General features: G+C 70.9%; 99 protein-coding genes and 2 pseudogenes (2 of these 101 running past the window's edge). 56 read left to right on the top strand and 45 right to left on the bottom strand.

Annotation, left to right across the window (positions count from 1 at the left end):
- Positions 1–142, top strand: partial view of a DUF4429 domain-containing protein gene (locus ACZ4EG_RS03535; RefSeq protein WP_467789375.1) — the final stretch only. Its footprint begins 707 nt before the window's first position; the window shows 142 of its 849 coding nt (coding positions 708–849); its start codon lies beyond the left edge, outside the window; it ends in the stop codon at positions 140–142.
- 7 nt (positions 143–149) lie between these two features.
- On the opposite strand, the gene ACZ4EG_RS03530 is transcribed toward ACZ4EG_RS03535, so the two are convergent.
- On the bottom strand, positions 150–614 hold the full coding sequence (locus ACZ4EG_RS03530) for a MerR family transcriptional regulator (RefSeq protein ID WP_390706368.1): 465 nt from the start codon (positions 612–614) through the stop codon (positions 150–152).
- A 74-nt stretch (positions 615–688) separates the two neighbouring features.
- On the opposite strand from ACZ4EG_RS03530, the gene ACZ4EG_RS03525 reads away from it, so the two are divergent.
- On the top strand, positions 689–1,510 hold the full coding sequence (locus tag ACZ4EG_RS03525; RefSeq protein ID WP_467789374.1) for a serine hydrolase domain-containing protein: 822 nt from the start codon (positions 689–691) through the stop codon (positions 1,508–1,510).
- A gap of 92 nt (positions 1,511–1,602) precedes the next feature.
- Here the strand turns inward: ACZ4EG_RS03525 and ACZ4EG_RS03520 are convergent, their stop codons facing one another.
- Positions 1,603–2,277, bottom strand: a complete 675-nt coding sequence (locus ACZ4EG_RS03520; RefSeq protein ID WP_453552301.1) for a pirin family protein — start codon at positions 2,275–2,277, stop codon at positions 1,603–1,605.
- Between the two features lie 72 nt (positions 2,278–2,349).
- Here ACZ4EG_RS03520 and fasR point away from each other — a divergent pair, with 72 nt between their 5' ends.
- The 5 genes from fasR to fabF all read left to right on the top strand — a co-directional run bounded on the left by fasR (position 2,350) and on the right by fabF (position 7,335).
- On the top strand, positions 2,350–3,555 hold the full coding sequence (fasR, locus tag ACZ4EG_RS03515; protein ID WP_453552213.1) for a fatty acid biosynthesis transcriptional regulator FasR: 1,206 nt from the start codon (positions 2,350–2,352) through the stop codon (positions 3,553–3,555).
- A gap of 89 nt (positions 3,556–3,644) precedes the next feature.
- Entirely contained in the window at positions 3,645–4,556 is a 912-nt protein-coding gene (locus ACZ4EG_RS03510; protein WP_467789373.1) for an ACP S-malonyltransferase, read from the top strand.
- A 23-nt stretch (positions 4,557–4,579) separates the two neighbouring features.
- Positions 4,580–5,611, top strand: coding sequence for a ketoacyl-ACP synthase III (locus ACZ4EG_RS03505; RefSeq protein WP_453552209.1), 1,032 nt, complete (start codon positions 4,580–4,582; stop codon positions 5,609–5,611).
- A 105-nt stretch (positions 5,612–5,716) separates the two neighbouring features.
- Positions 5,717–5,965 (top strand): acyl carrier protein, encoded by a 249-nt coding sequence (locus tag ACZ4EG_RS03500; protein ID WP_015660680.1) that lies wholly within the window; start codon positions 5,717–5,719, stop codon positions 5,963–5,965.
- 107 nt (positions 5,966–6,072) lie between these two features.
- On the top strand, positions 6,073–7,335 hold the full coding sequence (fabF, locus tag ACZ4EG_RS03495; RefSeq protein WP_467789372.1) for a beta-ketoacyl-ACP synthase II: 1,263 nt from the start codon (positions 6,073–6,075) through the stop codon (positions 7,333–7,335).
- 112 nt (positions 7,336–7,447) lie between these two features.
- Here the strand turns inward: fabF and ACZ4EG_RS03490 are convergent, their stop codons facing one another.
- Complete coding sequence (locus ACZ4EG_RS03490; RefSeq protein ID WP_453552206.1) at positions 7,448–7,942, bottom strand: DUF3145 domain-containing protein; 495 nt, start codon at positions 7,940–7,942, stop codon at positions 7,448–7,450.
- Between the two features lie 255 nt (positions 7,943–8,197).
- On the opposite strand from ACZ4EG_RS03490, the gene ACZ4EG_RS03485 reads away from it, so the two are divergent.
- Both ACZ4EG_RS03485 and ACZ4EG_RS03480 read left to right on the top strand, forming a co-directional pair.
- Positions 8,198–9,091 (top strand): SGNH/GDSL hydrolase family protein, encoded by an 894-nt coding sequence (locus ACZ4EG_RS03485; protein ID WP_467789371.1) that lies wholly within the window; start codon positions 8,198–8,200, stop codon positions 9,089–9,091.
- 10 nt (positions 9,092–9,101) lie between these two features.
- Positions 9,102–10,076: an aldose epimerase family protein gene (locus ACZ4EG_RS03480; RefSeq protein WP_467789370.1), complete on the top strand. Its 975-nt coding sequence runs from the start codon at positions 9,102–9,104 to the stop codon at positions 10,074–10,076.
- An 18-nt stretch (positions 10,077–10,094) separates the two neighbouring features.
- On the opposite strand, the gene ACZ4EG_RS03475 is transcribed toward ACZ4EG_RS03480, so the two are convergent.
- From ACZ4EG_RS03475 to ACZ4EG_RS03460, 4 genes are all read right to left on the bottom strand, one after another.
- Positions 10,095–11,006: a hypothetical protein gene (locus ACZ4EG_RS03475; RefSeq protein ID WP_467789369.1), complete on the bottom strand. Its 912-nt coding sequence runs from the start codon at positions 11,004–11,006 to the stop codon at positions 10,095–10,097.
- Between the two features lie 135 nt (positions 11,007–11,141).
- A complete protein-coding gene (locus ACZ4EG_RS03470; RefSeq protein ID WP_467789368.1) occupies positions 11,142–13,574 on the bottom strand; it encodes a glycoside hydrolase family 3 protein in 2,433 nt (810 codons plus the stop codon).
- Between the two features lie 56 nt (positions 13,575–13,630).
- The gene (locus tag ACZ4EG_RS03465) at positions 13,631–13,969 is read right to left on the bottom strand and encodes a YrdB family protein (RefSeq protein ID WP_453552196.1); all 339 of its coding nucleotides are present in this window, start codon (positions 13,967–13,969) and stop codon (positions 13,631–13,633) included.
- Positions 13,966–14,370 carry a RidA family protein gene (locus tag ACZ4EG_RS03460; protein WP_467789367.1) on the bottom strand — a complete coding sequence of 135 codons (405 nt, stop codon included), beginning with the start codon at positions 14,368–14,370 and terminating at the stop codon, positions 13,966–13,968. The genes ACZ4EG_RS03465 and ACZ4EG_RS03460 overlap by 4 nt, the downstream gene beginning before the upstream one ends.
- A gap of 49 nt (positions 14,371–14,419) precedes the next feature.
- On the opposite strand from ACZ4EG_RS03460, the gene ACZ4EG_RS03455 reads away from it, so the two are divergent.
- Positions 14,420–15,382, top strand: a complete 963-nt coding sequence (locus ACZ4EG_RS03455) for a LysR family transcriptional regulator (protein WP_467789366.1) — start codon at positions 14,420–14,422, stop codon at positions 15,380–15,382.
- A gap of 74 nt (positions 15,383–15,456) precedes the next feature.
- Positions 15,457–16,740 (top strand): pyroglutamyl-peptidase I, encoded by a 1,284-nt coding sequence (locus ACZ4EG_RS03450; RefSeq protein ID WP_467789365.1) that lies wholly within the window; start codon positions 15,457–15,459, stop codon positions 16,738–16,740.
- On the opposite strand, the gene ACZ4EG_RS03445 is transcribed toward ACZ4EG_RS03450, so the two are convergent.
- Both ACZ4EG_RS03445 and ACZ4EG_RS03440 read right to left on the bottom strand, forming a co-directional pair.
- Entirely contained in the window at positions 16,730–17,533 is an 804-nt protein-coding gene (locus ACZ4EG_RS03445) for an EI24 domain-containing protein (RefSeq protein ID WP_467789364.1), read from the bottom strand. The two genes, ACZ4EG_RS03450 and ACZ4EG_RS03445, sit on opposite strands and share 11 nt — an antisense overlap.
- Positions 17,534–17,547: 14 nt before the next feature.
- On the bottom strand, positions 17,548–17,985 hold the full coding sequence (locus tag ACZ4EG_RS03440) for a MarR family winged helix-turn-helix transcriptional regulator (RefSeq protein ID WP_363301237.1): 438 nt from the start codon (positions 17,983–17,985) through the stop codon (positions 17,548–17,550).
- 89 nt (positions 17,986–18,074) lie between these two features.
- Between ACZ4EG_RS03440 and ACZ4EG_RS03435 the strand changes: the two genes are divergently transcribed.
- Together ACZ4EG_RS03435 and ACZ4EG_RS03430 are read left to right on the top strand one after the other, a co-directional pair.
- On the top strand, positions 18,075–19,073 hold the full coding sequence (locus ACZ4EG_RS03435) for an NADP-dependent oxidoreductase (protein ID WP_467789363.1): 999 nt from the start codon (positions 18,075–18,077) through the stop codon (positions 19,071–19,073).
- A gap of 97 nt (positions 19,074–19,170) precedes the next feature.
- Positions 19,171–19,590, top strand: a complete 420-nt coding sequence (locus tag ACZ4EG_RS03430) for an organic hydroperoxide resistance protein (RefSeq protein ID WP_467789362.1) — start codon at positions 19,171–19,173, stop codon at positions 19,588–19,590.
- 41 nt (positions 19,591–19,631) lie between these two features.
- Here the strand turns inward: ACZ4EG_RS03430 and ACZ4EG_RS03425 are convergent, their stop codons facing one another.
- Entirely contained in the window at positions 19,632–20,789 is a 1,158-nt protein-coding gene (locus ACZ4EG_RS03425) for a serine hydrolase domain-containing protein (RefSeq protein ID WP_467789361.1), read from the bottom strand.
- Positions 20,790–20,987: 198 nt separating this feature from the next.
- Here ACZ4EG_RS03425 and ACZ4EG_RS03420 point away from each other — a divergent pair, with 198 nt between their 5' ends.
- Positions 20,988–21,851 (top strand): hypothetical protein, encoded by an 864-nt coding sequence (locus tag ACZ4EG_RS03420; protein ID WP_467789360.1) that lies wholly within the window; start codon positions 20,988–20,990, stop codon positions 21,849–21,851.
- A 746-nt stretch (positions 21,852–22,597) separates the two neighbouring features.
- Here ACZ4EG_RS03420 and ACZ4EG_RS03415 read toward each other — a convergent pair.
- The gene (locus tag ACZ4EG_RS03415; RefSeq protein ID WP_467789359.1) at positions 22,598–23,422 is read right to left on the bottom strand and encodes an SCO2400 family protein; all 825 of its coding nucleotides are present in this window, start codon (positions 23,420–23,422) and stop codon (positions 22,598–22,600) included.
- A 201-nt stretch (positions 23,423–23,623) separates the two neighbouring features.
- On the opposite strand from ACZ4EG_RS03415, the gene ACZ4EG_RS03410 reads away from it, so the two are divergent.
- The 9 genes from ACZ4EG_RS03410 to ACZ4EG_RS03370 all read left to right on the top strand — a co-directional run bounded on the left by ACZ4EG_RS03410 (position 23,624) and on the right by ACZ4EG_RS03370 (position 34,859).
- Positions 23,624–24,784, top strand: coding sequence for a mandelate racemase/muconate lactonizing enzyme family protein (locus ACZ4EG_RS03410; RefSeq protein ID WP_453552178.1), 1,161 nt, complete (start codon positions 23,624–23,626; stop codon positions 24,782–24,784).
- Positions 24,781–25,785 (top strand): zinc-dependent alcohol dehydrogenase, encoded by a 1,005-nt coding sequence (locus tag ACZ4EG_RS03405; RefSeq protein ID WP_467789358.1) that lies wholly within the window; start codon positions 24,781–24,783, stop codon positions 25,783–25,785. Before ACZ4EG_RS03410 ends, ACZ4EG_RS03405 begins: the two co-directional genes overlap by 4 nt.
- A 113-nt stretch (positions 25,786–25,898) precedes the next feature.
- A complete protein-coding gene (locus ACZ4EG_RS03400; protein WP_467789357.1) occupies positions 25,899–26,867 on the top strand; it encodes a hypothetical protein in 969 nt (322 codons plus the stop codon).
- 74 nt (positions 26,868–26,941) lie between these two features.
- Complete coding sequence (gene chvE, locus ACZ4EG_RS03395) at positions 26,942–28,048, top strand: multiple monosaccharide ABC transporter substrate-binding protein (RefSeq protein WP_453552172.1); 1,107 nt, start codon at positions 26,942–26,944, stop codon at positions 28,046–28,048.
- Positions 28,049–28,093: 45 nt separating this feature from the next.
- A complete protein-coding gene (gene mmsA / locus ACZ4EG_RS03390) occupies positions 28,094–29,644 on the top strand; it encodes a multiple monosaccharide ABC transporter ATP-binding protein (RefSeq protein WP_467789356.1) in 1,551 nt (516 codons plus the stop codon).
- Positions 29,641–30,885 (top strand): multiple monosaccharide ABC transporter permease, encoded by a 1,245-nt coding sequence (gene mmsB / locus ACZ4EG_RS03385; protein WP_467789355.1) that lies wholly within the window; start codon positions 29,641–29,643, stop codon positions 30,883–30,885. Before mmsA ends, mmsB begins: the two co-directional genes overlap by 4 nt.
- 54 nt (positions 30,886–30,939) lie before the next feature.
- Entirely contained in the window at positions 30,940–32,088 is a 1,149-nt protein-coding gene (locus ACZ4EG_RS03380; RefSeq protein WP_467789354.1) for an aldose epimerase family protein, read from the top strand.
- Positions 32,089–32,278: 190 nt separating this feature from the next.
- Positions 32,279–33,994: a pyridoxal phosphate-dependent aminotransferase gene (locus tag ACZ4EG_RS03375; protein ID WP_467789353.1), complete on the top strand. Its 1,716-nt coding sequence runs from the start codon at positions 32,279–32,281 to the stop codon at positions 33,992–33,994.
- Between the two features lie 100 nt (positions 33,995–34,094).
- On the top strand, positions 34,095–34,859 hold the full coding sequence (locus ACZ4EG_RS03370; protein ID WP_467789352.1) for an intradiol ring-cleavage dioxygenase: 765 nt from the start codon (positions 34,095–34,097) through the stop codon (positions 34,857–34,859).
- A gap of 129 nt (positions 34,860–34,988) precedes the next feature.
- On the opposite strand, the gene ACZ4EG_RS03365 is transcribed toward ACZ4EG_RS03370, so the two are convergent.
- Together ACZ4EG_RS03365 and ACZ4EG_RS03360 are read right to left on the bottom strand one after the other, a co-directional pair.
- Positions 34,989–35,642 carry a DUF4360 domain-containing protein gene (locus ACZ4EG_RS03365; protein WP_390706398.1) on the bottom strand — a complete coding sequence of 218 codons (654 nt, stop codon included), beginning with the start codon at positions 35,640–35,642 and terminating at the stop codon, positions 34,989–34,991.
- 193 nt (positions 35,643–35,835) lie between these two features.
- On the bottom strand, positions 35,836–36,294 hold the full coding sequence (locus tag ACZ4EG_RS03360) for an RrF2 family transcriptional regulator (protein WP_453552160.1): 459 nt from the start codon (positions 36,292–36,294) through the stop codon (positions 35,836–35,838).
- 73 nt (positions 36,295–36,367) lie between these two features.
- Between ACZ4EG_RS03360 and ACZ4EG_RS03355 the strand changes: the two genes are divergently transcribed.
- On the top strand, positions 36,368–39,334 hold the full coding sequence (locus tag ACZ4EG_RS03355; protein WP_453552158.1) for a glycoside hydrolase family 35 protein: 2,967 nt from the start codon (positions 36,368–36,370) through the stop codon (positions 39,332–39,334).
- A 49-nt stretch (positions 39,335–39,383) separates the two neighbouring features.
- Here the strand turns inward: ACZ4EG_RS03355 and arfA are convergent, their stop codons facing one another.
- Entirely contained in the window at positions 39,384–40,907 is a 1,524-nt protein-coding gene (gene arfA, locus ACZ4EG_RS03350) for an arabinosylfuranosidase ArfA (RefSeq protein WP_467789351.1), read from the bottom strand.
- A 233-nt stretch (positions 40,908–41,140) separates the two neighbouring features.
- On the opposite strand from arfA, the gene ACZ4EG_RS03345 reads away from it, so the two are divergent.
- The 3 genes from ACZ4EG_RS03345 to ACZ4EG_RS03335 are packed head-to-tail and all read left to right on the top strand — an operon-like array spanning position 41,141 to position 44,360.
- Complete coding sequence (locus tag ACZ4EG_RS03345) at positions 41,141–41,731, top strand: toxin-antitoxin system, toxin component family protein (protein ID WP_467789350.1); 591 nt, start codon at positions 41,141–41,143, stop codon at positions 41,729–41,731.
- The gene (locus ACZ4EG_RS03340; RefSeq protein WP_467789349.1) at positions 41,728–42,960 is read left to right on the top strand and encodes an MAB_1171c family putative transporter; all 1,233 of its coding nucleotides are present in this window, start codon (positions 41,728–41,730) and stop codon (positions 42,958–42,960) included. The genes ACZ4EG_RS03345 and ACZ4EG_RS03340 overlap by 4 nt, the downstream gene beginning before the upstream one ends.
- Positions 42,957–44,360, top strand: a complete 1,404-nt coding sequence (locus ACZ4EG_RS03335; protein WP_467789348.1) for an NAD(P)/FAD-dependent oxidoreductase — start codon at positions 42,957–42,959, stop codon at positions 44,358–44,360. The genes ACZ4EG_RS03340 and ACZ4EG_RS03335 overlap by 4 nt, the downstream gene beginning before the upstream one ends.
- A 12-nt stretch (positions 44,361–44,372) precedes the next feature.
- Here ACZ4EG_RS03335 and ACZ4EG_RS03330 read toward each other — a convergent pair whose 3' ends face one another.
- The 4 genes from ACZ4EG_RS03330 to ACZ4EG_RS03315 all read right to left on the bottom strand — a co-directional run bounded on the left by ACZ4EG_RS03330 (position 44,373) and on the right by ACZ4EG_RS03315 (position 47,568).
- Positions 44,373–45,218 (bottom strand): SMP-30/gluconolactonase/LRE family protein, encoded by an 846-nt coding sequence (locus tag ACZ4EG_RS03330; protein WP_467789347.1) that lies wholly within the window; start codon positions 45,216–45,218, stop codon positions 44,373–44,375.
- Positions 45,215–45,988, bottom strand: coding sequence for an IclR family transcriptional regulator (locus tag ACZ4EG_RS03325; protein ID WP_390706406.1), 774 nt, complete (start codon positions 45,986–45,988; stop codon positions 45,215–45,217). Before ACZ4EG_RS03325 ends, ACZ4EG_RS03330 begins: the two co-directional genes overlap by 4 nt.
- A 153-nt stretch (positions 45,989–46,141) precedes the next feature.
- On the bottom strand, positions 46,142–47,374 hold the full coding sequence (locus tag ACZ4EG_RS03320; protein WP_467789473.1) for a PucR-like N-terminal domain-containing protein: 1,233 nt from the start codon (positions 47,372–47,374) through the stop codon (positions 46,142–46,144).
- 41 nt (positions 47,375–47,415) lie between these two features.
- Positions 47,416–47,568, bottom strand: a complete 153-nt coding sequence (locus tag ACZ4EG_RS03315; RefSeq protein WP_453552146.1) for a hypothetical protein — start codon at positions 47,566–47,568, stop codon at positions 47,416–47,418.
- Between the two features lie 197 nt (positions 47,569–47,765).
- Here ACZ4EG_RS03315 and pgfA point away from each other — a divergent pair, with 197 nt between their 5' ends.
- The 10 genes from pgfA to ACZ4EG_RS03265 all read left to right on the top strand — a co-directional run bounded on the left by pgfA (position 47,766) and on the right by ACZ4EG_RS03265 (position 59,669).
- Positions 47,766–48,743, top strand: coding sequence for a cell envelope lipid trafficking protein PgfA (pgfA, locus tag ACZ4EG_RS03310; protein WP_467789346.1), 978 nt, complete (start codon positions 47,766–47,768; stop codon positions 48,741–48,743).
- 156 nt (positions 48,744–48,899) lie between these two features.
- Entirely contained in the window at positions 48,900–50,051 is a 1,152-nt protein-coding gene (locus tag ACZ4EG_RS03305; RefSeq protein ID WP_467789345.1) for a glycosyltransferase family 4 protein, read from the top strand.
- Entirely contained in the window at positions 50,048–50,788 is a 741-nt protein-coding gene (locus tag ACZ4EG_RS03300) for a class I SAM-dependent methyltransferase (protein ID WP_467789344.1), read from the top strand. Before ACZ4EG_RS03305 ends, ACZ4EG_RS03300 begins: the two co-directional genes overlap by 4 nt.
- Positions 50,785–55,119, top strand: a complete 4,335-nt coding sequence (locus ACZ4EG_RS03295) for an alpha-(1->3)-arabinofuranosyltransferase (protein ID WP_467789343.1) — start codon at positions 50,785–50,787, stop codon at positions 55,117–55,119. Before ACZ4EG_RS03300 ends, ACZ4EG_RS03295 begins: the two co-directional genes overlap by 4 nt.
- Complete coding sequence (locus ACZ4EG_RS03290; protein WP_467789342.1) at positions 55,116–56,426, top strand: condensation protein; 1,311 nt, start codon at positions 55,116–55,118, stop codon at positions 56,424–56,426. Before ACZ4EG_RS03295 ends, ACZ4EG_RS03290 begins: the two co-directional genes overlap by 4 nt.
- Positions 56,423–57,157 carry a class I SAM-dependent methyltransferase gene (locus ACZ4EG_RS03285; RefSeq protein WP_467789341.1) on the top strand — a complete coding sequence of 245 codons (735 nt, stop codon included), beginning with the start codon at positions 56,423–56,425 and terminating at the stop codon, positions 57,155–57,157. The genes ACZ4EG_RS03290 and ACZ4EG_RS03285 overlap by 4 nt, the downstream gene beginning before the upstream one ends.
- A 20-nt stretch (positions 57,158–57,177) precedes the next feature.
- A complete protein-coding gene (locus ACZ4EG_RS03280) occupies positions 57,178–58,068 on the top strand; it encodes a hypothetical protein (protein ID WP_467789472.1) in 891 nt (296 codons plus the stop codon).
- The gene (locus ACZ4EG_RS03275) at positions 58,065–58,271 is read left to right on the top strand and encodes a Trm112 family protein (RefSeq protein WP_363301266.1); all 207 of its coding nucleotides are present in this window, start codon (positions 58,065–58,067) and stop codon (positions 58,269–58,271) included. Before ACZ4EG_RS03280 ends, ACZ4EG_RS03275 begins: the two co-directional genes overlap by 4 nt.
- Complete coding sequence (locus ACZ4EG_RS03270; protein ID WP_467789340.1) at positions 58,268–59,104, top strand: FkbM family methyltransferase; 837 nt, start codon at positions 58,268–58,270, stop codon at positions 59,102–59,104. The genes ACZ4EG_RS03275 and ACZ4EG_RS03270 overlap by 4 nt, the downstream gene beginning before the upstream one ends.
- Positions 59,067–59,669 (top strand): hypothetical protein, encoded by a 603-nt coding sequence (locus tag ACZ4EG_RS03265; RefSeq protein WP_467789339.1) that lies wholly within the window; start codon positions 59,067–59,069, stop codon positions 59,667–59,669. Before ACZ4EG_RS03270 ends, ACZ4EG_RS03265 begins: the two co-directional genes overlap by 38 nt.
- Here ACZ4EG_RS03265 and ACZ4EG_RS03260 read toward each other — a convergent pair.
- Positions 59,629–60,540 carry an ATP-grasp domain-containing protein gene (locus ACZ4EG_RS03260; protein WP_467789338.1) on the bottom strand — a complete coding sequence of 304 codons (912 nt, stop codon included), beginning with the start codon at positions 60,538–60,540 and terminating at the stop codon, positions 59,629–59,631. The two genes, ACZ4EG_RS03265 and ACZ4EG_RS03260, sit on opposite strands and share 41 nt — an antisense overlap.
- Positions 60,541–60,655: 115 nt before the next feature.
- Here ACZ4EG_RS03260 and ACZ4EG_RS03255 point away from each other — a divergent pair, with 115 nt between their 5' ends.
- The 3 genes from ACZ4EG_RS03255 to ACZ4EG_RS03245 all read left to right on the top strand — a co-directional run bounded on the left by ACZ4EG_RS03255 (position 60,656) and on the right by ACZ4EG_RS03245 (position 64,771).
- Positions 60,656–61,717: a MerR family transcriptional regulator gene (locus ACZ4EG_RS03255; protein ID WP_467789337.1), complete on the top strand. Its 1,062-nt coding sequence runs from the start codon at positions 60,656–60,658 to the stop codon at positions 61,715–61,717.
- A gap of 272 nt (positions 61,718–61,989) precedes the next feature.
- Complete coding sequence (locus ACZ4EG_RS03250; protein WP_467789336.1) at positions 61,990–63,435, top strand: acyl-CoA synthetase; 1,446 nt, start codon at positions 61,990–61,992, stop codon at positions 63,433–63,435.
- Complete coding sequence (locus tag ACZ4EG_RS03245; RefSeq protein WP_453552123.1) at positions 63,428–64,771, top strand: carboxyl transferase domain-containing protein; 1,344 nt, start codon at positions 63,428–63,430, stop codon at positions 64,769–64,771. The genes ACZ4EG_RS03250 and ACZ4EG_RS03245 overlap by 8 nt, the downstream gene beginning before the upstream one ends.
- Before the next feature lie 33 nt (positions 64,772–64,804).
- Here ACZ4EG_RS03245 and ACZ4EG_RS03240 read toward each other — a convergent pair whose 3' ends face one another.
- Positions 64,805–68,416 carry a S8 family serine peptidase gene (locus tag ACZ4EG_RS03240; RefSeq protein WP_467789335.1) on the bottom strand — a complete coding sequence of 1,204 codons (3,612 nt, stop codon included), beginning with the start codon at positions 68,414–68,416 and terminating at the stop codon, positions 64,805–64,807.
- Between the two features lie 223 nt (positions 68,417–68,639).
- Here ACZ4EG_RS03240 and ACZ4EG_RS03235 point away from each other — a divergent pair, with 223 nt between their 5' ends.
- Both ACZ4EG_RS03235 and ACZ4EG_RS03230 read left to right on the top strand, forming a co-directional pair.
- Complete coding sequence (locus ACZ4EG_RS03235) at positions 68,640–69,059, top strand: CU044_2847 family protein (protein WP_453552117.1); 420 nt, start codon at positions 68,640–68,642, stop codon at positions 69,057–69,059.
- A 168-nt stretch (positions 69,060–69,227) separates the two neighbouring features.
- Positions 69,228–70,265 (top strand): rod shape-determining protein, encoded by a 1,038-nt coding sequence (locus ACZ4EG_RS03230; RefSeq protein WP_467789334.1) that lies wholly within the window; start codon positions 69,228–69,230, stop codon positions 70,263–70,265.
- Between the two features lie 333 nt (positions 70,266–70,598).
- On the opposite strand, the gene ACZ4EG_RS03225 is transcribed toward ACZ4EG_RS03230, so the two are convergent.
- The 8 genes and pseudogenes from ACZ4EG_RS03225 to ACZ4EG_RS03190 all read right to left on the bottom strand — a co-directional run bounded on the left by ACZ4EG_RS03225 (position 70,599) and on the right by ACZ4EG_RS03190 (position 77,148).
- Positions 70,599–71,123: a hypothetical protein gene (locus ACZ4EG_RS03225; protein WP_467789333.1), complete on the bottom strand. Its 525-nt coding sequence runs from the start codon at positions 71,121–71,123 to the stop codon at positions 70,599–70,601.
- 234 nt (positions 71,124–71,357) lie between these two features.
- The gene (locus tag ACZ4EG_RS03220; RefSeq protein WP_467789471.1) at positions 71,358–73,937 is read right to left on the bottom strand and encodes a serine/threonine-protein kinase; all 2,580 of its coding nucleotides are present in this window, start codon (positions 73,935–73,937) and stop codon (positions 71,358–71,360) included.
- A gap of 252 nt (positions 73,938–74,189) precedes the next feature.
- Positions 74,190–74,729, bottom strand: a complete 540-nt coding sequence (locus tag ACZ4EG_RS03215; RefSeq protein WP_453552109.1) for a DinB family protein — start codon at positions 74,727–74,729, stop codon at positions 74,190–74,192.
- A 324-nt stretch (positions 74,730–75,053) separates the two neighbouring features.
- A pseudogene (locus ACZ4EG_RS03210) lies at positions 75,054–75,188 on the bottom strand (cation transporter); the annotation flags it as partial.
- Positions 75,161–75,436 carry an SCO family protein gene (locus ACZ4EG_RS03205; protein WP_467789332.1) on the bottom strand — a complete coding sequence of 92 codons (276 nt, stop codon included), beginning with the start codon at positions 75,434–75,436 and terminating at the stop codon, positions 75,161–75,163. The pseudogene ACZ4EG_RS03210 and the gene ACZ4EG_RS03205, both read right to left, overlap by 28 nt.
- 89 nt (positions 75,437–75,525) lie before the next feature.
- Positions 75,526–76,152, bottom strand: a complete 627-nt coding sequence (locus ACZ4EG_RS03200) for a hypothetical protein (protein ID WP_467789331.1) — start codon at positions 76,150–76,152, stop codon at positions 75,526–75,528.
- Positions 76,149–76,412: an SHOCT domain-containing protein gene (locus ACZ4EG_RS03195; RefSeq protein WP_453552101.1), complete on the bottom strand. Its 264-nt coding sequence runs from the start codon at positions 76,410–76,412 to the stop codon at positions 76,149–76,151. Before ACZ4EG_RS03195 ends, ACZ4EG_RS03200 begins: the two co-directional genes overlap by 4 nt.
- A 196-nt stretch (positions 76,413–76,608) precedes the next feature.
- Entirely contained in the window at positions 76,609–77,148 is a 540-nt protein-coding gene (locus tag ACZ4EG_RS03190) for a DUF6448 family protein (protein WP_453552098.1), read from the bottom strand.
- A 217-nt stretch (positions 77,149–77,365) separates the two neighbouring features.
- Here ACZ4EG_RS03190 and ACZ4EG_RS03185 point away from each other — a divergent pair, with 217 nt between their 5' ends.
- The 4 genes from ACZ4EG_RS03185 (at position 77,366) to ACZ4EG_RS03170 (ending at position 80,599) form a co-directional block, all read left to right on the top strand.
- Complete coding sequence (locus ACZ4EG_RS03185) at positions 77,366–77,539, top strand: hypothetical protein (protein WP_467789330.1); 174 nt, start codon at positions 77,366–77,368, stop codon at positions 77,537–77,539.
- Between the two features lie 152 nt (positions 77,540–77,691).
- Positions 77,692–78,681: an Acg family FMN-binding oxidoreductase gene (locus tag ACZ4EG_RS03180; RefSeq protein WP_467789329.1), complete on the top strand. Its 990-nt coding sequence runs from the start codon at positions 77,692–77,694 to the stop codon at positions 78,679–78,681.
- Between the two features lie 344 nt (positions 78,682–79,025).
- Positions 79,026–79,523 carry a hypothetical protein gene (locus tag ACZ4EG_RS03175; RefSeq protein ID WP_453552091.1) on the top strand — a complete coding sequence of 166 codons (498 nt, stop codon included), beginning with the start codon at positions 79,026–79,028 and terminating at the stop codon, positions 79,521–79,523.
- Complete coding sequence (locus tag ACZ4EG_RS03170) at positions 79,520–80,599, top strand: cytochrome b N-terminal domain-containing protein (protein ID WP_467789328.1); 1,080 nt, start codon at positions 79,520–79,522, stop codon at positions 80,597–80,599. The genes ACZ4EG_RS03175 and ACZ4EG_RS03170 overlap by 4 nt, the downstream gene beginning before the upstream one ends.
- 465 nt (positions 80,600–81,064) lie before the next feature.
- On the opposite strand, the gene ACZ4EG_RS03165 is transcribed toward ACZ4EG_RS03170, so the two are convergent.
- The 11 genes from ACZ4EG_RS03165 to ACZ4EG_RS03115 form a co-directional block, all read right to left on the bottom strand.
- Complete coding sequence (locus ACZ4EG_RS03165; RefSeq protein ID WP_467789327.1) at positions 81,065–82,174, bottom strand: fatty acid desaturase family protein; 1,110 nt, start codon at positions 82,172–82,174, stop codon at positions 81,065–81,067.
- 20 nt (positions 82,175–82,194) lie between these two features.
- Positions 82,195–83,403, bottom strand: coding sequence for a ferredoxin reductase (locus ACZ4EG_RS03160; protein WP_467789326.1), 1,209 nt, complete (start codon positions 83,401–83,403; stop codon positions 82,195–82,197).
- A 426-nt stretch (positions 83,404–83,829) separates the two neighbouring features.
- The gene (locus ACZ4EG_RS03155) at positions 83,830–84,480 is read right to left on the bottom strand and encodes a hypothetical protein (protein WP_467789325.1); all 651 of its coding nucleotides are present in this window, start codon (positions 84,478–84,480) and stop codon (positions 83,830–83,832) included.
- A gap of 650 nt (positions 84,481–85,130) precedes the next feature.
- On the bottom strand, positions 85,131–85,847 hold the full coding sequence (locus ACZ4EG_RS03150) for an ANTAR domain-containing protein (protein ID WP_467789324.1): 717 nt from the start codon (positions 85,845–85,847) through the stop codon (positions 85,131–85,133).
- A gap of 971 nt (positions 85,848–86,818) precedes the next feature.
- Complete coding sequence (locus ACZ4EG_RS03145; protein WP_467789323.1) at positions 86,819–88,471, bottom strand: sodium/solute symporter; 1,653 nt, start codon at positions 88,469–88,471, stop codon at positions 86,819–86,821.
- The gene (locus ACZ4EG_RS03140; protein WP_467789322.1) at positions 88,468–88,686 is read right to left on the bottom strand and encodes a hypothetical protein; all 219 of its coding nucleotides are present in this window, start codon (positions 88,684–88,686) and stop codon (positions 88,468–88,470) included. Before ACZ4EG_RS03140 ends, ACZ4EG_RS03145 begins: the two co-directional genes overlap by 4 nt.
- Positions 88,687–88,828: 142 nt before the next feature.
- The gene (locus ACZ4EG_RS03135) at positions 88,829–90,310 is read right to left on the bottom strand and encodes a long-chain-fatty-acid--CoA ligase (protein WP_467789321.1); all 1,482 of its coding nucleotides are present in this window, start codon (positions 90,308–90,310) and stop codon (positions 88,829–88,831) included.
- Positions 90,311–90,328: 18 nt separating this feature from the next.
- On the bottom strand, positions 90,329–92,035 hold the full coding sequence (locus ACZ4EG_RS03130) for an aldehyde dehydrogenase family protein (protein ID WP_467789320.1): 1,707 nt from the start codon (positions 92,033–92,035) through the stop codon (positions 90,329–90,331).
- Positions 92,036–92,072: 37 nt separating this feature from the next.
- The gene (locus tag ACZ4EG_RS03125) at positions 92,073–93,377 is read right to left on the bottom strand and encodes an MFS transporter (protein ID WP_467789319.1); all 1,305 of its coding nucleotides are present in this window, start codon (positions 93,375–93,377) and stop codon (positions 92,073–92,075) included.
- Positions 93,378–93,430: 53 nt separating this feature from the next.
- Positions 93,431–94,351, bottom strand: coding sequence for a TauD/TfdA dioxygenase family protein (locus ACZ4EG_RS03120; RefSeq protein ID WP_467789318.1), 921 nt, complete (start codon positions 94,349–94,351; stop codon positions 93,431–93,433).
- Positions 94,352–94,647: 296 nt separating this feature from the next.
- On the bottom strand, positions 94,648–96,507 hold the full coding sequence (locus tag ACZ4EG_RS03115; RefSeq protein WP_467789317.1) for a GMC oxidoreductase: 1,860 nt from the start codon (positions 96,505–96,507) through the stop codon (positions 94,648–94,650).
- A gap of 325 nt (positions 96,508–96,832) precedes the next feature.
- On the opposite strand from ACZ4EG_RS03115, the gene ACZ4EG_RS03110 reads away from it, so the two are divergent.
- Both ACZ4EG_RS03110 and ACZ4EG_RS03105 read left to right on the top strand, forming a co-directional pair.
- On the top strand, positions 96,833–98,089 hold the full coding sequence (locus ACZ4EG_RS03110) for a PucR family transcriptional regulator (protein WP_467789316.1): 1,257 nt from the start codon (positions 96,833–96,835) through the stop codon (positions 98,087–98,089).
- Positions 98,090–98,600: 511 nt separating this feature from the next.
- Positions 98,601–98,807 carry a hypothetical protein gene (locus ACZ4EG_RS03105; RefSeq protein WP_467789315.1) on the top strand — a complete coding sequence of 69 codons (207 nt, stop codon included), beginning with the start codon at positions 98,601–98,603 and terminating at the stop codon, positions 98,805–98,807.
- A 445-nt stretch (positions 98,808–99,252) separates the two neighbouring features.
- Here ACZ4EG_RS03105 and ACZ4EG_RS03100 read toward each other — a convergent pair whose 3' ends face one another.
- Positions 99,253–101,076, bottom strand: a complete 1,824-nt coding sequence (locus ACZ4EG_RS03100; protein ID WP_467789314.1) for a cation:proton antiporter — start codon at positions 101,074–101,076, stop codon at positions 99,253–99,255.
- A gap of 1,230 nt (positions 101,077–102,306) precedes the next feature.
- On the opposite strand from ACZ4EG_RS03100, the gene ACZ4EG_RS03095 reads away from it, so the two are divergent.
- From ACZ4EG_RS03095 to ACZ4EG_RS03085, 3 genes are all read left to right on the top strand, one after another.
- Positions 102,307–103,923, top strand: a complete 1,617-nt coding sequence (locus ACZ4EG_RS03095; protein ID WP_467789313.1) for a helix-turn-helix domain-containing protein — start codon at positions 102,307–102,309, stop codon at positions 103,921–103,923.
- Between the two features lie 277 nt (positions 103,924–104,200).
- The gene (locus tag ACZ4EG_RS03090; RefSeq protein ID WP_453552049.1) at positions 104,201–105,544 is read left to right on the top strand and encodes a type III PLP-dependent enzyme domain-containing protein; all 1,344 of its coding nucleotides are present in this window, start codon (positions 104,201–104,203) and stop codon (positions 105,542–105,544) included.
- 34 nt (positions 105,545–105,578) lie between these two features.
- Positions 105,579–105,785 carry a hypothetical protein gene (locus ACZ4EG_RS03085; RefSeq protein WP_453552046.1) on the top strand — a complete coding sequence of 69 codons (207 nt, stop codon included), beginning with the start codon at positions 105,579–105,581 and terminating at the stop codon, positions 105,783–105,785.
- Between the two features lie 469 nt (positions 105,786–106,254).
- Here ACZ4EG_RS03085 and ACZ4EG_RS03080 read toward each other — a convergent pair.
- Positions 106,255–106,592 (bottom strand): annotated as a pseudogene (locus ACZ4EG_RS03080) (ATP-binding protein); the annotation flags it as partial.
- Positions 106,593–106,616: 24 nt separating this feature from the next.
- Here ACZ4EG_RS03080 and ACZ4EG_RS03075 point away from each other — a divergent pair.
- Entirely contained in the window at positions 106,617–107,006 is a 390-nt protein-coding gene (locus ACZ4EG_RS03075; protein WP_467789312.1) for a transposase, read from the top strand.
- 200 nt (positions 107,007–107,206) lie between these two features.
- Here the strand turns inward: ACZ4EG_RS03075 and ACZ4EG_RS03070 are convergent, their stop codons facing one another.
- Complete coding sequence (locus ACZ4EG_RS03070; RefSeq protein ID WP_467789311.1) at positions 107,207–107,587, bottom strand: hypothetical protein; 381 nt, start codon at positions 107,585–107,587, stop codon at positions 107,207–107,209.
- A gap of 1 nt (position 107,588) precedes the next feature.
- On the bottom strand, positions 107,589–108,032 hold the full coding sequence (locus ACZ4EG_RS03065) for a hypothetical protein (RefSeq protein ID WP_467789310.1): 444 nt from the start codon (positions 108,030–108,032) through the stop codon (positions 107,589–107,591).
- Positions 108,033–108,719: 687 nt separating this feature from the next.
- On the opposite strand from ACZ4EG_RS03065, the gene ACZ4EG_RS03060 reads away from it, so the two are divergent.
- Positions 108,720–109,667 carry an IS481 family transposase gene (locus ACZ4EG_RS03060; protein WP_467789309.1) on the top strand — a complete coding sequence of 316 codons (948 nt, stop codon included), beginning with the start codon at positions 108,720–108,722 and terminating at the stop codon, positions 109,665–109,667.
- Between the two features lie 48 nt (positions 109,668–109,715).
- Here ACZ4EG_RS03060 and ACZ4EG_RS03055 read toward each other — a convergent pair whose 3' ends face one another.
- The gene (locus ACZ4EG_RS03055) at positions 109,716–110,141 is read right to left on the bottom strand and encodes a winged helix-turn-helix domain-containing protein (protein ID WP_467789308.1); all 426 of its coding nucleotides are present in this window, start codon (positions 110,139–110,141) and stop codon (positions 109,716–109,718) included.
- Positions 110,142–110,468: 327 nt separating this feature from the next.
- On the opposite strand from ACZ4EG_RS03055, the gene ACZ4EG_RS03050 reads away from it, so the two are divergent.
- The 3 genes from ACZ4EG_RS03050 to ACZ4EG_RS03040 are packed head-to-tail and all read left to right on the top strand — an operon-like array spanning position 110,469 to position 113,715.
- Complete coding sequence (locus tag ACZ4EG_RS03050; RefSeq protein WP_467789307.1) at positions 110,469–112,202, top strand: replication initiator; 1,734 nt, start codon at positions 110,469–110,471, stop codon at positions 112,200–112,202.
- Positions 112,199–112,387: a helix-turn-helix domain-containing protein gene (locus ACZ4EG_RS03045; RefSeq protein ID WP_467789306.1), complete on the top strand. Its 189-nt coding sequence runs from the start codon at positions 112,199–112,201 to the stop codon at positions 112,385–112,387. The genes ACZ4EG_RS03050 and ACZ4EG_RS03045 overlap by 4 nt, the downstream gene beginning before the upstream one ends.
- The gene (locus ACZ4EG_RS03040) at positions 112,387–113,715 is read left to right on the top strand and encodes a tyrosine-type recombinase/integrase (protein WP_467789305.1); all 1,329 of its coding nucleotides are present in this window, start codon (positions 112,387–112,389) and stop codon (positions 113,713–113,715) included. Before ACZ4EG_RS03045 ends, ACZ4EG_RS03040 begins: the two co-directional genes overlap by 1 nt.
- 108 nt (positions 113,716–113,823) lie before the next feature.
- Here the strand turns inward: ACZ4EG_RS03040 and ACZ4EG_RS03035 are convergent, their stop codons facing one another.
- On the bottom strand, positions 113,824–113,960 hold the end of the coding sequence (locus tag ACZ4EG_RS03035) for a suppressor of fused domain protein (protein ID WP_467789470.1). The gene runs 391 nt beyond the window's last position; the window shows 137 of its 528 coding nt (coding positions 392–528); its start codon lies beyond the right edge, outside the window; its stop codon occupies positions 113,824–113,826.

Here is a 113,960-nt window from a genome sequence, read left to right as displayed (position 1 = left end):
GGCGGTGCCGGCCACGGCGGGCCGGCGCGACCCCGCGGACATCGCCGAGCGGATCCGTCATCTCGGGGAGCTGCACCGGGCCGGGCTGGTCACGGACGAGGAGTTCTCGACGAAGAAGGCCGAGCTGCTGGCGGAGCTCTAGCCGGGCGCTACGCGGTGCTTCCGCTCGCGTAGAAGCTGATCTTCCGGTCGAGTACGGCGAGCGTGTCCCGGAGTTCGGCGATACGGGCCAGCACGTCCCTGCGGGTCGACTCCAGCAGCTCGTGCCGCTCGGCGTAGGTGGTCTCGCCCTCGCGCACCAGCTCCGCGTACCGGACCATGTCCGCGACCGGCATACCGGTCAGCCGCAGCTTGCTCACGAAGTCCAGCCAGTCCAGATCGCGGTTGCTGTAGCGGCGCTGGCCGGTGTGCGACCGGTCGATGTGGGACATCAGCCCGATCCGCTCGTACCAGCGCAGGGTGTGGGCGGTCAGTCCGGTGAAGGCGACGACCTCGCTGATTGTGTAGCTGTCCTGACCGTCGGGCCGCGGATGCCTCCGGGGTGGCGCGGCGCAGAGGTCCACGGGGGTCGAAGTCTGCTCGGTGGCCACGGGCGAGGTCTGCATCACCGTCATGGTCCCCACGCTATGGCCTTCGAGTGAACTCCAAGCAACCGGAACCCGGTAAGAAGTCGCTTAGGCTCGGCCGCATGTCGCTGAAGAGTCTCACTTCGATCGAGAGCTGGCCCGTTCCCACCGCGGCGGCGGGGGTCGTACGGGCCGACGGTGCGGTACTGGGGAGCCATGGTCCCGTCCGGCAGCGGTTCGCGCTGGCCTCGGTCACCAAGCCGCTCGCGGCGTACGCGGCGCTCGTGGCGTACGAGGAGGGGGCGATCGAGCTCGACGAACCGGCCGGGCCGCCCGGGTCCACGGTCCGTCATCTGCTCGCCCACACCTCCGGGCTGGCCTTCGACGAGCACCGGGTGACCGCGCCGCCCGGAGAGCGGCGGCTGTACTCCAACGCCGGGTTCGAGCAGCTCGGGGACCATATCGCCAAGGCGACGGACATTCCGTTCGCGGAGTATCTGCGGCAGGCCGTGCTGGAGCCGCTGGGCATGACGTCGACCTCGCTGGAGGGGTCGCCGGCGAAGGACGGTGTCTCCACGGTCGAGGATCTGCTGCGGTTCGCTGCCGAGGTGCAGGCGCCTCGGCTGCTGGATGTCCGTACCGTCGCCGAGGCGATGACCGTGCAGTTTCCTGGGACCAAGGGGGTCCTGCCGGGGTACGGGCATCAGAATCCGAACGACTGGGGGCTCGGCTTCGAGATCCGGGACGCCAAGTCTCCGCACTGGACCGGGGGTTCGTCCTCGCCTCGGACGTTTGGGCATTTCGGGCAATCCGGTACGTTTTTGTGGATCGACCCGGTTGTGGGGGTGGCGTGCGCCGCTTTGACCGACCGGGCCTTCGGGCCCTGGGCGATCGAGGCGTGGCCGGTGTTCACGGATGCGGTACTGGCGGAGTTGCGTGGCTGACGTCGGGTTTTTTCGCCCCCGCCACCCCTACCCTTCCCGTCCCTGGGGGCTGCCACCCCCAGACCCCCGCTTCGGCCTGAACGGCCTCGTCCTCAATCGCCGGACGGGCTGGAAAGTCCCGCCATCTCCCAGATCAGCAGCTCCGTCTCCGTCGCCGCCACTGCCTCCACGTCCTTCGCGTCCGTGATCCGGGCCGAGTCCCCCGGGCCCAGTTTCTCCCCGGCCAGCCGGAGCTCGCCGCGGACCACGTGGGCGTACACGTATGCCGCGTCCGGGATCGCTGTTCGCTCCCCCGGGGCCAGGCGGCGTACGTGGAGCATCGCGCCGGACTCGGGGACGGCGTACGGGGTGGAGTCGGCGATGCCGCGGACGATCTCGTAGGCCGGGTCGCCGCCGGGGTCCAGGGGGGCCAGCCACATCTGCACGAAGGTGAGCGGGGCGTCGCCGTCGTTGCGCTCGATGTGGCGGACGCCACCCGCCGAGCTGAGGCGCTGTACGTCTCCGGGGCGGACCAGCGTCTCGTGGCCCTGTGAGTCGCGGTGCGTCAGCTCGCCCTCGACCACCCATGTGACGATCTCGGTGTGGCTGTGCGGGTGCTCGTCGAATCCGGCGCCGGGTGCGAGCCGCTCCTCGTTGCAGGCGATGACCGCGCCGAAGCGCAGGTTTCCGGGGTCGTAGTGCGGGCCGAAGGAGAAGGCGTGGCGGGAGTCGATCCCGGCGTCGGGGTCTCCCCCTCGGTAGCGCTCCGCGGCGCGCCGTACGTCCATCACGGCACCACCGTAGTCCGCGGTCCCGACCCGGCGACGCACGCTCCCGTCCGGATAAGGCAGTCTTGTCCCGTGCCCGAACCCGAAACCCGCAAGCCCGAACACGCAACGCACGACGTCCATGCGCACTCCGCGACCCTGAAGCGGCTGGAGAAGTCGTCCGGCAGCCTCGCCGCCCAGGCGATCGCGCGCATGGACGAGACCCTGCCGTGGTACCGGGCCATGCCACCGGAGAACCGTTCCTGGATCGGGCTCGTGGCCCAGGCGGGCATCGCCGCCTTCACCGAGTGGTTCCGGCACCCGGACGCCCCGCAGGCCATCTCGACGGATGTCTTCGGCACCGCGCCGCGCGAGCTGACCAGGGCCATCACCCTGCGGCAGACCGTGGAGATGGTGCGCACCACCATCGAGGTCATGGAGAGCGCGATCGACGAGGTCGCCGCTCCCGGGGACGAGAGCGTGCTGCGCGAGGCGCTGCTGGTGTACGCGCGGGAGATCGCGTTCGCGACCGCCCAGGTGTACGCGCAGGCCGCCGAGGCACGCGGTGCCTGGGACGCCCGCCTGGAGTCGCTGGTCGTGAACGCGGTGCTCAGCGGCGAGGCCGACGAGGGCGCCGTCAGCCGGGCCGCCGCCCTTGGCTGGAATTCGCCCGAGCACGTGTGCGTGGTGCTGGGGACCGCGCCGGACGGTGACTCCGAGCTCACGGTGGAGGCCATCCGGCGGGCCGCCCGGCACGCCAAGCTCCAGGTGCTCACCGGGGTGCTCGGGGACCGGCTCGTGGTGATCGCGGGCGGCAACGACAATCCGCTGGCCGTCGCCAAGTCGCTGATCGGGCCTTATGCCGCCGGACCGGTGGTCGCGGGGCCCGTCGTGTCCGATCTGCTGGCCGCGACGCGGTCCGCGCAGGCCGCGGCCGCGGGCCTGAAAGCGTGTTCCGCCTGGCAGGACGCGCCCCGGCCGGTCCTGGCGGACGATCTCCTTCCGGAGCGGGCCATCGCGAGCGATCCGAGCGCCCGTGAGCAGTTGGTGGAGGAGATCTACAGACCACTGGAAGAGGCCGGATCGGCGCTCCTGGAAACCTTGAGTGTTTATCTGGAGCAGGCGAGCAGCCTGGAGGGTGCGGCGAGGATGCTCTTCGTTCACCCGAACACCGTGCGCTACCGGCTTCGACGTGTGACTGACGTCACCGGCTGGTCGCCATCCGATGTACGATCCGCGTTCACGCTGCGGATCGCGCTGATCCTGGGGCGTCTGGCAGATGGAGATCCTCAACCCTAGGTTTTTGTCGGGGCTCCACAAAACCCCTTCGTGTTCTTCGTCCCTGTCCCCACGGGCGGCCTCGGCCGTCCCCAAGAGAGAGTGTGAGAGTGCTCGTACTCGTCGCTCCCGGCCAAGGCGCCCAGACGCCCGGCTTCCTGACTCCCTGGCTCGACCTCCCCGGTGCCGCCGACCGCGTCGCCGCATGGTCGGACGCCATCGGACTGGACCTCGTCCACTACGGAACCCAGGCCGACGCGGACGCCATTCGCGACACCGCGGTGGCCCAGCCGCTGCTGGTCGCCGCCGGGATCCTGTCCGCCACGGCACTGGGTGACATCTCCCCGGGCGCGGTCGCGGGCCACAGCGTCGGCGAGATCACCGCCGCCGCCTTCGCGGGCGTTCTGGGCGAGGCCGCCGCGCTGGGTCTCGTACGCAGGCGCGGGCTGGCCATGGCCGATGCCGCGGCGATCACCGAGACCGGCATGTCGGCGCTGCTGGGCGGCGACCCCGAGGTGTCCGTCGCGCATCTGGAGAAGCTGGGGCTGACGCCGGCGAACATCAACGGGGCGGGTCAGATCGTCGCCGCGGGCACGCTGGAGCAGCTCGCCGCGCTGAACGAGGACAAGCCCGAGGGCGTCCGCAAGGTCGTCCCGCTGAAGGTCGCGGGCGCCTTCCACACCCACCACATGGCCCCCGCGGTCGAGACGCTGGCCAAGGCCGCCGCGGACCTCGCGCCCGCGGACCCCAAGGTCACCTACGTCTCCAACAAGGATGGCAGGACCGTGGCCTCCGGCACCGAGGTGCTGGAGCGCCTGGTCGGCCAGGTCGCCAACCCGGTTCGCTGGGACCTGTGCATGGAGACGTTCCAGCGGCTCGGCGTCACCGCGCTCATTGAGGTATGCCCCGGTGGCACACTGACCGGCCTGGCCAAGCGCGCCCTGCCGGGCGTCAAGACGCTGGCCCTGAAGACCCCCGCCGACCTCGACGCGGCCCGCGAGCTCATCGCCGAGCACGCCTGACGCCTAAGGAGCCGTACCGAATCATGTCGAAGATCAAGCCCAGCAAGGGCGCCCCGTACGCGCGCATCCTCGGTGTCGGTGGCTACCGTCCCACCCGTGTGGTGCCCAACGAGGTGATCCTCGAGACGATCGACTCGTCCGACGAGTGGATCCGTTCGCGCTCCGGCATCGAGACCCGGCACTGGGCGGGCCCGGAGGAGACCGTCGCCGCGATGGCGATCGAGGCCTCCGGCAAGGCGATCGCCGACGCGGGCATCTCCGCCGAGCAGATCGGCGCCGTGGTCGTCTCGACCGTCTCGCACTTCAGCCAGACCCCGGCCATCTCGACCGAGATCGCCGACAAGCTGGGCACGGCCAAGGCCGCCGCGTTCGACATCTCGGCGGGCTGCGCGGGCTTCGGCTACGGCCTGACCCTGGCCAAGGGCATGATCGTCGAGGGCTCCGCCGAGCACGTGCTCGTCATCGGCGTCGAGCGGCTGTCCGACCTGACCGACCTGGAGGACCGCGCGACGGCCTTCCTGTTCGGCGACGGCGCGGGCGCGGTCGTGGTCGGCCCCGCGCAGGAGCCGGGGATCGGCCCGACCGTCTGGGGCTCCGAGGGCGACAAGGCCGAGACCATCAGGCAGACGATCACCTGGGACCGCTACCGGGTCGGCGACCTCGCCGAACTGCCCCTGGACAGCGAGGGCAACATCAAGTTCCCCGCGATCACCCAGGAGGGCCAGGCGGTCTTCCGCTGGGCCGTGTTCGAGATGGCGAAGGTCGCCCAGCAGGCGCTGGACGCGGCCGGGATCACCGCGGACGACCTGGACGTCTTCATCCCGCACCAGGCCAACGTGCGGATCATCGACTCGATGGTGAAGACCCTCAAGCTGCCGGAGCACGTCACGGTCGCCCGTGACATCCGCACCACCGGCAACACCTCGGCGGCCTCGATTCCGCTCGCGATGGAGCGGCTTCTGGCGACCGGCGAGGCGAAGAGCGGCGACACCGCGCTCGTCATTGGATTCGGGGCGGGTCTCGTCTACGCCGCCACGGTCGTTACCCTCCCCTAGGCACTCCGTGCCGGATCATGCGATCCGGTGCGGGAACCGCAAACACCTGCCGCTCACGCGGCGGACGCCAAACACCGTCTGGATATCTACGAAGGAGCGCCTGACATGGCCGCCACTCAGGAAGAGATCGTCGCCGGTCTCGCCGACATCGTGAACGAGATCGCCGGCATCCCGGTTGAGGACGTCCAGCTGGACAAGTCCTTCACCGACGACCTGGACGTCGACTCGCTGTCCATGGTCGAGGTCGTCGTCGCCGCCGAAGAGCGCTTCGACGTCAAGATCCCGGACGAGGACGTCAAGAACCTGAAGACCGTCGGTGACGCCACCGACTACATCCTCAAGCACCAGGCCTGAGTCACCCCTCGAGCCTGAGGCTGCAAGGCCCCGCCACCCGGCGGTGGCGCCGTAGTCCCCGCTGACGCGGGGGTAGCCCTCCCGTATCCGTTGGAGAAAGAATTCCCGTGAGCCCGACCAATCGCACCGTGGTCGTCACCGGTATCGGCGCAACCACACCGCTGGGTGGCGACGCAGCTTCGTTCTGGGCGGCCCTGGTCGCCGGCAAGTCCGGCGTCAGCCTCCTGGAGCAGGAGTGGGCGGCCGAACTGCCGGTCCGTATCGCCGCGCAGATCGCCGTCGAACCGGGCGAGATCCTCCCCCGCCCGCAGGCCCGCAAGCTGGACCGGTCCGCTCAGTTCGCGCTGATCGCCGCTCAGGAGGCCTGGAAGGACGCCGGTTTCACCGCCAGGGCGGGCGAGGACACGTCCGTCAACCCCGACCGGCTGGGCGCGGTCATCGCCTCCGGTATCGGTGGCGTGACGACCCTCCTCGACCAGTACGACGTCCTGAAGGACAAGGGCGTACGCCGTGTCTCCCCGCACACCGTGCCGATGCTGATGCCCAACTCCCCGGCGGCCAACGTCGGTATCGAGCTGGGTGCCCGCGCCGGTGTGCACACCCCCGTCTCGGCCTGCGCCTCCGGCGCCGAGGCCATCGGCTACGCGATCGAGATGATCCGCACCGGCCGCGCCGACGTCGTCGTCGCGGGCGGTACCGAGGCGGCCATCCACCCGCTGCCGATCGTCGCGTTCGGCAACATGATGGCGATGTCGAAGAACAACGACCACCCCGAGGGCGCGTCCCGTCCCTACGACTCCAACCGCGACGGCTTCGTGATGGGCGAGGGCGCCGGCGTGATCGTCCTGGAGTCCGAGGAGCACGCGAAGGCCCGCGGTGCCCGGATCTACGTCGAGGCCGTCGGCCAGGGCATCTCGTCCGACGGTCACCACATCACGCAGCCCGAGCCGTCCGGCAACGGCATCGCGCACGCGCTGCAGAACCTGATCGACAACACCGACCTCAAGCCGGCCGAGATCGTGCATGTGAACGCGCACGCCACCTCGACCCCACAGGGCGACGTCGCCGAGATCAAGGCCCTGCGCAAGGTGTTCGGCGACGACGTCGACCACATGGCGATCTCCGCGACCAAGTCGATGACCGGCCATCTGCTCGGCGGCGCCGGCGGCATCGAGACCGTGGCGTCGATCCTGGCCCTGTCCAACCGCCTCGCCCCGCCGACCATCAACGTCGACGACCTCGACCCGGAGGTCAACGCGGACGTGGTCCGCGGTGAGGCGCGTCAGCTGCCCGAGGGCCGTATCGCCGCGCTGAACGACTCGTTCGGCTTCGGCGGGCACAACGTGGTGCTGGCGTTCCGGACGATCTGAGAAACGCCGGTACGCAAGTGAAGGGCCCCCACCGGGTGCTGGGGGCCCTTCCTCGTGTGCGGATTCCCTGGGTGCGGATTCCCTGGGTGCGGACTCCTCGTGTGCGGGATTCCTAGACCACCTGGTGCAGCCAGCGCACCGGGGCTCCCTCGCCCGCGTAGCGGAACGGCTCCAGTTCGTCGTCCCACGGCTTGCCCAGGAGCTTGGCGACCTCCGCCTCCAGGTCCGTCTCACCGCGCTGGGAGCGGGTCAGCGCCGCGCGGAGACGGTCCTCGGGGATGAGGATGTCGCCGTGGATGCCGGTGACGGCATGGAAGATGCCGAGTTCGGGGGTGCAGCTGTAGCGCTCGCCCTCGGCGGTCGGGCAGGGCTCCGCGGTGACCTCGAACCGCAGCAGGTGCCAGCCGCGCAGCGCGGACGCCAGCTTGGAGGCCGTGCCGGCCTCGCCCTGCCAGGAGAACTCCGAACGCCAGGTGCCTGGTGCCGCGGGCTGCCGGATCCAGTCGAGGTTGACCCGGGTGCCGAGCACCCCGGCGACGGCCCATTCGACGTGCGGGCACAGCGCGCGCGGAGCGGAGTGCACGTACAGAACTCCACGTGTCGTCACCGGAACCTCCGGGCAGAGCGGGACATCTTGCGGACTGGCCGGCGGCAGTGGCGCGACGGCCGCGTTGATGGCGAGGCTACCGTGCGTCGGCGCAAGGAGTGTGACGTACAGTCGGTCCCGGTGCCAGGAAACCCCGCCATTCACCCAGGGGGACGCTTGTACGGGTGTGAGCCGTTGCATGCCGCCCGTCGGGAACCCTCGCGCGTTGTTATGGGTTGGGGACCATGACGGCACGACAAGGGGATGGACCAGGGCATGCGAAACCGACGCCGGCGTTCACGGGCCGTCCTCGCCGTCCTGCTGGCGGCCGGCCTGGGCACCGCCGGCTGCGACGCGGTGGGTGACAACTCCCCCGCGCCGGACGTCACGAAGGCACGGGCCACCCGGGCGGCCCCGGTGTGGAACCGCAGCCCGTCCTCGATCGCCGCCGTCGGCGACTCCATCACCCGTGGCTTCGACGCGTGCGCGGTGCTGTCCGACTGCCCCGAGGTGTCCTGGGCGACCGGCACCAGCACCCAGGTCGACAGCCTGGCGGTGCGGCTGCTGGGGCGCGAGAAGGCGGCCGAGAACAGCTGGAACTACGCGGTGACCGGGGCCCGGATGGCCGACCTGCCCGACCAGATGGCACAGGCGGCCGCCCGCAGGCCCCAGTTGGTGACGGTGATGGCGGGGGCCAACGACGCCTGCCGGGCCAGGGCCTCGGCGATGACCCCGGTGGACGACTTCCGCGACCAGTTCGAGGAGGCGATGAGCACACTGCGCGAGGCCCTGCCGAAGGCGCAGGTGTATGTGGCGAGCGTGCCGAACCTCAAGCGGCTGTGGTCGCAGGGCCGTACGAACCCGCTGGGCAAGCAGGTGTGGAAGCTCGGCATCTGCCCGTCGATGCTGAGCGACGCGGACGACCTGGCCGCGGCGGCGACCCTGCGCCGGGAGAAGGTGCGGCAGCGGGTGGAGGCCTACAACAAGGTGTTGAAGGAGGTCTGTGCGAAGGACCGCCGGTGCCGCTTCGACGGGGGCGCGGTCTACGACTACGAGTTCGGCACCGCCCAGCTGAGCCACTGGGACTGGTTCCATCCGAGCGCGGACGGCCAGGCGCGGCTCGCGGCCATCGCGTACCGCACCGTCACCGCGGCCGAGCCCGTCACCTAGGGTTTCCCACATGAGCGAACTTTTCGGCACACTTTCCGACGGAACCTCGGTGCACCGCTGGACGCTGGAGCGCGCCGGGATGCGGGTGCGGATCCTGACGTACGGCGGGATCGTGCAGTCCGTCGAGGTCCCGGACCGGGACGGACGGACGGCGAACGTCGTGCTGGGGTTCGCCGGCCTCGACGGCTATCTGGCGCATCCCGGGCCGTACTTCGGCGCCCTGGTCGGGCGGTACGCGAACCGGATCGGGAACGCCCGCTTCCCGCTGGACGGTCTGACGTACGCGCTTGAGCCGAACGACGGACCCCACTCCCTGCACGGCGGCGGCCAAGGCTTCGACAAGCGTGTCTGGAGTGCGCGGCCGGTCGAGCACGGCGTGCGCCTCACCCGGGTCAGCCCGCACGGCGAGGAGGGCTTCCCGGGCCGGCTGGAGGTCTCGGCGACGTACACCCTCGACGAGCCGGGTGCGCTGCGGATCTCCTACGAGGCGGTGACGGACGAACCGACTGTGGTCAACCTGACCAGCCACAGCTACTTCAACCTGGCCGGCTCGGGCCACGCGGGCGGCCATGAACTCCGGATCGCCGCCTCCCGGTTCACCCCGGTCGACCCGGGTCTGATCCCGACGGGCGAGCTGCGGGACGTGACCGGCTCCCGCTTCGACTTCCGCACGGCACGCAAGGTCGGCTCCGGCTACGACCACAACTTCGTGCTCGACAAGGGGGTGACCGAGGCGCCCGCGGAGATCGCCGAGCTGCACGACCCGGCGTCCGGGCGGCTGCTGACGATCGCGACCACCGAGCCCGGCATCCAGGTCTACACGGCGGACCATCTGAGCGCCCCGTTCGAGCCGTGCGACGGCATCGCCCTGGAGACCCAGCACTTCCCGGACTCCCCCAACCGCCCCCAGTTCCCCAGCACCCAGCTGCGGCCGGGCGCGGTGTACCGGTCGGAGACGGTGTACGGCTTCGGCGTCCGGGACTGACACACGTCCCGGACGGACCTAGTGGGTCTCCCCGCGCATCCGCTTGGCCGCCCTGCCCAGGAGGGCCATGGCGCCCGCGCAGACCAGCAGGGTCGTGCCGCCGATCGCGATCGGGGGGAGCGCCCCGCCCTTGATGCCCTCGCCGGTCACCGTGGTGGCCAGTACGAAGATGATCGAGTACAGGCTCCGGCCGACCTTGGCGCCGGCCGGGATCACCCGGAGCAGCTGCGGGATCGTGGTGGCGGCGGCGACGCCCATGCCGAGCGGGATGCACGCGCCGAGCATCAGCGCGCCGAAGCCGAAGGAGTTGCCGTACGCGCCCCACCCGGCGCCCTTGACCAGCAGATAGCCCGCCGCGCCGAAGGACAGCAGGACGAGCAGGCCGTTGATGTAGGCGGCCTGCGTGGCGGCCTTGCGGGCGCCGGGCAGATGGGCGGCCGGGGAGCGCCAGGCGTCCGGGGTGATCAGCCGCAGCTGCCGCTTGAGGGCCTGCATCTGCGTCAGGGCGAGGGCGCCGACGGCCACGAGGACCAGCCCGACTGCCGCACCGGCGAAGCCGACCGGGCTGTGTGTGATGCCGTAGTGGGCACCGCCGAAGGTCAGGGGGACACCGAGCACAAAGCCGTAGGCGAGGAACTTGGCCTTCTGCTGGATCTTCACCACCAGCTCGCGCTGCCCCGGCGTGAGATTCGGATCGAGCCGCATCTGCCCCTCGCCGAGGCTCTGCTGGGGCGGCTGGGGATGCGGCGGGTAGGGCTGCTGCGGCGGGTACGGCTGCTGGGGCGCATAGGGTTGCTGCTGCGGCGGATACGGCTGCTGCGGCGCGTAGCCCTGCTGGGGCGGATACGGCTGGTACGGCTGCTGACCGCCGTACGGGCCCGGTTGCTGCTGGCCGCCGTACGGCCCCGGCTGCTGCTGACCTGGATACACGGTGTCTCTCCCCCGAACCGGTGTGTTCCGGTGCTTGCGGCCCGGGAGTCTGCCACATCCGCCTCCGGGGCCACGAGCCCCGGCCCAGGAGTCAGGTCCCGGACCGGGGCTGCTCATGGGGAGACCTGTCCCGGATCAGACGTTAGTCGTGGCTGTGAGACGGCGGTCGATGATCGAGCGCCCCACTGTGATCTCGTACGAACCCTTCACACACACCCACGAGTCGTCCCAGATTTCGAAGGCGCGGCGCGGGATCTCGACGGTCGCCTCGACGCTCTCGCCGGGCGCCGCCTCGACGCCCGCGAATCCGGCCAGCCAACGGGCGGGGCGGTGGGCGTCCGGCTCGGCCGGCGCCAGATAGACCTGTACGACCTCCCGGCCCGGCCGCGCACCGGAGTTGCGGACGCGGACCTTCACGGTCGTGCCCTCGACCTCCAGCGACTCGTACGTCCACTCGGTGTAGCCGAGTCCGTGCCCGAAGGCGTACGACGGGGTGCGGCCCGCCTGCTCCCAGGCGCGGTGGCCGATGAACACGCCCTCGGTGTAGAGGAGCTCACCGTGGTCCGGGGCGACCCGGGTGACGGGGGCGTCGGCCAGGGAGCCCCAGGTGGTCGGCAGCCGGCCGCCGGGTTCGTCCGCCCCTGTCAGCACGTCGGCCAGGGCCGCGCCGCCCTCCTGGCCGGGGAACCAGCCGAGCAGCACGGCGGCGACCGCGTGGCGCCAGGGCAGTTCCACCGGGGAGCCGGAGTTGACGACCACGACGGTGTCGGGGTTGGCGGCGGCGACCGCGCGCACCAGATCGTCCTGGCGGCCGGGCAGACGCAGGTCGCGGCGGTCGAAGCCCTCCGACTCGACCCGTTCGGTGGTGGCGACGACCACGACCGCGGTGTCGGCGTCGCGCGCGGCCTGGACGGCCTCGGCGATCAGTTCGTCCGGGTCGTGGCGGGGATCCTGGTGGGCCAGGGCGAAGATGACGCTCTTGAAGGGGCGCCTGCCGGAGTGGGTCACGACGTGGGTGAGGGAGACGTCCGCCGGTTCGCCCGCGGTGAGTTCGGCCCGGGCGCGGGGGACCGGGGTGCCGAAGACGGCGGCGAAGGGGTCTTCGCCGGAGGGGTGCTGGACGTCTTCGTAGTACGTCGTACCGCCGATCGCGAGTGTGAAGGCGCCCAGGCCCTTGATGCCGAAGGTGTGCTCGCCGGTCTCGCGCGGGGTGTAGGTGCCGGTCAGTTCGACGGTGTGCAGGGTGTCGAAGGTGACGCCCTCGGGGAGGTCGGAGCCCGTCCACTGGATCTGGCCGCCCGGGGCGGTGCCGGTGCCGATGACCCGGCCCTCGGTGTCCCGGCAGACGACCCGCAGTGCGAACCCGCGCTCGCCGACGGCGAGTTCGGTGCTGGGGTCGGCGCCGACGGCGTAGGTGAGCCCGCCCTCGGGCAGGGCCGCGGTGAGGGCGTCGAGCGGGGAGACGATCCGGGCCGGGAAGACGGTCGCGGAGCCGCCGCCGAGGATGCGGGCGTCACGGGCGGCGGCGCCGATCAGGGCCACCTTCCGGCCGGCCGCCAGGGGCAGGGCACGGCGCTCGTTCCGGACGAGGACGAAGGAGCGGCGGGCGATCTCGCGGGCCAGGGCCTCTCCGTCGACCGGTGCCGGCGGTTCGGTGACGGCCGGTTCGGCGCCTTGCAGGATGCCGACCCGGGCGGCGAGCCGCAGCACGTTCCGTACGGCCGTGTCGACCGTGGCCTCGGACACCTTCCCGGCGCGGACGGCCCGCGCGAGCGGTTCGCCGTACACCGTGACCGGGCCGGGCATGGCGACGTCGAGGCCGCCCTCGATCGCGGCGACGGTGGAGCGGGCGGCCGTCCAGTCGGAGACGTTGAGGCCGTCGAAGCCCCATTCGCCGCGCAGGACTTCGTTGACCAGGTGGTGGTGTTCGGTCATCGTCGTGCCGTTGACCGAGTTGTAGGCGGTCATGATGCCCCAGGGGCGGGCGTTCTCGACGATCGCCTCGAAGGGGGCCAGGTACAGCTCGCGCAGGGCGCGTTCGGGGACCAGGTTGTTCACCGTGAAGCGGTCGGTCTCGGCGTCGTTGGCGACGAAGTGCTTGACGGTGGTGCCGACGCCGCCGGACTGCACACCGGTCACATACCCGGTGCCGATCCGCCCCGTGAGGTACGGGTCCTCGCTGTAGGCCTCGAAGTGGCGGCCGCCGAGCGGGGAGCGGTGCAGGTTGACGGTGGGGGCGAGGAGCAGGTGGACGCCCTTGCGGCGGGCCTCCTGGGCGAGCAGGACACCGGCGCGGCGGGCCAGTTCCGGGTCCCAGGTGGCGGCGAGCGCGCTCGGGGAGGGCAGGGCGACGGACGGGTCCTCGGCGGTCCAGCGCACGCCCCGGACGCCGATCGGGCCGTCGGACATGACGAGGGACTTCAGGCCGATCTCGGGAAGGGCGGGCAGGGTCCACATGTCCTGGCCCGCCAGGAGGCGGGTCTTGGCGTCCAGGTCGAGCCGCCGGAGGGCGGCCTCCACGACGGCCTCACGGGCCGCGTCCGCTCGGGCATTGCCGGTCTCCGCCACGGTGGTACCTCCTCGTCGAAGTCCGCTGGGTACCTCCCATCGTGTCCATCACCGGGTCACTGCCGCCAGACGACCGCCAGCGCCTTGCTGACCGCGCAGACCAGCGCGAAGGCGATCCCCCAGCCCACCGCCCCGGCGGCGAACAGCGCGAGCACCCCGGCCCCGAACCACAGCAGTTCGAAGCCGACACGGACCGCTCCGCGCGTCTTGTACGACGCCTTCTGCGAGCCGAACAGCGCCCAGAGCACGACGAGTACGGCGGGCGCGGCGAGTCCGAGCAGCCACCGCACGGGGGTGGCCGTGTCCAGGGTGAAGCCCCAGTGGGCGGCGGCCGCGAGGGCGCCGAGTTCTATCAGGAACAGGACGCCCAGGTTCACGGCCTTCGCTGTCTTCATGCGCGGCAGTATGACCTGCCCCCGGGCACCGCCGCCACGATTTCGATCTCGACCAGGGCCTCCGGGCGGAACAGCCGGGGCACCTCGAAGGTCATGCTCGTGGGCGCGGTCCCGGTGAGGAACTCCCTTCGTACGGCTCCGTATTCGTCGAGCCGGGAGATGTCCGTCAGATACGTGCGGATGTTGATGACGTCCGCCAGGGTCGCGCCGTGCGCCTTCAGCAGGGCCTCGATCGTCTCGAAGACCCCCCGGGTCTGCTCGGCGAGGGTCGTGCCCTCGGCGATCTGCCCGGAGAGGAACAACAGGGCGCTGCCGTCGGCGTGTTCGACTCGGGCGACCTGGGAGTAGTAGGCGTTGAGGGGCTGGGGTGCGGAGGCGGGACTGCCCAGGGTGATCTGCATGCCGTCGACGCTAGGTGTGTCCCTGTGATGCGACAAGCGAGTGTCTAGCATGGCCGGCATGCCGAATGCGCATCACGATCCGGACCTCTCCACCGTCTGGCTGCGGGTGTTCCTGGCGGTCGCCCGGCACGGCTCGTTCACCACGGCCGCGCGGACGCTCGGCTGGACGCAGTCCGCGGTGTCCCGGCAGATCTCCTCGCTGGAAGCGGCGCTGGGCGGCGGTCCGCTCTTCGACCGGCTGCCGCGCGGGGTGCGGCTGACGGAGGCCGGGCGGATCCTGGTGCCGTACGCCGAGACCGTGGCCGGGGCGCTGTACGGCGCCGGGCGCGAGCTGGCCGCGCTGCGCGAAGGGGCTGCCGGACGGCTGCGGTTCGGCGCCTTCCCCTCCGCCGACGCGGCGCTGGTGCCGCATGCCCTCGCCGCCTTCCGGGCCCGGCACCCCGGTGTCCGGGTCACCCGCGAGGAGGGGCTGACGCCGGGGCTGCTGGACCGGCTGGCGGACGGGCACCTGGAGGCGGCCGTGGTCTCCACGACCGGCCGGGCGCCGCTGGAGGCGTACGAACTCCACCATCTCCTCGACGAGTCGCTGTACGTCGCCGTCCCGGCCGGCCATCCGCTGGCTCGCGAGGACGCGCCGGTGCGGCTGGGCCTGCTCGCCGACGCCGACTGGATATCCGGCGGCCCCCGCCCCGAGGGCACCCTGCTGGACGCGGCCCTGCGACAGGGCTTCCGGCCGCGCGTGGCGCATGTCGTCGCCGAGTGGACGGCCAAGCAGGGGTATGTCGCCGCGGGTCTGGGCGTCGCCCTGGTCCCGGCGCTGGCCGCCGCCTCCGTACGGCCGGACGTGGCCCTGTTGCCCGTCCTCGACGAGGGCGCCCCCGCGCGGGCGGTGTACGCGGCGACGGTACGGGGGCGGACGCCGACGCCGGCCACGGAGGCGTTCCTCACGGCCCTGCGGGAGGCGGCGGCGAAAATCCCAGGCATCCCGGGCCTCCCGGGCACCATGGCGTAGACCACACCCGTCACGCGATACTTCCGCCGTCCCGCACCAAGCGCCCGTACAGCGATGGAAGGACTCGAACTCCTTTGAATTCTTTACGTGTTCGCATCGGCGTCCTCGGACTGGCCCTGACGGCGGGGCTGGCGGCCCCCACGACGACGGCGTCCGCCGGCACGGCCCCGGCGCCGACCGTCGAGGAACAGCGGCTCGACCGGGCCGTGCCCCAGGAGATCCTGCGGCGCTCGGGATTCGACACCGTGGCCCCGGAGCTGGCCCGCGCCCTCGATTCCGCTCACTCCTACGCCCAGGCCCGGCGCCTCGTCGTACGGGAGGGATCGGCGCTGTGGCGGCGGGCGGTCGAGCGGGCGCAGGGGCGGGGGCCCACGGGCGGTGACCTCAGCCGGGACGACGACCGGCCGCTGTACTGGGCCCGGCTGGGGATGACCCGGGAAGTGCGCACGTGGGAGCCGGGGTTCGGGCTGTCGGAGGCACAACGGTCGGCGTTGCTCTCGGAGTTGGAGCGGACCTCACGCGGTCAGACCGACATCCGCTATCCGCACGGCAAGGGCGTCCGGCGGATTCTGGTCACCGGCTTCGACCCGTTCACCCTCGACCGGGACGTCCGTATCTCCAACCCGTCCGGGGCCACCGCGCTCGCGCTCGACGGCACGGTGATCGAGACGGCGGACGGTCCGGCGCGCGTGGAGACGGCCGTGTTCCCGGTGCGCTGGCAGGACTTCACTGGCGGCACCTCCCAGGCTTTCGGCTCTGGGGGAGGGGCGGTGGAGCGGACGCTGCGGCCGTACCTGCCGAAGGTCGACCTCTTCACGACCGTGAGCCAGGGCCGGGTCGGGCGCTTCGACATCGAGCGCACCAACGGGGCCTGGCGGGGCGGCTTCCCCGACAACGACAACGTCGGCCGGACGGAGACGGTCCCGGTCGCCGACCCGGCCTCGCAGCCGCAGTGGACGACCACGACGCTGCCCTACGCGGCGATCGTGGCCGCGCGCACCGGGCGCTTCCCCGTGTACGACCACACGGAGGTGACCGAGATCCCGGCGGGCGGCACCAGTCCCGTCGTACGGGCCGACGGCCCGACTCCCGGCTCGGTGGCCCGGGCCGGCGGCGGTGGCGACTACCTCTCCAACGAGATCGCCTACCGCGCGACGCTGTTGAGGGACCGTCTGGGCCTGCACGACACCCTGCCCGGCGGCCATGTCCACACCCCCGTGCTCCAGTTCGGTTCCGGAAACACGGATCCGGCGTCCGGCACGGTCACGGACCCGGAGTTCGTGCGGAACCGGCTCGACATCATCGACCAGGTGCGGTCGATCGTGACCGTGGCGGCGGACGCCGCGTTCAGGAGGTGACCTGCTCCCCCTCGGTGTCGTCCGTGTCCTGGTCCGCGTCCTCGTCGGTCTCCTCGCCCAGCAGGTCCCGTGCCAGCAGCGTCGCCCCGGCGACCGCGCCCGGCATCAGGAAGACCGCGACGAACGGGACCAGGAAGGCCAGGCCGAGGGGGGTGCCGAAGCCCCAGACCAGGGTCTTGCGGGAGCGGAGCAGGGTGAGGCGGGCGCGCAGCTCGACGCCCCGGCGCTGCAGGGCCACGGCGGCGAGTTCCTCGGTGAGGAAGAAGCCGGTGACGAAGAACCCGAGCACCGGTACGGCCGTCTGGCCGACGAACGGCAGGAATCCGAGGGCGAACAGCAGCACGCCCCAGACGGCGGCGCGGATCAGGACGCGGAGGCTGTCGCGGGCCGAGATCCACAGTTCGCGCCACAGGGGGAGACCCGACTCGGGTGCCGTGCCGTCGGGCGACACGTCCCGGTCGACCTTCTCGGAGAGGTTCTCGTAGAAGGGCTGGCCGATCAGCAGGGTGATCGCGGTGAAGGCGAGGACGGCCATCAGGAGGCCCAGGGCGAAGAGCACCGCCGTGAGGAAGCCCCGGAACAGCCCCTGCCAGGGGCTCGACCAGTCGTCGGCGAAGGGCGTGGCCCAGCCGACGACGTCCTCGCCCCAGACGGCCAGCGCGACGAGCGCCGCCGCGTAGAGGACCAGGGTGATCAGGCCGGGCACCAGGCCGAAGCCGTACTGCTTGCCGTGCCGGGCCACCCAGCGATGGCCCTTCAGGAGATAACCGAACCCCGCCCCGAGATCGCGCATGGCGAAAACTTTACCTATCCGTCCAGCATGCGCCGCAGCAGGTCCCGCAGGGACTGCCGCTCCTCGTCGGAGAGTCCGGCCAGGGGCTCGCGGGCGAAGCGCAGGCCGTCGCGCAGGTCCTGGGCGACCTGCCGGCCCTCGTCCGTGGCGGCGGCAAGCTTCACCCGGCGATCGGCCGGGTCGGGACGCCGCTCGACCAGGCCGCGGGACTCCAGACGGTCCACGATCCCGGTCACGTTCGACGGCTCGCACTTCAGCTTCTGCGCGAGCTTGCGCATCGGCAGCGGCTCCAGGGAAAGGAGGCTGAGCAGGCGGGCCTGCGCCCCGGTCAGCGCGTGCTCACCCGCCGCTTCCTCGTAGTCCGCGTAGAACCGGGCCACGACGTCCCCGATCAGCTCGACGACCTCCATGGTCAGCCGGTCGGGGCGGTAGGTCTTCTGTGGGGTGGACATGCCCTCAAGAGTACCCGGTTACTTGACATCATGAAATATTCAGGCGCATGGTTGTTTCAGGTTCTGAAACAAATCCGAAAGGCACCGTCATGATCAACCGCGAATGGCACCTCCTCAGCCGTCCCGTCGGCTGGCCGAAGCCCGAGGACTTCGCCCTGGTCGAGACGGAGGTCCCGACGCCGGGCGAGGGCCAGGTGCTGGTACGGAACAAGTACCTCTCGGTCGACCCGTACATGCGCGGCCGGATGAGTGCCGCCAAGTCGTACGCGGCCCCCTTCGAGCTGGGCAAGGTCATGCAGGGCGGCGCGGTCGGCGAGGTCGTGGCCTCCAACGCCGAGGGGATCTCGGTCGGCGACCACGTCCTGCACTTCTTCGGCTGGCGCGAGTACGCGGCCATGGACGCGAAGAACGCCGTCAAGGTCGACCCCGCGGCCGCGCCCCTGTCGACGTATCTCGGCGTCCTCGGCATGACCGGCCTCACCGCCTACGCCGGTCTGCTGCGCACCGCGTCCTTCAAGGAGGGCGACAGCGTCTTCGTCTCCGGCGCCGCGGGTGCCGTGGGCAGCCAGGTCGGCCAGATCGCCAAGCTCAAGGGCGCCTCGCGGGTCATCGGCTCCGCCGGGTCCGACGAGAAGGTCAAGCTGCTGGTGGAGGAGTACGGCTTCGACGCCGCCTTCAACTACAAGAACGGCCCGGTGGCCGAGCAGCTGCGCGAGGCCGCTCCGGACGGCATCGACGTCTACTTCGACAACGTCGGCGGCGACCATCTGGAGGCGGCCATCGGGTCGCTGAACCAGGACGGCCGGATCGCCGTCTGCGGAATGATCTCCGTCTACAACAACACCGAGCCGGCCCCCGGCCCGAGGAACCTCGCCCGGCTCATCCAGACCCGTGGCCGCATCGAGGGCTTCCTGGTCGGCGACCACTACGACCTGCAGCCGCAGTTCGTGGCCGAGGTCGGCCCGTGGGTGGCGTCGGGGCAGCTGAAGTACCGCGAGACCGTCGTCGAGGGCATCGAGAACAACCTGGAGGCGTTCCTCGGGGTCCTGCGCGGCGACAACACCGGGAAGATGATCGTCAAGCTGTAGGGCCTTCCCAGCCGTTTTCGGCATGCGGTAACTTCTTTCCGAAATCCATGGGGATCGTGGGCGCGAGTCGCCATGGACCGAGGAGAGAGACAACCGCATGCCCATTCAGCAGTCCGACGTCCTGTACACCGCCGTCGCCACCGCCGAGAACGGCCGCGACGGGCGGGTCGCCACCGACGACGGCAGGCTCGACGTGGTCGTGAACCCGCCCAAGGAGATGGGCGGCAGCGGCGCGGGCACCAACCCGGAGCAGCTGTTCGCCGCCGGCTACAGCTCCTGCTTCCAGGGCGCCCTCGGTGTCGTCGCCCGCCAGGAGGGCGCCGACGTCTCCGGTTCGACGGTCACCGCCAGGGTCGGCATCGGCAGGAACGACGACGGCTTCGGGATCATCGTCGAGATATCGGCGGTGATCCCGAACCTCGATGCGGACACGGCGCGGAGCCTGGTCGAGAAGGCTCACCAGGTGTGCCCGTATTCGAAGGCCACACGGGGGAACATCACGGTCACGCTCGCCTAGTCCGGCGGGAACGTGACCGTGCTCGGCCCTGCGGACCTCCGTCAGATGTCGAGTGCCGCTCTGTGTACCGCCCTTGCCAGGTGGTCGTTCTCCGGGGCCGCGCCGCCCGGGAAGGCGAAGCGGCGGCGGGTGTAGCCGTAGGCCAGGCCGGTGCGGGGGTCGGCGAAGGACTGGGAGCCCGCCGCGCCACTGTGGCCGATCGCGCCGGCGCCCAGGAACGGGTGCCAGGTGTCGGCGGTCGCCTGGAAGCCGAGGCCGAACGATTTGTGCGCCCGCGCCACCAGGTCGTAGCCGACGGAGTGGAACTGGCCGAACTCCGCCACCGTGTCCGGTTTCAGCAGCGGTGCCTTCCCGTCGACCTCGCTGATCATCGCCGCGTACAGCCCGGCGAGCCCGCGTGCCGAGGCGACCCCGCCGACCGATGCCGGGCCCTTGGCGCGGATCAGGCGATCGTTGGGGAGGGACTCCAGGTCGGTCGACTCGGGAGCGTGGCCGTTGAACGCGATGGACGTGAGGGTGTGCGGTCCGCTCGGCTGCGCGTCGAGCAGGGACTGCTGCTCGGCGGTCGGCAGCATCGGCTGGGCGGTGCGGAAGCGCGGCTCGCGGGAGGCGGGCAGGCCCAGGTAGAAGTCCAGGCCGTAGGGGGCGCGGACCCGCTCCTCGTGCAGCTCCTGGATCGTACGGCCGGTGGCGCGCCGTACGACCTCGCCGGTGAGCGCGCCGATGACCAGGGCGTGGTGGCCGAAGGCCGTGCCGGGCCGCCAGAACGGCCGCTGGTCGGCGAGGCGTTCGGCGATCGCGCGGTCGTCGGCCAGCTCCGCCGGTGTGAAGCCGGAGTCGGTGCCGACCAGGCCCGCCCGGTGCGCCAGCAGGTCGCGCAGGGTCAGTGAGCCCTTGCCCTCCGCCGCGAACTCCGGCCAGTAGTAGGTGACTTTGCGGTCCAGTTCCAGTGTGCCGTCCTGCACGAGCATCGCCACCACGAGATGGGCAGCGCCCTTGGTGGAGGAGAACACGCCGTAGAGGGAGTCCCCGTCGGCATCCCGCCCCGCCCACAGGTCGACGACCCTCCGCCCGTTGACGTACGCGCACAACTGACCTTCGTAGTCTGCTCGTTCACCGGCGACGAACGCGGCGAACTCCTCGCGCACCTGCTCGAAGCCATCGGCGACCGTGCCGTGGACGGTGATCTCCTGTGTCATCCGCTCTCCTCAACCGAGCCGCTGCTCACTGCTCCCACCGTGCAGAGTTCGGTACGGCGAGACGTACCTGTTCGACTCAACAGCAACAAGGGGGTCTCGGTGTCACCGATGCCCCGGATGGCCGATGGCGCAGGGGGCGCACGGGGCATGCTGGGGTCGGGTGCACGCAAGACGCGGGCCGAGGAGAGGCGGGGGCCCATGGCGACGATTCCTTCACTCCCCAGCAAGGACGACATGCTGCGCATGGCACGCAGCACCACCGACATCACCGGCCAACTCCTGGACATGGCCGGGAACATCACCAGAATCACGATCAACACCCTGGAACCACGGGACGGTTCGGGCACCGAGCTGTTGCGGGTGTTACGGCAGACCACGGCGGAGCTGGCGGAGGCGAGTGCGTCACCGCAGGCGCAGGAGGCGTTCTACCGGATCGTCGACACGCTGACCCGGCTGGGTACGAGCGGCGCGCCGCTGGCGGTGCATCCGGTGAGCGAACCGGCCCAGGCCCTGCTCGCCGCCCTCGGCGACAGCCTGCTGCCGGTGCTGGACGCGGTGGAGCCGGCCGTGGAGGAGGTGGCCGCGGCGGTCGGAGAGCTGGCCGAGGGGATGTCCCCGCTGCTGCCCGCGGCGGCGGGCCTGGGGGCGGGGGTGCTCCTGGCCCTCACCCCGGTGCTCCGTGCGGCGGCCGAGGTCCTGCGGGACTCCTCCCCCGAACTGCGCCGCATCGCGGACGCCCTCACCGGGGCGGTGGCTCCCCTGATGCCCCTCCAGGTGGCCCTGGCGGAGCGGGCGGCCAAGGCGGGCGTGAGCGTCGTCCGCGCCACGCTGCCACCCCTGGCCGACCTGACCGAGGCGGCAGCGGCAACGACGAAGGCGGCCAGCCCGCTGCTGATAGCGGGCGAGGAACTGTTGGTCGCCGCCCTGGAACACCTCCAGCCCCTCCTCCTGTCAACGGCAACCCACACGGGCCGCGTGGCCCGCGCGGCAGCGGTACGGGTCTCGGCGGCGGCGAACCCGGCGGCGGACCGGGGGGTGGTCGTGGCGGTCACCCCTGCGTAGTCGCTCCGCTCGATTCGCAGAACGGAACACCGCGGGCAACGCCGAGGGATCTGCGGTCGGGGCGGATGTCGCCGGGGCCGCGCTCGGGACGGGTGTCGTCAGCCGCGGCTGGGGCGGGTGTCGTCGGAGCCGCGGCTCAGGTGGTCGTCGACCCGGGCGGTCGCCGGGCCCGGCGGTGCCGAAGCCCGCTCGCCTGCGGCAGCAGCGCCCGACCGACCGGCGGTCGAAGCAGGCGTCGTCGGGTCCGCGGCGGAGTGGTCACCGACCACACGATCGCCCTACCCGACGACGCCGAACCCCGCTCGCCCGCGGCAGCAGCAGCCGACCGACCCGCACTCGAAGCAGACGCCGACAGGACCCCGGCGGAGTGGTCACCGACCACACGAACGCCATACCCAGCGGCGCCGAACCCCGCTCGCCTGCGGCAGCAGCGGCCAACCGGCCCGCGCTGGAAGCACACATCGTCAGGACCGCGGCGGAGTGGTCACCGACCACCCGGATCGCCCTGGCCGACGGCGCCGGAGGCCGCTTGTCCGTGGCAGTGGTGGCCGATCGGCCAGTGGTCGGAGCAGGCGTCGTCGGGACCCCGGCGGAGTGGTCACCGACCACACGATCGCCATGCCCAGCGGCGCCGAAGCCCGCTCGCCCGCGGCAGCAGCCCGCGCTCGGAGCACACACCGTCAAGATCGCGGGCGGAGTGGTCGCCGACCGTGCGCCCCCGTGCCCATGGCGGTCCCCCGGCTACCTCACGTGCACCACCACAAGAACCGCTTGCATGTCTGGGTCGGGGCTGGGGGGGTGGTCGGGGCTGAGGTCGGCTGGGCCGTGGTCGGGGCGGGGGCCGGCTGGGCCGTGGTCGTGGCGGTCGGGCGGGATGTCGTCGTGCCCGAGCCGGTGGCCGACGAGTCGTCGGACTTGTCCGTCGCCTTGCCGGTCGGGGACTTGGATGCGGTGTCCTTGTCGGACTTCGAGGCCGACGGGGAGGCGGAGGTGGTCGGGGAGGTGCCCGCTCCCGACGAGCCGCCGGACGCGTCGTCCAGGGGCTTGGCGGTCTTGCCGGCCTTCGCGGACGAGGAGCCGCCGTCCGTCGTCTCGCCTCCGGCCGTGGCCGGTTTCGGGCTGGAGAACGGGGCGTCGATGCCCAGTTCGGCAAGGCTCAGGCCACCCGCCGCCAGAACGAACCCCGCGGTGATCAGAATCGTGCGGCGCCGCCGTCGGCGGTGGGCCGCGGCCTTGCGGTCGCGACGGCTCGCGTCGGCGCCGGCCGGGCCCTCGGCGGCGCCTCCGCGCGCCCGTCCGCGGCCTCGGCCACGGCTCTGCTCGCGGCGCCGGGCCGCGCGTCCCCGCTGCTCGTTCTCATCGCTGCCACCGTCACCGTCACCGTCACCGTCGCCGTCGTCGCCCTCGTCGTCGTAACCGTCGTACGGGGACTCGTCCTTGTACTCGTACGGATCCTGAGGGAGCGCGTCCGTTTCCTGCTGATACGCGCGTAGCTTTTCGACGGGTGTGCCGCACCCCGGGCAGGCAAGGGCGCCGTTGAGGTGCCGTCGGCACGGGTGGCAGTAGTCCATGACGCCGGAAGACTAAGTTCCGCACCGGTCACGTTCCTAGGCACCACTGTGAAGGTTCTGTGGGAGATCGAAAAAGCTCTCGAAAGCCTTGTCGAAACCGTTACCTGTTCGCCCCATTGACACCCCCGCCGCCCCGTCCTTACTGTCACGCCAGCATTTCGAACGTGTGACGAAATCTCGAACAGCTGAGAGGCAACTGCCGTGCGCATCACCGGAATCAGCACACACGTGGTGGGGACGCCGTGGCGCAACCTGACCTACGTACAGGTGCACACCGACGAAGGGATCACGGGAGTCGGCGAGACCCGGATGCTCGGTCACACCGACGCGCTGATCGGCTATCTGCGGGAGGCCGAGGCCAACCACATTCTCGGTTCGGACCCGTTCGCTGTCGAGGACCTCGTGCGCCGTATGAAGTACGGCGACTTCGGCCGGGCGGGTGAAATCGTGATGTCCGGCATCGCGGTCGTGGAGATGGCCTGCTGGGACATCAAGGGCAAGGCGCTGGGTGTCCCGGTCTGGCAGCTGCTCGGCGGCAAGGTGACCGACAAGGTCAAGGCGTACGCCAACGGCTGGTACACGACGGAGCGGTCCCCGGAGGCCTACCACAAGGCCGCCCAGGAGGTCATGGCCCGCGGCTACAAGGCCCTCAAGATCGACCCGTTCGGCACCGGGCACTTCGAGCTCGACCACGCGCAGACCCTCTACTCCGTCTCCCTCATCGAGGCGGTGCGCGACGCCATCGGCCCGGACGCCGAGCTGATGCTGGAGATGCACGGCCGCTTCTCCCCCGCCACCGCGGTCCGGCTGGCCAGGGAGCTGGCCCCGTTCAAGCCCGCCTGGCTGGAGGAGCCGGTGCCGCCGGAGAACCTCAAGGCGCTGGAGAAGGTGGCCGCCAAGGTGGACCTGCCGGTCGCGACCGGTGAGCGGATCCACGACCGGATCGAGTTCCGTGAGCTCTTCGAGAGCCAGGCCGTCGACATCATCCAGCCGGACGTCGGCCACATCGGCGGCATCTGGGAGACCCGGAAGCTGGCCGCCACCGCCGAGACCCACTACATGCTCGTCGCCCCCCACAACGTGGGCGGCTCCGTGCTCACCGCGGCCTCCCTCCAGGTCGGGTTCACCTCCCCGAACTTCAAGATCCTGGAGCACTTCAACGACTTCGCCGACGCGGAGATCAAGAAGGTCGTCAGGGGCGCCCCGGAGGTCGTCGACGGGTACTTCCAGCTGTCCGACGCGCCCGGTCTCGGCGTCGAGTTCGACGCGGACGCGGCCGCCGAGTTCCCCCAGCAGCAGGCCCGGTTCGACCTGTGGGCCGACGGCTGGGAGCAGCGCAAGCCGAAGGGCGTCCAGAAGTGAACACCGCCGTCGTCGTCGAAGCGCCGGGCGAGCACCGCGTCGTCCCGCACGAACCGCGCGATCCGGGTCCGGGCGAGGCGCTGGTCGCCGTGCACGCCGTCGGCATCTGCGGCAGCGACCGCGAGGTGTACCAGGGCAACCGGCCCGAGGGGTACGTCCGTTACCCGCTGACGCCCGGACACGAGTGGTCCGGCACGGTGTGGTCGGTGGGTGCCGGGGTGCCGGACTCCCTGGTCGGCCGCAAGGTGGTCGGCGAGGGCTTCCGCAACTGCCAGGTGTGCGACCGCTGCCACGCGGGCGAGACCACCCTGTGCACCGCGGGGTACGAGGAGACCGGCTTCACCCAGCCGGGCGCCATGGCCACCACGCTCACCCTCCCGGCCCGGCTGCTGCACGTCCTGCCGGACGAGGCGGACCTCACCGCCGCCGCCCTCCTGGAGCCGGCCGCCTGTATCGCGGCCGCCGCGCTCAAGGGGAACGCCAAGCCGGGCGAGCGGGTCGCGGTGGTCGGCACCGGGACGCTGGGGATGTTCGCGGTGCAGTTCCTGAAGGCCGTCTCGCCGTCGGAGCTGCTGGTCGTGGGCACCCGCAACGACCGGCAGGCGCTGTCCAGGCGGTTCGGGGCCAGTGACTTCCGTACGAAGGACCAGGAGCTCCCGGACGACTTCGACGTCGTCATCGAGACCGCCGGGTCCGCGTCCGCCGCGCGCACCGCCGCCTCCCTGCTCAGGCGCGGCGGACGCCTGGTCCTGACGGGCATCCCGGCACCGGGTGCCGAGGGTCTCGACCCGACCGATCTGGTCGTACGGCAGCTGGAGGTGCACACCGTCTTCGGGGCGCCGCCGGACGCCTGGGCGCACGCGGTACGGGTGTTCGGCGCCGGGTTGCTCGACCCGCTGCCCCTGGTCACGCACGAGCTGCCGCTGACCGAGTTCTCGCAGGCCATCGAGCTGGTGGGAGCCGGCGATCCGAAGGTCGGCAAGGTGCTGCTCCGCCCCTAGCCGTACGCCGGTCACGGCGTTACCTGACGGCGCCGTGACCGGCGTACCACCAAGCCTTTTTCATACCCAGAGCCGCGAACCTTGTCCGAAATATCGAACACGAAGGACAGCTTGTGACCGACGCATCCGCCACGGCAGCCCGCCGGCCCGGTGAGCAGGCGCTCACCACCCTGGGCCTGGGCGCGCCCGCCCTCGACCCCGCCGACACCTCCGCGCACACCTTCCCGGGCGGCGGCCGCTGGCGCACCGAGATCCCCTCGTGCGAGGGTCCCGAGGCGCTGGCGGTCGTCCTCAAGGAGTCCTCCCGGCTCGACGTGCCGATCCACCGGATCAGCCAGGGCAGCGGCGTGTGGATGCTCACCGACGCCGAGATCACCGAGATGGTCGAGGCCACCGACGAACGCGACATAGAACTCTGCCTGTTCACCGGCCCGCGCGGCACCTGGGACATCGGCGGCTCGGTGCGCACCGACTCACGCGGCGGCGGCCTGCGCGCCCGGGGCCACGACGCGGTCGCCGGATGCGTCGAAGACGCCGTCCGGGCAACCGAGTTGGGCGTCGAGTGCCTGCTGGTCGCCGACGAGGGCGTGCTGTGGACCCTGCACCGGGCACGCGAGAGCGGCATCATCCCGGCCGACACCACGCTCAAGGTCTCGGCACTGATCGGACCCGTCAACCCGGCGTCGTACGCGGTGTACGAGCGCCTCGGCGCCGACTCCCTCAATGTGCCCAGCGATCTGACGCTCGATCATCTGACCGAGATCCGCCGGGTGTCCGCCGCCCCCATGGACATGTACATCGAGGCCCCCGACGACCTCGGCGGATACATCCGGATGTACGAGGTCGCCGAGCTGATCCGGCGCGGCGCACCGCTCTATCTGAAGTTCGGCCTGTCCAAGGCTCCCGGCATCTACCCGTGGGGCACCCATCTGCGGGACGTGACCCTGGACACCGCCCGGGAGCGGGTGCGGCGCGGCCGCCTCGCCCTGGACCTGCTCGCCCGGCACGGCGCGGACGGCGACATGGCGCCGCTCGGCTCCCGGTTGCCCGGACCGCTCAACCGCTTTCCCACCGGCGCCTGAACGGCCGCCGGGGGCACCGCCCGCAATCCCGCCCGCACCGACTCTCCACGTCGAGAAGAACAAGGACTGATCACATGCGCAACCGCAGAACCGCCCTCGCCGTCATGGCCTCGGCCGCCTCCCTCGCCCTCACCCTGTCCGCCTGCGGCCAGAACAGCGAGGGCGGCAGCAAGGACAAGGGCGGCAGCGTCAAGGGGGCCACCATCGGCATCGCGATGCCGACCAAGTCCTCCGAGCGCTGGATATCCGACGGCAAGAACGTCGTCAAGAACCTGGAGTCCAAGGGCTACAAGACCAAGCTGGTCTTCGGCGAGGACGACCCCGACCAGCAGGTCTCGCAGATCGAGAACCTCATCACCCAGGGCGTCAAGGGCCTGATCGTCGCGGCGATCGACAACAAGTCCCTGAACAACGTGCTCCAGGAGGCCGCGGACGCCAACATCCCGGTCATCGCCTACGACCGGCTGATCCTCGGCACCAAGAACGTCGACTACTACGCCTCCTTCGACAACAGCAAGGTCGGCGAGCTCCAGGCCAACTACATCGTCGACAAGCTGGGCCTGAAGAGCGGCAAGGGCCCCTTCAACATCGAGCTGTTCGCCGGCTCCAACGACGACAACAACACCAAGTACTTCTTCAACGGCGCGATGAGCGTCCTGAAGCCGTACATCGACAGCAAGAAGCTGGTCGTCCGCTCCGGCCAGACCGAGCTCACCAAGGTCACCACCCTGCGCTGGGACGGCGCCACCGCCCAGAAGCGCATGGACGACATCCTGACCTCGTCCTACAAGAGCCAGCGGGTCGACGCGGTCCTCTCCCCGTACGACGGCATCTCCATCGGCATCCTGTCCTCGCTGAAGTCCGACGGCTACGGCTCCAAGAGCAAGCCGCTGCCGGTCATCACCGGCCAGGACGCCGAGCTGGCCTCGGTGAAGTCGATCATCGCCGGTGAGCAGACGCAGACCGTCTACAAGGACACCCGCAAGCTCGCCGATGTCGCCGCGACCATGGTCGACGACACCCTCAAGGGCAAGAAGCCCGAGGTCAACGACACCAAGACCTATGACAACGGCACCAAGGTCGTGCCCTCCTACCTGCTCCAGCCGGTCAGCGTCGACAAGACCAACTACGAGGACGTGCTGGTCAAGGGCGGCTACTACACCGACGCCGAGCTCAAGTAGTCCGGACGCACCCGACCCCGACAACACTGATTGGAAGGCACGACCATGGCGGGACCCGTCCTGGAAATGCGCTCGATCGTCAAGACCTTTCCCGGTGTCAAAGCGCTCTCGGACGTCACGCTGACCGTCCGCCAGGGCGAGGTCCACGCCATCTGCGGTGAGAACGGCGCCGGGAAGTCCACCTTGATGAAGGTGCTCTCCGGCGTCCATCCGCACGGCACGTACGAGGGCGAGATCCTCTTCGAGGGAGAGCTCTGCCGCTTCAAGGACATCCGGGCGAGCGAGCACCACGGCATCGTCATCATCCACCAGGAGCTGGCGCTGGTGCCGTACCTCTCCGTCGCGGAGAACATCTTCCTCGGCAACGAGCACGCCAGGCGCGGGCTCATCAACTGGAACGAGACCCTCAGGCACGCCACCGAACTGCTGCGCCGGGTCGGTCTCGACGAGCATCCGGAGACCCGGGTCGCCGACATCGGCGTCGGCAAGCAGCAGCTCGTGGAGATCGCCAAGGCGCTGTCGAAGTCGGTCAAGCTGCTCATCCTCGACGAGCCGACGGCGGCCCTGAACGACGAGGACAGCGGCAAGCTCCTGGACCTCATCCTGGAGCTGAAGAACCAGGGCATCACCTCGATCATCATCTCCCACAAGCTCAACGAGATCCGCAAGGTCGCCGACTCGGTGACGATCATCCGCGACGGGAGGTCCATCGAGACGCTGGACGTCAAGGCCGCGGAGACCACCGAGGAGCGGATCATCGCCGGCATGGTGGGCCGCGACCTGGACCACCGCTTCCCCGAGCGCACCCCGCACGAGGCGGAGGAGGGCGCGGCCCCGGCGCTGGAGATCCGCAACTGGACCGTGCACCATCCGATCGACCAGCAGCGCAAGGTGGTCGACGACGTGTCGATCCAGGTGCGCCGCGGGGAGATCGTCGGCATCGCGGGCCTGATGGGCGCCGGCCGCACCGAGCTCGCGATGAGCGTCTTCGGGCGGACGTACGGCCGGTACGCGGGCGGCACGGTCCTCAAGGACGGCAAGGAGATCCGTACGAAGTCGGTCGCCGAGGCGGTGGACCACGGGATTGCGTACGTCACCGAGGACCGCAAGCACTACGGCCTCAACCTCATCGACACCATCAACCGCAACATCTCGCTGACCGCGCTGGGCAAGGTCGCCAGACGGGGGATCGTCGACGAGCACGAGGAGCGGCAGGTCTCCGAGGGCTACCGCAAGTCCATGAACATCAAGGCGCCGACCGTCTTCGAGCCGGTGGGCAAGCTGTCCGGCGGCAACCAGCAGAAGGTCGTCCTGAGCAAGTGGATCTTCGCAGGGCCGGACGTGCTGATCCTGGACGAGCCCACGCGCGGCATCGACGTGGGCGCCAAGTACGAGATCTACACGGTCATCGATCAGCTGGCCGCCCAGGGCAAGGCGGTCGTCTTCATCTCCTCCGAGCTGCCCGAGCTGCTCGGTATGTGCGACCGCATCTACACGATGGCCGCGGGACGGCTGACCGGTGAGGTGCCACGGGCCGAGGCCACGCAGGAAGTGCTGATGCGTCATATGACGAAGGACAAAGAGGTAACGCGATGAGCACGGATGTCACCGCCAAGAGCCCGGCCCCCGCGCCGCCGAGCAAGAGCGGGCCGGCCACGGGCGGGGGTCTGCTCGGGCTGATGCTGGACGGCCTGCGCCGCAACATGCGGCAGTACGGCATGCTGATCGCCCTCGGCCTGATCGTCGTGCTCTTCGCGATCTGGACCGACGGGGACCTGCTGCTGCCGCGCAACGTCTCCAACCTGGTGCTGCAGAACAGCTACATCCTGATCCTCGCGATCGGCATGATGCTGGTGATCATCGCGGGCCACATCGATCTGTCGGTCGGCTCACTGACCGCGTTCGTGGGTGCCTTCGCGGCCGTGCTGACGGTGCAGCACGGCATGGCCTGGCCGCTCGCCCTGGTGCTGTGTCTGCTGGTGGGCGCGGTCGCGGGCTCGGCCCAGGGGTTCCTGATCGCGTATCTCGGCATACCGTCCTTCATCGTCACCCTCGCCGGGATGCTGCTCTTCCGGGGTCTGACCGAGATCCTGCTCCAGGGCCAGACCCTCGGCCCGTTCCCCGACGGTCTGCAGAAGATGGGCAACGGCTTCCTGCCCGAGGCCGGCCCGAACACCAACTACCACAACCTCACGCTGCTCCTCGGCCTCGTGCTGATCGGCGCCGTGGTGTGGCAGGAGGTGCGGGACCGCGGCCGTCAGCAGGAGTTCGCGCTGGAGGTGCTGCCCGGCCGTCTCTTCCTGCTGAAGCTGGTCGCCCTGGTCGCCGCGATCCTCACCCTGACGATGCTGCTCGCCAGCTACAAGGGCGCGCCGATCGTGCTGATCATCCTCGGTGCGCTGGTGGTCGGCTACGGCTACATCATGCGCAACGCCGTCTTCGGCCGCCACATCTACGCGATCGGCGGCAACCTGCCGGCGGCCAAGCTGTCCGGCGTCAAGGACAAGAAGGTCACCTTCTATGTCTTCCTGAACATGGGCGTGCTCGCGGCCCTGGCGGGTCTGGTGGTCGCCGCCCGTCTGAACGCGGCCTCGCCGAAGGCGGGCGTCAACTTCGAACTGGAGGCGATCGCCTCCTCGTTCATCGGTGGCGCGTCCATGAGCGGCGGTGTCGGCACCGTCCTCGGCGCCATCATCGGCGGTCTCGTCCTCGGCGTGCTGAACAACGGCATGAACCTCCTCAGCGTCGGCACCGACTGGCAACAGGTCATCAAGGGCCTCGCCCTTCTGGTGGCGGTCGGCTTCGATGTGTGGAACAAGCGCAAGTCCGGTTCGTAAGTAGCTCGGGCCCCGCCGGAAACGGCGGGGCCCCTCCCTTTACAGGAGCCGCATATGGAACTGAACAGACGTACGGTCATAGCAGGCGCCGCGGCCGCGGGTCTCGCCGCGACCACCCTCGGGGGCACCGCCGAGGCCGCCGGCGGCAGGCTGCCGAAGAAGTCGCTCTTCGGGAAGCTCGCCGACGGCACCAAGGTGTACCGCTGGTCGCTGGAGAACGGCGGCACCCGGCTGAAGGTCCTCAACTGGGGCGGTGTCGTCCAGGGCCTGGAACTGCCCGACCGGCACGGCCACTACGCCAACGTCTCGCTGGGCTTCGACAACATCGACGACTACGTGGCGAAGACCCCGTACTTCGGCGCCCTGATCGGCCGCTACGGCAACCGCATCGGCAAGGGACAGTTCACCCTGGACGGCAAGTCCTACCAGCTGTCCGTGAACGACGGTGTGAACAGCCTGCACGGCGGGACCAAGGGCTTCGACAAGCACATCTGGGACGTCGAGCCGTTCACCAAGGGCTCCGACGTGGGCCTGCATCTGTACTACACCAGCGTCGACGGCGAGATGGGCTACCCGGGCACGCTCCGGACGAAGGTGACGTACACCCTCACCCGGCACGGCGACTGGCGCATCGACTACGAGGCCACCACCGACAAGGCCACCGTCGTCAACCTCACCAGCCATGTCTACTGGAACCTGGCCGGCGAGGGCAGCGGCACGATCGAGAACCACGAGCTCACGATCGCCGCCTCCCGCTACACCCCCACCGACACGGGCCTGATCCCCACCGGCGAACTCGCCAGGGTCCACGGCACCCCCTTCGACTTCCGCAAGGGCAAGACGATCGGCCGCGACATCCGCGCCGGCCACGTCCAGCAGGTGCAGGCCAAGGGCTACGACCACAACTGGGCCCTGGACAAGGGCAGCACCGCCAGGCCCGAGCACGTCGCCACCCTGCGCGACCCGCACTCCGGCCGCACCCTGCGGATCGCCACCGACCAGCCGGGCCTGCAGTTCTACTCCGGCAACTTCCTCGACGGCACCCTGACCGGCACCGGCGGCCGCACCTACCGTCAGGGCGACGCGCTCTGCCTGGAGACACAGCACTTCCCGGACTCGCCGAACAAGCCCGCGTTCCCGTCGACCGTGCTGCGCCCGGGGCAGACGTACCGGACGACGACGATCCACTCCTTCAACGCCTGAGTGACCTGAGCCACGGGGCCCGTAACGCGGCGCACGGGCCCCGGGTTCCCGGGCACACACTTCTTTCACACGCGTTGAACAGCCAACCAGCCGTCTCCGTATAGAGAGGTGGCCCGCGCTCCCCCGCGCGGGCCACCCATAGACGACGAGCCCAGCCGTTCCCGTCGGGCTCGCCTCATACGGAGGTTCCATGGCCGAAAACGTCACCTCGCTGTTCCGCAACACCGCGGCACACAGCCCGTCGATGGCGGCGCTGACGCGGCAGGGCGGCGACGGGGCCGGGCCGGTGGACTTCTGTATCCCCTGTAATCCGTACTTCCCCACCCCGGCGATGTTCGAGGAGATGTCGGCCCGGCTGCGGGACATCATCACGTACTACCCGAGCGGCGCCGACACCATCGCGGCGGAGCTGTGCAGCCTCCTGCAACTGCCGCCGCAGTGCGTGGCGATGGGCAACGGCTCCACGGAGCTGATCACCTGGATCGACCACCTGCTGGTCCGTGAGTCCCTGGCCGTCCCGGTGCCCACCTTCGGCCGCTGGACGGACCAGCCGATGGAGACCGGCAAGCGCGTCGACATGTTCCCGCTCCAGGAGTCCAGCGGCTTCGCCCTGGACCTGGCCCAGTACGCGGAGTTCATCCGCAAGCGCGGCACCCGCGTGGCCGTCGTCTGCAACCCGAACAACCCCGACGGCGGATTCATCCACCGCCAGGCGCTGGTGCAGTTCATGGACGCGATGGCGGACCTGGACCTGGTGGTGATCGACGAGTCCTTCCTGGAGTTCGCCGACGCCGAGGCCGAGCCGAGCGTCGTGCAGGAGGCGATGCTGCGCCCGAACGTGGTCGTGCTGCGCAGCCTCGGCAAGAACTTCGGACTGCACGGCATACGCTTCGGCTATCTGGTCGCCAACCCGTCCCTGGCGGGCAAGGTCCGCTCCATGCTTCCCAAGTGGAACCTCAACTCCTTTGCCGAGCACGTGGTGTTCATGCTGAAGGAGCACGGCGCGGAGTATGCGCAGAGCCTGCTGCAGGTGCGTCGCGACCGGCTGGAGATGGCCAGCCAGCTCTCCGCCCTGCCCGGCCTGACGGTCTACCCCTCGCAGGGCAACTTCCTCTTCGTGCGCCTGCCCGTCGGCGCCGAGGGCACCGTGGTCCGGGACCGGATGCTCACCGAGCACCGGATCCTGGTCCGTGAGTGCGGCAACAAGATCGGTTCTTCCAGCCGCTTCCTGAGGCTCGTGGTGCGCCCCCAGGTCGACGTGCGTCGCCTGGTGTCCGGCCTGGAGCAGGTGCTCTACGGGTCCAGGAGGGGAGCCGCCGTACCCGAGCTGAGTACAGGGACCAGCTACAGCTCGGGTACGGCGGCGGTGGACCGGCTGGTGAGCGAGACCAACGGCGCCGGGATGCTGGGGCTTGCCGCGCAGGCCATCGGTGCCGGCGCCGCCCCGGGACCGGTCGCCGCCCCGGCCGCCGGCACCGGCATGCCGCTCCCCGACGCCGTCCAGCCGGCCGGCGTCGGGATGCCGATGCCGGCGGCAGCCCAGGCCATGCAGCAGCCCATGGCCGCCCCGGCCGCCCCTCCGGCGCCGACCCCGATGCCAACCTCGATGCCAACCTCGATGCCAACCCCGATGCCAACCCCGATGCCGGTCCCCACGCCGGTCCCCACACCGGTCCCGGCACCGGTCCCCACGCCGGTGCCGGCGTCGTTCCCCACGCCGGTGCCGGCACCCGCCGCCGCGGTCGCCGGGCCCACCCCTCCCGGGGTCCCGGCCCGCGGCGGCCTCACCGCGGCCCAGGTCCGCGGTATGACGGCCCCGGCCCCGGGGCTGACCCCGGCTCCGGCGACCGGCTGGCCGAACGCCCAGAGCTGGCCGAACGCGGCAGGCATGGGACAGGCGGGCTAGGGCCGGCCTTCGCACGGCTGTCTCAACGGCACCTTGACGGTCCGTCACTTTGCCGAACTGACAGCCCTTCAACAGCATCCGTTTCTACGGTGCCGTGTTCATGACAGACACATCGGATGCCCGCTCGGTCGGGCGACGCACCGTACTGATCGCCACCGGCACCACGGCCGCCGCCCTGGCCGTGGGAGCCGCCGCGGCACCTGACGCCCCCACCACCGTGCAGACGCCGGACACCGCGCCGGTCGCCGCCGCGGCCGTCTGCACCCTCACGAAGGAGATGACCGAAGGCCCCTACTACCTCGACGGAGCGCTCGTACGCTCCGACGTCACCGAAGGCAAGCCGGGCGCCCCGCTCAAGCTCGCCCTCACCGTCGTGAACTCCGCCTGCACCCCCCTCGGCAACGCCCTGGTGGAGATCTGGCACGCGGACGCGCTCGGCGAGTACTCCGGCTACGTCGGCAACAACGGCCACAACGAGTCGGACGACGGCACCTTCCTGCGCGGCGGCGCGCTCACCAACGCCGCCGGCGTCGCCAACCTCACCACGATCTACCCCGGCTGGTACCGGGGCCGCTGTATACACATCCATGTGAAGGTCCACACGGGCGTCACGCTCACCTCGGACGGCTCCTTCACCGGCGGCTCGACCCTGCACACGGGCCAGCTGTTCTTCAGCGAGACGATCACCACGGCGGTCGCCAGGATCTCGCCGTACTCGACCAACACGGTCACCCGTACGACCCTCACCCAGGACTCGATCTACGACGGCGGAGGCGCCTCGTCCGGGCTCCTGACCCTCACCGCCCTGGGCAGCTCGGCCTCCTCCGGCTACAGCGGCACGCTCACCCTGGGCGTCGACGACTAGTCGGCGCGGCACGAGGACCACGGGCCCGCGCCCTGCCTCACAGGGCGCGGGCCCGTGTGCGTCCCCGGGTGCGGTCGGGGTACGCGTCCCCGGGTGCGGTCGGGGCCGGGCCGTCAGGCCATCAGGCCGTCAGGACTTCGCCGGGCATGTCTTCCATGCCATGTGGTACACGGTGCTGATGTCCCCGTCCGTCGAGTCCATCGTCATGAAGCTGACCTTGCCGGGGTTGGCACTGCCGGCGTTGACCCGGAGCTCGGTGTTGATGTTGAAGTTGCGCAGCACCCCGCAGGGCGCCCAGACCAGCTGCGCCCAGTCGGTGCTGTCGGTGGCCTGCCAGTCGTCGTTGTAGGGACCGCTGAACGGGTGGTTCTTGGCCGCGGTGTTCGAGGAGCCCTGGAAGTAGTAGGAGGCTCTCTGGACGCCGCTCGCGCCGGACTGGAGCGAGGCGAAGCCGCGGTAGTCGGCGCTGGCGATGGCGTAGGTGAAGCCCTGCGGGACGTGCACGATCAGGTTGAGCTGGCAGTTCTTGCGGAAGGCCGTGGGGTCGGAGTTGCCGCCGGCCTGGGCGAGGTACTGGCTGTAGGTGACCGTGAAGGCGGTGTTGTCGGGCGAGACGGCGACGGCGGCGGTGCCCTGCGGACAGCCCGAGCCGTTCACTGTGGCGACGTCGATGACGATCTTGTCCGGGGGCGGGTTGTCGATCACGGAGGACGGGCTCTGGCCCGGCAGCGCGGTGGTGAGGAGAGCGGCGACCGCACCGCTCAGAAGGAGTCCACCAGTCATGGTTTCTCCAGTCGTGGAGTGGGGGGTTGAACGCCTCCGGCCCATGAAGAAACTGTGTGGCACCTGTGAAGGCCGGGGCGGCGCTCGCATCGTAGAAAGCCGCACGAGAGCAGGGCAGGTCGAACTCAGGCCATTCACACCAGCGGATTTCACACTCCACCGGCGACGACCGCGCGCCGTTCACCGCAGAGGTTCAGGGGTTCTCCCAGGACGCCGGTTCCGCCGCGAGGCGGCGTACCGGCTCGGGGAGAGTGTTCGTCGTGATGTCGGCGATCGTGACGCCCTCCAGGATCTTGCGCACGTTGGCGCGGAGCGCGATCCACACGGGGAGCAGCGGCTGGGCGGTTCCCGTGTAGGTGAGGCCCGTCGGGCGCTCGCCCCGTACCGAGACGATCGGGCCGTCCACCGCGCGGATGACATCGGCCACCGTGATCTTCGACGCCTCCCGGGCCAGCCGGTAGCCGCCGCCCCCGCCGCGCCGGCTGTCCACGATTCCGGCGCGCCTCAGATCCCCCAGGATCCCCTCCAGGAACTTGTGCGGGATGGCCTGTTCGGTGGCGATTTCCTCCGCCTTAACCGGGCCTTCACCCTGCCGTACGGCTACCTCCAGTACCGCCCGTACCGCGTAATCCGCCCGTGCCGAGATCCTCATGGGTCCATTGTGGGGCGTACCTCCATGGAGAATGGCCGGACCCGCACCCCGTAAGATCGCCCGGGAGGATCCCTTGGCGCTCAGCAGACGTTCATTCAGTGCCCTCGCCGGCTCGGCCGCGCTCGGGTTCGCCCTGGGCGGCAGCGGCGGCCCCGGGGCGCCCTCGGCGTATGCCGCGCGCAGCGTGCCGACCGGCCCGGCCCCCGCCCCTCCGAGCGCCGACGGACGACGGCACACGATCGGGTACGACCATTACTCGCTCGTCGTGGACGGCAGACGGCTGGTCGTCTGGTCCGGCGAGCTGCATCCCTTCCGGCTGCCCAGCCCGTCCCTGTGGCGGGACGTGCTGCAGAAGATGCGGGCGCACGGCTACAACGCGGTCAGCATCTATGTGTCGTGGAACTACCACTCCCCCGCTCCCGGTCACTACGACTTCACGGGTGTGCGGGATCTCGATCTGTTCCTGCGCATGGCGGCCGAGACCGGGCTGTATGTGATCCTGCGCCCGGGTCCCTACATCAACGCCGAGATCGACGGCGGCGGCTTCCCGGGCTGGCTCACGGCCACACCGGGGACGGCGAGGACGGCCGACCCCACGTATCTGAAGTACGCCGACGAGTGGCTCACCGCGGTGAACCGGATCGCCCGCCGGCATCTGTTCACCGAGGGCACCGGCACGATCCTGCTGTACCAGATCGAGAACGAGTACGACGCCCATGTGAGCGAGCCGACCGGCCGCGACTACATGTCCCATCTGTACCGGAAGGTACGGCGGGACGGGATCGACGTCCCCCTCTTCCACAACGACAAGGGCAGGAACGGCTACTGGATCCCCGGCACCCTCGACACCGGTGGTGAGAAGGGGAACTGGCTGTACGGCTTCGACGGCTATCCGTCGCCCGCCCAGCCGCCGCCGGACTGGGGGCACTTCGGGCCCGGCGGGCTCAAGGGCGGTGCCACGGCCAGTCCGCGCACGCCCGGGTTCGTGCCCGAGTTCGGGGGCGGCTGGTTCGACCCGTGGGGCGGCGCGTGGTTCCAGGGGAAGGGGTACGCCGAGTCGCGGCGCACCCGGGACGCGGCCTACGAGCGGCGTTTCTACCTGACCAACCTGGCCAACGGCATCACGCTGCACAACGTCTACATGACCTTCGGCGGCACCTCGTGGGGCTGGCTGCCCGCGCCGGTCGTCTACACGTCGTACGACTACGGCGCGGCCATCGACGAGGCGCGCAACGTCACCGAGAAGATCGCCCCGATGCACCAGCTCGGGCATCTGCTGCAACGTGTGCCCGACTTCGCCAAGCTGGACCGGGCCGAGGACGTGCGGGCCGACGGGCTCAAGGTGTACCACCTCACCAACCCGGACACCGAGGCTCATGTGTACGTCGTGCGCAACGACGGGACGAAGGAGGTCACCTCCAGTCTGCCGACCGCCGAGGGCGACGTCCCGGTCACCGTCCCGGCCCGGGACGCCAAGCTGCTGACGACCGGGCTCTCCCTCGGCAAGCGCAGGCTGAGGTACTGCACCGCACAGCCCATGATGGTCATCAACGCGGGACGCCAGGACATCGCGCTGTTCACCGGGCGGTACGGCGAGATGGCGCGCCTGGTCCTGGAGTGCCCGGTCGAGCCCGTCGTCAACCGGCTGGACCCCGAGGCCGGCTGGGTGTACGACCGCAACGCCCTGTATGTGAACGTGCCCCTCGGCCAGGGCGGGCTCACCCGTGTGCTGGTCGAGCGCGGCGAGAGCGAGACACCGCTGCTGCTCCTGTTCGCCGACGACGCGACCGCCGTGCACCTGTGGCCGTACGACACCCCGTCCGGCACGGTGTTCGTCTACGGCCCGGCGCTGCTGCGCCATGTCGCGCTGAACGGCTCCACGGTCGAGCTCACCGGCGACACGATCGAGGAGACCGGTCTGGAGGTGTGGGGGCCGCGCGGGATCGAGAGCGTGACGTGGAACGGGCGTCCGGTGCCGACTCGGCTCACCACCTCCAAGAGCCTGTACGCCGAGACGCTGGTGCCGGGCGTGCCCGAGGTGCGGCTGCCCGAGCTGGGCGGCTGGCGCATGCGCACCGAGAACCCGGAGGCCTGGCCGAACTTCGACGACTCCGCGTGGCGGGCCGCCGACCGGACGTCGTCGTACAGCACCACACCGGTGCCGAAGGGACAGCCGGTGCTGTTCGCCGACGACTACGGCTTCCACTACGGCGACGTGTGGTACCGCGGCACGTTCACGGACTCGACCGGCATCGAGGAGGTCTCGCTCGGCTACAGCACCGGTACCCAGGGTCTGCTGATGGCATGGCTGGACGGGGAGCCGCTGGGCACGCACCGGATGCCGGTCCCGGACAACAGCACGGTCCGCAAGGGCAGTTGGGCGGCCACGGCCGCCTTCCCGGTGCGCGAGGAGCTGCGTGGTCCCGGTCGGCATGTGCTGTCCGTGCTGGTCCGGCGCATGCAGCACGACCAGGACGGCAAGGCGCTCGACACGCACAAGGTGGCCCGCGGGCTGACCGAGGTCTCCTTCAAAGGGGCTTCGCCGAAGGTCGGTTGGCGTCTGCAGGGCGAGGCGGCCGTCGATCCCGTGCGCGGGCCGCAGAACAACGGCGGGCTGTACGGCGAACGGGAGGGCTGGCACCTGCCGGGTCTCGCGGACCGGGACTGGCAGGCCGTGGCCTTCCCGCGTGCTGAGCGGCGGCAGGGCGTGACCTGGTACCGGACCGAGTTCAAACTGGCCGTGCCCGCCGGCATCGACGCCTCGGTCGGGCTCATTCTGGAGGACGACCCGTACCGCTCCTACCGGGCGCAGATCTTCCTCAACGGCTGGAACATGGGCCAGTACATCAACGACGTCGGCCCGCAGCACACCTTCGTCCTGCCGAACGGCATCCTGCGCACCCGGGGCACCAACACCCTGGCTCTGGCGGTGCTGTCCGAGCTGACCACGCAGTCGGGCCCGGGCCGGGTGCGGCTGACGCTGCTGGGCAGCGCGGCCGGAGGAGTGCCGGTGACACCGGTGGCCTCCCCCGGCCGCTGAGGCCCAGGGCCTAAGGGGTGCCGTTCGGATCATCCCGGCGCCGCGGGCCCTAGGCCAGCCGGATCACGTTCCAGGACAGCGGCTCCAGTACGGCGGTGAGCCTGCCGTCCTTGAGGGTGGTGCCCTCGGCCGGGTGCGGGGCGACCCGCTCCGGGTCGTCGAGGGTGTTGCGGGCGTCGGGGTCGGCGTCCGCGAGGGCGCTGTGCTCGACGACGGAGGTCAGGCCGAGCCCGTTCAGGGCGATCTCCAGCGGGAGCGGTTCGGTGCGGCCGCGGTTGACGGCGAACACGGTGACCGTGCCGTCGTCGGCGCGGACCGCCGTGGCGTGCAGCAGGTCGGCCTCGCCGTACCTCTTCGTCTCGTAGGTCGGCGAGTCCACCCGGACGTCGAGGACCGTGCCGCGCCCGTACCGGGAGGCCTGCGCGAACGGGAAGAAGGTCGTCTGCCGCCACGCCGGTCCGCCGGGCTCGGTCAGGATCGGCGCGATGACATTGACCAGCTGGGCGAGGCAGGCGACGGCGACACGGTCGGCGTGCCGGAGCAGAGCGATGAGCAGCGAGCCGAAGACCACGGCGTCCAGGACGCTGTAGTTGTCCTCCAGCAGGCGGGGGGCCTTGGGCCAGTCCGCGGGGTCCTGCGCCTTGGCGTGCGCCTCCCAGCGGGACAGGTACCAGACGTTCCACTCGTCGAAGGAGAGGCTGATCCTCTTGCGGGACTTGAGCCGGGCGCCGATGTGGTCGCAGGTGGCGACGACGTTCTCGATGAAGGACTCCATGTCGACGGCGGAGGCGAGGAAGGAGTCGAGGTCGCCGTCGACGGGCTCGTAGTAGGCGTGCAGGGAGATGTGGTCGACGACGTCGTAGGCCTCCGCCAGGACGGTTGCCTCCCACTCGGCGAAGGCGGGCATGGACTGGTTGGAGGAGCCGCAGGCGACGAGTTCGACGTCCGGGTCGAGCTGCCGCATGGCGCGGGCGGTCTCGGCGGCGAGACGGCCGTACTCCCGGGCGGTCTTGTGGCCGGTCTGCCAGGGGCCGTCCATCTCATTGCCCAGGCACCACAGCCGGATGCCGAAGGGGTCCTTGTCGCCGTGGGCGGCGCGCAGGTCGGACAGAGCGGTGCCGGAGGGGTGGTTGGCGTACTCCTGGAGTTCCACCGCCTCGGCGACGCCGCGGGTGCCGAGGTTGAGGGCCAGCATGGGCTCGGCTCCGGGGCCGATCTTCCGGAGGAAGGCGATGTACTCGGAGAGGCCGAAGCGGTTGGTCTCCGTGGAGTGCCAGGCGAGGTCGAGCCTGCAGGGGCGGTCCTCGACGGGGCCGACGGAGTCCTCCCACTTGTAGCCGGAGACGAAGTTGCCGCCGGGGTAGCGGACGGTGGTGACACCGAGTTCGCGGATCAGCTCCAGCACGTCCGTGCGCAGGCCGGCGGCGTCGGCGCTGGGGTGGCCGGGTTCGAAGATGCCGGTGTAGACACAACGGCCGAGGTGTTCGACGAAGGATCCGAAGAGACGGGGGTCGACCTCTCCGACCGTGAAGGCCGGGTCGAGGGTGAAGCGGGCGGTGCTGCGCTTGCTCATGGAGTCCGTTTCCCTGCCCTGTTGTTCGACATCTCGACTTATGCTCGCAACCTCGAACCGGACCGTAAGATCCGGGCGTTGGCGCGTCAATGGGGCCGGCGTGACTTTCGGGCGGCTCCCGCCACCGAAGTGATCATTTCCGGTTGAACCACGGTCGTCGGATCGCATGACGCGAACACGTCCGGGCGCGTAATCTCGGACAAGCCGTCGACCGGCGGTGAGAAGGGGGAGCGATGGACATCGCGGGCGCGCGGCAGCGGGCTGCCCGGATCGCCGCGAGGCTGTGGCGCACCCGTCCCGCATCGGGCAAGCGCGGACTCGCCGCCGACCTCGCCCGTGCGGTGCGTGCAAGACCCCATCCCCCCGCCGATGTACGCGAGTTGTGCCGGGCACTGTGCGCGGCCATGGGCGAGCGGCGAGCCGGACGGCCGGTCGAGCTGCGCTTCGAACGCTTCCCCGACGAGATCGAAGTCACCGGTCTGTGGGTGGAGTTCCAGGACTTCGACCTGGTCATCGTGGAGGAACGGGCCGAGGCCCTGCAGCAACTCGTCATACTCGGACATGAGTTGTGGCACCTGCACGCGGGGCACCGGCACCATCACGGCGTCGGCGCGGCCACCGTCCACGCGCTGGCGGGCCTGGACGACGTCGCCCTGACCGTCGCCGCCCGCAACGGCTCGCGCGAGGCCGACGAGGCCGCGGCCGACGACTTCGGGCACCGGCTCGCCGCGGCCTTCCGGCCCCTGCTGTCCGGGCGGGGGGCCCACGCGCGCCTCGACCCGGTCCAGCGCTCCATGGGCTACCGCGGAGGTGCGGCGCGGTGACGAACGCCTTCGGCCTGCCGGGGCCCGACCTGTCCCGCGGTCTGTACATCTCCTTCTGGCTGCCGACGGTGGTCCTCACCGTCGCGCTGGCCATCAAACTGCCCAGCATCATCAAGATGTGGCGCGACCCACTGCTGCGCGCCGTCGGCGGACTGCTGCTGTTCGCCTGCGCGGTGTTCGTGTTCGCGGCCCCGAAGACCATCTCCTGGACCAACCGGGTCGCCGGGGTGCCGAACATCTCGGCGCCCTGGGTGTATTCGCTGCTGACCGCGCTCTGCGCGTCCTGGCTGCTGCTGATCATCGCCTGGCGCAACGGCATCTCCGACCGCTCGGCCGCGACCCGTCGCGCGACCCGGTGGGTCGTCTCCCTCTACGCCGGTGTGGTGGTCGCCCTGTGGGTGCTGTTCGCGCTCGCGGACGTCCCCGTGGAACGCCTCCAGGACCTGGACACCTACTACGCCAACACGCCGTTCATGCGCGAGGAGATCCTCCTCTATCTGATCGCGCACACCGTGGCCTGCACGATCACCGCCCGGCTGATCTGGAACTGGATCCGCACCGACGGCCTCGACGCCTGGCTGCGCTGGGGGCTCAGGTTCCTGGGCGTCGGCTACGCGACGAACCTGCTCTTCGACGCGTCCAAGCTCACCGCCGTCGTCGCCCGCTGGACCGGCCACGACCTGGACTGGCTGAGCACGTATCTGGCACCGTCGGCCGCCTGTGTCTCCGCCACCCTGGTCGCCGTGGGCTTCATCATCCCGCACGCGGGGCAGTACCTGGCCGAGCGCTGGCACGTGCGCCTCAGCCACTGGCAACTGCGGCCCCTCTACCAGCTGATGCGGACCGTCACCGGCAACCGCGAGCCCTTCACTCCCCGCGCCACCGGGGAACTGCGCCTCATCCGCCGCGAGACGTTCATCCGCGACGCGCTCCTCCAGCTCTCCCGGCACCTCGACGAGGGCCTGCGCACCCGGTCGTACGAGGCCGCCCGCGCCCTCGGCGCCGAGCCCGGCCGGGCGGAGGCACTCGCCGCCGCCGTGACGATCCTGGACGCCGTCGAGACCCGCAGGCGCTCGGCGGAGACCGACGGCACCGCCGCCTCGTCCGGCCCGGACACCACCTATCTGCTCCAGAAGATCCAGGCCGTGTCCCGGGCCCTGAGTCACCCCGACGACATCGAGGCGGTGCGCGCCCGGGCGACCGCCCCGGCAGAGAGTGCCCGCGCATGAGTGAACGCCCCACCCCCGCCGCCAGAACCGCCGTCGTGCTGGGGGGATCCCATACCGGCATGCTCGCGGCGCGGGCCCTGGCCGGCTTCGCCGACCGTGTCGTGGTCGTCGACCGCGACGTCCTGCCCGAGGGGCCCGAGCCGCGCCGCGGGCTGCCGCAGGCGCGACACGCCCACATGCTGTGGTCGGGCGGCGTACGGGCCGTGGAGGACCTGCTGCCGGGCATCACCGAGGCGCTGCGGGGCGCGGGCGCCCACCGGCTGCCGGTCACCACGGAAGTGGTCGCCCTGTCCTCGCAGGGCTGGTTCCGCCGCTGGCCGGAGTCCCACCATGTGATCCTGGCCGGCCGCGACCTGCTGGACGCCACGATCCGCGCGAAGGTCCTCGCCGACGAGCGGATCGAACTCCTCGGCGGAGCCGAGGTGCTGGGGCTCACCGGGACGGACCTGGAGGTCACCGGCGTACGGATCCGGACGCCTGACGACGAGGAGCGCACCCTCGCCGCCGCCCTGGTCGTGGATGCCACCGGGCGCGGCTCCGGGACACCCCGGTGGCTGGCCGCGCTCGGGCTGCCCGCCCCGGAGCGGCGCGAGGTGGACTCCGGGCTGGTGTACGCGAGCCGCCTCTTCCTCGCCCCCGACCAGGCCCGGGACGGCTTCCCGGTCGTCAATGTGCAGGCCGACCCGCGCGCCGGGGTCCCGGGCCGGTCGGGCTGGCTGGTGCCCATCGAGAACGGCCGGTGGATCGCCACCCTGTCCGGCACCCGCGGCGGCGAACCGTCCGCGGGGAACGACGACTTCCTCCCCTTCGCCCGCGCGCTGCCGCACCCGGTGATCGGCGAACTCCTCGGCAACGCGGAACCGCAGTCCGACGTGTCGGTCACCCGCGCCACCGTCAACCGCCGTCACTTCTACGAGCGGATGCCGGCCTGGCCCGAGAACTTCGCCGTCGTCGGCGACGCGCTCGCCGCGTTCAACCCGATCTACGGGCAGGGCCTGGCGGCGGCCGCCCAGAGCGTGCGGATCATGCGGGACGTGATACGGCGTCAGGGGTGGGCCGCGCCGGGGCTGTCGCGCCGTGTCCAGAAGGCGGTGGCCCGACCGGTCCGGGCCGCCTGGGACCTGGCGATAGGCCAGGACGTGTTCTACCCGGGGGCGACGGAGAACGGCCCCACGCTCAGGGACCGGCTCGTGGCCGCGTACGTCGACCGGCTCATGCTCACGGCCACTGGTAACGGCCGGGTCGCCCGCAGGGTCACCGACGTGACGTCCCTGGAGCGGGGCGCCGAGGTGCTGCTCGCCCCCGACGTGCTCCTGGCGGCGGCGATCGGCCCGCTCAAGCCGCAGCTGAGCGGGCCGCCGCTGACCGCCGAGGAGCGGAAGGCGGGCGGGCTGTTGTGAGTCCGGGGGCGGTCAGCCCGCGAACGCCGGCTGGGGCAGGCCCCTGCCCGCTCCCGGGACCACCAGGAGCGACCCGGCCACCGGATGCGGTGCCGTCAGTCCCACCCGTGCCGTGGTGATGTACAGGTCCGTCAGTTCCGGGCCCCCGAAGGCGCACGCCGTGACCCGCGGGGTCGGCAGTTCGATCACGCGGTCCAGCTCGCCGTCCGGGGTGTACCGGCGCACCGAGCCGCCGTCCCAGAGCGCCACCCACACACAGCCGTCGGCGTCGACCGTCAGCCCGTCGGGGAAGCCCGCGCCGTCCTCGATCTCCGCCAGCCGGCGCCGGTCCACGGCCCGTCCGTCCTCGTGGTGGAAGACGTCGATCCGCCGCGTGGGCGAGTCGACGTAGTACATCAGGCGGCCGTCGGGGCTCCACCCGGTGCCGTTGCTGACCGCCACGTCGTCGAGGACCGTCCCGGCCGAGCCGTCGCCGGTGATCCGGAAGAGCGTGCCGCCCCCGGGCGCCTCGTCGTAGCGCATCGTGCCCGCCCACAGCGAGCCGTCCGGGGCGACCGCGGCGTCGTTCGCGCGGCGGCCGGGGACGGGCTCGTGGTGCAGCCAGCGGAAGGTGTCGTCCGGGTCCAGGAGGCCCACGCCGTCCCTGAGGTTCAGGACCAGGCCGCCGCCCGCCCTGGGCTTGGCGGCGCCGACGTGCTGGTGCGTCGTACGGACCGTACGGCGGCCGATCGACGGGTCGTAGGTGTGGACCCGTGAGCCCAGGACGTCCACCCAGAGCAGCCGCCCCGCCGCCGGATCCCAGGTCGGGCCCTCGCCGAGCGTCGCGTGTGCGGCCACCGCCACCTCGTACGCCGTCATGCGGCGCCCCGGTGGCCGAGGCGCTCCGACAGCTCGGCCGCGCCCTTGGCGGCGAGCTGCTCCAGCTCGCCGCGACGTTCGTCGCTCCAGCGGATCATGGGGACGGAGATGGACAGGGCGGCGACCACCTGGCCCGTGCGGTCCCGCACCGGTGCGGCCACGCAGCTCACGTCCGGGTTGGACTCGCGGCTCTCGACCGCGATGCCGCGCTGCCGGATCTCCGCCAGGGCCTCGCGCAGGACTCCCGGGTCGGTGATGCTGTTGGGGGTCATCGCGGCCAGCTCGGCGTCGTCCGGGATGCGCGAGGCCAGCTCCGGCTCGGGCAGCGAGGCCAGCAGCATCTTGCCGACCGAGGTGCAGTGGGCGGGCAGCCGGCGGCCGGCCGCCGACACCATGCGCACCGCGTGCGTGGAGTCGACCTTGGCGATGTAGATGACGTCGGTGCCCTCCAGGATCGCCACATGGACCGTCTCGTCGCAGGTCTCGGCGACGGACCGGGCCACCTGCTGGCCCTCGGCGGCGAGGTCGAGCTGCTCGGCGTAGCGGCTGCCGAGCTGGTACGGGCGCACACCGAGCCGGTACCGTCCGGGCTGGCCCGGTACGGGCACGATGTACGACCGGGCGGCGAGCGTGGTGACCAGTTCGTGCACGGTGGTGCGCGGCAGCTGTAGCTTGCGCACGATGTCGGGGGCGGAGAGCGTCCCGTCCCCGTCGAGGAAGAGCTCAAGAATGTCGAGAGCCCGGGTCACGGCAGGTACGAGGCGTCCCACGTCCGGCCCCCTCCCTTGGGTCTAAGCGTCTGTGTTCGAAATTTCAACAGACGATCGGCATGACGAACGAACACAGGCTAGTCATGGTGGGTTGTACGGGCAATGGTTCTGTACGCGGGTGATGATTGTGCGTTCGGCCACGGCCCCGCGCCACTACCGGTGCGCCCTCGGATCGCCCAGCTCTCCGCGCAACCGCTGGGCGCGCAGCACCAGCTCCAGCTCGAAGCGGCGGTCCGGGTCGTCGATCCCGTCGCCCCACAGCTCACGGATCTGCCGCAGGCGGTAGCGGACGGTCTGTGGATGGACGCCGAGACGCGCGGCCACCTCCGGGGCGCCTCCCCGCGTCTCCAGCCACGCCAGTAACGTTTCCGCAAGCCTTCTCCCATGCGTCGGCCCGCAGTGCGCCAGCGGTGCCAGGCAGCGCAGGGCCAGGTCGTCGATCAGCTCCTCGGGCTGCAGCAGCACCAGGGCCTCCGTGTGCTCGGTGCAGTGCAGCACCTCTCCGGCCGGAAGCAGCCCCCGCTCCATCAGGTGTACGGCGGCCTCGGCCCAGCGCAGCGACTTGCCGGCGTCGGGCAGCGGCACCGGCGGGCCGATCGCCCCCGCCCAGCCGGTCAGCGCCCGGTGCAGCAGCTCGGGGCGGCCCCCGGCATCGGGGTCGGGGACGACCATCCGCGGCTGCTCGTACTCCATGTCGAGCAGCACCCCCTGCCCCACCGCCGGGGCCATCGCCTCCCGCGCCGGGCGCAGCAGCACCCCCACCGCGACCTTTCCGGGCAGCGGCCAGCCGATCCGGGCGGCCCGTTCGGCCAGCGCGTCGGCCGGGTCGCCCCGGTGGCGCTCGGCGAGGAGCAGTTCCATCAGCCGGCGCTGCAGGCGCAGCCGTTCCCCGGCCTGGCGGGCGGCGGCCTCGGCATAGCCGCGCACCGACTGGTCGACCAAGCCGTCCAGATACTCGTAACCCGCGTCGACCAGTTCGTACATGGCCGGTGGCGGGATGTCGAGGCGCTGGCCGATCTCGGCGAAGCGGCGCCAGGCCAGCCGTACTCCCAGGCGGTAGATCGCCTGGAGGGAGTCGAGGCTGCGGCCGCCCAGGCCCTCGCCCCGGCCGAACTCCTGGAACACGCCGGGCGGTACGGTCGGGCGGCCCTCGGAGCTCTCCAGGTGCTGGACGAAGACCTCGATGGCCCGGCGGATGCCGATCAGCGCCATCGGCTCACCGCTCTCGTCGAGCACGACGGGCAGGCCGGGGTACTCGCGGCGGATCTCGCCCAGGATCTCCTCGGCCAGCGCGGGCGCCTCGGCCATGGCGAGCGCGGCGAACTGCCGGACCTGGAGGCGGGGCACGTCGTGCCAGGCCGAGCGGGCGGACACGGCGGGCGGCATCCTCCGGTTCGTCTCCGGCGCGCCGCTCCGGGTCACGGGGGTCAACTCCCCTGGCCGGCTTGCTCGTAGCTGATCAAGGGGGTGTTCGGCTGGTCGGGCCGGGCGTCGAGCAGCGCTACGACACCGAGCGCGGCACCCACGGCGAGGGCGGCGGCGGCCACGACGGTGAGCGCGGCGGCGAGCAGTCTGGACATCGCAGGGTCAGCCTCTCTGTCCGAGTCGGCCCCGGGAACATTTCCCGGAGTCGGTCCCCATCCGGCGTCCCACCCCTGCCTGTCCGGCCCAGTGTCGACAGTCATTGACACCGAGTCAAGGGGCGCCTACGGTTCCCGGCCCAGAGGGGTGGGTCAACTCGCACGCGCACTGTTCCTTCTCGGACCTGGAGTGCCGGATGCGCCGTAAAGCCTCACCCTTTTCCCTGATCACCCTGGGTCTCGGCACGTTCCTGCTGGTGCTGGCGCCCCTGCTGGCGTGGTACGTCGAGCCGCGTGCCGCCGTGAATCCGATCGACATCGACACCACCGCCGTCTACACCGGCAAGGGCAGCTATTTCGACACCGGGCAGGTCAGGACCGTGACCGACCGGCGGATCACGATCACCCAGGTGGTGCGCGGGGACGTCGAGGACAGCGAGCGCAGTGGGCGGGCGGTGTGGGACGTGACGACGACCGTCGACACGGACCGGACCCTGCCGGCCGCCGATCCGCACGACGCGCTGGAGTTCTTCCTGAACCGCTGGGTCACCGACCGCTCCACCAACAAGCCCGTGCACTGCTGCCAGGAGAACCCCTACTTCGAGGGCGACGCCTATCTGAAGTTCCCCTTCGACCTGCGCAAACACTCCTACCAGTGGTGGGACAACTCCCTCGGCTCCACGGTGACCCTGCACTACGCGGGCACCAAGAAGGTGCAGGGCTACCGCGGTTACCGGTTCACCGGGACGGTGGCCCCCACGAAGATCGGCACCCGGCTGGTGCCCGGGAGCACCGTCGGGCTGCCGAAGCGTCCGCAGGTGCAGGCCGAGGAGTGGTACGCCAACCACGGCATCGAGCTGATCGCCGACCGGCGCACCGGCCGGGTGATCTACGCCCAGGTCGGGCCGCGGCGGACGCTGCGCGCCCCGGGGTCGAGGAAGGACGCGGTGGTGCTGCTGGACAGCCGGAAGATCGGGTTCACCACCGGGACGCAGAAGGAACAGGTGAGCCTGGCGAAGAAGGAGAGCGGCCAACTGCGCATGGTGGGGCAAACCCTGCCGCTCGGTGCCGGTGTGGCCGGATTCGTCCTCGCGGCAGCAGGGGCTGTTTTGGTGGCACGAGGACGGAAACGTCCTGAAACAGACGCTATATCACAGCCCCCGCTCACGATGTGACGTGACGTCAGCTCTAATAGGGCCCGAAATTGTCATCCCGGTGAGTAGCCGTGGGGAACGGCTGGGCGAAAACTGTCCACCCCACCCCGAGCACAGTCCATCCACAGAATCGCCCCCCACCGTGAGTTCCGCACCCTGAGACGAGTTGGAGCACCCATGCCCCAGCACGTGCCGTCCTCGATGCGCGCCGCGTTCCCCCAGGGCACGCGGCACCTCCCGGCGCTCCCCCCACATCCGCGCCGGATCGTCTTCCTCGCCCACCGGGACCTCGGCAACCCCTCCGCCGGCGGCTCCGAACTGCTCGTCGACCGGCTCGCGGACGGACTGACCCGTCTCGGCCACCAGGTCACCCTCCTGTGCGGCGGCCCCGCCGCCTTCCGGGACTACCGGGTCGTGTCCGCGGGCGGCACCTACGCCCACTACCTGCGCGCCCGCTCGGCCTTCGCCCGCCAGGTCGGCGACTGCGACCTGCTGGTCGAGGTGTGCAACGGCATGCCCTACTTCGCGCCCCTGTGGCACCACGGACCCACCCTGTGCCTGGTCAATCACGTCCACACCGACCTGTGGCGGATGCGGCTGAGCGGACCGCTGGCGCCCGCCGCGCGGATCGGCCGAAGACTGGAGCACTGGGCGCTGACCGGTGCGCAGCAGCGGAGTCTGATGGTCGCCGTCTCCCCGTCGACTGCGCACGCCCTGCGCGCGATCGGGGTGCAACGGGACCGCATCCGGATCGTCCACAACGGCGTGGAAGAGCCCGGTCCGCGGGCCGACCGCTCTGCCGAACCGCTGTTCGTGGCGGTGGGGCGGCTGGTCGAGTACAAGCGGATCGACCTGCTGCTCAGACTCTGGGAGCGGGTACGGCCGGTCACCGGCGGCCGGCTGCTGATCGTCGGCGACGGTCCGGAACGCGAACGGCTGGAACGACTCGGCGGACCCGGCGTGGAGTTCACCGGGCATGTCTCGGAGGCCGAGAAGCACCGGCTGCTGTGCGCTGCCTGGCTGCTGGTGCACCCCTCGGCCGTCGAGGGCTGGGGCCTGGTGGTGACCGAGGCGGCGGCACGCGAGACACCGGCGGTCGCCTTCGACGTGCCCGGCCTCAGGGACTCCGTGGTGGACGGCGAGACCGGAGTGCTGGCGCGCGGCGAATCGTCGTTCGCGGCGGCCTGGTGCACGCTTGCGCTGTCCGCGCACCGCCGCGAGCTGATGGGCAAGGCGGCCCGCGACCGGGCGGCGCGCTACCGCTGGCACGGCACGGTACGGCAGTTCGGCGCCGTGGCGACGGAGGCGGTGCGGAGCTGGGAGCCATGACCGGCACGGGTCTCAAGGACCCCTCGATACGCCGCTCCCTGGCCCTCTTCCGTGCCTTCCGGCATGAGCAGGACGATCCCGAGGCCTGTTACTCCCTGCTCGCCCGGGACGCCGCCGACCAGGTCGAGGCCTACGACGGGCCGGTGGCCGGGCGGATCGTCGTGGACGTCGGCGGGGGCGGCGGGTACTTCACCGAGGAGTTCCGGCGCCGGGGCGCCCAGGCCCATCTGTTCGAGCCGGACGTGACCGAGCTGGGCGAGCGGCCGCCCGCCGGGACGGTGATCGCCGACGGCTATCTGCTGCCGCTGTCCGACGGGGTCGCCGACGTCACGTTCTCGTCCAACGTCCTCGAACACGTGGCGGATCCGCAGACGTTCCTCAGCGAACTGGCGCGGGTCACCCGGCCCGGCGGGCTGATCTATGTGTCCTTCACCAACTGGCTCTCCCCGTGGGGCGGTCACGAGTGGGCGCCCTGGCACTATCTCGGCGCCGAACGGGCCCGCGCCCGCTACCGCCGCCGTACCGGACGGCCGGCCAAGCACACCCTGGGCGAGAACCTGTTCGCCGTGCACATCGGAGCCACCCTGCGGCAGGTGCGCGCCCGCGACGACGTCACGGTCGTCTCGGCGCGCTCCCGCTACTGGCCGTTCCTCGCGGAAACCGTCGTGAAGGCGCCCGGCATCCGTGAACTGGCCACCTGGAACCTCCTCCTCATCCTCCGGCGGTGTCCCCCATGACAACCACGGTCCAGGCTCCTCCCCCGGCAGCCGTCCCCACCACCGCGGCCACCTCGGGCCCGCCGGAGGGCCCGCGGTCGCGGCGCTGGCTGCTGGGGTTCTGGGCCGTGGTGTTGGTACTGCTGCTCGCGGTGCACCCGGGGCGGCAGACCTTCGACACCAAACTGGGTGTCACCGTCGCCCCGGGCCGGTTCCTGTCGGATCTCGGGCAGTTGTGGCACGACCAGGGATCCTTCGGTGGGATCCAGGACCAGTACGCCGGCTATCTGTGGCCGATGCTGCCCTTCTACTGGCTGTGCCACGCCGTGTCCCTGCCCGTGTGGCTCGCGGAGCGGCTGTGGCTGTCGCTGATCGTGTCGGTGGCGTTCTGGGGTGCGCTGCGGCTGGCCGAGCGGCTGCGCGTCGGGACCTCCGCGTCCCGGCTGCTCGGGGCGGTGGCCTATGCGCTGTGGCCGGTGTTCACCGTGGTCGTCGGCTCCACCTCGGCGGCCGCGCTGCCCGGCGCCTTCCTGCCGTGGGTGCTGCTGCCGCTGGCAGACGAGCGGTACACCGCCCGGGTCGCGGCCCTGCGCTCGGCACTGGTCGTGCCGTTCATGGGCGGCGTCAACGCGGCCGCGACCCTGGCCTCCCTGCTGCCTGCCGGGCTGTATCTGCTCTCCCGCCCGCCCGGACCACGGCAGCGCAAGCTGATCTCCTGGTGGGTGCCCGGAGTGCTCGTGGCAACGGCCTGGTGGTGGATCCCGCTGCTGCTGCTCGGCGTCTACGGGGAGAACTTCCTTCCCTATGTGGAGACTTCCCAGACGACGACGGCGACCATGTCGGCCACGGAGGCGCTGCGCGGCGGCGGGAACTGGGTCGCCTATCTGCATCTCGGCGAGGCCTGGCTGCCCGCGGGCTGGGCCGTGGCCTCCTCGGTCGTCGTGATCGTCTGCTCGGCGCTCGCCGCCGGGCTCGGGCTGGCCGGGCTGGCCCGGCGCGACCTGCCGGAGCGGCGCTGGCTGGTGCTGACGGTGCTCAGCACCGCGCTGATCACGCTCGCCGGGTACGGCGGCGCGTTCGGGGCGCCCTTCCACGGGGTCGTACAGGACTGGCTGAACGGCCCGCTGGTGCCGTTCCGCAACATCTACAAGTTCCAGGCGGGCATGGCGCTGGCGCTCGTGCTCGGGCTGGCCCATCTGGTGGGCGTGGCCGCCGAGCCGCGCGGGGCCCGCCCGGTGCGCGGGCGCCGCTTCGCCCCGCTGGTCGCGGCGGTCCTGGTGCTGCCGGGGCTGCTGTGGCCGTATCTCAACGGGTCGATCCTGAACCCCGGTTCGTTCCAGCAACTGCCCAAGTACTGGCAGACCACGGCCGACTGGCTGAAGAAGTACTCCCCCGACTCCCGCGCCCTGGTCGTCCCGGCCACCGCGCACGGCCTCTACACCTGGGGCTCCCCCGTCGACCACCCCCTGGACGTGCTGGCCGACAGCCGCTGGGCGCAGCGGGACTTCGTGCCCTTCGGCACCCCGGGCAACCGGCGGGCGATGGACGCGGTCGAGCAGGCGCTGCTGAGCGGCGGCGAAGTCCCGGGCCTGGCCGACTACTTGAGCCGTGCCGGGATCTACTACGTGGTCGTCCGCAACGACCTGGACCCCGACCAGATCGGTTACGTCCCGACGACCACGGTCAAGCGCACCCTGGAGCAGTCCGGGTACCGGCGGGTGACCGGCTACGGGCCGGTGATGACCGGCGGCCGGATCGCCCACGGCACCCCGCTCCAGGTGGAGGGGCTGTACCCGAGGCAGCGGGCGGTGGAGATCTACGAGCCGGTGGACCAGGACGTGCCGCGGCCCGGCCAGGCCCGGCTGCTGTCGGCCGCGGACACGGCCGTCGTCTCCGGCGGCCCCGAGGCGCTGCTGCCGCTCGCCGCCCGGCTGCGCGACCGGGCCACCGTGCTCACCGGCGACAACCACCCGGGGGTCGGCTCGCCCGGCCTCCAGGTGGTCGGCGACGGGCTGCGCCGGGCGGACACCCGGTTCGGTCTGGTCGACGCCAACACCTCGTACACGTACACCCGCGACGAACGCAACGCGCCGGACGCCGTGCAGGACGCGGGTGACAAGCCGCGCCAGATCCTGCCCACCGACGGCATCGGCCACCAGACCGTGGCCCGACTGCGCGGCGCCCGCTCGGTGACGGCGTCGTCGTACGGCAACTGGCTCTTCCACCTCCCGCAGTACGACCCTGTGAACGCCTTCGACGGCGACCCGGCCACGGCCTGGGCGGAGGGCGCGCCCGGCTCGGCGAAGGGGCAGTGGCTGCGCATCGGCTTCGACGAGTCGTACGACATGCCGTCGTCCGTGAAGGTGACGCCGTTGCCGCAGCAGAGCGTGCGGGCGGCCGCGACCCGGGTGCGGGTGACGACGGAGAAGGGCTCGGTGACCAGCTTCCTGCGGCCCGACGGCATGACGCAGAACGTCAAGGCCCCGGCCGGCGCGACGCGTTGGATGAAGCTGACGATCGTCGACTCGGTGGCCCGGCGCTCCGGCCTGACCGGCGCGGGCTTCGCCGAGATCGCCCTGCCCCACGTCCAGGTGACCCGGATGCTGCGGCTGCCCACCGACGCCGACGGCTCCGACGCTGCGGCCGAGGTCGTCTCGCTGCACCGCGCGGCCGACCCGACGGGGCTGTCGGCGACCGGCACCGAGGCGGGGCTGCACCGCGCCTTCGCCACGGGGACGGCGGGGTCGTACCAGGTGGCGGCGAGCGCGGTGCCGGTGCCGGGCGAGGCGCTCGACAAGCTGCTGTACCGGGTCGCGCCGGACCAGAAGAACCGGATCACGGCGACCGCGGACTCCACCGCGGCCCTGGGCGCGGGCCTGTCCGCGCGCAACCTCACCGACGGCGACCTGACTACGGCGTGGATCGCGGGCGACCGTGCCACGATCCATCTGAGCTGGAAGGGCAAACAGCCCGTGGGCGAGATCGTGCTCGCCCCCGCGGGCGGCCTGTCGACCCGCCCGACCGAGGTGGACATCAGCTCCCCGGAGGGTGCGACGACCGCGGGCGTCGACGAGAACGGCATGGTCCGCTTCGACCCGATCACCACGGACCGGCTCGACATCACGATCACGAAGACGGCGCCGCTGACCCTGCACAACCCCGTCGCCGACGAGGACCTGCAACTCCCCGTCGGTCTCACCGAGGCGTACCTCCCGGCGCTCGACGGCTACCGCACCCGGCAGCCGGCCCCCACCCGGACGTTCTCCCTGCCGTGCGGGCAGGGCCCGGTGCTGGCGGTGGACGGCGAGCTGTACCCGACGAGGGTGAAGGGGACCGTACGGGACCTGGTGGAGCGCCGGCGGGTGGAGGTGACGCCCTGTCAGGAAGGCACGGAGGATGTGGCGTTGGAGCTGACCGCGGGCAGCCACCGGGTCGAGGCGGGGGACACCGGTCCCCTGGTCCTGACGGACGTGACGCTGACCCGCGGGGCGGTGAACGAGGCCGCCGGTCCGGGGCGTGAGCTGCGGATACGGGACTGGCTGGGCGACCGCCGCGAGGTGACGGTCGGCTCGGGGGCGGCCACCTACCTGACGACGTACGAGAACTACAACGACGGCTGGCGGGCCACCCTGAACGGCAAGGAGCTGACCCCTGTCCGGCTCGACGGCTGGCAGCAGGGCTGGCGTGTCCCGGCCGGGGCGGGTGGCAACGTCAAGCTGTCGTACGCACCGGCGACGGCCTACGAGGCCGGTCTGATCGGTGGTGCGGTGGGGCTCGCGGCCCTGCTGGGCCTGGTGGTGTGGCGGCGCCGCGCACCCAACCCGGACGAGCCGCAGCCGGAGTCTCCGGCGCCCGGCGTGTGGCTGGGCACGGTGGCGCTGACGCTGGTCGCCGTGGTGATCGCGGGCTGGTTCGCCCTGCTGGTGCCACCCCTGGCACTGTTCGCCCGTCGACGGCACGCGCTGCTGGTGCCGCTCGCCCTCGTGGCGCTCGCCGGGGCCGGGATCGCGGCGGCGACCGGCGCCGGGGAACCGGTGGCCGCCGGGCACGGCGCCTTCGGCCACCCGGCCCAACTGCTCGCGCTGATCGGGCTGTTCGCGGGGCTGGTGAGCGTCCGGGAGATCCCGCCCGGGGAGGAGGGTGGCACACCTCCGGACGCGGAGGCACCGACCGCACAACTGCCGCAGCGGATACGTGGATCCAGTCCCCTGGGCGCGCAGCCGCCGGGGCCCGCCCCCGCGACACCGGAGGAGAAGTCGCCGCCACCGGAGGTGAAGTCCCCGCCGAGTGCCGCCGGTCCGACCGTCTCCGCCCGTGGCCCCGGACAGCCCGACGGAGGTGCCCCCGCATGACCGCGCTCCAGCAGCGGCCGGACGGTCCGACGCGGCCCCCGTCCCGTGTCCCGTTCCCGGTCGTCGACGAGGTCGCCCGGCACTGTCTTCAGGACGCGGAACCGGAGACCGTGCACATCGAGGTCCAGCTGCCCGGCCGGCTGGATCCCGCGCGGCTGCGCAAGGCCTTCGTAGAGGCGCTGCGCCGGCATCCGCGCAGCCTGATGCGGGAGGCCCCCCGGCCCTGGTACCGGGCCCGGTACGAGTGGGAGCTGACGGCGGAACCGGACGTGGAGGTGATCCGTTTCCCGCCGCCGGACCCGGACGCCCGCAGGCAGGCCCGACAGCGCGCCCTGGACTGCGCTCCCCCGCTCTCCGCCGCCCCGCCGATCCGCCTGGAGGCCGTGTCCGAGGTCGACGGCACCGTGCTGATCCTCACCGTCAACCACACCGCCCTGGACGGCCCGGCCTGCCTGCGCGTCGTGGCCACGGCGGCCGAGCTGTACGGCGGCCGGGACAACTCGCCCACCGCACCCCCCGTCCGCACGCCGGACGCCGAGCGGGAGTCCGTGGCCGTACCGTCCAACTGGACCCCGCCCGCCCGTGTGGCCCCCGGCAGCCCCGGCCCCTCCCGCTCCTCCCCCTCCCCCGGCAACGGCCTGATCGTGACCGAACTGCCGCTCCCGCAACGCCCGGGGGGCTCCCCGTACACGGTGAACGACCAGCTCATGGTCACCACCGCGCTGCTGATCGCCCACTGGAACCGGGACCACGGCGCCCGGCCCCGCCCGATCCGCATCACCATGCCCGTCGACGACCGTCCCAGGGACGCGGGCATGCCCATCGGAAACGGCACCCGGCTCGTCGAGGTCCCCTTCGCTCCCGAGGAACTGGATGCGACGGACATGGCCGGGCTGCTGCGCCGCACGGCCGTCCGCACCCGGTTCCTCAAGTCCCTGCCCCGGCCCCAACTCGGCCACGGCGCCGCCCTGCTGACCGCCCCCTGGGCCCCGGTGGCCGTGCGCGCCGCGCTCACCCGGGGGCTGCGCAGGGCCGTCGCGCCCTGGACGTCGACCACCCTGCTCAGCAACATCGGCCGCATCCCCTACCCGCTGGACTTCGGCGAGGAGGCGGGCCGCGCGGACGCGGTCTGGTTCTCCGCACCGGCGCGCATGCCGCGCGGCCTCACCTTCACCACCGCGTCCACCGCGGGCCGCCTCCACCTCTCCGTGCGCTGGTCCCGCTCCCTGCTCGGCCCCGCCGACGGCGCCCAGCTGCGCGATCTGTTCGAGCACTATCTGCACACCACGGAGGTGACCGCCCCGTGACGACCACCGCCACCTTGCCCGGGGAGCTACGCGACTTCTACGAGGACCCCGCCGTGCCGGTCGCCTCCGGCGCCGCGCGCAGCATCCGCCAGGCCCGGCTGCTGGCCGCCGCCCTCGGCCCGGCCGGCGCGGGGGCACGCACGGTCCTCGACATCGGCTGCGGCGACGGCACCGCGGCCGCCACCGCCGCACCGTTCCTCGCCGGTCACCGCATCGTCGGCGTCGACTGGTCCCAGGACGCCCTGCGCCGCGCCCACGCCCGGCTGCCGTATGCCGTCCGGGGTGAACTCACCGGCAGCGGGCTGCCGTTGCGGACCGGCTGCGCCGACGCCGTGCTGTTCAGCGAGGTGATCGAGCACCTCGTCGACCCCGACGCGGCCCTGGACGAGATCCGCCGCGTGCTGCGCCCAGGAGGCCACCTCATGCTCTCCACGCCGAACCTGGCCGCCTGGTACAACCGTGCTCTGCTGCTGGCCGGCGTGCAGCCCGTGTTCTCCGAGGTCAGCCTGCGCGCGATCCACGGCCGCCCCGGCAAGGAGGTCGTCGGACACCTGCGGCTGTACACGGCCCGCGCGCTGCGGGAGTTCGTGACCGCAGCCGGCTTCGAGGTCGTCCGCGTGCACGGCGCCCCCTTCCACGGCGTACCGCGTCCGCTGCGTCCGCTGGACCGGCTGGCCTGTGCCAGACCCTCGCTCGCCTCGATCCTGCTGCTGCATGCGCGACGGACGTAGGGGCGGCCATGTGGTGGGGAGTGGTCGCGGCCCTGCTGGCGAACGTCCTGTACAGCACCGGGTTCGTGCTGGAGAAACGGGCCCTGTCCGCGCTGCCCGAGGTGACCGTGCGCAGGCCCGCCCGGCTACTGCGGCTGGTGCTCGGCAGCCCGCTGTGGATCGGCGGGTCGCTGGCGCTCGCGGCCGGGTTCGGCGCGCAGCTCGTCGTCTACCGCACGCTGCCGATCGCCGCGGCGCAGGGCATCTTCGTGTCCGGGCTCGTGCTGCTCGTGCTGCTCTCGGCACGGCTGCTCGGCGAAGAGACCAGCGGCCGGGAGCGGTATGCGCTCGGCGCGATCCTGGCCGCGCTGCTCATGGTCGTACTGTCCCTGCGGGAGGGGTCGGACACGGTCAGCCGAGCCGCTCCGTACCCGCTGGTGCTGCTCGTGTGCGTGCCCTCGCTCGCCGCGGGCGTGTGGCTGTACCGGGCCACCGAGCGCCGCGCCCGCCGTCGGCACCGGCTGCCCACGACGGGGGTGGAGTACGGGGTCGCGGTGGGCCTGCTGTACGGGGTCAGCTCGCTCGCCATCAAGGGTGTGTCGGGCTATGTGACCAGCGGCCCGGCCGGACTGCTGCGCTCCCCCTACCCGTACCTCCTCCTCTTCACGGGAGCGTTCGGCCTCGTCATGTCCCAGGCGGCGCTGCAACGCTGCCGGGCCTCCCTGATCGTTCCGGTGTGCACGACGGTGACCTGCCTGTTCACCGCGGTGCTCGGCACGCTGTCCTTCGGCGAGGCGCTGCCGCACGACCCGCTGCGGCTCGCCCTGCGGCTGGCGGGCACGGCGCTCGCGGTCACCGTGCTGCTGGCCATGCCGAAGCACGACCGAGCCCCCGAACCCTCCCTCGGCGCCAAGGAGTTGACACCCCCATGAAATCCGACGACCCGCTGCTGAGGATCCTTGCGTGCCCGCTGGACAAGGGGCCGTTGCACCTGCTGCCCGAGGAGGCCCTCTACAACCCGCGGCTGCGCCGCCGCTATCCGATCGTGGACGGCATCCCGCAGCTGCTGCCGTCGTCCGGGGAGCAGGTGTCGGACGACGAGCACGAGGAGCTGCTGAGGCGGATGACACCGTGAGCGGACCGACCCTGGCCGCCCGGCTGGCCCCCCGACTCCCCACCCGGCTCGTCGCCGCCACCGCCCGCGCGCTCTACCCGCGCTTCGAACCCGAGCTGGCGCGCCTGGGCGAACTCTGCCCGGCCGGCTGCGGCACGGCGGTGGACGTGGGCGGCTGGTACGGCCCGTGGACGCGCCGGCTGTCGGCACACGCACGCCAGGTGGTCACCGTCGAACCGGTCCCCCATCTGGCCCGGCTGCTGGCCTCGGCGTTCCCGGCGAACGTACGGGTGATCCAGGCCGCCGCCGCGGACCGCCCCGGCATCGCCCGGCTCTGGCTGCCGCCGGACGACGCGGGCGACCGGGGCGTGTCGTCCCTGCTGCGCCGGGACATCCACGGCCGGGCCCTGGAAGTGCCCTGTGTGACGCTCGACGACCTGGGGCTGCGGGACGTCGGCTTCATCAAGATCGACGTGGACGGCAGCGAGCTGGCGGTGCTGCGCGGCGCCACGGCCCTGCTCGCGCGCGACCGCCCGGCGCTGTTCGTGGAACTGGAGTCACGGATCCAGCCGATCGCGCCGGTGCTGACGTATCTGCGGCTGCTGGGCTACGAGGGCTGGGTGCTGCCGGGGACGAGCTGGATCCCACTGGCCTCCTTCCCGCTGGAGGCCCACCAGGCCGGTACCGCGCACGTCGTCTCGCGAGGCCTGCTGCGCCGCGTCCTGCCCTTCCGCGCGGTCAGGGGTCCGCGCTACGTCAACTCGGTGCTGTTCCTCCCGGACGGCCGCCGCCCGGGTACGACCGCGATGGGCGACGATGGTCCCCATGCCGCCCTCCGGAAAGCGCCCCGCTAGCCCCTTCACCGCGCTCGACTTCCAGCTGGTGCTGCTGCGCCGCATGGCCGATCACAACCCCGGACTGGTCGAGGACGCCCGCCATGAGCTGGGGGTCTCCATCGCGGACATGCGGGAGGCCAACAAGCGTTGGCAGGCGATGGTCCGCTCCCCGCGCACCCGTACGTCCGCATCGCGCTACCGCTCGGTTCTCGGCCCGCCCGAGTACGAGACCAAGCGCACCGTCGGCGACCTGGAGTGCCGGGTCTGGCAGTGGCCGCTCCCCCTGTGGCCCGCGCTGCGCTTCGAAGCGCTGGTCGGTCCCGACGGCGCGGTCTGGAACGAATGGCTGGTCCGCGCCCCCGGCGCCCCTGCCCCGGACCTGCGCACCCTCGAAGACCTCACCCCCTGGTGCTGCACGGTCGACGAGGTGGCCCGCGCCTTCGCCCCCGCCCGCCCCCTGGAGGGCACGGCGCCGACCCGCTGGGGTCTGGCGTTCACGGCGCCCGACGCGCGGGGCGTACGGCGGGAGGTGTCCGCCGAGTTCACCTGGGGGCTGCTGCAGCGGACGGCGGTCGGCGAGTAGCGGCCGCCGCGAGGATCCCGGCGACAACCTCGTCCACCGAGCCGGGGTGCAGGAAGAGGAACAGGTTCGGCTCGACGAGCTCCAGCTCCATGACCCGGGGTTCCCCGTCCTCCCCGTCGACGAGGTCCACGCGCGCGTACAGCAGCTCGGGGGCGTCCGGTACGGCGGCCAGGGCGCGCTCGGCGACGGAGAGTTCGGCCGGGGTCGGGGTCCACGGCTCCAGGTCGGGATGGGCCACCTTGTCCGCGTCGTAGGCGGCGCCGGGTGACAGGACGGCGCGCTTGCGGCTGGCGTGCAGCAGACGGCCGCCGAAGAACTGCAGGGCGCGCTCGCCGCTGACGTCTATGCCCTCGACGTACGGCTGCACCATCGCGGTGAGCCCTTCACCATGCATCCGCGCCAGATGCCCCACGGCCCGGTCCCGCTCGCCGGGGGTGTAGCGCGCGGCGAACCGGGCGCCCGCGCCGAAGGTGGGCTTGACCACGAACTCGCGGTCGTCCGGCAGGTCGGGGGCGTCGCCGGGGGCGAGGTAGCTGGTCGGCACGACGGGCACACCGGCCGCCGCGAGGTCGCCGAGGTACCGCTTGTCCGTGTTCCAGCGCACGACGGCCGCCGGATTGGCAAGGCGCGTCACCTTCCCGACCCGCTCCGCCCACGCCACGAACTCACGCGCGCGCCAGCTGTAGTCCCAGGTCGACCGGATGACAACAAGATCGAACCCGCCCCAGTCGACGCCGAGATCGTCCCAGTGCACGGCGACCGCCTCGGCTCCGGCCCCGGCGTCCGTGAGGGCCGCCACCAGCGCGGGCAGATCACGGTCATGGTGGGGCTCGTCGCCCGGGTCATAGGTGGCGAGTGCGATACGGGACATGCGCCGCAGGCTAACAACCGCTGCCGCAACCGATCCAACGGGTTTGACCTTCACCTTTGGTGAGGCCCCAGCATCGGTGGCGGAACGACGAGCGGACGTACGGGGGTGGCGGCGCATGGAGCTGCTGACGATCGGGGCCTTCTCGAAGGCGTGCCGGCTGTCGCCGAAGGCGCTCAGGCTGTACGACGAGCTGGAGCTGCTGCGGCCCACGCGGGTCGACCCGGACACCGGGTACCGCTACTACGCGGTGGAGCAGTTGGAGCGGGCGCGGCTGGTGGCGTGGCTGCGGCGGCTGGGGATGCCGCTGGCCTCGATCCGGCAGGTGTGCGCGCTGCCGCCCGCGGCGGCCGCCCGGGAGATCCGTGCCTACTGGGCGCGGGTCGAGCGGGAGACGGCCGTGCGCCGCGATCTGGCCGGGTTCCTCGTCGACCACCTGACCGCAGAGCCGAGGAAGGACACCGCGATGCTGGAACTGCGCTATTGCGCCCACTCCGACACCGGGCGCGTACGGCCCGCCAACCAGGACACGGCCTACGCGGGCACCCGGCTGCTCGCCGTGGCCGACGGGTTCGGGCCCGCCGGGGCGCCCGCGAGCAGCGCCGCCGTGGAGGCGCTGAAGTTCCTGGAGAACGAGGAGCTGCCAGCGGGCAGCGTGCTCAACCTGCTGGAGGAAGCAGTGCGGGGCGCGACCGAGGCGGTCCGGGACGTGGCCGGCGGCAGCGACACCGTCGGCACCACGCTGACCGCCCTGCTGTGGACGGGGTCCCGGCTGGCCCTGGTCCACATAGGCGACTCCCGCGGGTATCTACTCCGCGACGGCGGCCTGTTCCGGATCACCCACGACCACACGGTCGTCCAGTCGATGATCGACGAGGGCCGGCTGACCCCGGAGGAGGCCACCACCCATCCACAGCCCGCCCTGCTCCTCAAGGCACTCTCGGGTCGCACCCCCGCCGTCCCGGACCTGAAACTGCATGACGCCCTGCCCGGCGACCGCTACCTCCTCTGCTCCGACGGCCTGTCCGGCGCCGTACCCGACGCCCGGATCACCCACCTCCTGTCCACCGCCCCGACCGCGGACACCGCGGTACACACCCTGATCACCGAAGCAAACACGGCCGGCGGCCCGGACAACGTGAGCTGCGTGGTGGCGGACGTGGTGGAGGCGGCGGCCTGAACCCTTCAGTGCAGGCCGAGCCACCCAACCCAAGGGGCGCGGGGAACTGCGCGACCAGCCACACACAACCGGTAGACCGCATCGAACCCGCACCCCACGGCGCGGCGGGCAGGGGAGGGCGCCCGGGGATGCTCACCCGACTGGAGTATCCGGTGCTGCGCTCAGCGGAGCGACTCGCTTCGGATCTGAGCGCGGTCGTGGGGACGCGGTGCCTGGTGTAGGAAGGGTGCTGTCGTCCTCTGCAGCGTCCCGACAGGCAAGGAGTGCTCCGCGTGTCCTCCCTCTTTCCGGCCCTGGTGGGCGGTTCTGGCGAGCGAGCCGCCCTGCGGTTCGGCGAACGATCGCTGACGTACGGGCAACTGGGTGCCGCCGCGGGGGCCGTGGCCGCCCGGATTCATGGCGTGGGCCGGGTGGCCGTGTGGGCGACCCCGGAGCTGGAGACGGCCGTCGGGGTGGTGGGTGTGCTGCTCGCCGGGGCGGCCGCGGTGCCGCTCAACCCCAAGTCGGGGGAGAAGGAACTCGCGCACATCCTCTCCGACAGTGCACCGGAGTTGGTGCTGGCCGCGCCGGGGGACGAACTCCCGGCGCCGCTGGCCGACTTGGAGCGTGTCGACGTCGACGCGTACGGCACCGGCACCGTCCCCGAGGACCATACGTCCGAAAGCGACCCCGCGCTGATCGTCTACACCTCCGGCACCACCGGCCCGCCCAAGGGCGCCGTCATCCCCCGCCGGGCGCTCGCCACGACCCTGGACGCGCTCGCCGACGCCTGGCAGTGGACCGGCGACGACGTCCTGGTGCACGGGCTGCCGCTGTTCCATGTGCATGGGCTGGTGCTCGGCGTGCTCGGCCCGCTCCGGCGCGGCGGATCCGTGCGGCACCTCGGCCGCTTCGGCACCGAGGGCGTGACCCGGGAGCTGAACGACGGCGCCACCATGCTGTTCGGGGTGCCGACGATGTACCACCGCATCGCCGAGGCCCTGCCCGGCGACCCGGAGCTGGCCAAGGCGCTCGGCCGGGCCCGGCTGCTCGTCTCCGGCTCGGCCGCGCTGCCCGTGCACGACCACGAGCGGATCACGGCGGCGACCGGGCAGCGGGTGATCGAGCGGTACGGCATGACGGAGACGCTCATGAACACCAGCGTGCGGGCCGACGGCGAGCCGCGCGCGGGCACGGTCGGGGTGCCGCTGCCGGGCGTGGAGCTGCGGCTGGTGGAGGAGGACGGGACGCCGGTCGCGGCGTACGACGGGGAGACCGTCGGCGAGATCCAGGTGCGGGGCCCGAACCTGTTCACCGAGTACCTCAACCGGCCCGACGCCACCGCCGCCGCCTTCACCGAGGACGGCTGGTTCCGGACGGGCGACATGGCGGTACGCGAGCCGGACGGCTATGTGCGCATCGTCGGACGCAAGGCCACCGACCTGATCAAGAGCGGCGGTTACAAGATCGGAGCCGGGGAGATCGAGAACGCCCTCCTGGAGCATCCGGGGGTGCGGGAGGCGGCCGTCACCGGGGAGCCGGACGCGGATCTGGGCGAGCGGATCGTGGCGTGGATCGTCCCGGCGGATCCCCAGTCCCCGCCGTCGGACCAGGAGTTGGCCGACCATGTGGCCCGCCGGCTGGCGCCGCACAAGCGCCCGCGTGTCGTCCATCACCTGGACGTCCTCCCCCGCAACGACATGGGGAAGATCATGAAGCGGGAGCTGCGCGATGCCTGAACGGCTGTCGGCGCGCGACGTCCTCGCGCTGGTCTGCGACGCCTCCACCTTCACCGAACTCCCTTACCGGGAAGGGAGGTCCGCGCCGGACGGGCCGATCTCCTGGCAGGGGTACGACGCCTCGCGCGCCCGCGCCGCCCGCCGCACCGGCGAGGAGGAGTCCGTCGTCTGCGGCACCGCGCGCGTCGAGGGCACGCCCGCCGTACTGATCGCCTTCGAGTTCGGCTTCCTCGGCGGCTCCCTGGGCCGGCGCACCGGCGACCGCCTGGAGGCGGCGTACACCCACGCCCGCGCACACCGCCTCCCGGTCGTCCCGCTGGTCGCCACCGGCGGCAGCCGGATGCAGGAGGGCATGCTCGCGCTGACCCAACTCCAGCGTGTGGCGCGCCAGTCGGCGCTCACCCGGGAGGCGGGCCTGCCCCAGATCGCCGTGCTGCGCGACCCGACGACGGGCGGCGGCTGGGCCACCCTGGGCGCCGGTGCCGACATCACCCTCGCCCTCCCCGGCGCCCAGGTCGGCTTCGCGGGCTCCCGGGTCCGCCCGCCGGACGCCGACCCCGCCGCCTACACGGCGGAGGCGCAGGTGACGGCGGGCTCGGCGGACGCGGTGGTACGGCCGGAGGAACTGCGGGAGACGCTGGGGCTGTGGCTGCGGCTGCTGACCACACCGGCGGCCGAGGCCCCGCCCCCGTCCGCCCTCGGCTCCACGCCCCTCCCGGCCACCGGCTGGGAGGCCGTCCTCCGCGCCCGCTCCCCCGAACGCCCCCGGGCGCAGGCCTACTTGGACGCCTACTTCACCCGCCGTGCCGCACTCGTCGGCGACCGCTGCGGAGGCGCCGACCCGGACGGGATGCTGTGCGGCTTCGGCGAGCGGGACGGACGTACCGTCGCCTACGCCGCCCAGACCGGGACGAAGACCCGCCCCGCCGGATACCGCACCGCCGCCCGGCTGATCCGGCTGGCGGACCGGCTCGGAATACCGGTGCTGACCCTGGTGGACACGCCGGGCGCGGCGAACGACGCCGAGGCGGAGCGGGAAGGGGCGGGTGCGGCGATCGCGGACGTGTTCGGGGCCGTGGCCGCCGCCCGTACCCCGGTCACCACGCTCGTCATCGGCGAGGGCGGCTCGGGCGGCGCGCTGGCCCTGGCGGCGCCCGGCAACACCTGGGCCACACCGGACAGCTACTTCTCGGTCATCGCCCCGGAACTGGCGGCCGCCATCCTGAAGCGCCCCCCTGAGGAGACGGAGGCGACGGCCGACCAGCTCCGCATCCGGCCGCAGGACCTGGTGGAGCTGGGGGTGATCCGCGGCATCGTGGACCATCCCCAGCCGTGAGCCACGCCGGCCCTGGGCCATCCGGGCCTTGGGCTATCGCACTCCCACCGCCCGGATGACCTCCTGCGTCACCTTGCCGCCCCGGTCGTCGCCGGCCGAGGCCCGCAGGGACACATGCTCGGCGGCGCCCGGCACGGTCAGCGTCCCGTGCCAGGAGGCCGCCCCGCCGGTGAGCCGTACGGTCTGCCACGTCGTGCCGTCGTCGTACGACACTTCGAGCCGCCCGCCGCCGAGGGTCCCGGTGCCGGACGCGTTCGCCACGTACTGCGCGGACAGTCCGATCGGGACCCGGCTCCCGCCCCGTACGTCGCCCGCGAGGTCGGTGTCGACGTCGAAGGCGAGGTTGATGAGCGGGAGGTAGGTCCAGCGGTCCTCCGGGGTGGCGGCCGACCTGAAGGTCCACTCGGCGTGGCCCCGGGTGGCGAGGCCCCAGCGGTCCGCGTCCAGCGTGGTGTCGGTGACGACCTTGTAGGTGTGCTCGTCGGCGGGCGCGTCCCACACGTACGCACCGGAGCTCCTGCGCCGGTCGACCAGCGTGCGGTCCAGGTACACCTCCGTGTACTGGGTCATCCCGGTGTCGTCGCTCCACACGTCGCCGAACCCGGTGTGGTCGGGCCCCGAGTCGCCCCAGCCCGGGGTGTTGAGCTGGATCTGGTTCCCGGCGCGCTGCTGCCCCCAGCCGAGCCCGGTGCCCAGCCACGGGTGCCAGACCGGCCGGAACCAGTTGAGCATGGGATGTGACCCGCCGGTGTAGCGCACCAGCCCGCTGCGTTCCTCCAGCGTGCCGTCGCCGACCGCCACGGACTCGTGCCACAGCTGGCCGGGGCCGGTGGAGACGTAGTCGGTGCGCTCGGCCGGGTAGTCGACGCGCTCCTGGAAGCCGAGTCCGATGGGGAAGGAGTCGGTGATCGAGTACCGGAACTCGCCTCCGCTCATCGGCCGCACCGCGTGGAACTTGACGTCCAGGGCGGCTAGTTGGCGCCCGGAGGGCCGGTAGGTGAGGTCCCGGTCCGGGACGGCGCCCCGGTGGCCCTCGGAAAGGTCGTACATGTAGGGCGAGTTGCGCGTCCCGGTCATGTCCACCGTCCCGGCGGCCCGCAGCCGTGCCGCGTCGGCCGCGTTCACCGTGGCGATCTGCAGCGGCCGGTCGGCGTTGTCGTCCGTGCCCCACCAGGCCATGAGCCGTCCGGGCGCGTCGTCCGTCACGAACAGGGCCTCGGCGCCCGCGTCCTGGGCGGCCCGGGCGAGGGCGGCCGGGTCGGCGCCGTCGGCGAGGTGGGCGAGCACGGCCTTGCCCGCGACTCCGGTGAAGGGTCCGTCCCCGACGTCCACCAGCGGCAGTCGCCGACGCCCCTCGATCAGCGTGCCGCCGGGCTGGACGACGGCCTCGCCGATCCCCTCGACCTCCAGGAGCGGCTTGCCGAGCCGCCACACGGTCCGGTACTCGAAGCTGCCCTGGGTGACCTTCTCGGTGGGGGCGGCGAAGACGCCGTCGTAGGTCATCGGCACCATGACCGCGCCGAACAGATCGGCGCCGTTCGCCTTCCGGTCGTACTCCATGATCAGTTGCCGGGTCTCGGTGCGCCGCTTCACCGCGGCCTTCACCTCGCGCAACGTGCGTCCGTCCAGGGTGACTTCGCGGTCGCGGTCGAGGATGGTCTCGGGTGCCGCGAGGAAGCCGAGGCCGAGCGAGTCGGCGCCGTGGCTGCCGCGCACGTCGAGGAAGGAGGCCAGGGTGTACGTGCCCGGCCGGAGCCGCAGTTTCAGGGTGCCGGAGTCGCCGACGTGGGCGGGGAAGGGGTCGTCGCCCTCGGCGAGCCGCTGCACGGTGAGGTCGGCGGGGGCGGGCGTGCCGTCCCGGTCCTTGACGTGGACGGTGAGCGTGTACCGCTCCTCCTCCTTGACCAGCCCGATCACGGTGTGGGCGACCGGCGTTCCGGCGACGGCAGCCACGATCTGCCCGCTGGTGGTGCCGACCGGCGCCTTGGATCCGTCGCCGGTGACCGTCGTCGACGCGGTGCCGTGCGCGGGGACGGTGAGGGTGGTGTCGGCGAGGGTGGCGACCCCGTCGGGTGCGCCTTGCACGGAGAGCGACAACTCGACGTCCGCGCCGGATGAGTTGGCGTAGGTGACGGTCCTGGTGACCGGCTTGTTCGCGTCGTACGGCCAGCTGTAGAAGCCGAGGTCGGCGCTGCCGGTGGCGGTGACGTCCGCCTCGACCGCGTCCGGCACGCTGACCCGGCCCGCCCCCAGCACATAGGCGGACTCGTCGAGCCGCTTCGACGTCGACATCAGCGCGTCCTTGAGGCGGGCGCCGGTCCAGTCGGGGTGTTCCTCGGCGAGCAGGGCGGCGACCCCGGCGATGTGCGGGGTCGCCATCGACGTACCGCTCATGGAGGTGTAGTAGCCGCTGCCTGCGGCGAGTTGGGAGCGGGCGGCGAGGATGTCTACGCCGGGGGCGGAGATGTCGGGCTTCAGGGCGTTGTCGCCGTACCGGGGTCCGGCGCTGGTGAAGTAGGCGGCCCGGTCGTCCGCGTCCACGGCGCCGACGGTGAGGGCCGCGTCGGCGGCGCCGGGCGAGCCGATGGAGGAGGGGGCGCCGGTGTTCCCGGCGGCGACGACGAAGAGGGCGCCGGTCTCCCGGGAGAGGGTGTTCACCGCCTGGGCCATGGGATCGGTGCCGTCACTGGCCTCGGTGGAGCCGAGGCTCATCGAGACGATCCGGGCGTGTACGTCCCGCGCGGCCCACTCCATGCCGGCGATGATCTGGGACTCGCTGCCCGACCCCTGGTCGCTGAGCACCTTCCCGACCGCGAGCGTGGCCCCGGGCGCGACGCCCTTCTCCTTGCCGTCCGAGGCGGCGCCGCTGCCGCCGACGGTGGAGGTGACGTGCGTGCCGTGGCCGTTGCGGTCGGCGACCTCCTGCCCGTCGACGAAGCTCTTGGTGGCGCCGACCCGGCCCGCGAGGTCGGGATGGCCTGCGTCCACCCCGGTGTCGAGGACGGCGACGGTGACACCCTTGCCGGTCAGCCCGGCGTCCCAGGCGGCCGGCGTGCCGATCTGTGCGTTGCTCTCGGCCATGTCGGCCTTGACGCGCCCGTCCAGCCAGACCTTGTCGAGGCCGCCGTGCCCGGTGAACGACCGCCAGAAGGTCCGCCCCTTGTCGGCGGCCAGGGCGGCCCCGCGCAGGCTGACCAGCGACCGCGTCCGCTCGGCACCGCGCGGGGTGACGGCCCGCGCGCCCTTGCCGTACGTCACGATCAGCGGCAGCTCGTCCGTCTTCCCGTCGGCGAGCCCCTGTCGTATCAGCCCGCTGACGTCGAACAGCCGCCGGTCCAGGGTGCCGGCCCGCAGATACGGCAGCGCCTCGTCCGGTACGACGGTGATGTCGCCGTCGGCGGTCTGGGTGCGCACGGCCCCGGTGGCGCCGGGCGGCCGTGCGACGGTCACCGTCCGCTTCCCCTGCCCGAGGTCGGTGACGGTCACCTTGTCGCCGGTGACGAGGGTGACGGTGGTGCCTGCGCCGGTGGGGCGGGTGCCCGCGCCGACGGGTTGTCGTGCGGCCGCCGGGGCCGCCGGCAGCAGGGCGATCACGAGCCCGGCCGACAGGAGGGTCGCCCCACGTCCGACTGGTCCTCTGGTCATCCACGCCTCTTCTCGTGTCGAGTGCGTCGGGTGCGTCGAGTGCTGCGAAGAGTGTCACGGGGCTTGTGCGGCAGGGGTGTTGAGCGGAACTGGCGGAAAGGTGCCCCGGCGGGTTCCCGCCAGCGAGGGCAGGCGCGACCGGCGGAACGGGGGACATCGCCGGTCGCCTTCGGGAACAATGGAGCCGGCAGTGGATCAAGAACGCGGGGGAGCGTGCGGAGCCATGGGCAAGCTGGTGGAGTTCACGACCGAGGACGGCGCGATCGTGGTCGTGGAGACCGCGGACCCCGCGACCGGGACCCGCCTCGTCTCACGCGGCGAAGGCCCCGGCAACGGGGCGGCGGACCGGACCGCCCGTACCTTCGAGGGCGCCCTGGACTCGGTCCGCTCGGCGGCGCAGTCCGCGCTGCGGGTCTTCCGGGAGGGCGCGTTGCGGCCCGACTCCGTGGAGCTGGAGTTCGGGGTGAAGCTGAGCGCGGAGGCCGGGGCGGTGATCGCCAAGGGTGCGGCCGAGGGGCAACTGGTCGTCCGGCTCAGCTGGTCGTCGGGACAGGGGGCAGCGGCCCCGTCGAGCACGCCACGCGAGGAGCCGCCGCAGTCGCCGGCCGTCCCGCCCGCGGCCGGTCCCACCACCGGATCCTGAGCGGCGCGCCGCCCGTGCCCCCCGCCCGGCCCCTTTGAACCCCCCATTCAGCGGCACCCCGCCCGGCCCCCTCCAGAAGGCGCGCCTTCCCCCCGCCCGCGCAGGATGCAGGAAGAGGCCCGCCACCCGGCGGCACCCCCATGGCCTGCGCACCCGGGAGGATCTGCCGTGACCGTCAGTCTGGAGCAGTTGCGCCGCTGCCACTTCGCCGTCGACCTGGGGGCGGCCCGCACCCGGGTGTATGTGAAGGGCGCCGGTCTGGTCGTCGACCAGCCCTCCGTCGCTGCCGTGAACATCCGGACCGGCGCGCTCATCGCGGTGGGCGAGTTCGCGGAGCGGATGACGGGGCGGACTCCGAGCTACATCCGCGTGGTGCGGCCGGTCTCCGGCGGCACGGTCGTCGACATCGAGATGGCCCAGCGCATGCTGCGCCATCTGCTCGGCGACAAGGTCCGTCGCACCCTGCGCCGCAAGACCCGCCTCCGGGCCGCCGCCTGCACCCCGCACGACGCCGATCCGCTGGCCCAGCGGGCGACCATCGAGACCCTGGTCGGCCTGGGCGCCCGGCGTGTCGAGCTCGTCGACACCCTCATCGCCGCCGCCGTGGGCTGCGGGCTCCCGGTGGAACAGCCCCAGGGCATGATGATCGTTGTGTGCGGGGCCGCCGCCACCCAGGTCGCCGTCCTCTCGCTCGGCTCGATCGTCACCGCCGAGCGGATCAACGTGGGCGGGGAGGCCGTCGACCACGCGATCGTGCAACTCCTGCGGCACGAGCACGAACTGGTGCTGCCGAGCCAGTCCGTGCGGCCGTTGCAGCTCGCCCTGTCCAGCAACGGTCTCAACACGCAGGGGCCGACGACCACGGAGATCCACGGGCGGGACGTGGCCACCGGCCTCGCCCGGTCCGTGCGGGTCGACACCGCGGCCGTACGGGACGCCATCCACACGCCGTTGACGGCCGTGCTGGACGGCATCGGCAAGGTGCTGCGGGTCTGCCCGCCCGATCTGGTGGCCGACCTCGCCGACGTCGGGATGACGATGGTCGGGGGGTCCGCGCTGATCCCCGGGTTCGACGAGATGCTCAGACGGGCCACCGGCATGCCGGTGCACATCGCCGAGCGGCCCGACGTGTGTGCCGTACAGGGCATCGGCGCCATGCTGGAGGGCAGGATCGAGCCGATGCTGCTGGATCCACTGGCGGCCTGAACCCCCAGTGACTTACGTCAGTAGGGCAGGATCCGCCCCGAGGGCGTCCTGCGGTCGATCTCCTGCCCGCGGGGTGCGGCGGGCCGACGGCTGACACGAACACGGATCCGGCGGTCCATGACGCCTCCTCAGGCCTCGTACTGTCGGGTCTTCCTGGCACTGGTCGGTACCGCTCTTTCGGTACGAGGTCAGTGCCCCGCAGTTGATACGCCCAAGCCTCGCCCGCGACCCGGTCTGGCACATCGTGCCCACGGAGAGACCTCCCATGCCTCCGCGGCAGGAGACAAAGGGGTCCGCCTACTCCCGGGGGAGGAGACGGACCCCTGAGCCGCGTCAGCCGAGGCCGAGGCTGGAGAGCGCGGTGGTCCAGTCGGTGACGATCGCGTCCTGGGCATCGGCCAGGCTGACCTGACCGGCACAGACGGCCTTCTTGAGCTTGTTCTCGACGGTGTCCTTGTTCGCGGCGGTCCTGGTGCCGTACTCGGGCTCCGGCCAGAGGTTGAGCGCGCTCTTGGGGGCGCCGCCGAGTTCGAGCGGGACGAAGTGGTCCTCCTCATAGTCGGAGGTGCTGGTGTCGGTGTAGCCGTACTCGACGATCTGCTTCTTCTTCAACGCGGTGGTGTAGGAGCTGGACGGCCGTACGGTCGCGGTCCAGCCGGAGACGCAGATCGTGGAGTCGATGGTGTTCTGAGTGACGTCGGGGTTGAAGGCGCCGGGCTGGCAGTCGGGGTCGGGCAGGGGGAGGTAGTCCTGGCTGCAGCCGGCGGCGTGGGCGCTGCCGGTGGTGACGGTGAGGCCCGCGGCGGCGAGGGCGAGGGCGGACAGGGTGGTCACGAGGGGGCGCGGTATTCGGGACATGTGGGGGGTCTCCCGGTGCGGTGCCCGGCACGATTTCCGGGCGGTCGTGCGCATGACAGCACCGGCTGTTCTATGCGGGTAGACCCCTTTGCCGGACCCAGGGAGGCTTGATTGAAGATTTGACCGCACCATGACAGTCGCAGATCAAGTCATGGGCCGGGCTTGGTTGTTGGACCGGGCCGTCACAACTGCCGTACGCGAACGCTGGGGAGGCCGTCGGTGCGTGCGCCCGGGTCACCCCGCGTCCGGCATTGCCTGCGGCCCCGCCTCCCCCCGCAACTCCGGTGTCGTCGCCAGCTCCGCGAGGAAGTCCAGCGGCTTCTGGTAGCGCAGATCGGGGTCGCGGGCCAGGCAGGTGCGCAGGACGTTGCGCAGGGCAGGCGAGACCGGGAGGCCGTCCACCGAGATGTCCTCATGCGCGATGGTGTAGAAAATGCTGGCGTGGCTGGCGTTGTCGTGGGGCAGCCGGCCGGACACGCACCGGTAGAGCAGTGCGCCTAGGGCAAACAGGTCCGATCTGATGTCCGCCTCACGGCCGAGGATCTGCTCCGGCGCCATGAAGCTCGGTGTCCCGATCAGAACGCCGGTCTGCGTCAACTGCCTGCCCGCTTCCTCCAGGGCCCGGGCGAGACCGAGGTCGACGATCACAGCACCGCGGGTCGGGTGACGGACGACGTTCGACGGTTTGATGTCGATGCGGTACAGGCTCATGGAATCCATGTAGCGCAGAGCCTCACCGAGGTCCTTTCCGATCCGGGCGGCCTCCTCGGGAGGCAGCGCACCCTGCTCGGCGAGGACGTCGGCAAGTACGGGCCCCTCGATCAGCTCCATGATCAGTGCGTGCTCCGGAGATTCGACGATCTCGATCGTGTGCGTGATGTTGGGGTGCCGCATCCGCATCCCGATCCTGGCCTCGCGGTGGAACCTGGCCAGCATGGTCTCGTCCATCGTCAGTTCGCGGCGCAGCAGCTTGATCGCCACGGCCTCGCCGGTCCGCAGATCGCGCCCCCGGTAGACGACGCCCATCCCGCCCGACCCGATCGGAACGAGCGCCTCGTAGCGGTCGCCCAGCCGCGTGACCGGCGGCACCGCGGCGCTCGGCACAAGTGGTGAGCCGCCCGCTCCCGTCGCGCCCGCGGCCGCGGGAGTGCGCAGGTTCGCGGCCGTGGTGTCCCAGGGAGTGGTCAGTGGCGGTGCCGGCAGCCGCAGGTCCGCGCGCTCGCTCTCGCTGTGCCACGCGAAGCCGGCCAGCCGCCGGCAGTAGGCGTCGGTGAGCCGGTAGTACGTGACGCGGGTATCCGCCGGATTGCCGTACTCGGTGGCGTCGGGCCGGTCGCCCTCGCTCGCCACTTCGAGAACTCCGCTGCGCACCAGGTGTCGTAGCAGCCGCGTCACCGTCGGGCCGTCCACCCGCAGTAACGGGTCCAGTTGCCCGTCGCTGGTGATCTCCGCCATTGTGAACACCCGGCCCCGGCTCCGCAGGGCCCAGTCCACCACGTGATAACCGCAAAGACGCCACCGGTCGTTGTCGATCGGCAACGGGGCCAGTGCGTTCGTCGGGTCCGTGGACACCGCCCCGGACACGACCGACTCCAGGTGGCCGTAGAACAGCATCCGCTGCCAGTCCTCGTCCGGCACCTGGAGCATGGGGTCGCCCGAACTGTCCCATTCGACCAGGGCGTTGAGCTCCTGCAGGAGTCTGCGCGGTACGCCCCTCGACTTGAACCGCAGATACTCGATCAGCGTGCCGAGTCCCTCCGGCTCGTGGTGCAGCTCGTCCGAGGAGATGTTCCCGAGCCAGGTCTCGCCCACTTGCCAGTTCCTCGGCATGGGGCGCGCCGGTCCGTGCATACGCGCGATCTCCGCTCGCCGGGCCGCGACGAGCCCTTGTATCAGCCGCTCGGGTGCCGTCCACAGGCAGGGCACATACATCCGCCAGCTGAAGACACTCTCGTACACGCCGTTGCCCCGGTCCGCGTCCCTGAGTGCCTGGTCGTGCAGATCGGGGCCGGCCACCAGGATGAAGTGGGCGCCGCGTGCGGTCAGTACGTTCTTGAGCGTGCCGAGGAGTGTCTCAAGGTGACCGAGTGCTTCCTCGGAGTTGTCGGTCAGTTTGTCGACCTCGTCGAGCACGATCACGGGGTGCACCAGCAGCCGGCGCCGCTCTCGGCGGCGGAGGCGTCGCCGGCGCGTGGTCGTACGGCCCTGGACGCCGCCGAGCAGCTGGATGATCCGAACGAGGTCGTGCTCGACGTCCGTCTCGGAGTAGGCCAGGAACGAGGCCTCCGTCGCACGGGCACTCGTCCGCCGGCCCGTCAGGCTCAGCGTGGGTGACACGGACGCGAGCGGGCCCTTCTGGAGGCCGAAGCCCATGGTGCCGCCGTGCTCGTTGCCCTCCGACTGCGTCTGCTTGAAGGACAGCGAGGTACGGGTGTAGGCGAGCAGCAGGGCCTCCTGGACATCGTGCGGCAGCTGCTTGAGCAGGCCCTTGTCGTCCAGCGTCTCGAAGATGCGCCGGACGACGGCGAAGAGCAGTTGGTCGCCCTCCATCCTCCGCGCGATGTTCAGGTGCACGCTCAACAGCTCGTGCTTGCCGGTCCGTCGATAGTGGGATGCCGCGGCGGAGAGCGCCTGCAGTACGAGCGTCGACTTGCCGACTCCCCGGAATCCGCTGACCAGGAAGGTGCCGCCGTGTGAGTAGACCAGCCGCTCTCGCAGCGTCGCGACGAGTTCTTCGTGACCGAGGACGGGAATCGCGTCGTCGTCGACGGGCAGGGGCTCGTGGATGTAGCGGAATTGCCGGTGCAGCCGCATGTTCAGCACTGCGCTCCCCCTCCGTCACAGGCAAGGCCAGCGTAGATGCTCCGGTCTGCGAGAGTGAGAGGCGAGGCCCTGGTCTGACTGAGTGAAGCGGGGCCGCCACGCTGGTCATGAGTCCTTCAGGGGGCTTGGCGGTCCTTGCCGATCAACGTCCATCTCTGACGTTTTCGCCGGTCAGGCGAGGGGCGCCGGGTGGACGCGCAACGGTCTTTGTCGCACGCCGCAGCCCAGCGATCAACTGGAGTGTCAGTCACCTTCTTCGAAAGTCAGCTGTCGGTGGTGAAAGTCGAAGTGCTGGGTCGGATAGCGGTAGATGTCCGCGAGCGTCATGAAGTCACGGAAGAACGGATCCCACCGGACGGGATAGTGCATGCCGCGGGCCAGGTCAGCCTCGGATTCCGCGGCGAGTCGGCGGCTGAGGGAACGGACGACTCGGTCGAACATGGCAGCCATCCAGCGAGGCCCGCAGACCTTCACCGCTCCTACCGGACCCAGGTAGTTGATGAAGTGGAACGGCACGGTGGCGGCATCCAGCAGGTGAGCGAACGCCCTGCCAACGCCGCTGGGAAGCCATCCGAAGACGCGTACCAGGACCAGCAGTACGCGGACCAGCATGTAGCCGAAGAGCATGTGCCAGAGCAGCTGCTCGTTGGTCCACCGGGTTCCGCGAGTCGGTCTGCCCAGGTCCGCTTCACCGGCCGTCTCCAGCAGACGATGGAAGGTCTGCCGGGCACGCTCGTAGTCGTCGTACACGGCGTTCCGGTCCATCGGATGCGCGCTCGCCATGGTTTGCCGCTCCCGCTCGACGCTGTGAGGCTGCGATGATGCTCCGGCCACAGGGCCGGGGCAACAGCAAAGCTCACCTCCGACCAGTTCGGCGGGAAGATACACATGGCCCCCTGTGTCAGGCGGACTGCTTGGCGGCCACGCGGCGCGCCGACGATCTGAGCCGGGTTGAAGTGGACGCCGGGGACCGGGCCGAGCAGCGCGCTGAGGACACGGGCGCCGAAGACGGTGGCGATCGAGTTGGCCGGCGGTTGCAGTCCGACGTCTTGAACGCGAAGCGGGCCCCGGCGTGCGGCCGGGGGCGCGTTTCGTGCTGGTGGACGGTCAGTTGCAGCACGCGCAGCCGGGGCGGCAGCCGCATGCGTCCGTCTCCGGGCCGGCGGCCGGGGCCGCGCAGCAGCCCTTGCCCTGCCAGGCGTCTTGGCCTTCCTTCACGGCGAGCGCGGCGATGACGAGGGCGACATCCTGGAGGTGACGGTGCCGTCGTGGTGGTGCTCGGGGTGCTCGACGGTGACGGCGAGTCCCTTCGCGGCTGTCTTGACCTGTCCCAGGTCACCGGTCAGGCCGACGAAGCTGTTGTCGAAGGAGGCCAGCCACTGGTCCGGCACCTCGGGGGTGTCGCGTTCAGGGTCGGTGGAGACGAAGACCGCGCTGGTCTTGTCCCGGACTTTCCCGGGCCGGCTCGTGCCGTACTGGCTCCGTACCATCGCCGGCGTGAACTCCGGCGGCCGTGCAAGGCGGACGCAGGTCACGATCGACGCCCCCGGTCGACGGCTGTCCGCTCAGCGCTTGCGGATCACTGGCTGTCGGCTGGTTCTCGCATCTCGATGAAGCGGCCGTGCCAGGTGTGGTACCAGACATCCCCGGTCCGGTCGTTGACCGAGAGCATGCCGACGGTCTTCCCGTTGCGCTGGGTGTGCAGGGTGTAGTAGCCGGGGAAGTCCTCAGGCTCGGCGGCGCGCAGGCCCGGCCGGTGTTCTTCGAGCCAGCGGTCGGCGATGCGCGACGCCTGCTCCGGGCCGATCGTCGCCGCCCTGCTGCCGGTGCGGGCCGGCATCATGCCGTAGGCGGTGTTCCACATCATGGCGGGACCGAACTCCAGATTGACAGCGCCGCTGCGGGGGTCGATGAGCACCTCGGTGGCGCCCTTGCCGCGGGGGTCGAGGAGTTCGGCGTAGTAGCCGTTGGTGAACCGCATCACCTCACCGACGTGCAGGCCCCATCGGTTCCCGAAGCGGTCTGCCGCGCGGCCGGCGTCCGCCAGGCTGCGCACCGGACCGTCACGGGACGCGATTCCCGTCATCGGTCCGTGGCGGGACGGCCCGCCGGAGGCGCCCGAGACCCACACGAGGGAGACGATGAGGGCAGCGAGCGCGCCCACCAGCACCGTCAGCGGCACCCAGCGCCCCCGCAGCCAGGTCACCGCGGCCTCGCACGGTGAGCCGCCAGCCGCTGCCGCGCCTCGGCATAGGTGTCCGCGTCAATCTCGCCGGAGGCGAAGCGGCGGTCGAGGATCTCCTCCGGGGTCTCCCGCTGCGGCCACGTGCGCTCGGGGCCGTCCCCGTGGCCGGCCGGGTGGTGGGTGAGGCGTATGACCGCCCACACGACGAGACCGATCAGGACGATCCACAGAAGCGGCATGAACATCATCCAGGCCCAGCCGCCGCCGTTCCAGTACATCATTCTCCCCACCTCCAAAGGGCTCGTACTCTGGGGAGTCCCGTATGTGTCCACACTGATCCGGACCCGTTTACGGAACAAGGGCCGTTCGGTCCCGCCTGTGGGTCGCTCGGGCGACGGCTCCGGCGAGCAGCGCACCGCCGTGAGGCCGCGGTCGCGTAGACACCGCCGTGATCCGTCTTCCGGAGCCGGTTGCGAATCAGGCCCTCGGGCGGGGATGCGCGGCATGGGCATGCGGGTCGGCGATCGCCTGCTTGTAGAGGCCGTGGGCCCATACCTGCAGGCCGAGCGATGCCTCGATGTACTCACGTGCGGCGGCCACACCGTCACTGGCATGTTCCTTGAGCGCCATGGCGTGTCCGTGCCGTGCATCCACCTGCTCACGGACCATCCCGCACAGCAGTTGGGTCAGCTCGTCCGCGGAGCCGGCATCGAGAGCGCGTTCGGCAGCCGGGATCACCGGCCCGACGTCCAGCCCGGCCGGTTTCAGCCCGGTGAAGGGCGCGCCTTCCCCGGCACGGTGCACGCGGACAACCGTCTCGAAGAACCAGCGGTCGGCCACTTCCTCGGCCGTCGGGCCGAGCGCCCGCGCCTCGCCGGCGAGGCCGAATGCCTCGCGCACTTCCTGCTCCCCTTCCTCAGAGACGTAGGGCAGGACGTAGGTGACATCTCCCTTCTGCAAGGCCACACGGGCAGCCTCAACAACGGGACCGTCGAGGGAGTCACAATGCGGTGGCATGACCGGTCACCTCTTCCGAGTCTCACCTCCAGCATCACACCGAGCCGGAACGCGGGCAGCGTGATCATGATGCGCCTACCGGTTCACGCTGAGCAGTGTCGAGGATGTGCGTGTGGCGGGCGCCGATCAGGGCGCAACGGCGGCGATGAACCCGGCAGCTCAACCTGCGGTGGCGGTCTGCGCCGCAGGTCCGCCGGGGCCACCGAGCAGGTCGGCGGTGTCGGCCAGAGGGCGGGAGGCGACCACGACGGACGACCACCATCGAGCACCGGCAAACCGAAAACGGCACCTACTACGTCTGCTCACCGACGCCGCCCGCACCGACCCCGCCCAGGCCGACGAGAAGCCCGCCGAGCTCACCCACGCCTTGCGCCGCAGACCGCGCCTGTAAAGGCTGCCGACACAACCAGAATTACCCCTGGGGGCGTGACTGCGACGGGTCGATGCGTGGCCGCACGCAGGACGGAGCCATCACCTCCGGCACGTCCCCCCGGGCAGTGGAATAGTGGGAGGGAAGAAGGGACCTGCTGAGGGAGGTCTTCGGTGCTGGTGCAACGGCTCGACACCGAGGCCGTGACGGCGCTCGTGAAGGACGCCACAGCCGCTCCGTCCATGTACAACGCGCAGCCGTGGCGGTTCCGGTTCCTTCGTGCCAGCGGCGTGTTCCATCTGTGTGCGGATCTCACGCGTACGATGCCGCGCTCCGATCCGGACAACCGCGCACTGTGTCTGGGCTGTGGCGCTGCCCTGTTCAACCTGCGGGTCGCCGCCGTACACGCAGGCTGGCAGCCGACTGTCGAACTGCTGCCGGATCCCAAAGATCCGCGCCAGCTCGCAACGGTGCGGCTGACGGACCCGGTCCGCTCCGACAGCGGTCTGGCCGAGCTGTATCCCGCCATCCACCGCCGCCACACCAACCGTGAGCCGTTCACCGAGACGGAGATACCCCCCGAGGTGCAGGCCGCTCTCCGCCACGGCGCGGAGCTGGAAGGAGCCCACCTGGTCTTCCCGGGGCCCTGGCATGTGCAGACGCTGCTGGAACTGGTCCACGACGCCGAGGGGCACGATGCCGTCGATGCCGGACGCACTGAGGAACTGGCCCGCTGGACCCGCATCGGAGCCGAGGAAGCCGGTGCGGCCACGGACGGGATCCCGGAGTACGCATTCGGGCCCCGCAAACGGGACGGCGAGGCTCCGGTACGCGATTTCGCAGGCCGCCGCCCCGTGCCCGGACGCAGGGCGGCCACATTCGAACGGACCCCTCAGCTGGCCCTGCTGAGCACGGCGGGCGACGGGATGGAGGACTGGCTGCGCGCGGGGCAGGCGCTGGAGCGCGTCCTGCTCCTTGCCACCGTGCACGGGATATCCACCTCCCTCACCTCCCACTCCCTGGAGTGGACCGATCTGCGCTGGCTCGCGCGCGACCCCACCACGGCCATGGGTTGTGTGCAGATGGTGCTGCGCCTCGGATACGGCCCCCCAGTCCGTGGGACCCCTCGCCGACGAGTGGAAGAAGTGCTCGACATCGCGTGAACGAGGACAGGTGACCACCCCGCAGTCCCCACGCGAAAGCCGTCACCGTCTCCCCGTCCGGCGCAGGCCCGAGAGGTCGTCTTCCTGCCCCGGTGGCCGAGGCTGCGGCCGCCCTCCATGGGGGTGAACCGAGCTGTCGGCCCAGCGGGTCAGTGACCAGGAATACTCGTGGGTCGTCTCATACTCGGCATGTGTTGGTCAAAGCGGTGCCACGTCCTCAGGAGCCATGGAGGGCGATCGCCCTGCGCAGGTACTCCTCCGGCCCACGGGTACTGGCACGCGTCGCTGCCCGGACTCCTGCGGCACTTCCGGCCGCGGCCCTCGTCCCGCCGCTCCTTCCGGGCGTGGCCCAAGCGCATGACGGGGAGAGCGATGAGTCGGCGGTGCTGGTCGAGCAGGCCATCGCGCTGATCGCCAACCACGCCCACAAGGAGCAGGTGGCCGAGCGCGTCGAAGACGCCCTGGAGGCCCCGCACAAGGAGGGCGTCGACCTGAACCTCGTCCGCCAGGCCCTCGACGTGGTCGAGCGTCCGGGCCCCGAAAAGGCCTCCCTCGGGGAGGCCAACGGGCTTCTGCTGCGTGCGCTGGGCGGCAAGCTGCCGTCCGCTCCGAAAGGCGGGCACCTGGTCACGGGTACCGAGACCGGGACGAGCGTGGTGCTGGATGAGTTCCGGCCGGCCCGCGGCATCGCCGATTCGGGCGACGCCGCCCTGTTCGCGTTGTCCCTCCTCGCCATCGTGGTCGGGCTGTGGCTGTCCGTGCGGCTGCGCCCCCGCTACAGCATCCGGGAACTGAAGCACCGTACTGCCGCGGAGGAAAACGGGGAGGGCAGGAAACGATGACCTCCACCTCACCGACCCCAGCGCCCCCGGCCGGGGCGGAGCCGGGCCGCCGCAGGTGGTTCCATCGCGCCGTCGACGCGGTCGACGAACGCATGGGCATCAAGGCGCTGACCTATCCGGTGCCCGAGCACGCGAACAACCTGGCGTGGAGCCTGGGCGGCATCACAGCGGTGGCCTTCGTGATCCTTCTGGTCACCGGGATCTACATCACGCAGTTCTACACACCGATCCCGGAGGACGCGAACCAGTCCGTACGCGGCCTGGTGGCCGATGTGTGGCTGGGCAGCTTCGCCCGTGGCCTGCACTTCTGGGCGGCGCAGGCCATGTTCGTCCTCGCCCTGCTCCACCTGCTGCGCGTGTTCTTCCACGCCTCGTACAAGAAACCCCGCGAGGGCAACTGGGTCGTCGGTGCGGCGATGCTCCTGCTCACGTTCCTCGCGGTGTTCACCGGCACGGTCCTGAAATGGGACCAGGAGGGGTACGAGGCCATGGTCCACAATCTTGAGGTGGCCGAACTCCTCGGCGGGGCCGGCATCTGGTTCACCGACGAACTGACGAACCGGGTGTCCATCCTGCTGCGCCTGTTCAACGCCCATGTGGTGATCGTCCCCGGCCTGATCCTGCTGCTCTTCGTGTGGCACGCCCTGCTGATCAAGCGGCACAGGATCTCATCGCATCCCGAGATCCCGGCATCCGCGCTCGAGCCGTCCGAGCCGTTCACCACCCACCTCAGGCGTGTGGCCGCCTTCGGGCTCGTCCTGCTCGGGGTGCTGTCGATGCTGGGCGTGCTGCTGCCGCCCGTGGTCGGGCCGACCCCCGTCGAGGGCATCGAGATCACCCGCCCGCTGTGGATGTTCTGGTGGTTCTTCCCGATGGAGGAATGGTTCGGAGTCGCCTCCATCGCATGGGTCATCGCGGGCGTCTTCGGACTGATCTTCCTCGTGCCATTCCTGGACCGCAGCCCGAGACGGCGATGGCGCGAGCGCAAACTCGCCCTCGGCGCGGCCACCGTCCTGCTGCTGGCGCTCGCCGCGATCACCGTCAAGGTCTGGATCGCCAACCCGAAGGGCCACTGATGAGCACCGCCGCCCCAAGGCGTGCCCAACGCTGGTTCTGGGCCCTCACCACCGTGGCGGTATGCGCGTCGGGCGTCCTGTACGAGGGCCTGCGCGCATCCCCGGGACCCTGCGCGGCTCTGCGCGTCCTGATCAGCGGCCTCGTGCTGGCCGCATCCGCCGTCCAGGCGGCGCGGATCTTTGCCGCGCTCGTCGGCCGACCCCGCCCTTCACGGTGGCTTCACACCCCGGGCAGACATGGGGGAAGCGCGGGAGGAAATGAACCCCGAAGGGGAGGTTCCTCTCCCACTTCCGATTCCCTGCGTCCCATCAGCGTCCCGAATACCGCCCTCGCCCGCCGATCAGACCGTCCGCTCACGCCGGAGTCGCCCTTCCGGGCGGCTGCACGTGAGAGTGAGCCAACCAACTATCCATGGTAGTGCGGCTGGTGCGGCTTGCACTTCTCCGCCTCTGTGCCCGCGCCCGTCAGCCGATCCAAGCCCTGCGACGCCGGGACCCGTCCGGCACCGAGTGACGCAGGACGCGGCCCCACATGGACGCGTACTGGCGCCACAGCGGCCCGCTCACGTACGTGATCCCGTGCCGGGCGCAGATCTCACGCACCCTTGGCGCGAGTTCGGCGTAGCGGTTGCTGGGCAGGTCGGGGAAGACGTGGTGCTCGATCTGGTGGCTCAGGTTGCCGGTGAGGACGTGGAGGAGGAAACCGCCCTCGATGTTCGCCGAGCCCTGGATCTGGCGCAGGTACCACTGGCCGCGGGTCTCGCCGTCCAGCAGCTCCTCCTCGTACGAGAAGGTCAGGACGTCGCTCGGGAAGTGGCCGCAGAAGATCACGGTGTGCGCCCAGATGTTGCGAAGCCCGTTCGCCGTGACGTTGCCGATCAGGCAGGGCAGCGCGGACGGGCCCGCGAGCAGGGGAAAGAGGACGTAGTCCTTGGCCGCCTGGCGCACGGCCTTGCCGGCCAGGCCGGCCAGGTCGCCGAGGAGGGCCCGCACGCTCTTGCGGCCGGACGGGACGGCGTCCGCCTCCAGGTCGTAGAGGGCGATGCCCCACTCGAAGACGGGGGCGAGCAGCGCGGTGTACAGCGGCTGGAGGAGGTGGACCGGATGCCAGGGCTGGTCCGGGCTCATGCGCAGGATCGTGTAGCCGAGGTCCCGGTCGAGGCCGACGACGTTGGTGTAGGTGTGGTGCAGGTGGTTGTGGGTGTGTTTCCAGGCGTCGGCGGGGGTGAGGAAGTCCCACTCCCAGGTGGTGGAGTGGATCGCCGGGTCGCCCATCCAGTCCCACTGGCCGTGCAGGATGTTGTGGCCCAGCTCCATGTTCTCCAGGATCTTGGCGGTGGTCAGCATCGCGGTGCCCGCGAGCCAGGCGGGCGGAAAGAGGGATACGGCGAGGGCGGCGCGGCCGCCGGTCTCCAGGCCGCGCTGGGCGGCGATCACCGTACGGATGTAGCGGGCGTCCTCCGCGCCGCGCGCCGCGACGACCTCGGCGCGGATCCGGTCGAGCTCCTCGCCGAGCAGCTCCGTGTGGTCTTCGAGCGGCTCAAAGGGTACGGCGGGTACGGCAGTTGTGGACATCGCAGGCCTCCTCGAGGGGCCTAGAAGGCGAGGGCGAGCGGACCTGCCGCTCCGTTGACGCAGGTCTGGATCAACTCACCCGGTTCACCGTGCAGTTCACCGGTCCGCAGATCGCGGACGCGGCCGTGGACCAGCGGAACGAGGCAGCCGAAGCAGATCCCCCGGCGGCAGCCGTACGGCATCGCCACACCCGCCGCCTCCCCGGTCTCCAGCAGGGGCATGGACGCGGACGCGTCGGCCTCGATGCCGCTGCGCTCGAACCGGATCCGGCCGCCCGAGGCGTCCGAGTCCTGCGGCCGTACGGGCGTCGGCCGGAATCGCTCCACACGCAGCCGCTCACCGGCGCCGGCCGCCGCGTAGTGCCTCTCCAGTGCGTCGAGCAGTCCGTCCGGACCGCAGGCCCAGGTCTCCCGGTCGTACCAGTCCGGGCAGAGCACGCCCATGTGCTCCGGGACCAGCCGGCCCGCGGTACGGGTGTACCGCGCGTGGACGCTCAGCCAGGGCAACCGGGCCGCCAGCCCGGCCAGTTCGGCACGGAAGAGGAACTCGTCCGGGCCGGGTGCGCTGTGCAGGAGTACGACGTCGGGGGCGGGCCCGGAGAAACCGCGGCGCGCGAGGGTGCGCAGCATCCCCGCCACCGGGGTGATGCCGCTGCCCGCCGTCACCATCAGCATCCGCGGCGGCAGCGGATCCTCCGGCAGCGTGAACTCGCCCTGCGCGGGGCCGAGTCGGAGCACGGTGCCGGGACGGGTCCGGTGCACGAGGTGCGGGGAGACCCGGCCGCCGGGTTGCTCCTTGACCGTGATGGTCAGTGTCCGGCCCGGCGCTTCGGGGGGTGAGGTGATCGAGTACGTACGCCAGTGCCGTACGCCGTCGATCTCCACCCCCACCGGCAGGTACTGTCCGGGCCGGTGTGCCGCCCAGCCGCGCCCGGGACGGATCTCCAGCGTGGCCGCCCCGGCGCACTCCGGCCGCACGGCGATCACCCGGCCCGAGGGGTGGCGGGCGGACAGCAGCGGGTCGATCAGGCCCAGGTAGTCGTCCGGAGCGAGGGGACTCGCAAGGGGGCTCACGAGAGCACCGGTGATCCGGCCCACCGCCGTCGGCACACGGCCGCCGCTCCACTCGGCGAGCCTGTCGGCGAGACCGACGAGAGCGGCGAAGAAGACGGCCGTCGTACCGGAAGCGGCCGACGGCATCGCCGGGATCGACGCGCGCGGAACCGGCATGGGGGAACCCTTCTCTCGCACAGGGCACGCGGGGGCAGGGCGCGTCGGACACGTCGGCTCGTCGGGCGCATCCCCGCATCATGTACTCGGGATCGCCTCGGTCACGTACGTCGGCCCCCGGGTGGCGGGCCTCAGCCGGCGTCCCGCCAGAGAACCACAACGACACGGCCCGTGGCGGACGCGGAACCAGATTCCGCCACCTCACCCGCCCCTCCTTCCACTCACGCGGGGCGACAGGGGCGATCCCGCCCGGCGCACGTGGAAGGACCTCGGAAGCAAGGCGTACACATTCCGCGCCCGTCCACCGCACCATGGCCGAATCCCGTTTGAGCGCACGCCGGGTCAGTGCACGTACGACCCGACACACCCCGGCTCCCCGGCGTTGGGCGCAACCTGGTACGCGCCGTGTCCGGCCGCTGCGGGCGGCTATACGGGCCGTTGGGTCCGGTCGTTGTGGGCGAGGCCGTCCGGATGGTCCTCCGTGCGCTCGCCAAGAAGAAGAACCAGTACGCTCAAAGCCGTTGGGCCAGGTGGGCGGTGGATCTGCCCCGCCTCCTGCCAGCCCCAGTCCCTGAAGGCGGCACAGGCCGAGCGGGCGGACCGATCCACCAAGGTGACACCGAGCGAGGACTGGTGGTCGGCGAGCAGCCGCTCCTGGAGCCGGCGGGCGAGCCCGTGGGCGTGCCGGTGCGGATGGACGACGGTTTCGAGAATCGCGAAGACATGCCCGGACGCGGTCAGTTGCTCCAGGTTCTGCGGCATCGGCCCGTCGAACCCCTCCCACCAGGAGCCGTCGCGCGGCACGGGGATCCCTGAGACACAGCCGGTCAAACCCTCTGCCTCGGCGACCAGCATGTCGAATCCAGGCCGTCGTACGTCGCGCTCCAGCCGGCGCAGGAACTCCTGCCGGCCGCGGAACTCCTCGCCGGGCGGGGTGACGGACGACTCCACGTACAGATCCGCCAGGTCCTCCCGCAGGCCCTCGGCCTGCCAGCGGTTCAGCCGGCGCAGCCGCACCGTGTCCAGGCCGGGAGGCTCTGAGCCTTCGGGGTCGTGCGGGTGCCGCGGGCTGCTCATGGGGCGCCTCGGTTCGGTTCAGAAGACCGGGAGATGTACGGGAGTGCCATCGTGGTCGATGGGCGGTGCGGCGCCTGGGTCCGGGACGTCTGTACGCCAGCATAGCCCCGGATCGGCGCCGCGCCGGGGCCCGTTGGGGGCACGGGGCCACTGTGGCCCAGGCAGCTGGCGGTGAGTGTGCCGACCGGGTGTCGCCGCTCGCGTCGCCTTCCCGGTACGCCCGCACGACCAGGTGATGGCCGACCCCCGTGTTCCGAGGAGGACCGCCTGACGACGTCCCGGGTACACGGGCGGCGCCTGCGAACGGCCCTGTTCCGCTTCGCCTGTATCTGCTCTAGGCTCCACGCAGGGAAGACGGGGCTGCGACCGTGTCGGTTGGCAGCAGGTCTCCCCATCCAGGCTCCCAGCCCCCGAGTCGGACCAGGCCCGGCCGGAGCCGCATCGCCGCAGTGCGCGGCTCCAGCCTCCGTCCTCCAGGCATTTCCAGACGGGGTGTTCCCACCAAGTCCCGCCGCCACGGAGGACAGCGCGCGAGGACACGGTGGAGGGGGGCCTCCCATCCTCGCGCCACGTACGGCCGCCGCCGCAGTGCGGCGGCGGCCGTACGGACCGCGAACCCGGGTGCAGGGGCCGCGTGCGGGCGCAGTGGGTCAGGATCCCAGACCGAGGAGGGGTTCGGAGTCGTCGATGAAGGCGCGGGCCAGGTCGGACAGGCGCCGGTTGTGCGCGCGGGCGTAACCACGCAGCGCGGTGAACGCCTGCTCCATGTCGATGCCCTGGCGTTCGGCGAGTTTGCCCTTGGCCTGTTCGATCAGTACGCGGCTGTTCAGCGCGGTCTGCAACTGCTCGTTGAGGACGCTGCTGCGCTGAGCGGTGCGTTGTTGCAGGAGGCTGATGGTGGCGACGTCGGCCAGGGCCTGGGCGATGTGCGTGGCGAGCGGGTCGAAGGGGCCGGGGGCGGCGCGGAAGAGGTTCAGGGCGCCCACGGTCTCCTCCCGCAGGCGCATGGGCAGCGCCTGGACCGCCCCGAAGCCGCTGCGGTGAGCCGCCGTGACGAAGCGCGGCCAGCGGTCGATCTCCCGGGTCAGGTCGGGGACGACCACGGGGGTGTCGGTGCGGAAGCACTCCAGGCAGGGGCCCTCGTCGTTCTGGAGCTGGAAGAGTTCCAGCAGCCGTACCTGTTCGTCGGAGGCGGCCATCAAGCGGAGTTCGCCGTCGCGGTCCGCGAGCAGCACCCCGGCGGCACTCACGCCGAGCAGCCCTACGCAGCGGTCGGTGAGCAGGCGCAGGAAGTCGATGAGGTCGAAGTCGGCGACCAGGTTGTCCGCCAGCTCGACGAAGGTCTTGGCCAGGAGCTGCTGATTCATGGTGTCACCCTCGATGGAGACTATTCCCGCCGGGCCCTGATGAGCGTACGGCCCGCACCCTGCTGCCCCGGCCCCGGGCCGCGTCCCGAGCCTCCGGCCATGTCGGCACACCAGGTGCCCGTCCGGCCTGACGAACCTCGGTTCCGTCGTGAGCGATCAGCTTCGGCTCCCTCTCATGGAGTTCCGCGAGCAGAGCGGTCACCCGTTCCTCCAGGCGGGGTCCGGTGGTGTCCCTGGGCACGGTCACCCAGACCGGGCCACCCTGCCGGGTGTCGCCGACCGCGGGCCCGCAGAACCCCTTCGGGGCCGACTCGCACTCGACGACGCGCACACCGCAGCAGTCGATCAGCTCCTGCAGCGATGCGACCGCCTCCGGCTGTACGTAATCACGCCCGGCCGCGATGAACTCGTTGAGCTTGGCCCGCAGCTCGTCGGCCTCTTCGAGGGTGAGAGCGACGTACTTCGAGCTTCGAGGCCGCCGACGGTGAGGTCGACCTGCGGCTGCCTGGCGTGCCCGACGGCTGCTGGTCGACCACTTCCATGCCTCCCAAGCGCACGAGATGGAGCCGACGCTTCAGCCCGTGACGCGGACCAAGGACGGCCCGCAGCCCGAGGCCCTCGTACACGCCGGGTAGTGGTCGATGACCTCGGGGGCACCGCCCCGGATGACGGTGTCGTAGCGGTGCCGCAGACCGCGCAGGCTGTGAGATGCCGGTGCCGTCGGTGACGGGGTCCCAGGAGGAAGGCGAGCTGACTGCCCGACAGCTGAGGGAGTCAGTGTGGGAGCAGGCGGACCGGCGTCGTGCCGAACCGGGGAGGCGGAGGCCGCCTGGCAGCACCACGTGATCGTACCCTGGCAACGACCGCCGTGATGGCTGCCGGGGTGGCGAACTACCCTATGGGGACGGCGAGTTCGGGCCCGCGGCGCCTCTGCCCTCGCGGCCGGATCACGCGCTCCGGCTGCCGTGAGGTCACGTGATCCAGTCGTGCTCCGTAACCGGCGGCTCCCATTGGCTGTTCGGCTGTTCGGGACCTCCTTGCCCGTCGTTCCTTCCTTGCCTTCCTACAACGCTGCCCAGCCAGCCGAACAGGAAGCCGACGGGAATCGACACGAGGACGACCGTCTCCAGCGGGAACCAGTCGATGTGCCACTGCGGGAAGAGCGCCAAGGGAGTACCGGAGAAGACGGGGCTGCCGATCTGCAGTCCAACGGCGCAGCCCAGGCCCCCGTACAGCGTCCAGAGCAGCCCGGCTCGGGTGTAGCCGCCCCAGAAGAGTGAGTACACCAGCGCCGGAAGCAGGCAGGAGGCCGCCACCGCCAGGGACATCGACGTCAGGAACAGGACGTTCCATCCCTGCACCCAGACCGCCAGCACGATGCTCAGGATTCCGACCCCGGCGGAGGACAGGCGGGCGGCGGACACCTCCCGGCCCTCGGTCGTGCGCCCCCGGCGCAGCGCCTGCGTGTACAGGTCGTGGGCGATGGTCCCCGCGGCCGCCAGGGTGATGCTCGCCACGGCGGCCAGCGTGGTGAGGAACACGGCACAAGAGACCAGCACGACGAGAAGCGCCCCGTTCGCGTGGGTGGACGAGCCGCCGGCCAGTTGGCCGGTGAGCAGCAGCAGGGTGCTGTTGCCGCCGCGGTCGGCGGCAACGATCGCCGGTGCACCGATCAATGCGGCGCCCGCGAAACCCATCAGAGCAGTGGTGAGGCAGAACACGCCGACGATGCCGATGGTGTGACGCACCGTACGGCGTGCGGAGGCTCCGTCGGGAGCGGTGCTGAGCTGCATGGTGACGTGTGGCAGACAGGCCACTCCCAGCACGATGGTGAGGAGCAGGCCGATGAAGTCGAGCGTGCCTTCGGGGTCGTTGCTCGCGGCATAGCGGAGGCCGGGACGCATGTAGGCGGCGGGCCGGCCGCTGCCCTGTCCGGCGGCGTCGATCAAGGAATCGGCGCTCCAGTGAAAGCGATGGAGCACCACCGCTGCCACCGTCAGGGCTGCGCCGAGCAGTACCACCGTTTTGATCACCTGAATGACGATCGTGCCCCGCATGCCGCTGAACGCCGTGGCGCAGACAACCAGTGCGCCGATCATGACGATGGCGGTCTTCTCGGCGCCGGGCCCGGTCATTCCCAGCAGCGCCGTGGTGGTCACGCCCGCGCCGGAGAGCTGCACCACCAGAACGGGGACGCACACGCTCAAGGTCACGACGGCGGTTGCGATCCTCACCCCCGGCCCTGGAGCCCGCCGGGCGAACGTGTCGCCCAGGGTGTAACCGGCGTGCTCGCGCAGGGGGCGTGCCAGCAGGAGGAGCACGCCGAGCGACAGTACGGTGCACAGGGTGATGAAGAGACCGTCGTAGCCGAACAGGGCGACATTTCCCGTGGTGCCGAGCACCGCGGCGGTGGGCAGATAGACGCCGGTAAGGACGAGGGCCCCGCGCAGGGGTTTCAGCCTGCGTCCGGCTGTGTAGAAGTCGTTGATCCGGTCCCTGTCGGGGCCGCTGAGGGCGCAGATCAGCAGGATGGGGACGATGAACGTCAGAAAGCCCACCAGGACGAAGCTCTGCGTGTCGCTGTCCAGGGCGCCGGGCGTGGCGAGCAGGATCCGCGGACTCATCTGCTTTCCTCCCCGTCCGCGTGGGGGGCCGGGCCTCGGTCCGCGCGGCGGTCGTACCGCACCGCCGTCCACACCAGCAGGGAGCCCTGGAGGAGCATGGCCAGTTCGCCGATGCTGGTCTCTCGCCAGACGCGGGTGGCCAACAAGTCGGCTGCGGAGCAGGCCAGCAGCACGTGTGCGACGAACGCCGATCCGTTGACCAGGGCGAAGGACACACCTGGGCGGTAAGGCCGTCGACGATGGTGAAGACGGGCGGAGTGCAGGTGGGTCATGGCGATCTCCGTACGGTGTTGGGCGGCGCAGGAAGGTCGGGCGTGGGGGATCACATGCGAGAGGACGTGACGGTGCGGCCGGAGATCAGTGGGTTTCCGGGAGGGTGATCTGCCTCTTGAGGATCTTGCCGGTGGGTCCCTTGGGCAGGGCGTCGACGATCCTGATCTCGCGGGGGTACTTGTACGGCGCGACGCGCCGGCGGACGAACTCCCGCAGCTCGTCGTCGCACGACTCGGTGCCGGGCCGCAGGGTGACCACCGCGGCGACCTCCTCGCCGAGGGTGGCGTGCGGGACGCCGATCACGGCAGCTTCGGCGACGCCGGGGTGCTCGTAGAGCACCTCCTCTATCTCGCGCGGGTAGACGTTGAAGCCACCGCGGATGATCAGGTCCTTCTTCCGGTCGACGAGGTAGTAGTAGCCGTCGTCGTCGACGCGGGCCAGGTCTCCCGTGTGCAGCCAGCCGTCCACGACGGTCTCCGCGGTCGCGTCGGGGCGCCCCCAGTAGCCGGCCATCACGTTGTGGCCGCGTACACACAGTTCGCCGACGCCGTCCTCCGGGCTGAGGACACACATCTCGACGCCCTCGATGGGGGTGCCGACGGAGCCGGGCTTGCGGGGCCGGTCCGGGTGGTTGAACGAGGCCACCGGGGAGGTCTCGGACATACCGAAGCCCTCCAGGACGATGCATGCGAAGACGGTCTCGAAGACGTGCAGGACCTCGACCGGGAGGGAAGCGCCACCGGAGACGCACAGGCGCAGTGAGCTCGTGTCGTGCTCGTGGGGGTCGTTCAGGCGCTCGGCGAGCATGGCGGAGTACATGGTCGGTACGCCCTCGAAGACCGTTACCCCTTGCTCCTCGATGGTGCGCAGCGCCTCGGCGGCGTCGAAGCGGGCGAGCAGGGTGAGCCTGGCACCCGCCACCACGGCGGCGTTCATGGCGCACGCCTGGCCGAAGGCGTGGAACAGCGGGAGGCAGCCCATCACGACGTCGTCGGGGGTGAAACGGGCCAGGGTGCGCGCGGTGATCTCGGCGTTGCGTGCCAGGTTGGCGTGGGTGAGCATCGCGCCCTTGGGAACGCCTGTGGTGCCGGAGGTGTAGAGGATGACGGCGAGGTCGTCGTCCTCCCTGGGTGTGGACGGGGCCGGGTCCGGATGCGCCCCGAGCAGGTCCTCCAGTCCGCCGGGCACGATCGGCACGACCGGGGTCCCGGTGCCCTCGGCGCCGGCCCGGGCCTGGTCCGCCACGCTGTCCCAGGCGAGGAGCAGCGCCATGCCGGAGTCGCGTACGTAGTGCGCGATCTCGCGCGGCTTGAGCAGCGGGTTCATCGGCACGACGACCCCACCGGCGCGCACGATCCCGTAGTAGAGGACGGGAAACTCCGGCAGGTTGGGCAGCATCAGCCCCACCCGGTCACCGGGGGCGACACCGTGGGCGACGAGGAATGCGGCGGTACGGCCGGCCAGGGCGTCGAGCTCTGCGTAGGTGAGCCCCCGGTCGCCGAGCTCGACCGCGAGGCGGTCGCCGTGGTCGTCGGCGGCATGGGCAAGGAAGTCATTGAGGTTCATGAGGGCATTCGTTCCTGATCAGCCGCGGAGCGCGGAGGCGAAGATGGCGGGCAGCTGGGCGATGCGGGGGGCGGTGGTGAAGCCGGTGACGCGCTCGAGCGTGGTGCGGCCGGTACGGATCGTGACGAAGTACGGCGGACGCGGGGACAGCGACGGGGAACCGGTGAGCAGACCACGCGGGGCCGGGGCGAACGGTGCGCGCACCACCGTCTTCTCGACGCCCTCGAGCATGAAGGCGTTGTGGACGAAGCCGGTGCCGCTGCCGATGTCCTGGCGGGTGTGTCCGGGGAACGCACCCCAGGGCGTGTAGCCGAGCAGGAAGCCCACCCCGGACCAGCAGTTGACGCCCAAGGTCCCGTAGCGCAGCTTGGCAATGGCCGATCCGACCGTGACCGGATGGGCCTTCTCGGTCTTCGGGTGGACGATCAGGGTGGCGCCGAGGGTGCCGGGAAGACGGTCGTTGGCGAAGTCGACTGCATGGCCGAGGAATTCGGCCGGGCTGTCGCCGGGGAGCCGCACGACGCCGAGGGCGCTGGCGAACACCTCGTCGGTGATCATCATGTCCTCGTGGCGCGTGATGTCCGGCACCAGGATCCGGCTGTCTTCCCCGAGGACCTCGGCGGCGGGATGTGCGGTGCGGACGGCCGTCAGGCGCTGCCCGGCACCGGGGTAGTAGTCGGTGCGCGGGGGCAGTGCGCGCAGCACGGTGCGGATTTCGTCCAGCAGCCGTTCGGCGCCGGCCCACTCGCGGGGCAGCACCAGGACCTGGCTGGCGATGCAGTTGTGGCCGGAGTTGTTCATCTTGCTGGTGACGATGTGCTCGGCCTGGAAGCGGAAGTCCGCGTCGCTCCACCGGCCCGGCACCACGATGCAGGGGCTGACGCCGCCCAGTTCGCTGGTGAACGGCTTGTCGACGAGCGGCCTGTCGTCACGGCGGCGCTGCTCGGCATGTTCGTCGGTGCCCCACACGATGGCGTCGTGGGTGCGGTCGCTCCCGGTCACGTGCAGGGAGTCCACTCCATCGTGGCCGGTGAGGTAGGCGCCCTCGGCGGCGCCGCCGTCGACGAAACGGACCCAGCCGCGCGCGATGAACTCGGCGAAGACCTGCTCGAAGCAGGGGCGCAGATAGGCGTTGACCGGGTTCATCTTGGCGAGTACGACCTGGCCCTCCGCGTACAGCTTGTGCAGGATGTCGAGCGCGGTGATCGAGGCGACGTTCCCGGCCCCGAGCACCAGCGCGACCGCGGGCCGGCCCGCGGCGCCCCGGTACTCCCCGGCCGCCTCCGCCAGGACCTGCTCGGGCGTGATGCCGTCGCGCATAAACACCTCGGCGGAGTATCCGCTGAGCAGCACCCGGTCCCATCCGGTGGAGGGGAAGACGCCGACCGCAGTACGGCCGCCCTGCTGCCGTACGGCCCCCGCCGCGACCGGGTCCTTTCCTGCGGCGATCCGGCGCAGGACGTGCAGGTAGGCGCTGGTGTTCTGGGCCAGGGCCCAGGGCCCGCCGGCCCAGTCCTCCGCCGCCCAGGGGGAGTCGGGCGCATATCCCTTGGCCCGGGAGGCGGCCTCGACCATGTCGGGGGCCGCGGCGCGGATCCGGGGCATGAGTCGTTCCAGCAGGGCGATGCGCTCGGCGAGCGGGGTGGAGCACCAGGACTCGGCGTTCCGGCGCAGGTCTGCGACGGCTCGGTCGAGGCCGACGGTGTCGAGGGCGGTGCTTTTCACGTGACTCCTTGGCGGGCGGACGGACGGGGGAACGCGGTCATGCGGTCAGTTGGCGCGCGTCCCGGGAGGGGTCGACGAGGGTCACGGCGGCCACGCCGCCGAGCAGGAGCAGGACACCCGACAGCAGCAAGGCGTGCCGGTAGCCGTCCGTTCCCTGGGTGTCGACCAGGCGGCCGGTCAGGACGGGAGCGATGAGACCGGCCGTGGTCACCACGGCGTTCATCACTCCCAGGGCGCCACCGCGGCGCTGCTCCGGGGCGAGCTCGGCGATCGAGGTGACCGCGATGTTCGTCATCACGCCGCACAGTCCGAAGGTGATGACCAGCAGCAGTACGGTCACGGGCCCGGGCTGGGCCACCGGCAGGGCCAGGCAGCTCAGCGCCCCGCCAATGAGGGTGATGCCGCCGACGCGGGCACGGGCCCACCGGCTGCTCACGCCGCGCCGCAGCAGCCATCCGGTCAGCCCGGCCTGCCCGAGGACAGCGGCCGCGCCGACCGCCCAGAGCACGGCGATCAGGCTCGCCGCAGTAGTGGTGGGGTACCCCAGGCCGTCGTGCAGGTACGAGGGCACCCACACCAGAAGCAGGCCAAGGCACCAGTAGGTTCCGAAGTAGGCCACCGTCGTACCGATCCAGGTACGGGTACGCAGGATGCGGCGGTAGGGGACGACGGCGCCGGAGCCGGGCAGGACATCCGGAGTACTGCCCGGGGCGGGGTTCGCGTGGCTGCCCTCGCGGCCGACGAAGGCCCACACCACCGCCCACAGCACGCCGACCGCCGCAACCACACCGAAGGCCGAGCGCCAGCCGTGGTGATGGATCACCCAGGTCAGTCCCGGTGCCGCGATCACGACACCCGAGGCGGTGCCGACGGTGATCAGGGCACCGGGGAGGTTGCGGCGATGGTCGGGGAACCAGGCCAGGGCACTGTGCTGGGCGACCGGGAAGGCCGGTCCCTCCGCTGCTCCCAGGACAATCCGTGAAGCGACCAGCATGGCTATGCCGCCACCCAGCGCCATCGGCGTCTGCGCGACCGACCATAGGAGGGCCATGATCAGCAGGAGCCATCGGGGCGGGAGGCGGTCGGCCAACAGCCCCACCGCTGCACCGGAGATGGAGAACAGCAGGAAGAAGGCGCCGTTCGCCAACCCGAAGCCGGTGGCCGACAGTCCGAGGTCGTGACGGATCGGGTCGGCCGCCAGTCCGAGGACGGACTTGTCGGCGAAGTTGACCATCATGAACACCACGAGGAGCCCGGTGACAGTCCACGCACGGCGCTTGGACTCACCCGGTCTCTTCCGGGGCTTGGCGGGCTGGACGGGTGCGACATCGGTGTCGGTCACGGTGGCTCCGCGGTGAATGCTGCTGGAGAGCAGGGAGGATGGTTGATCGGAGGTCAGGAGAGCGGGACGCCGGCGATCGCGATGCGCTCCATCACCCGGCGCTGCGGGAAGTAGTCGCTGATCGCGTAGTGCTGGGTGGCGATGTTGTCCCAGATCGCGACGGAGTCGGGCTGCCAGCGGAAGCGGACCTGGTACTCGGGAACGCGGGCCTGGAGCACCAGCTCCTCGAGCAGCTCGCGGCTCTCCTCGTCGGACAGACCCACGATCCGCACGCTGAACGGCTCGTTGACGTACAGCAGTCGGCGTCCCGTGCGCGGGTGCCGGACGACGACCGGGTGCTCGACCGGCGGCAGAGAGACACGCAGCGCCTCTACCTGATCCGGCGTCATCAGCGCACCCCAGCTGGGCACCCAGTCATGCACCGCGGTGAGGTCCTCGATGCGCTCCTTCATGGCCTCGCTGAGGTTGTCGTACGCGGCCCCCATGTCCGCCCACATCGTGTCGCCGCCGGCGGGCGGGATCTCCACCCCTCGCAGGACGGAGCCGAGCGCAGGGGCGGCCATGAAGGAGTGGTCGCTGTGCCAGATGTTCTCGCTGCCGACGGTCATGGCGTCCTTGGCCAGGCGTGAGACGCCGATGGTGTCGCCCTTCGGGAAGAAGGGGTTCGGCTCCGGCTCGCCCCAGATCCCGGCGAGGGCGTGCTGGGCGTCCGGGTCGAAAGCGTGCTGGCCGCGGAAGAAGATCACCTTCCATTCCAGCAGCGCCTGCTTGAGCTCTTCGGCGAGCTCCTCGCCGATCGGCTGCGACAGGTCGACACCGCCGATCTCCGCGCCGATGTGCGAGGTGAGCGGCGAGATCCGCAGCCGCTGGTATGCGAATGCAGGCATGCCCGGCGCGGCGCGCTCGAGCGTGCGCGGGCCGTAGTGCATCAGCGGCTTGTCGACGGCGGGTCGGGGTGTGGCAGGGGCAGACATGTGGGCCTCCATGGCGGTCGCCCGGAAAATCGTTACGGGCAGTATCGATATTGGGGTGCGGGTGAACAAGAGCCTGTCGGCAACTTTTTCGAAGGGGCCGGCCCGGATCAGGCCGGGCCGCTCACAGCGCGGACGACGAGGTCGACGAGTTCGTCCACCAGGTGCTCAACGGGCAGTTCGCGCTCCGCCAGAAGGCGGTAGACCAGCGGCGACGCCACGAGCGTTGCTGCGGAGCGAATTCCTGCGGCATCCCACATGCGCCGCCACATCGCCTCCGAGGCAACCTCGGCATCGGTTCACCTCGGGGCGTCGTCCACGTCGGCGAGTCGCTGCGAGGACTTCTCCGTGTTTCGGGCCTCGGCCGCCTTCGGCCTGACGGTGGGAACGGGCAGGAACGGAAGGCGCAGGGCCGCGAAGGCGGCCTCGGGCACCGCGGGACGAGTCGGTTTGACCGGTGGGGTGGGCCGGTACGGCTCGCCCTGGGTGGGACGCAGGTCGGCCTCGCCCTTGTTGGGCCACAGGGACATGGCCCGTTCGGCCTGGGCGGTGATCGTCAGGGAGGGGTTGACCCCGAGGTTGGCGGAGATGGCGGAGCCGTCGACGACGCTGATGCCGGGATGCCCGTAGAGACGGTGGTAGGGGTCGATGACGCCGGTGTCGGGGCTGTCACCGATGGGGCAGCCGCCGATGAAGTGCGCGGTCAGCGGGATGTCGAAGATCTCGCCGACCGAGCTGCCCGGGAAGCCGTTGATCTCGTGGGCGAGCAGGCGGGCCGCCTCTTCGGCGGCCGGGATCCAGTTCGGGTTGGGGGCCCCGTGTCCCTGGCGGGAGGTCAGCTTGGCCGCGCCCCGGCGCACCTTCTTCGGCGAGACGGTGAGGGAGTTGTCCAGGGACTGCATGACCAGGGCGATGATGGTCCGCTCCGACCAGCGGCGCTTGCTCAGCGAGCGGGCGAGGAGAACGGGGTGTCGGGTGCAGGTGGCGAGGAAGCGCAGCCAGCGTGGGCCGCGGCCGCCCCCGGGTGCTTGCAGCACCGCTAGCAGGCCCATGGCGTTGGAGCCCTTGCCGTAGCGCACCGGCTCGATGTGGGTGTGCTCGTCCGGGTGGATGGACGAGGTGATCGCCACGCCCTTGGTGAAGTCGGCACGCCGCCCGTAGCGGCGGTCGGTGGTCTGTGCGGTGACCACGGCCTCGGAGTTGGTGCGGGTGAGGTGGCCGAGCCGGTCGGAGAGGTGCGGCAGGTCTCCCCGGGCCTTGAGGGTGTGCAGGAGCCTCTGGGTGCCGTAGGTGCCGGCGGCGACGACCACGTGGCGGGCGGTGAGGCTGCGCTTGCCCCGTCTGCGGGAGCCGGAGCGGCGGGTCTCGATGAGGTGGCCGGCGTCTTGTTCGCTGATGCGGGTGACGGTGGTGAGCGGGTGGATCTCGACGCCGTTGCGTTCGGCGAGATGCAGATAGTTCTCGGTGAGCATGTTCTTGGCCCCGTGGCGGCAGCCTGTCATGCACTCGCCGCACTCGGTGCAGGCCCGGCGGGCAGGTCCCGCACCGCCGAAGTAGGGGTCCTGGGCCTCGTCGCCCGGCTGAGCCCGGCGGCAGCCGGGCGCGTCGTTGCCGTCGCCGAAGAAGACGCCGACCGGCGTCATGTGGAAGCTGTCGCCCACCCCCATCTTCTCTGCGACCGCCTGCAGGTGCGTGTCGGAGCGGGTGACGGTGGGGTTGAGCCGCACGCCGAGCATGCGCTGCGCCTGGTCGTAGTACGGGGCCAGTTCCTGCTCCCAGTCGGTGATGTGCCCCCACTGGTGATCGGAGAAGAACGCCTTCGGCGGCACGTACAGGGTGTTGGCGTAGTTGAGGGAGCCGCCGCCGACGCCTGCGCCGGCCAGAATGAGCACGTTGCGCAGCAGATGGATGCGCTGGATGCCGTAGAGGCCGAGGGCAGGTGCCCAAATGTAGTTGCGCAGGTCCCAGGAGTTCTTCGGCAGGTCGGCGGGGGTGAATCGGCGGCCGGCCTCCAGGACCGCGACGCGGTAGCCCTTCTCGCTCAGCCGCAGGGCGGACACCGCCCCGCCGAAGCCGGAGCCGACCACGACGACGTCGTAGTCGTAGGCGTCGCCCTCCGACGACTGATTGCGGTCGCGGGAGGTCGTGGGGGTCGTCATGGTCAGCCTCCGAGGGATGCGGTGAGGGCGGCCCGCGCCGTTGGCGGGGTTGCGGCGAGGGGGCCGGCGGCCTATCGGGGTGGGTACCGGCCGAAAACCTGGACTGTGCTGCTGGAGGATGCGGCGGGCAGGGGCGGGGTGTTGGGCAGAGCAGCCCCCGGAGGGAGCAGTCGCGCGAACGGTGGTGACTACCGACCCGCGGGCTGGCTCTCCTGGTCCGTGCGGCCACACCGTATGCTCTGCCGGCAACCACGGAGGATGTGCAGTCGCCCAGCATGAGAGTCATCCGTTGTGCCGGCGCAACAACGCTGGCTAGCGTGATCCCATGGAGTCGACTGCCTCAGACGTCGCGCCCTTGATCAAACAGGTCGCCGGGCAGCTCCTCGACGAGGTCGACGCCCTCCTCCTGGACATCGACGCGGCGATCTTCGAGGTGGCCCCGGTCCTCGCCGAGGATCCGTCGCTCGCCGCGGAGAGCCGGGCCAGCAGCCGGGCGAACGTACTGCGCTGGCTGACCGCGATGCAGCGGCGCCCCGGGGAACCGATATCCCGGGACGCGCCCCCGGAAACCCTCGATCTGGCCCGCTCCCTGGTGCGCCGTGGCGCCGAACTCGATGCCCTCGTGCAGTCCTACCGCCGTGGCCAGAATGTCGCCTGGCGGCGGTGGATGGACATCGCGTCCGCCGTCGTCCCGGCACGCGGCGACCTGGTCGAGCTGCTTCAGGTGTCCTCGGCTCTGATGTACGAGTACGTCGACGGTGCGCTGGACGCCGTCATCAGGCGCATGCAGCAAGAACGCCGGGACCTGCTCTCCGGCGCGCTGGCCCGCAGAGCCGAGACGATTCGACTCCTCCTCGACGGAGCCCCCATCAGCGCCGACCGAGCCGGCCAACGACTCAATTACGACGTCACCGGACGGCACATCGCCATGGTGCTGTGGTCCGACCCTCCGGGTGAGGTACACGGCATGCTCGAGCAGGCTGCTGGAATCCTCGCCACTGCGGCCCGCACCCGGCCTCCCCTGACGCTGCCCGCCGGCACCCGCACCCTGTGGGCCTGGATCGCCGTCCGCCACGAACCGGACGTGCAGGCACTACGCAACGCCATGGCCCACGACGCCCCCATGGTTCGCGCAGCCCTCGGCCCTCCCCGCGAAGGTGTCACCGGGTTCAGGCGCAGCCACGCTGCCGCGCTCGCCGCCCAGCGGCTCCTCGCCGGCAACCCCGACGGAGAACAGCTCACCGCCTACCGCGACATCGAGGCCGTCGCCCTTGCCAGCCAGGACGAGCAGCGCATGGAAGAGTTCATCACTTCCACCCTGGGCTCCCTGTGCGGCAACGACCCGGCGCAAGCGGCCCTCCGCACCACCCTGCGCGTCTACCTCGACGAGGGCGGCAACGCTCCGCGAACAGCCGAACGCCTGCACACCCACCGCAACACCGTGCTGCACCGGATCGCCCGCGCCGAAACACTCCTGGGACACCCGGTCACCGAACACCGCCTCGCCGTTTCCCTTGCCCTGGAACTCCTGCACCACCTCGGCAACCGCGCGCTGAGGAATACCGGCCAGAAACCCGCGTAGGGATCGACGATCGACCAGGGGAGCGCCACACCACGTCGGGCATCGGCTTGGCGTTGACAGCAGACCCGCGTTGCCCCAGGGATACTCCGCGCAGGCCTGGAGGCAAAACGGATGGCACGGCTGTGGCAAGGCACTGGCCTGTGCCGTTCGTACGGCCGGAATCGCACACCGGAATCGGCCCGTGCGCTGACGGGCGGACTGCGCGTGGGGCCGCGGCCGACCGGATGAACGGCACCGCCGGTGACCCGCGCGCGCCGAGCGGTGCCTGGCATGACGGGCGTCGGACGCTGCCTATCGACGTGCGGTGATTCGTCCTCGCTGCAGAGTTCCGAGCATTGCCACGCATCCGCGCCGACCGCACACGGGCTTCCTCGCCCAATCTGCCGTCTTGAAGCGCGAAGAGGAGGATGTCGAGGTACAGCCCGGTTCCACGTCGGCTCGTCTTGCACCGGCTGTCTCAGCGCCCTGCGAAGACAACGTCAGCGTCGGCTCTCGACCACAGGAGGCTCGGATGGATCCGATCCACTTCCGGATGGCGATGCCGCCTGAGCTCGTGTTCGGCGCTCTGCTGGACAAGGACAAGGGCGGACACCGCACGGTCCGGCCGGCCCATCAGATGTACGCGACCAAGCAGTTGTACCTTCCCGAAACGGCGATTCCGGTGACCCGGTTCATGACCGAAGCGGGTGCCGGCGAGGTGGTCGACTTCAGCCGGTGACCGGTGCCACGGCCGCCCCCCGTCACCGGCTGGTCCGCATCGTCCGGTGTGTGCGCGGCAGCATGTCCTTCGAGATCGACATCGCCCCACGGTTCGACTACGGCCGCAGCCACACGAGTTGCACGTCACCGAGCACGGGGCGGTGTTCACCTCGGAGGGCTTGGCGCTGACGGTGCACTCGGTCCGCGAAGCGGGCGACGAGCGGCTGCTGAGCGCCCTCCCCGGCGGGAACGACTCTCGCTTGTCGCTCACCCTCCAGGCAGGTCAGCAGCGCGGCATGGGTCTTGGAATCGGCCGCCGACGGGCCGCCCCCGCGAGATCCGGGTCGCCGGGTACGAACAGCTCTTCCACCACACCATCCGGTACTGGCGGTCCTGGCTGGGCAAGTCGCGCTACACGGGACGGTGGCGGGAGGCGGTGGAACGCTCCGCGGTGACGCTGAAGCTCATGACCTACGCACCCAGCGGTGCCGTGGTGGCCGCCCCGACGGCGGCGCTGCCGGAGCAGATTCCGCGGAGCCGTGCGGCACGGGTCCGAGGAGCACGAGGGTGTCTCCTTCCGCCGGAGCGACGCCGTGCGCCTCGGTGACCGGTTCGAGCCGGCCGTCGACCCGTACGACGAAGAGCAACTCGTGTCCCGGTGGCATCAGGTCGGAGGCGGACCGCACGAGAAAGCAGGCGCCCCGCTCGTGGCGGGCTGCCAGGGAGTTCCGACCCAGGTCCGAGCCGAAGAGCACGCCGCCGCCGGTGTACGGGGCGACGACACCCTGGCAGCCGGGCGGCGGGCCGACGCGGTAGACCGGCCCTTCGACACGGTCCTGCACGACCACGGAGGCGAGCGCATTGAAGTCGTCGTCGTCCGTGAGCAGGAGAACCGCTGTGACTCCCTCCAGCCGGGCTTCGGGGCTGGTCGCCGCAGCCAGGAGCTCCCCCGGGGCCAGCTCGATCCCGGCATCCCTGATCCGGTCTCTTTCGTGCGCCAGTCCGGCCCACATCAGCGCGTCCACGCCGGCCGCGCGCAGCGACCGCGCAAGGTCGACCACCCAGGGGGCGCCGCCCACCAGCAGGGGCCGGGTCCGCGCCGACCGAACGACACCCAGAGCAGCGGCCACCGGCCTGGCCGTCAGGGCGTAGACCAGGACGGTTCCGACGATCACCAGGAAGGTGATCGGCAGGATCTCGCCGGCGCCGGGCAGTCCCTTGTCGACGAGTGCGGCGGAGAACGTGGAGGCTGTGGCGGCGGCGACGATACCGCGGGGCGCCATCCAGCCGATGAATGCCCGCTCCCCGGAGCCGACGTCCGTTCCGGCCGCTGCGAAGGCGGCGACGAGGGGTCTCACCACCAGGACGAGCACGGCGACGAGGACCAGTGAGGGAAGAAGCACCGGCACGACGGCAGCAGGTGCGACCGAGGCCGAGATGGAGATGAACAGAAGACCGATGACCAGTTCGACGACGGTTGCGAAGAAGGGCCGACGTGCGGGCATGTCGAATCCGGGCAGATTCGCCACCGCCGTACCGATGACGATCGCCGCGATGAGCCCGGTGTCGTCGAACACCAAGTCGCAGCCCGCGGACACCGCGACGACGGTCGCGAGCTGTGCGAGAGTCCCCAGCGTCCCGCCGAGCCGCAGCCTGCGCAGGGCCAGCCACAACAGCGCGATGCCGACCACGCCACCGGCCAGCCCGATGGCCATGCTCCCGAGGAACACGCCGAACCGGAAACCCTGGCTTTCCTGGAACCGGACGATGACATGGAAGACGACCGCACCCAGGATGCCGCCGAGAGGGTCGATCAGGGACCCTTCCCAGAGCAGGATCCTCCGCACCCGGTCGGTCGGCCTGACATGGTCGAGCAGCGGGCCCACGACGGTGGGCCCAGACACGACGAGGATCACGCCGATCATGAGCGCCACCGTTGGCGGGACGTCGAACAGGGCGGTGACCAGCCCCAGACAGGCTCCCCAGGTGATGAAGACCCCCAGCACGACCAGCCGGGCCACCACTCGCCGGGTTTCGCCCTTCAGATACCGAAGATCCAGGCCCAGCCCGGCGTCGTAGAGGATGACGGCCACCGCGAGCGACACCAGAGGCGTGAAGTCGGGGACCAGCCGGTCGGGGTGGATGACGTCGGTCAGTGCTCCGGCGGTGAAGCCGACGGGCAACAGCACGATCAGTGAAGGGACACGCAGCCTGCTCGCCATGATCTGGGAGCCCACTGCGAGCACGACGGTCAGGCCGATACCCAGCAGGATTTGCTCTTCGCTCACGGCGTTCTTGCCCCTCTTGGACACGGGTATGAAGCCCCGGGGTCAGCTTTGGGCCTCCGTACCACTTTGCCGCAGGTCGGCGTCGGTGAGGGGTTCGAGCTCGCCATGGGTGTCCAGCCAGTGCAGGAGGACGACGGCCGGAACACCAGCAGCGTGGCCACCAGCGTGAGGATCCCGAACAGCGCAGTGCGGTGGGCGCGCCCGACGCCTCGGCAACAGTCAGGGAGGTGGGAATGAGGAACGGACGCTGGGCCATGCCCCAGGCGACGACCACGACGGCGAGTGCCAGTACTCCGGTCCGAACATCGGCGTGGAGACGGCCATGCGGACGTCCACGCCGGTGGGGTTGTCCGCGGAGTCGAGCGCAAAGCCCGCGGATCCGTTGAACTCACGAGCAGCGGATTCAGTCCGTTGACCCAAAGTCCTGAATCCGCGCCCCTGCTGAGACGTTTCCGCAGGTCACAAACCTGCACAGTGGGGCGGGTAGGACTCGAACCCACGGCCGACGGATTATGAGTCCTTTGGTGATCTTGGCGGCCCTTGCGTTTCCACGCCAATCCATGGCGTTCGTGCAGATCAGACGCGGTTCTCAGTGCCGCCATTCCACTGCCTTTGTCTGTCTGTTCCTGCCCTTGTGTCCCCAACGCGTCCTCAACGCTCCTTTCAAGGCCGGGCCGAAGGGCAGTGGGGGCCGATCTCGCCAGCTCGGGAAGCGGTCTCGACCCCGCCCGCAGCGGCCCTTCCAACGCGCAGACGCTTCTGCCTGCTCCCAGCAAGTCAGTCCCACACAGGCGGATTCAGCGTCGTTTGCGGCCAACTCCAGTGCTGTTTCGTGATCCGTTCAACAGGTTCGTCGGCGGACCGCCGTACGGTGCCGAGCAGGTGACGGATCTCTGGGAGGGTCAGCGATCGGACCGCTGGTGCGGGCGGGATGCTGGGGACCGGCAGGCCGGTTGGGGCTGGAGCCGTGGCCGCTGGGGCTGCTGTGGATCAGGCCCAGTCGCAGTGGCGCGCGGGCGGCTCAGCCTCCGCTGCGCGCTTCTCCTCAGAAGGACAGTCGGTTCGGGTCCTTGATGGGCCTGCCCCGACCTGCACTGCGCCCGCCCGAGCGGCTGTGCGCGGTTGAGCACCCGGCGCTTTCTGTGGTGTCGTACGGTCCTCAGCAAGGGACAGGGGGCGCTGATGGGGGCGGACACGTTATCGGAGTGGGGGGCCGCCGCCGCGTCGCAGGTGACGTTGGAGGGCCTGCTGTCGGTGGTGGGCGCGGGGTCGCTGGAGTTGCATGTTGCGCCGGGTGGGCTCGGGGTGCCCGTCGCCGGTGTAGCCGTGCTGGATGTGCTGGAGCCCGGCGTCCGGCCGCAGGAACTGCTTCTCGCCGTCGGTGTCGACGCACGATCGGCCCACGCCATGGACGTCGTACGGCGGGCGGGTGAGGAGGGTGCCGCGGGGGTGGTCTTCGGCCCGGGCACGGCGGCGCGGGCCGCCACCGGGCTCCGGAAGGCGGCCGAGGAGGCCGGTACGGCGGTGCTGTTCCGTACGTCCTGGTGCGCCTGGGACCAGTTGGTGGGCGTACTGCGGGCAGGGCTGGCCTCGGCGGGACTCCCACCTGCGCTCACCACGCAGGGTGTGGCCCTCGGTGATCTCAACGGGCTGGCCGACGCGGTAGCCGCGCTGGTCGGGGGCGCGGTGACGATCGAGGACATGGAGTCCCGGGTGCTGGCCTACTCGTCCACGGACACCGAGGAGGACGTGGACGAGCTGCGGCGACTGACGATCCTCGGCCGCCGCGTCCCGGCCTGGCGGGTCGCCGCGATGCGGGAGGCCGGGTTCTTCCGGGCACTGTGGGGAAGAGGTGATGTCCTGTACCGGCCGGCCGACGGGGCGGACCCGGAGCGGCTGGTGGGGGCCGTGCGGGCGGGCGGGGAGGTGCTGGGGTCCATCTGGGTGGCGGCGGTAGCGGGTCGTCCCCTCGCCCCGAACGCCTCCGAGGCCCTGCGCGCGGCGACCCAGGCGGCCGCTCCTCATCTGCTGCACCACCGTACGCGCGGTGCGGACACCCGCCTGGTGGAGGACGCGGCGCGGGCGGTGCTGGAAGGGCGTGGGTCCGTCGAGGTGCTGGCGGAGCGTGCTGGGCTGCCGGAGACCGGGAGTTGCGCTGTCGTCGCTGTGCGCGCCGGGTTCGAGCACGAGGGTGACGAGGCGTCACGGCTCCACGGCCTGATCTCTTTGCACTGTTCCGCCCACGGCTACCGAGCCGTCGTCGTGCCGGTGAGCGGGGCGGCGCTGGTGGTGCTGGGCGCGCTGGACCGCGACCGCGGGCGGGCCGACGCGCAAGTGGCGGACCTGGGGACGTCGCTGGCGGGGCAGGTGCCGGCCACGCTGGGGACGACGGTGCGGATCGGCCTGGGTGACGTGGCCGCGGGGCTCGCGGGGCTGCCCGAGTCCCGCCGGTCGGCCGAGCTGGTCCTCGTCGCGCTGACGACGGCCGGAGGGTCACGCGTCGTCGCCCGTACCGAGGACGTCGCGGAGACGGTCGGCCTCATGCAGGTCGTGGACGCGCTGCGGGAGGTTGCGCTGCCACCGGGTACCCCCGTGGCGCGGCTGGCGGCGTTCGACGCGGAGCACAGCGGGAGTTGCCTGCTGGAGACACTGCGCGTGTACCTCGACCACTTCGGGGACGTACCCGCCGCCTCGCGCGCCCTGTGCTTGCACCCCAACAGCCTGCGCTACCGGATCCGCCGCATCGTCGAGGTCTCGGGGATCGACCTGGACAGTCCCGACGCCCGGCTGCTCGCCCAGATCCAGCTGCGGTTGCGCGACCGCGACGCCGGTGGTTCCGGTCACTGACCGGCTCGGCCCGGTACGGCCGGTACTTCCCACGGCACGGATGGGACTGGCAACACGCCCCCACTCCCGGGCCCTTGGCCGTCCGCACCATGGCTCGGCCCGGTCTTCGTCGCCGCGCACAACCGCGGTATGAATCGGCCCGGACACTGCCCTCGGCTCCGGTGTCCGCGCCGGCGCCTTTGAGGTCTCCACGAAGACTCCCCGCAGGGAGGCGGGCAGCCTTGGAGTCCGCCCGGCTTCGCCGGGCGTCCCGAACACTGCCACCAGGGGAGACACCATGACCGGACTCACCGACGCCGCCGAACGGCGTGAGCACATCCTGCGAGCAGCCGTAGGGCAGGGATTGCTGGATCCAGAGCGGTCTCTGCTGGCCGGATTTGTCGACCTCGACGGCGTCGCCCGGACCGTCGGTAGCCTGCACGCGGCGTTCCCCGACTCGCCCTCCGTCCTTCACGCCTTCGCGGCGAAGGCGAACAGCCTGGTGCCTGTGCTGGCGGAGCTGGAGCGCCACGGCATGGGCTGTGAAGTGGCAACGGGCGGCGAGCTGGCGGGGGCGCTCGCGGCGGGCTTCCCACCGGAGCGGATCGTGTTCGACTCGCCGGTCAAGCACCGGGCGGATCTGGAATGGGCCCTCGACCTGGGCATCGCGATCAACGTGGACAACTTCCAGGAGCTGGCCCGGATCGACGCGATCCTCGCCGGACGCGACCCCGTCTCACAGATCGGTGTACGCGTCAATTCCCAGGTGGGCGGGGGGACTATCGCCGCGATGAGCACGGCCACGCAGACGTCGAAGTTCGGCATCCCCCTGTCGGACCCGGACAGCCGCCGGGAGCTGCAGCGGGCGTTCCAGGACCATCCGTGGCTGACCTGGGTGCACACGCACGCCGGATCGCAGGGATGCCCGCTGGATCTCATGGCCCGCGGGGTGGCGGAGGCCGTCGCCTTCGCGGACGAGGTCAACCGCACGCTCGGGCGGCGCCAGGTGACCGGGATCGACATCGGCGGTGGGCTGCCCGTCAACTTCGCCGACGACGAGATCACCCCCGACTTCGGCACCTATGTCGCGCTGCTACGCGACCACGCGCCCGACCTGTTCTCCGGCAGGTACGCGATCGTCACCGAGTTCGGTCGCTCGGTCCTCGCGAAGAACGGCTTCATCGCTGCCTACGTCGAGTACACCAAGACCGCGGGCGGTCGGCCGATCGCGCTCACCCACGCCGGTGTGCAGGTCGCCACCCGCACAGTGTTGGCCCCCGACTCCTGGCCGCTGCGGATCATCGCGCACGACCCGAGTGGCCGGGCGAAGCACGGCAGCCCCGTCCGGCAGGACGTCGCCGGCCCGGCCTGCTTCTCCGGCGACCTGCTGGCACGCGACCGCGCACTGCCGCGGCTGGAACCGGGCGACATCATCCTGGTCCCGGACACCGGCGCGTACTACTTCTCGACGCCGTTCCACTACAACAGCCTGCCGGAGCCGGCCGTGTACGGCGTACGGCTCGACGGGGACGGCCAGGTCGCCTTCGAGCTCCTCCGACCGGCCCAGGATCCGTACGAGGCGGCGGCCCCGAGGGGCCGGACCGTGCCCGTCCCCCGGCCCGGCGGCCTCGTGCGCCGCTGACCGTCCCCGCGAGAAGCAGCGAGGAGCACCCGAGGTGGAACACGAAAACCGCACGAAGGGCGACGGGAACGGGCCCTTGCTGAGCCAGCGCGCCGCCATGGTGTTTCTGCTGGCCGCACTGGTCGGCGTCGGGGCCGCCGTCCTGTCGTCCCTGGCCGGCAACGCCTGGCCCCTCGCGGTCAGCGTCGGCAGCGGTGCGAGCGCCATGGCCGTCGTGTTCTTCAACCAGATCATCGACTAATGCTCAAGTGCGGTTTCATGAACTATCCGGCGGGTTCGTTGGCGGACCGCCGTCGGTCGGTTCCCGTGCCGAATCCTGGGGCCTGCTGTACCACAATCGTCGATGGCGTGGGTGTGGCCGAAAGAGCCGGGGTCGTGTCGGTGCCCAATGGCTGGGGTGGCGGCGTCACCGACGCGCTCGCCCCTGCGAATACCGGCGTCCTCACAGCGTCCCCACACTGCGACCGCGTCCACGTCCCACGGCTTGCAGCGCGTATACGCCTCGACGCATCCTCGCAGGTCAGGCACGCATCAGCAGATGCGGACCTCGCCCGCAACGAACTCGCGAGCAGCGGATTCAGTCCGTTCAGCCCGAGTTGGCGTTTCCGCGCTCGACCAGGAACGTTTCTGCATGTCATAGCCCTGCGCTGGTGGGGCGGGTGGGACTCGAACCCACGGCCGACGGATTATGAGTCCTCTGAGGATCTTGGCGGCCCTTGCCGACAGAGATTCTCCTTTCGTGACACCCACTCCAGGCTTGCCTGGATATGGAGGACGCGGTCTCGTCCCAGTCGCCGAACGTCTTCTCGGCGGGGAAGCCGGCCCGCTTGCGACGAGTACGGAGGTTCGCGGCATCCCGGCCGGCGGCCTCCTCGGCGAGGAGAACCCTCACGACCTCGGCGGGGTCCCAGCGTTGGGCTTTGGCGGTAGGAATCAGATCGGTCAACGCCCGCCGGATGTGCGGGAGTTTGAGTCGCTTGGTGAGCTCGATGGCCTCGGCCAGCGGGTCGCCGTGGGCGCCGGAGACGGTGCGGATCGGGGTGGCCATCACTGCTCTTCCGTGTCGTTGGCGATGCCGAACTTCGACCAGGCGGAGGTGCCTGGCTGCAGGCTGTGTTCGTCGGTGGCCCGGGACGGTTCGAGGCTGATCTACCTGACGCAGACGTACCGGGGCCGAACCGGCGAGAAGAAGGGCTTCCGGGCGCGAGAATTCGCGGACCTGCTGACCTCCGCCCGTCGGCAACTCGGCGGTGCCCCGCTGATCGTGGTGTGGGACAACGCCAGCACTCATCACACCAAGGCCCTACGAGAGTTCTGCGACCGCAACAGCGACTGGCTGACCATCGTCAAACTCCCGCCCTACGCGCCCGACCTCAACCCCGTCGAAGGCGTATGGGCCCACTTGAAGAAGTCCCTGGCCCACCTCGCACCCCACGCGATCGAAGACCTCACCCGCTCGTGAAGAACCGCCTACACGACATCCAACGCCGCCCCGAAGTGCTCAACGGCTTCATCACCGAGACCGGACTGCGACTGGAGCCCCCGTAAGCCCGTCACCCCACCATTTCAACCTCAGCGTCAACTACTGCCGTCAGACACTACAGCGGCCCCACCGGAAACAGATCCCGGTGGGACACTATGAGGCTTCCCCTTCCCGGGGTGTTACTCGGGACGGGCGTTGGGGTCGCCTTCGGAGGAGGAGCCAAATCCTAGGCAGCCGACCACTTTGAGCGGTTGTGGATCGAGGTAGAGGGGAAATAGGTATCCGGCTCGTGCGCGATCGTCCACGTAGGCCACAAGAAGTCCCTGCTCGCCCTTTTCGGCAAGACTCGCAAGGCATTCGGCAACCCCGACAATCGGCTTACCACGCCGCTGCAGGCTTCTCACCCTCCCGCGAAGGATGCCTCGAAGCCTCGACGCCGGCAGGGGCTCGAGCCAGATCTCGAAAGGCGCTCCAGAAATCAATGCATTCTTGGCCTGGATGCTGGCCTCGGATTCGGAATCGAATGCGGCGATCAGTTCACTTGCGGAAACTTCGTTCATCTCATGGCCTCATAACGGGCGACCAGGTCTCCCCGAAGTCGAAGCTTATATCGTCAGCCAGGACTTCTTCAGCGATGAGATGTTCGTCTTCGAAGAACCTTTCATACTGGCTCCCGTGAATCTGAATGATTCTTGCCGGATCGATGCCTTCCACCCTGACGCGCAGCATCACACCTTCCCCAACATAGTCGTCCCCCAGATTTTCGGCGCCGAACTGGGCAACTTCGGGGTCGTCCGACCATGAAGTGTAGATAGTATCAGTAAGATTTCCACCTGAGTGGGCATTGATGTCCCTGCTGGTTCCGCGGGGCACCGCACGGCCTTTCGCAGCGGCGGCATATTCATGGTGTCCCTTAGCGAGCCCGCGGTACAAATAGCCATCGTTGAGATCGCAAAGAGGGCCATCAGTATTGTGAACCAGGACCGGAGTGTTCCCTGCCAGCACATAGTACGTGTGCTACGCGACCCCTCTCTACCTGCGTTTTCGCAGGTCAAACGGCATTCGTCGGTCCGCTGAGGTGCGGGTTCGGCCGGGGTTGTTCGTGGTTGTTGCCGTCACTACTGCCGTCAAGGGTCTAGACCAATCAGACAAGTCGGTCGCCTATCGGCGGCTCGGGGGCCGATTGCCAGGGCGACCCTCGGTCGGCGTGCGACGGGGCTCGTGCGTCGGCCAGCCTTGCAGCGAGGAGGCCGGGGCGGGAGGGGTTGGCCGACAGCGGGCGGCCGGGAGCTTCGCTCCCCGCCGGAAGCGACGCCGGCCACCGCCCTCGGTGAGCCCGGTGACGGACGTGAAGGGTCGGCCCCCTGGTCGGCCCTGTGCCTGCGATCCGGCCGTAGGACGGTCGTAGGCGACAACTTGCTGTGCGACGCGTAAGGGTTTCACGCCCACAACTTGCTCCCCGCAGTGCCAGGTTGAGCCCCGCCCGCGCCTGGTGCCGGCCGCCCGCTGGCACCCAGGGCGGGCGGCGGCTGCTTGCCCGACGGCAGGGTTTGTCGGCGGTGGCGGCCAGCCCTGGCGGGCGGGCCCGCCTTGAACCTCGTAGAGAAAATCTGAACGCACGTTCCTCGCGCCGCCTTTCTAAAACTGCCGATCATCGTTGACACCTGGGTCTCCGATCACTAGGAGATCCACATGTCGAAGACACCCCCGCTCGATCGCGAGGCCAAGCGACGCCTGGCCGTCATACGCCATGTCGAAGAGGTCACCGGCAACGTCGCCATGAGTTGCCGGTACTTCGGCATCAGCCGGCAGGCGTACTACATCTGGTATCGCCGCTACCAAGCCGAGGGCATCGAGGGGCTACGAACTCGCTCGAAGGCACCCAAGCACAGCCCGAACGCCACGCATGTGGAGGTCGTCGGGAAGATCATCTACCTTCGGCAGAACTACCACTTCGGGCCCGAGAAGATTGCGATGTACCTCAAGCGGTACCACGACGTCACGATCAGCAAGTCGGGCGTGTGGCGGATCCTCAAGCGCCTGGACATGGGCCGCCTGCCGGCCTCACAGCGATACAAGCGCCACGACCGCAGATGGAAGCGGTACGAGAAGCAGCTGCCCGGCCACCGCGTGCAGATCGACGTGAAGTTCATCGAACCGCTCGCCGCCATGCCTCAGGGCCGGCGCGGCGGCCGCAACAAGTACTACCAGTTCACGGCGATCGACGACTGCACCCGACTGCGGGTCCTGAAGATCTATCCGACGCTCAACCAGGCCACCGCCATCCAGTTCGTCGACTACGTCCTACAGAGGCTGCCGTTCCAGGTGGAGGTGATCCAGACGGACAACGGAGCCGAGTTCCAGTCCGCCTTCCACTTCCACGTGCTCGACAAAGGCATCGGCCACGCCTACATCAAGCCCCGTACACCGCGGCTGAACGGGAAGGTCGAACGCTCTCACCGGATCGACGGCGAGGAGTTCTACCGGCTCCTGGAGGGCGTCATCATCGACGATGCCGAGGTCTTCAACGACAAGCTGCGCGAGTGGGAGGACTACTACAACTACCATCGCCCCCACGGCGGCCTCGGCGGCCAGACTCCTTACGAACGCCTCAAGCAGAAGACCGCGGCCCAGGCGTAAACGATCATCGTCGGTTGCACATTCCTCGCGCCGCCTGGGGGCGGCGATTCAGCGGCTTCGCTCAATGCCTCCCGCTTCCAGGGCTTCGACGCGGGCGCGGAGGTCGGTGAGCTGCTCGACGGCCTCGGCCAGTGTCTGCTCCAGTGCCTCGACGCGGGCCGCCATACCGCCCCCGGACACGGACGCCGTCTCCGCGTCGGGCCCTGCGTCTGCGTCGGCCCGGTCGTGGTGGGCGACGAAGGCTCCCTTGCCGGGGCGGGAGACCGCCCAGCCGTCCTGTTTCAGCAGGGCCATGGCCTTCTGCACGGTCAGGCTGGAGGCCCCGAACTCCCGCATCAACGTGGTCTGCGTCGGCAGCGCGTCCCCCGGCTTCAGCCCGCCGGAGCGGATCTGCTCCCGCAGGGTCTCGGCGATGACCTCGAACGTCAGCGGCACTCCGCCGCCCGCCGGCCTGCGCCCCCGCCGCGTCGTCATCACGCCCGCCACCCCCGCCTTCCGTGCCCTCTACCAGCAGATTCCGGCCCGTCCAAACCGGGAGACCGGCCTCACACTACCCGCGTCCCGCCACCCACAGAAAGGAATGAGGAGGGATGCACTTGAATGCGCCCGTGGAGCGATGTTAACGTCACGCACCCGCCGGTGATCACCACCGCTCCCGCGCCGACCAGACCTCGCCGGTCCCGGCGTCCGCGCCCACCTATGAGGCGCCCGTTCCCCTGTGAGCCGATCGCTTCGGCCTGCCCGCGCACCCCGCGCCGCCCCTCCTCACGTTCCGCCTTCCGCCGAAAGGCTCATCCGCGCATGTCCGCACAGCTCCAACTCCCTTGCTGCACAACCGCTCCCGCTCGCACGCGTCCGTCATCGGCGTTCACCACGCCGACCGGCCCGGCGGGCGCCACCGACCCGGCGTCCGTTGGGCGGTCGGCGCTGGAGCGCCGGGCCAGGCTGACGGGCAAGCTGGCGAAGCTCGCCGCCACCCGCCACCTCGTGCCACTGGCACGCCAGATCGGCACCCTCGGCGGCTGCGCCCGCCCGGTCCGCCTCACCGGACAGCGCACCCGCGTCGACAGCGTCACGGGCCAGGTCCTCGACCACCTCGACTCCGGCCAACTCCCGGCGGGTGAGCTGCTGGTCCGCTGCGGCAACCGCCGCGCGACGCGCTGCCCGGCCTGCTCGACCGTCTACCGCTACGACACCTACCAGCTCATCGCCGCCGGACTGCGCGGCGGCAAGACCGTCCCCACCAGCGTCGCCGCCCACCCCCGCGTGTTCGCCACCCTCACCGCCCCCGGCTTCGGGCCCGTCCACAACCAGCCGGACACCGGCCGCTGCCACTGCGGCCAGACCCACCCCGACGACGACTCGCTCCTCGGCACCCCGCTCGACCCCGAGCGCTACGACTACGCGGGCGCGGTGCTGTGGAACGCCCACGCCGCCGCCCTGTGGGCCCGCTTCACCACCCACCTGCGCCGCGAGATCGCCAAAGCCGCCGGACTCACCCAGCGCACCCTGCGGCACCACGCCACCCTCTCCTACGCCAAAGTCGCCGAGTACCAAAAACGCGGCCAGGTCCACTTCCACGCCGTCATCCGCCTCGACGGACCCACCGGCCCCACCAGCACACCGCCCGCCTGGGCCACCACCCAGCTCCTCGACCACGCCGTCCGCGCCGCCGCCGCACGCACCCGCGTCCTGCACGAAGGCCAGTCGCGGCAGTCCGCCGGGGACGCACCCCGGTCCCAGGACGCTGATCGGGAACGGCGGTTGATGTTCCGGTTCGGGCGGCAGATCGACGTCCGGCCGATCCGCGGCACCGACTTCACCGGCGACGCACCGGTCACCGACCGGCACGTCGCCGCCTACATCGCCAAGTACGCCACCAAAGGCGCCGAGACCACCACCGGCACCCTCGACCGCCGCCTCCGCCTCCTCGCCGAACTCGCCCAGTACGACATCACCGACCACGCCCGCCGCATGATCCACACCGCCTGGCACCTCGCCACCTGCCCCAAGCACGCCCACCTCCGCCTGCGGCAATGGGCCCACATGCTCGGCTTCCGAGGCCACTTCTCCACCCGCACCCGCCACTACTCCACCACCCTCGCCCACCTCCGAGCCGAACGCACCACCTGGCGAACCGGCCAAGCTGACGCCGCTGCTCCGGCCCCGGTCGGCCCGCGCGCGGAGCAGACGGCCGTCGGCAGCAACGTGTCCACCGGCGGGCAGCCGGTCTCTGACCGGCGCGGTAACCGCGACGACCGCAGTGATCTGACCGCCGGTCACCGAGCCGGTCACTGTGCCGACACGGTCGGTCAGCGCGGCAGCGCGGACACGACCCTCGTCATCTCGCACTGGCAGTACGCCGGGACCGGTCTCCTGCCCGAACTCGCCCACCTCGCCGACCTCCTGGAAGCCAGGCGGCCCACCCGGCCCGACGGACGTCGACCGAATGGCCCCGGTCACTCCGGCGGTCACCGACCCGGTCACCCCGGTCGCCAGCCGTCCGGCGCTGACCGGACGGGAGCCGTCGCATGACCGCCGGCACCGAACTCCTCACCGTCCCCCAGGTCATGGAACGCCTCCAACTCGGCCGCACCGCCGTCTACGACCTCATCCGCACCCGTGAACTCGCCTCCCTCACTCTCGGCCGCGCCCGCCGCATCCCCGCCCACGCCCTCACCGACTTCATCCACACCCGCCTCGACCAAGAAGCCGCCTGATGACCACACCCCGCGACACCCCCGCCTCCCGCCGCACACGTGCCAACGGCGACGGAACCGTCTACCAGCGCAAAGACCGCCGCTGGGAAGCCGCCGGATACGTCCTCGCCCCCGGCAACACCCGCAAGCGCATCCGCGTCTACGGCAGCACGCGCAAGGAAGCGCTGGCCAAACTGACCGAGAAGATCGCCGCCAGCAACCACGGCGTGCCCGCCGTCACCACCCAGGGCAGCCTCGCGACATACCTGACGTACTGGCTGGAGAACGTCGCCGTCCACCAGCTCCGCGAGACCACCCACACCCGCTACACCGCCGTCGTGCACCAGTACCTCATACCGGGCCTGGGCAGGAAGAAGCTCGCCAAGCTCACCGCCAAGGACATCCGCACCTGGCTCAACGAACTGCGGACCGTCTGCCAGTGCTGCGCACGCGGCATCGACGCCGGACGCGACCCGCAGGCCCAGGCCAACCGGCGTCCGCGCTGCTGCGCGATCGGCAAGTGCTGCCGCAAGCACCTCTCCCCGGTCACGCTCGCCTACATCCACTCCGTGCTCAAATCCGCGCTGGAGCACGCCGTGCGTGAGGAGGAGATCCCTCGCAATGTCGCTCGCAACGTCCGCACCGGAACCCCTCGCCCCCGCCGCTTCAACCCACTCACCGCCCACGAAGCGCGGCAGTTCCTCGCCGCCACCCAAGGCCACCGACACGCCGCCCTGTTCGAACTCGCCCTACGCACCGGCCTGCGCAAGGGCGAACTCCTCGGCCTGCACTGGGAAGACCTCGACCTCGACAGCGGCACCGCCACCATCCGCCGCACCCTCCAACGCACCACCAGCCGGGGCCTGACCACCCTGCCGACCAAGACAATCAGCTCCGAACGCCGCATAGCACTGCCGGCCTCCTGCGTCACCTCGCTTCGCGCACACCGCGAGCATCAGGCCCAGGAGCGGGACCGGGCGGGCTCGGTGCGGCAGGTCAGCGGGCACGTCTTCACGCGGCCGGACGGGCACCCGATCGAGCCCGCCACGCTCACCCGGCACTTCAACACCCTGCTCCGCGAAGCCCACCTGCGGCCGATCCGGTTTCACGACCTACGCCACTCGACGGCGACGCTCCTTCTGGAGCAGGGCATCGAACTCGTCGTCATCAAGGAGTTGCTGGGACATGCCCACATCGGCGTGACCGCGACGGTCTACGCCCACGTCCGACTCCGCCTCCAGCGCCAGGCCATCGACCTCCTCAACCATGCGCTGGGCAACCTCGCCGAGGCCGCCGCCGAGCCCGACGACGGCGACGATCCGCCGGTTTGCGCAGCACTCGTCCGCTGACGTTGCCGTCAACTACTGCCGTCAGACACCCCAGAGGCCTCACCGGAATTACATCCGGTGAGGCCTTCTCTACAGCTTCCAGGAATCTAACAAATAGACTGCACCCACTCAAGCAATCGGTTCACGCAATGGATCAAATCGATCCCATTCGAGTTCCCAGAATGCTTTAAATCCATTCTTCTTCACAAACTCTCGCTCGGATGAGTAGATTGGATAGACGCCCACAAAGTCCACCACACCCTCAC

Source organism: Streptomyces sp. NPDC025638, assembly GCF_055558775.1.
Note: the sequence above shows the minus strand (reverse complement) of the source record. Positions and strands in the feature narration are given on the sequence as shown.

Bases quoted from the DNA above. Each gene is read 5' to 3' on its own strand.
- ACZ4EG_RS03530 (WP_390706368.1), bottom strand. From the start codon at position 614: ATGACGGTGATGCAGACCTCGCCCGTGGCCACCGAGCAGACTTCGACC.
- ACZ4EG_RS03525 (WP_467789374.1), top strand. From the start codon at position 689: ATGTCGCTGAAGAGTCTCACTTCGATCGAGAGCTGGCCCGTTCCCACC.
- ACZ4EG_RS03520 (WP_453552301.1), bottom strand. From the start codon at position 2,277: ATGGACGTACGGCGCGCCGCGGAGCGCTACCGAGGGGGAGACCCCGAC.
- ACZ4EG_RS03505 (WP_453552209.1), top strand. From the start codon at position 4,580: ATGTCGAAGATCAAGCCCAGCAAGGGCGCCCCGTACGCGCGCATCCTC.
- ACZ4EG_RS03500 (WP_015660680.1), top strand. From the start codon at position 5,717: ATGGCCGCCACTCAGGAAGAGATCGTCGCCGGTCTCGCCGACATCGTG.
- ACZ4EG_RS03485 (WP_467789371.1), top strand. From the start codon at position 8,198: ATGCGAAACCGACGCCGGCGTTCACGGGCCGTCCTCGCCGTCCTGCTG.
- ACZ4EG_RS03480 (WP_467789370.1), top strand. From the start codon at position 9,102: ATGAGCGAACTTTTCGGCACACTTTCCGACGGAACCTCGGTGCACCGC.
- ACZ4EG_RS03465 (WP_453552196.1), bottom strand. From the start codon at position 13,969: ATGAAGACAGCGAAGGCCGTGAACCTGGGCGTCCTGTTCCTGATAGAA.
- ACZ4EG_RS03460 (WP_467789367.1), bottom strand. From the start codon at position 14,370: ATGCAGATCACCCTGGGCAGTCCCGCCTCCGCACCCCAGCCCCTCAAC.
- ACZ4EG_RS03455 (WP_467789366.1), top strand. From the start codon at position 14,420: ATGGCCGGCATGCCGAATGCGCATCACGATCCGGACCTCTCCACCGTC.
- ACZ4EG_RS03445 (WP_467789364.1), bottom strand. From the start codon at position 17,533: ATGCGCGATCTCGGGGCGGGGTTCGGTTATCTCCTGAAGGGCCATCGC.
- ACZ4EG_RS03440 (WP_363301237.1), bottom strand. From the start codon at position 17,985: ATGTCCACCCCACAGAAGACCTACCGCCCCGACCGGCTGACCATGGAG.
- ACZ4EG_RS03435 (WP_467789363.1), top strand. From the start codon at position 18,075: ATGATCAACCGCGAATGGCACCTCCTCAGCCGTCCCGTCGGCTGGCCG.
- ACZ4EG_RS03430 (WP_467789362.1), top strand. From the start codon at position 19,171: ATGCCCATTCAGCAGTCCGACGTCCTGTACACCGCCGTCGCCACCGCC.
- ACZ4EG_RS03425 (WP_467789361.1), bottom strand. From the start codon at position 20,789: ATGACACAGGAGATCACCGTCCACGGCACGGTCGCCGATGGCTTCGAG.
- ACZ4EG_RS03420 (WP_467789360.1), top strand. From the start codon at position 20,988: ATGGCGACGATTCCTTCACTCCCCAGCAAGGACGACATGCTGCGCATG.
- ACZ4EG_RS03415 (WP_467789359.1), bottom strand. From the start codon at position 23,422: ATGGACTACTGCCACCCGTGCCGACGGCACCTCAACGGCGCCCTTGCC.
- chvE (WP_453552172.1), top strand. From the start codon at position 26,942: ATGCGCAACCGCAGAACCGCCCTCGCCGTCATGGCCTCGGCCGCCTCC.
- mmsA (WP_467789356.1), top strand. From the start codon at position 28,094: ATGGCGGGACCCGTCCTGGAAATGCGCTCGATCGTCAAGACCTTTCCC.
- mmsB (WP_467789355.1), top strand. From the start codon at position 29,641: ATGAGCACGGATGTCACCGCCAAGAGCCCGGCCCCCGCGCCGCCGAGC.
- ACZ4EG_RS03380 (WP_467789354.1), top strand. From the start codon at position 30,940: ATGGAACTGAACAGACGTACGGTCATAGCAGGCGCCGCGGCCGCGGGT.
- ACZ4EG_RS03375 (WP_467789353.1), top strand. From the start codon at position 32,279: ATGGCCGAAAACGTCACCTCGCTGTTCCGCAACACCGCGGCACACAGC.
- ACZ4EG_RS03370 (WP_467789352.1), top strand. From the start codon at position 34,095: ATGACAGACACATCGGATGCCCGCTCGGTCGGGCGACGCACCGTACTG.
- ACZ4EG_RS03365 (WP_390706398.1), bottom strand. From the start codon at position 35,642: ATGACTGGTGGACTCCTTCTGAGCGGTGCGGTCGCCGCTCTCCTCACC.
- ACZ4EG_RS03360 (WP_453552160.1), bottom strand. From the start codon at position 36,294: ATGAGGATCTCGGCACGGGCGGATTACGCGGTACGGGCGGTACTGGAG.
- arfA (WP_467789351.1), bottom strand. From the start codon at position 40,907: ATGAGCAAGCGCAGCACCGCCCGCTTCACCCTCGACCCGGCCTTCACG.
- ACZ4EG_RS03345 (WP_467789350.1), top strand. From the start codon at position 41,141: ATGGACATCGCGGGCGCGCGGCAGCGGGCTGCCCGGATCGCCGCGAGG.
- ACZ4EG_RS03335 (WP_467789348.1), top strand. From the start codon at position 42,957: ATGAGTGAACGCCCCACCCCCGCCGCCAGAACCGCCGTCGTGCTGGGG.
- ACZ4EG_RS03330 (WP_467789347.1), bottom strand. From the start codon at position 45,218: ATGACGGCGTACGAGGTGGCGGTGGCCGCACACGCGACGCTCGGCGAG.
- ACZ4EG_RS03320 (WP_467789473.1), bottom strand. From the start codon at position 47,374: ATGCCGCCCGCCGTGTCCGCCCGCTCGGCCTGGCACGACGTGCCCCGC.
- ACZ4EG_RS03315 (WP_453552146.1), bottom strand. From the start codon at position 47,568: ATGTCCAGACTGCTCGCCGCCGCGCTCACCGTCGTGGCCGCCGCCGCC.
- pgfA (WP_467789346.1), top strand. From the start codon at position 47,766: ATGCGCCGTAAAGCCTCACCCTTTTCCCTGATCACCCTGGGTCTCGGC.
- ACZ4EG_RS03305 (WP_467789345.1), top strand. From the start codon at position 48,900: ATGCCCCAGCACGTGCCGTCCTCGATGCGCGCCGCGTTCCCCCAGGGC.
- ACZ4EG_RS03300 (WP_467789344.1), top strand. From the start codon at position 50,048: ATGACCGGCACGGGTCTCAAGGACCCCTCGATACGCCGCTCCCTGGCC.
- ACZ4EG_RS03295 (WP_467789343.1), top strand. From the start codon at position 50,785: ATGACAACCACGGTCCAGGCTCCTCCCCCGGCAGCCGTCCCCACCACC.
- ACZ4EG_RS03290 (WP_467789342.1), top strand. From the start codon at position 55,116: ATGACCGCGCTCCAGCAGCGGCCGGACGGTCCGACGCGGCCCCCGTCC.
- ACZ4EG_RS03275 (WP_363301266.1), top strand. From the start codon at position 58,065: ATGAAATCCGACGACCCGCTGCTGAGGATCCTTGCGTGCCCGCTGGAC.
- ACZ4EG_RS03265 (WP_467789339.1), top strand. From the start codon at position 59,067: ATGGTCCCCATGCCGCCCTCCGGAAAGCGCCCCGCTAGCCCCTTCACC.
- ACZ4EG_RS03260 (WP_467789338.1), bottom strand. From the start codon at position 60,540: ATGTCCCGTATCGCACTCGCCACCTATGACCCGGGCGACGAGCCCCAC.
- ACZ4EG_RS03255 (WP_467789337.1), top strand. From the start codon at position 60,656: ATGGAGCTGCTGACGATCGGGGCCTTCTCGAAGGCGTGCCGGCTGTCG.
- ACZ4EG_RS03245 (WP_453552123.1), top strand. From the start codon at position 63,428: ATGCCTGAACGGCTGTCGGCGCGCGACGTCCTCGCGCTGGTCTGCGAC.
- ACZ4EG_RS03240 (WP_467789335.1), bottom strand. From the start codon at position 68,416: ATGACCAGAGGACCAGTCGGACGTGGGGCGACCCTCCTGTCGGCCGGG.
- ACZ4EG_RS03235 (WP_453552117.1), top strand. From the start codon at position 68,640: ATGGGCAAGCTGGTGGAGTTCACGACCGAGGACGGCGCGATCGTGGTC.
- ACZ4EG_RS03225 (WP_467789333.1), bottom strand. From the start codon at position 71,123: ATGTCCCGAATACCGCGCCCCCTCGTGACCACCCTGTCCGCCCTCGCC.
- ACZ4EG_RS03220 (WP_467789471.1), bottom strand. From the start codon at position 73,937: ATGCGGCTGCACCGGCAATTCCGCTACATCCACGAGCCCCTGCCCGTC.
- ACZ4EG_RS03215 (WP_453552109.1), bottom strand. From the start codon at position 74,729: ATGGCGAGCGCGCATCCGATGGACCGGAACGCCGTGTACGACGACTAC.
- ACZ4EG_RS03205 (WP_467789332.1), bottom strand. From the start codon at position 75,436: ATGGTACGGAGCCAGTACGGCACGAGCCGGCCCGGGAAAGTCCGGGAC.
- ACZ4EG_RS03195 (WP_453552101.1), bottom strand. From the start codon at position 76,412: ATGATGTACTGGAACGGCGGCGGCTGGGCCTGGATGATGTTCATGCCG.
- ACZ4EG_RS03190 (WP_453552098.1), bottom strand. From the start codon at position 77,148: ATGCCACCGCATTGTGACTCCCTCGACGGTCCCGTTGTTGAGGCTGCC.
- ACZ4EG_RS03170 (WP_467789328.1), top strand. From the start codon at position 79,520: ATGACCTCCACCTCACCGACCCCAGCGCCCCCGGCCGGGGCGGAGCCG.
- ACZ4EG_RS03165 (WP_467789327.1), bottom strand. From the start codon at position 82,174: ATGTCCACAACTGCCGTACCCGCCGTACCCTTTGAGCCGCTCGAAGAC.
- ACZ4EG_RS03160 (WP_467789326.1), bottom strand. From the start codon at position 83,403: ATGCCGGTTCCGCGCGCGTCGATCCCGGCGATGCCGTCGGCCGCTTCC.
- ACZ4EG_RS03155 (WP_467789325.1), bottom strand. From the start codon at position 84,480: ATGAGCAGCCCGCGGCACCCGCACGACCCCGAAGGCTCAGAGCCTCCC.
- ACZ4EG_RS03150 (WP_467789324.1), bottom strand. From the start codon at position 85,847: ATGAATCAGCAGCTCCTGGCCAAGACCTTCGTCGAGCTGGCGGACAAC.
- ACZ4EG_RS03145 (WP_467789323.1), bottom strand. From the start codon at position 88,471: ATGAGTCCGCGGATCCTGCTCGCCACGCCCGGCGCCCTGGACAGCGAC.
- ACZ4EG_RS03135 (WP_467789321.1), bottom strand. From the start codon at position 90,310: ATGAACCTCAATGACTTCCTTGCCCATGCCGCCGACGACCACGGCGAC.
- ACZ4EG_RS03120 (WP_467789318.1), bottom strand. From the start codon at position 94,351: ATGTCTGCCCCTGCCACACCCCGACCCGCCGTCGACAAGCCGCTGATG.
- ACZ4EG_RS03115 (WP_467789317.1), bottom strand. From the start codon at position 96,507: ATGACGACCCCCACGACCTCCCGCGACCGCAATCAGTCGTCGGAGGGC.
- ACZ4EG_RS03110 (WP_467789316.1), top strand. From the start codon at position 96,833: ATGGAGTCGACTGCCTCAGACGTCGCGCCCTTGATCAAACAGGTCGCC.
- ACZ4EG_RS03105 (WP_467789315.1), top strand. From the start codon at position 98,601: ATGGATCCGATCCACTTCCGGATGGCGATGCCGCCTGAGCTCGTGTTC.
- ACZ4EG_RS03090 (WP_453552049.1), top strand. From the start codon at position 104,201: ATGACCGGACTCACCGACGCCGCCGAACGGCGTGAGCACATCCTGCGA.
- ACZ4EG_RS03075 (WP_467789312.1), top strand. From the start codon at position 106,617: ATGCCGAACTTCGACCAGGCGGAGGTGCCTGGCTGCAGGCTGTGTTCG.
- ACZ4EG_RS03070 (WP_467789311.1), bottom strand. From the start codon at position 107,587: ATGAACGAAGTTTCCGCAAGTGAACTGATCGCCGCATTCGATTCCGAA.
- ACZ4EG_RS03060 (WP_467789309.1), top strand. From the start codon at position 108,720: ATGTCGAAGACACCCCCGCTCGATCGCGAGGCCAAGCGACGCCTGGCC.
- ACZ4EG_RS03055 (WP_467789308.1), bottom strand. From the start codon at position 110,141: ATGACGACGCGGCGGGGGCGCAGGCCGGCGGGCGGCGGAGTGCCGCTG.
- ACZ4EG_RS03050 (WP_467789307.1), top strand. From the start codon at position 110,469: ATGTCCGCACAGCTCCAACTCCCTTGCTGCACAACCGCTCCCGCTCGC.
- ACZ4EG_RS03045 (WP_467789306.1), top strand. From the start codon at position 112,199: ATGACCGCCGGCACCGAACTCCTCACCGTCCCCCAGGTCATGGAACGC.
- ACZ4EG_RS03040 (WP_467789305.1), top strand. From the start codon at position 112,387: ATGACCACACCCCGCGACACCCCCGCCTCCCGCCGCACACGTGCCAAC.